Origin of the sequence: Rossellomorea sp. GCM10028870 (assembly GCF_042666755.1) — a bacterium.
Classification (GTDB): domain Bacteria; phylum Bacillota; class Bacilli; order Bacillales; family Bacillaceae_B; genus Rossellomorea.
Genome location: NZ_JBHTGN010000002.1, coordinates 56102 through 171444, shown reverse-complemented (window position 1 = coordinate 171444; position 115343 = coordinate 56102). Strand labels below are relative to the sequence as shown.

Below are 115343 nucleotides of genomic sequence, written 5' to 3'. Positions count from 1 at the left end.
AAAAAGGAGACACATTATTTATCACCCTAAAGGGTCTTCCTGAGTCCAATGGATGGAGACAATCTGGTCAGGAAATGCAGGCTACACTCGTCGTTCCGGCATCAAAGTCCTTGGAAATCTCCAGTAACTATAACGACGTCACATTAAAGCCGCGAACCCTTTCAAGCTCATGGGAAGTATCAAGCTCAGGAATGGTCAACCTGGTTCTTCCTTCATCCGAAGATTTGACCATCAATGCCGAAAATGTAGGGGACATACAGGGGGAGGACGCCGAGTGGCAATTTCTAGAACAAGCAAATGTACCTGAATCAGAAGAAGAAGGAATAGAAGACGAAGGCATCCCAAACAAATCCGCCACCCTCAAACTGGGAACCGGACAACACCCCATCACCATCTCCCATTCCGATCAAGTAAATGTATCGATCCAGAACTGAGGGACGGACCTCCAAATCTTCCATCATTCCACTTGAAAATCAATTGGAATAGAGCTGATTTGGAGGTTTTTCTTTAGTGATCTAACGTGATGAGGGACGGACCTCATCACTTATCCTCCGCCAACTTTTTTCGATCAGCAGACTGAGGTGGTTCTTCCAGCCAACCGTTATCGATCATGATGTCCGCGCCACTTTTACCTAATTCAGCGACCTCGAGTATGAGTCTGAAATAATTCGATACCAGGTCAGCTCTCATACTTGCTGCTGCAGCTGTACCATAGTTCCCCATCCCGGCATTGCTTATCAGGGTGGTGTGGAACATCATCAATTTATCTGAAAAAGCAGCGGTGGTTGAAGCTTTGACATTGGTATCCCAAGACATGGGAGCCTGCATATCGTTATTGATCAGTGCATCACTGAAGATATTGAGGTGCTTTTGAGCAATTTCCTGTGTCCTGGTCATGAATTTTCTTACTTCCTTTGATTGCGCCATTTGAGCGAAGCTTGTAGCAATCATGCTCCCGAGTAAATTGGTTTCCGTGTTAAGGAAGAGATGGGAGATTTCAATGGCATTCAGCGGCCGTCTATTGACAAATGGATTCAGGCTGGAGCTCATATATGATTTTTCCTTGATAAACTCAACCTTTTCAGGATAATCAATATATGGAGGTCTGACTAATATTCCTTTTTCTTTTCCAGTTTCCGTCGTTTTTTTGTAGAGGTCACCAGAAAACTGAAGGGCTTGTTGAAAGAACTCAAGAATGTCTTCTCTCACGGTCAGGGCAAGGGCTCCACTATAGGTAATCATTCCAACCTTGGCCATTTGCCGTAGATACATCAAGAAAAAGGTGTCGCCATAAATGGACGGGGCATCAGGGAATACGTCCTTTTCCTTTGAAAATCCAACAGGGATAGGGATTTGTTCTTCTTTGAAAATGCTTGAGATGAATTCAATGTGCAGTTCAGATTTTTCTTGTGCTAAGCGAAGAATGGATGCTGTATCGGGATCCTGATTTTTTGCAATAAAATATTCAAATACACAAAGGGCCAAAGTGTCGCTTTGATAGGTGGACCAAAGAGTGGCCATTTCAGCTGAGGTTAAATTTGTTTTGGGATGAAGTGACATGTATACGCCTCCTACTGTTCAGTGAATGTATACATTAGTATGGATTTGTCTTTAAAGAATTATTTATGGTGGTGGTATTGGTGGTTTTTAGAATACATTCCCATGAGATATGTCAATAATGAAGACATTATAAGAATGTCTGGGATGATGTTTATGCTATTGATGTGGATAACAATCTTTGCCCTGAATGGTTTAGTTTATATGGTAAGAAAAAGGCTTTCAATCATCGCGATGTACGTCACCTCTTTGTTTTCGGTTTATTTAGCTTTATTTGCAGATTCCATTTTGGGTGGAATGTTCAAGTTATATTCCTATTTCGAAGCAGGGGTGGACTGGATTGATTTTGTAGGTGCAATTGGCATTTACCCAGCGATTAATATCCTGTTTCTAGCTTTATTTCCTGCAAAGAAGAATGTGATCGTCAAGGGGATGTACATACTGGGCTGGTCACTATTTGCGTTAAGTTATGAGTTTTTTGCCGCCCACTATTCTTCCTTCTTTCAATACAGTGGCTGGAGATTGATATACTCGGTTCCGATTTATCCTATTTTGTTTCTGATCTTGTTATTTAATTTTCGATTCGTTGATAAATTGCGCGATGTAAAGACAACGTACTTTCATTTGTCCCCACTGGAGTGGTACGGAAGCTTATTCTTCATTCTATATATGAATTTGTTTATAGATGCCGTATTGAAGGGGAAATATGAGCTATATTATTATGTTGTGAAAGATGTACATCCGGTTGATTTCTTTTATCGGTGGATAGTGGTATGTGTTCCACTTTTGATTTTTCTGAGCAGGCAATCGAAACATCCCACTCTATGGAGATACCTTGTTTGGATTGCAGTCCTAAGTGTGATTCAACAATGCACGGCAGCACTCAACCTCTTTCACACCAACAATTGGAACCTGTCTCTCTCCATCATCCAATTTGCGATTATCCTCCTCCTATCTTGGCTGAACCTGCGTATCCTCCGGTATATGAAGCGAGGGACGGACCTCTAAGCCAGGTGTTAGCTTGGATTATACTTGTTGGAGGTCCGTCCCTCAAACCATATCTTCCCATCCTCAGTTGTTTGTGGTAAGATGGTAATAATTTATGAGAAATGGGGGTTTTCCTTTTGATTTTAATCAGACTACGCATCCGCAATTTGAACGCTTAATTGAATATGTTCAAAGGCTCTGCCTGTGTGCAGGGTAAATGGGATCGGTCTGACTATTTTTAAAGGAATTCTTCATTGGACGTTGAATGAAGGAAAGGGAGGCTAATTGGCTCCTCTTTCTTGTTTTCTTAAAGAATAGAATTGAATATTTGCCGAGTGGTGCCATATTGTGTGTTTTCTTGGGAAAACGCCAGGGGAAAATGCGGTCTTCTTCATGCGCCAGCGGTTTATTCAAATCCATTTACAAAAAGCACAGGCAGGGGCCTGTGCTTTTTTCTGTACCTACTAAAAGATAGGAAGTGACGAAGTAATGGAAGAACGTTTAAAAGCAATCGCCATAGGCGTTAATACAAAGGATAAGAATAATGACTTCGAATATTCGATGCTTGAGTTGAATGGATTGGCAGAAGCTAGGCATATTGATGTAGTCGGTGAACTGACTCAAAACCTGCCCCGACCGAATCATGTTCATTATATTGGTAAGGGGAAAATTGAAGAGCTCCTGCCACTCATTGAAGAATGGGGAGCGGAGGTGCTTATTTCCAATGATGAGCTGTCTCCTTCGCAAATTCGTGTCCTTGAGGAGAAACTCGATATTCGGGTCATGGACCGGACGATGTTGATTCTCGATATCTTCGCAGAACGTGCGAAAACCCGGGAAGCGCAACTTCAAGTGGAGGTAGCTCAGCTGCAATATATGCTGCCGCGTTTGATTGGACGCCGTGAGTCATTAGGCCGTCAAGGAGGAGGATCTGGACTCGCAAATCGTGGTGCGGGTGAAACGAAGCTCGAGCTAGATCGACGCCGAATTGAAGAGAAAATCACAACGTTGAATAAAGAGCTTGATTCGCTTGTTGATTTGCGTAGCACACAACGTAAGCAGCGTAGAAAGAGTGAAATTCCCGTCGTATCCCTCGTCGGATACACAAATGCAGGGAAATCGACGACTATGAACGCTTTCGTAGAAAAGTTCCATCCAAACGAGAACAAGCAAGTGTTTGAAAAGGATATGCTATTCGCGACCCTTGAAACCTCGGTGAGGAATATCACCTTACCGGACAAAAAGGCATTTCTCCTGACAGATACGGTTGGGTTCGTTAACAAACTGCCCCATCAGCTGGTCAAGGCGTTCCGTTCTACTCTTGAAGAAGTCGTGGAGGCCGATCTCATCATTCATGTTGTCGATTATTCCGATCCTCACTACGAGAAATTGATGAAGGTGACTGATCGAACCCTTGAAGAACTGGGGATAGGTGATATACCCGTCATCTACGCGTTTAACAAAGCCGAACTGATGGGAGAAGAGATACCCAGAGTGGAAAAGGACCGCATTTATTTTTCCGCAAAAAATAGACTCGGGATCGACGAGCTGCTTCAAGTGGTGAGAAGTTATATTTTTAAGGACTATAAACGCTGTCAAATGCTGATCCCATTTGATAAAGGACATTTGATTTCTTATTTTAATGAGAATGCGAATGTGTTAGAAACCGAGTATGAAGAAAATGGAACGATAATGACCCTTGAGTGCAAGGTAAGTGACTTTGAAAAATATCAACAGTTTGTCATTCAAGAATAACCAGGAAAAACAGGACCTTTTCTAATCACAAGGTCCTGTTTTATTTTATTTCATATAAAGCTACCAGATTTAAGATGAGACCGGAATTCTGGTGCACCTACTCATCCCTTTTAGACCTATTTATGAAAAGTTTACCACTACAAAAGGAAACAACGGCTTTCTGTTACCAGTTGTATAAGGCAGCCCTGCCGAGAGCCGATGCTTGAGAGAATATGGGCAGTGAAAATGTCTTGGAGACGCTGGACTTCGAGCAATAAAGAGGTTTACGTACATTTCAGTAATATTCTACATGTTTATTTATTTGTGGAGGGAGGTAGAAGTATAGAACTAGTCGAGAAAGGAGCATGCAGATGCCAACATTAACAGTAGGATTTCAAACTATGCCAAACGGAAAAGACGTGGATACAAATGGAATTATCCCCAAAATGATCGAAGTGGTAAAAGAATCGGGTTTAACATACGAAGTAGGGCCGATGGAAACGGTGGTCGAAGGTGAATATGATAAAATTATGAGCGTTATTAAAGAAAGCCAGGAAGTAGGGATACAACACGGAGCAACTGAGGTTTTCACCAATATCAAAATGCATTATAAATCAGACGGAGTATCTATCGCAGATAAAAAGAAGGATGTGTGAAGACCACTTTCAATTAAATATAGAGTATGATGATAAGCACCTATGTTTTGGTGCTTCTTTTTTTATAGTAAAGATTGTATACCTCTTTCATTATCTTTGGTTCAAGCGAGCAAGTTCTATTTTATACAAAGTGTATAAGTGGAGGTTATTCAATGTAAATAATTGTACCTGCTCCTCGACCTGGGCTCCTGCATAAAGTAATGCTGAGGAGGGATGCAGTATGTTTTTTCCACGACGATATCCTGTGATACCGTATGATGTTCAACAAGAATGCTATCCGTATTGGCCAGAAGTCAGAAACCATTATGAAGATGGTCTGTTGCCACATACTTATCAACAGTTCTATCCACCATACGAACAACCACGTGAGTTCACGTATTATCCACAACAGCTTAACTATTATGATCCTTATCAGGGATTCTATGACCAACCTGTCTACGAAGATCCATTTGATTGGCGGGCAAGCTGGAGAGAATGGGAGGACCTTGGTGCACCGCCGCGGGGGATGAAGGGGTCACCGGCCGTTTCTTCCTGGCAGGCGAACCGCTTGGATACGTTTGTTCGAGGTGAGAACGATAGAATGTATCACAAATGGTGGAACGGTTCCCGCTGGAGTAATTGGGAAGATCTTGGAGCTCCGCGAAGAGGTTTAAGGAGTTCGCCTGCGGCCGTGTCTTGGGGGCCGAATCGTATTGATACGTTTGTCAGAGGGAATCGGGATACACTTTGGCATAAGTGGTGGGATGGCTCGAGATGGAATGAATGGGAAGACCTTGGGGGACCACCACGTGGGTTTAAGGGAGATCCGACGGTTGCGTCATGGCAAGCAAATCGTCTCGATGTTTTCGTGCAAGGGAATGACAACAATCTCTGGCATAAATGGTGGGACGGAAGCCGATGGAGCCAATGGGAAAACCTTGGTGCTCCAAGAGGCGGCTTGAGGGATTCACCAGGTGCTGTATCCTGGGGGCCGAATCGAATCGATTGCTTTGTAAGAGGAAACAATGACCGGATGTGGCATAAGTGGTGGAATGGTTCCCGCTGGAGTAACTGGGAGGACCTGGGCTCACCGCCTAGAGGATTCGAAGGCGCTCCCGCAGCATCATCATGGGCCCCGAACCGGATCGATACCTTTGTCCGTGGTGACAACAACAATATGTGGCACAAATGGTGGAATGGTTCCCGCTGGAGTAATTGGGAAGACCTTGGAGCACCAAGAGGAGGCGTTCGTTCTTCACCGGGAGCAGTGTCCTGGGGCCGTAACCGAGTGGATGCCTTTGTAAGAGGCAGAAATGATCATATGTGGCATAAGTGGTATGCTTGATGGATGGTACCGTCCCTGTGTGTAAATAATCCGTTCTTTTTTGGAGTGCATAACCTATAAACGCCATTAAAAACGTCCTGTGAATTGTCACAGGACGTTTATTTCTATCTCATGGGTCATTCCACTTATTATTAGTGAAGGCAGAACGATTGACCGTTACTTTTAATTTTATGAACCGTTTTTCACTGGAAAAATTTCGTTCCACAAAAATAAATGAGTTCAAATTAATTCGGTTAGAGGTGGTCCACTTTCTCAGTCGGACTGCTTCACGCTAAGTACGGTGATCGTAACCAGTATAACCACCATGCCAACAATTTGAATGCCCGTCAATTGATCCCCGATAACCAGAACGCCAAATAATGAGGCTGTCACCGGCTCTACCATAGCGACCATCGAAGCATTTGCCGGAGTGGTCCATCGAATTCCAGTCACATACAATATAAAGGACAGTCCAGCCCCGAGGATCCCTAAAAGTAAAAACCATCCTATATCCCTTGACGCCAACACAGCAGCTGCTTCACCCTTATCCGTAAAGAGAAAAAGGATGAGACAAAATGAAAAAAAAGCAATGGTTAGCGTGGTGTGTGGGTTTCCGATAGAAGACGCATTTTTAAACCCGAATATAAACAAAGCATAGGAAAGGCCAGCAGCAAGTCCCGCCGCCATACCTAAAAAACTCACTGAAATCGATTCAGTATTGTAGGCACCTGTAAGCAGGATGATCCCCAAAAGAACCCCGGTAATACAGCCCCATTTAAACCAAGTAGAATCTTCTATTCGTAATAAGAAGGAGATTAATAGGACGAACACAGGTGCGGTGTACATTAAAGTAGCGGCAACCGCAACGCTTGAGGCTTCGATACTTAGAAAATAAAAAGTGAAATTTCCAGCAAAACCAACACCTGCAATTAGAGACCATATATATAAACGGGTAGAGATGCCCCGATTTTGTCTAAAGCGAAGGAGAAACCACACAAAAAAACATATAAATCCAACAACCCCCCTGTAAAGTGAGATCACAATGGGATCCCATCCCTTGTTCATTAAAACATCGGCAATCCCCCCACTAATGCCCCAGCATATAGCGGCCAGCATAACTAAACCTATACCTGCAAATTTCATCGTGTGCCTCCTAAAGATAAATTATGCTTCGAATTTTAGAGCTAACCCAGCTTGACCTTAATAACGGAAATGTAAAGACCAAGAAATCCTCTATTCGCACCTGCTTAAACATATGTAGATTAATAGAGGTGTTAATGGTGATTCCTTTTATTTTCCTTACTTAAACCTAATTTAGCTCTCATGCAATAGGAAGGGATGATTCATCTAAGGTTCCAGCACCTCAAAACGGGACGGTTTAGAGTGTAAATAGGGTTGGTTTTTTTTATATAATGAAGGAATTGGCAAAGTATATGTCCAAATGATGGGTAAGTGGGTACTCTACCAAATTGGGAAAGGAGAAATGACCATGCGTTTTAAACTCGATGAAGAAGTTTATGAAATCACGCAGGCAAAAAATGAGGATCTAAACAAGGTTTTGGAGCGGTTAGTGATGCAGCATCGAGGATACAGACAAAAAGGACGAAGCAATTACCAAAAACGATATCCCTTAAAAGAAGTTACCCATATTCACGGGAGTCACAGTAAATATGAAATCATACTACAAATATAAAACCCGGCATGATTCACACATCACGCCGGGTTTCTTTTTAACTGGCTTTCTTCCTTGGTTGAGCTTGCATCATAGGCATGTATTCATTGAAGTAATGATTCGTTTCACGAACGATGACCTTATAAAGTAAAATAAGGGCGATCAGGTTCGGAATCATCATCAAGGCGTTAGACATATCAGCGAATGCCCATACGAGTTCCAGGTTTGCAACGGCACCAAGTCCGGTTGCTAAAATGTAAATGAGTCTGTAGGAGTTTGCAAAACGATAATTTGTCAAATACTCGAAGCATTTCTCGCCGTACATATACCAGCCAACGATCGTCGAGAATCCGAAGAAGATGACGGAGAACGATACGATGTATTCCCCGACAGTACCGAGGGCGTGTCCAAATGCCGCACTCGTCAGTGCTCCGCCGTCAAGACTTGGTGCATGCTCGACACCCGATATCGCTCCTCCTGTCGGATCCCAGAAGCCTGTGATCAAGAGGACCAGCCCCGTCATCGTACAGACGACGATTGTCACAATGAACGTACCCGTCATGGCGACAAGTGCCTGTTTAACCGGATGATCGGTTTTCGCATTACCTGCAATCAATGCAGCCGTACCAAGTCCTGCCTCATTGGAGAAAATCCCACGTGAAACCCCGCTGCGGATCGCTTCACTGATAATGATCCCGGTGAAACCACCAGCTGCAGCTACAGGATTAAACGCATAATAGAAAATCATTTCAAATGCCGGAATGATCATGTCATAATTCAGTACGATGATGATCAATGAACCGCCAATGTACAGGAATGCCATGATCGGTACAAAGAAGGACGCGACGGTACTGATCCGTTGAATCCCTCCAAAGATGATCAAACCTGTCAGGACGGCTAAAACGATTCCTGTTACGAGATTGCTAATTTGAAAGCTTGATGTCATGACGTCTGCAATCGTATTGGACTGTACGCTGTTTCCGATTCCCAGGGCAGCAAATGCACCGAATAAAGCAAACGCAACAGCAAGCCACTTCCACTTGCTTCCGAGACCTTTTTCAACGTAATACATCGGTCCTCCGGAGTATTCACCGTTTTTATTTTTCACACGGTACTTCATCGCAAGCAGCGCTTCTGCGTATTTCGTCGCCATACCGAGTAGGCCGACAACCCACATCCAGAAAATGGCCCCGGGTCCGCCAATCGTCAATGCCGTCGCAACACCGGCAATGTTTCCGTTACCGATTGTCGCTGACAGAGCTGTCATCAACGTTTTGAAGTTACTGATATCTCCTTCCGATTTGTCAGCAGAAGAAGAGGGTTCTTCTTTTGTAAAAGCAAGTTTAAATGCATACAATAGCTTTCTGAACTGCAGCCCTTTAAGCATAAAAGTCAAGAAAAGGCCTGTCCCAAATAACAGTACTAAACTTGGTGTCCCCCATAAGAATGAATTAATCTTGTCTAGCACATCTAACATAGAATCCTCCTTGTCGTCTCAAGTTGTAAACGTTTTCTTTGTGAGTTTCCATCTACTATTTATATAGTATTCCGAACAATCTGTCCATAACAAAAGTCGAATTTCCAGAGATTGAGCCTTTTTTAGTAGTAGGAGGGACGGACCTCTAATCGCGAAGAACGTTAATACTACGCCATCGCTATCTGTTAGGAGGTCCGTCCCTCAAAACTACTAAATTAGTGTAATAATCAGTATGACCAGCAGAGGTCCGACTAAGATGATGTAGCCCAGAGGCCGGGCGAAGTTCAGGGTCCAGCCGACTCCGAAGCGTTTTTCTACGAAAATGGAGGGGTCGTTCGGGTTGAAGTAGATGAGTCCGCCCTTCCAGTATTGGTCTTCATCAGCGTTAATCATTTCACCGGAATTTTCATCGATCACTTCTATGTCAAAATCCGAATCTTTTTTGCCTACTTTGACAGCCAGAAGGACCGTCCCTATCAAAACAAGGGCTGAGAAGGCAAGCGGCATGATGATGATTAATAAATCGCTGACGCTGTTTTCGTAGAGAGTGGTAAATTGTAAGAATGTAAACAGCATGGAAATAAGAATGGAGATGAAGAACAAGAGCCAGCTTGTGTATTTCCGCAAACGCAATTGCCGAACTCGGGATGCCTTCACATTTCCTGCACTCAACTTAATACCGGAGTTTCTTGTTAATTCATTGATCCCCAGAAACATGAAACTCATCGTTAACAGTACAAAAGGCAATGTCAGGACAGATAAGTAGCTTTTTGGTGTGAATGAATCCGGTTGTCCATCGGGTCCCCAGTGTACAGGGATCTGATCAGGGAAAGAACTGTAGTTCACTGATGTAAACACGATCAATCCTACTGTAATGATTATTGGAATCGTAAATACAATCCAAGGAAGCATTTCATCTTTCGTACGAATGTTCAATTCTGAAACCTTTACCTGCTTGCGATCTTTGAACCACTGTTCCTGTTCTTTAAGCCCTGTTACTTTCACATGAAAATAAAAGTACAGTGATAAGGATATGAACAGGATCACGAATGGAAGGAATAGCCCTGCAAAGATAAGGTGATTTTCTGTAGGTGTAATGCCCGTCGACCATATAAAATATAGGGCTAACACCAGAATTGAAATGAAAAATATTGATACAGCATAGATTTTTTTGTATCGAAGTAATTGCTCATTCCTTATTTCGTCAACAGGGATCGTTACACCAAACACCACCGTCCGTTTAACAATAAAAGGAATGGCGATTTGCATCACCATTAGAAACCCGACCGTAACAATTAAAAGTGTCATTTCCATAAAATTATTCCCCCTTAACTTTTGAAATAATGGATGTGACTAAATCCTTAATATCATCTTCTTTCATTCCAAGCACAAGGGATTCCACCAAAATCGGTCGCAATTCACCTGAAATCTGATCTATTCTTAATGATGCAATCCCATCTACTGAAGGTGGACAAATAACAGCCCCTGACTTGGGAACTATCTGAATCACTCCCTTGCTCTCCAATTCATGATAGCTTTTATTCACCGTATGCATGTTCACACCGAGGTCAGCAGCAAGGGCACGGACGGATGGAAGCACGTCGCCAGGTACTAACTCACCACGTACAATCCCTTCCATAATGCCATTTCTCACCTGAGCATAGATCGGTACAACTGATTGAGATTCAATTTGGATAAACAAGGTTTTACCTCCTAATTGTTATACGTTTAGTATAACAGAATTGTTCTATATATAATATAACAAAAGCACATATTTTCCAAAAAAAGTTAGATACAGGAGGGAATTCTCGTTATAATTTGAGTATATTATCTGAAGGTTATACTGAGGAAAGTTTGTCACATAATCTGACAATCCGGTTGCCGTAGTAGGATTTCTGTAATGAAATATAGAAGTGTAACTATGTAAATTCGTGAGGTGATGATGTTGGCTATGAATCAAACAATTGAAGAACTGACAATGATAGAAAGTCATTTACGTGAACTATCCGAGCTTTTAATAAGCGTAGTGAATGATGGGGCGTCGATTGGTTTCTTATCACCGCTTGCCCATTCTGCAGCGATGAATTATTGGCAAAATGCACTCGATCAAAATATCATTCTATTAGTATCAAAGATGGATAATCGAATTGTGGGAACGGTACAAATCCATTTATGTACGAAGCAGAACGGGAAAAATAGAGCGGAAATCGCTAAAATGATGGTACATCCTCAATTCCGTCAAAAGGGAATTGGCCGCAGGCTTATGCAAAAGGCGGAAGAGAGAGCGAAAGAGGAGGGACGGACCTTGCTTGTACTTGATACGGTAGAGGGAGCCCCTTCAAATCACTTATATACTTCCCTCGGATTTGTTCAGGGTGGAAGGATTCCTGACTACGCAGCGTCACCTTTCGGGGAATTAGAGGCAACGATCATTTACTATAAACAGATTTAGGAGACTAAGATAAAATGCTGTGAGGGACGGACCTCTAAACGATTAAATATCCATTTATTATGGTGTTTTTAACGATTAGAGGTCCGTCCCGGTGTGTCTTATTAGAGAATAGAAAAGTGTCAGTTTAGCAGGTTGATGTCTGCCGGGCTGACATTTTCACTTGTGTAGTGTATTCGTCTTCAAGCGCTGTACTATAAAATCAATAGGATATACATAACAAACACGCCCTACATTAGGTATAATGATACGCGTAGTCTTTCAAAAATAGCATAATCATCAACAGGGGGAAATAAAACAATGTCAGAGTGGCCTAATTGCCCAAAATGTAATTCAGAATATACATACGAAGATGGAAGTCTGTTCGTTTGTCCGGAATGCGCTCATGAATGGACGGCAGAAGCAGCACCAGAGACGAATGAAGACGAAAAGGTTGTCAAAGACTCAAACGGAAACGTCCTAACCGATGGTGACTCCGTTTCAGTCATTAAAGACCTGAAAGTAAAAGGAAGCTCATCCGTCCTAAAGATGGGAACCAAAGTGAAAAACATCCGCCTGGTGGGAGGCGATCACGACATCGACTGCAAAATAGACGGCTTCGGAGCCATGAAACTAAAATCTGAATTTGTTAAAAAGATATAAGAATGAGTAAAGAGAGAGGGACGGACCTTCAAAAAGTTATAAGCCTTGTTTTAATGGGGATTATGCTGATTGAAGGTCCGTCCCTCTCTTTAGGTGATACAATTATCGTGATGTGGCAGTTTGGTATATTATCTCGAAGGAGTGATGTTTGGTGAGTGGGTATCCAATGGGAGGAGCCATCCAGGTTGGTGATTCTATTATTGAAAGAAAGATCCGCTATGACTCAGAAGTGGTGGAACATCATTGTCGGCTGTTGCATGTAGGAAGTGAAGACATTGTTCTTTTTCATAAAATAGTAGAAAACTTTACGATGACAGCGAATCGGTCAAGCTTAACCATTTCTAAAGGCAGCTATACCCTGGCTTATTACTGGAAAGATCGACCTTATAATCTGTATATCTGGAGAGATCAAAAGGGGAAATATTTAGGTTCCTATTTTAATATTGTTAAAAATTCATACATAACTGATGGGATAGTATCGTTTGAGGATTTGATTATCGATGTGCTGGTTTTGCCCAATGGAGAAGCTTACGTGTTGGACGAAGATGAGTTACCCTTACCATTGGAAGAATTTGAGGCTGGTTCTGTTAAGGAATCTTTACAGGGATTATTAAATGATCTTGATACCCTTCTTCCTCAAATCATATCCGAGACAACAATTAATTTTCCTCATGAAGATCTTCATTCTTGGATCTGATGATACAGTGAAAAGTATGCCGGATTTTATACCAATAATAAAAAAGAAGAAAATCCTTGAACATTCCCATCGTGTTAATGTTTCTAATCGTTGAGATTGGTTTATGGGTGGAGTCGAAAAGGAATCTATTTTAAAGAAAGGAGAATGTAGTAAAATTAACCCGAAAATGTTACATATATTTACATGCGTACTCCTGCTATATACGGGGATCTATCTATTGATTGAGAGTATTTGATTAAAGAGGGACGGACCTCCAAAAAGTATAATCCTTGTCTTAATTAAGGTTTATGCTGATTGGAGGTCCGTCCCTCATCTATCATCCATTTTCTACCATTTTTTTAGAATAACGGCATGATTATGACGCTCATCTTTTGCACCGTATAGAAGAACTAAGCGTTCGTTTGTCGCCATTTCTTTTAGTTCTTGCAACTTACTTTGTTTTTCCTTATCTTGATTGATTTCATCTTTGTAGGCTTGTTTAAACTCCTCAAATTTTTGCGGATCATGATTGAACCATTTTCTTAGAGATGGACTGGGCGTAATCTCTTTCATCCAAGCATCAAGATTGGCATCCTCTTTTGAAATGCCACGTGGCCAAACCCGGTCGATTAATATCCGGTGGCCCCCTAGACGAGGAGGTTCATCATAGATTCTCTTTAGAACAATAGACATTTCTCGTCCTCCATTCGCAGTCGGTATACTTAAAGGATAAATTGAATCTCAGTGTGATGCAAAGATTTCTGAACCAAGTCTCGCACTGATTAGTATTCGGGTATCATGATGCAGCCACTTGACTCATATCGATTCTTCTTATTCCCTACATAAATAAACAAAATGGCCACCAATCGACCATTGACTGCAAAAGTATGGCATCCCATTTGAGGGACGGACCTCGAAAATTAGCTTAACCCCGATTCAATAAAGCTTTCGCTAATTAAAGGTCCGTCCCTCTCCTAAAACTCCCCATGCTCTTTTCCCCATGTATGCATCTGCTTGAGGATCGGCATAAGGGTCATGCCTAAATCAGTCATGGAGTATTCGACTTTGGGTGGGATGGTATCGTATTGGGTACGTTTGATGAAGCCATCTTCTTCGAGTTCTTTTAATTGTTGGCTCAATACTTTATGGGCCACGCCAGGTAGTAACCTGCGCAATTCATTATACCGAAGGGTCCCGTCCGTACCCAGATGCCACAGAATGACCGTCTTCCATTTGCCTCCGATTTTCTTCAGGGTATATTCAATGGAGCACTTCAGTTTCCCTTGTTGATCGATGGGTGTATCCATATCTGATCCAGTCCTTTCTTACCTTAAGGTTAGTTTCTCACAAAAAAGTGCATTCTTACATTAAGAAGTCCTGTTTCGTATAATGAGGACATGTTAGATGAAACGAATCAAAAAGAGGAGGAATATTGACGATGTTACCATATCCAAGATCGTTTTCACATATTGGACTATCCGTCCCAAATCTCGAAGAGGCCATTACATTTTACACTGAGGTATTCGGTTGGTACACCATCATGGAACCATCTGATGTCGAAAATGATGACACGGCAATCGGGCAGATGTGCCGTGATGTATTCGGCAATGATTGGGAGAAATTCAGAATTGCCCATCTGGCAACGGGTGATAAAATCGGAGTGGAGCTGTTTGAGTTCCCTCAAAACGAAAAGCCGGAAAATAACTTCGAGTATTGGAAAACAGGTCTCTTCCATTTCTGTATCCAGGACCCTGATGTAGAAGGCATGGTAGAAAAAATCAAACAGCATGGCGGTAAACAGCGGATGCCGATCCGTGAATATTATCCCGGTGAAAAGCCTTATCGCATGGTATATGTTGAAGATCCATTCGGTAATATTTTTGAGATTTACTCACATAGCTATGAATTAACTTATTCTGATGGGGCTTATTAATTTGATGCAAAAAAGCACGTTCAGTGTAGAGCGTGCTTTTTTCTCTTTGAAAAAAGGTTTTCCCTCACTGATGAAGAATTCATTATAGATACGTCTATTCATTAGGAGAGGAAAGGAAAGCTGAAATGAAGATAATGGAGTTACATAAAGTTTCAACCATGTTTTTAGACGCAGTGAAAGTGTTCTGGGGACAATGGGGAAGTGAAGATAATTATAGGTTTTATCACGATTGTATGTTTCATTCCTGTCGAACAGAAGAAGATCTGCCCCGATTTTATATCGCTTTACATGAAGAAAAAATCATCGGTACTTACGCTTTACTTAGAAATGATCTCAACAGCCGCCAAGATCTGTATCCATGGTTTGCATGCCTGTATGTAGACCCGGAACATAGAGGGCGCGGACTTGGTTCCAACCTTCTTGCCCATGCTCTGCAACAGGCCAATGAAAAAGGGTACAAACACCTCTACCTCACAACAGACTTGGAAGACTATTATGAAAAATACGGCTGGACTCATTCCACGGAAGCAATCGGATTGAGCGGAGATTCTATGAAAGTCTACCAAAAAAGAACAAGTGAACAACCATAAAGCAGAAAAAAGCAGCAATGAGAATGTGAATGAACACGTTCTCTTGCTGCTTTTTTTAGAGGTCCGTCCCTCAAAAGATGATTTTCTTCTGCATTCGGTCCAGGAAGTATCCAATTACGACAGCTACCAGGGTAGGGAATGTCCAACCCAGGCCATTTTCACTCAGGGGAAGGAAGCCCAGGGTCGCTTGAATTCCATCCATTTGAATATTTAGTGTCATTAGCATTTCGTAAAAGGCAAATAATGTAGCGACACCAACCCCGTACACATACATTCTCTTACTTTCTCCAAAGAAATGCTGGAAGAGAGAGAGGACTACAAGCACAATAGCTACAGGATAAATAAAAACCAGTAACGGTGTAGCCACTTTTAAAATCAAATTCAGTCCAAGATTTGTAACGATCATACCAATCAGGATGAAAATCAATACATAAGTCTTATATGAATATTTCGGAAAAATTTCGTTGAAAAAACGTCCGCATGCATTAATGAGACCAATACAGGTCGTTAAGCAAGCGATCATCACAATCAAGCCAAACAATACGTTGCCACTGTATCCAAATAATTGCTGTGACGCCAGAACCAATATTTCTGCTCCATTTCGAAGTGGCTCGTCATGAGGAACCACTCGTCCGATCCATCCAAGTGAGAGATACACCATGATTAAGCCGACTGCTGCAATCACCCCTGCACTGACTGTTCCACGTATCAGATCCCTTTTATGAGTGGCTCCTTTGTCTTTTAACCCATTGATAATCACAATCCCAAAAGCAAGGGCCGCTACAGCATCCATAGTGAAGTACCCTTCCAGAAACCCTTTCAGAAACGGATCGGACTGGAACTTTTCAGTCGCTTGAGCTTCCATGTAATCAAAGGTAATAAAGGCCCGTACACATAATATTGCTAATACAATGAGCAAAACTGGCGTCAAAAACTGACCGACAAGATCAATTACTTTCTTCGGATTGATGCTGAGTAAGTAGGTCAATCCGAAAAAGACGAGTGAGAATAAGAATAAAGGTAAACGTCCTTCCACACTGATCATTTGCATAAACCCGAGTTCATACGCAACATTCGACGCCCTTGGAATACCGTAAAGTGCTCCAATCGACATATAAATCACGATGGCAAACACAAGTCCGAAAACGGGGTGGACCCGTTGGCCAATCGATAATAATCCATTAGTAGAAAGTGATACTGAAATGATCGTCAAAAAAGGTAAAAACACCGCCGTTAGAATAAACCCGGCAATAGCTGCAACAAAGTAACTGCCTGATTCCATTCCTAGATAAGGCGGAAATATTAAATTTCCAGCACCGAAAAACAGTGAGAAAAGCATAAATCCTGAAACCAGCACATCTTTTTTTCTCAACGAAACCCCTCCTAATCCCTACCCAAACCATGATAGCTTCTATTGATTATTCTGATTATTTCACATAAAAAAACCCGTCCCTGACCAGGGACGAGTCATATTTTCTCGTCATGGAATTTTATTAATAAACACAATCTAGCACAGGAAGAAAGCGCAGTCAATGAATTTTCCTAATATAATATCAATTTCTATTTTTCTAGACTTGTATGACTATTTCAATGGATAAAACTTGTATAAGTTGGAACTTTTATCAAGTTCACCCGTATGTAAAGTATAGATTTCATAGAAAAGGGGAGTTGTAAAATGGATATTAGTTTTTTCTGGATAGCAGCGGGGCTCGCGGCCTTAGGATATTTTATAGGAGATGGGTTAAAGAACTTTGGTAACCCCAAAGCAAGCTTCTCAGAGTATCCCACGTTGATAAAAGAGAAAGATTTGCATCTTCATGTAGGTCTAACGAAAGAAGAAGTAACCGAATTGCTACATAAATTTCCCGAGGCTCCAAAAGTTGAGTTGAATGGAACGACCTATTATCCCTATCAGAGATTCATGGAGTGGATGGCATCTGGTGAGATATACAAAAAGTAATATTAGTCAGCCAGGCCCTCGGTACGCTGCTTAATACGTCCGGTGTGGGGCTTGGAACTTAATTCTATCAACTCTTAAATAATCTCCATAACTAGTAAATAAAAGAATGGCTAGTCAAAGTGCCGTTCACTTATGCACCTCTCTACCATATTTTATATGGAAAGGAGGTGTTAAGATGCCGATTATTACAACAAGAGGGATCATCTATTCTATTAAACAAGGAGATACACTTTATTCGATTGCAAACCAATTTGGCAGTACCATTGCCGCAATTGAAAGAGCGAATTATTTGTTTCCCCCTGTTACAGATCGAGGCTTGATTTTTCCAGGCGATGTGTTGGTTATTCCGACTTCAACCAATTCTCCGATTATGAGGTATATCGTTGCGAGTGGAGATACGCTTACAGGAATTGCAAATGCCTATAATAGTTTCGTGGACCTTATCGCGGGAGTGAACAATATCGATGATCCTGACTTTATTTATGTTGGCCAGCCGTTAATGATCCCTGCCCTGGCTTACAGGATTGTAAGTGGGGATACTTTATTTGCTATTTCCAGAAGGTTTGGTGTCTCCGTTTCAGCTATTGAAGAAGCAAATGCAGGTAGACCAGGTTTCCAACGGGATGTCATCTGGCCCGATTACCACTTGATCATTCCTATCCCTACTTCAAGGAATATCTTCGTGACAAAACCACTTCCAAGTTCATTGATAAGCAGCGGCCAAAGAGTTGAGGGATATGCAAGGGTTTTTGAAGCGGTCGTAAACTACCAGTTAAGAGACAATAACGGTGTGATCGTGACGAATGAGCGATTCGCCATGACAAATGAAGGAGCCCCGGAATATGGTTTTTTCAGTACGGCCATTCCTTTTGACCGTCCACCGACTGCGAGCTCCGGTGAACTCTGGGTATACAGCCGAAGTGCAAAAGATGGGAGCATTCAGGATCTCGTGAGAATAAAAGTGAACTTCTAGTGATGAAAGGAAGTTCAAATAAAAGAAGGTCGTGGGCACACGACCTTCTTTCTCCTATAACCCGACCGAAATATACTTAATTTCGAGATACTCTTCAATGCCATGATGTCCGCCCTCACGTCCAAGGCCACTTTGCTTGAATCCGCCAAATGGAGCCTGTGGAGTGGAAGGTAATCCATCATTCAGCCCTACAATTCCATACTCTAATTGCTCACTGATTCGAATACCCTTCGTAATATTCTCTGTGAATACATACGCAGCAAGTCCATAGATGGAATCATTTGCCCGCCCGATCGCTTCTTCTTCCGATTTAAACGTAGTGATGGGAGCGACTGGACCGAATGTTTCGTCTTTCATGCAAAGCATGTCATCAGTTACGTTAGTAAGAACAGTGGGTTCAAAATATAACCCGCTTTTTCCTTTGCCTCCATAAGCAATGGAAGCGCCTTTGTTTACAGCGTCTTCCACGTGTTTCTGGACTTTCTCGATCGCATTTTCATCAATTAAAGGTCCGATATCGACACCATCTTCGAGACCGTTCCCAACTTTCAAATCCTTTACTTTTTCCACGAGTTTTTCCGTGAACGAATCTACGACGGATTCATGAACATAGACACGGTTGGAGCAGACGCAGGTTTGACCGGCATTTCTGAATTTGGAGGCGATGACCCCATCGACGGCTTTTTCTAAATCAGAGTCGGCCATCACGATCACAGGTGCATGACCTCCGAGTTCCAACGATATTTTTTTGACGGTGTCAGCCGATCCTTTCATCAGTACCTTCCCGACTTCCGTTGATCCCGTGAATGTCAGTTTTCGTACACGTGTGTCTTCCATCCACGCCTCCCCAATGGATTTCGAATCACCTGTCACCACGTTGATGACTCCTTTAGGAATACCGGCTTCTTCTGCCAGTGCCGCCATTTTCAGAGCAGTCAAAGGGGTTTGGTTTGCCGGTTTTATCACGACCGTACAGCCCGTGGCTAGTGCCGGTGCAACCTTACGTGTGATCATCGCGGCAGGGAAGTTCCATGGTGTGATGACGGCTACCACCCCAACAGGTTGCTTATGGACAAATAATCGCTTGTTTCGCTGAGTCGCCGGAATTTGTTCGCCATATACACGCTTTCCTTCTTCTGCATACCAGGAGATGAAGCCGTTGGCATATTGGATTTCACCGAGTGCTTCTTTTAGTGGTTTCCCTTGCTCCATGGTCATGGTCCGGGCAAGGTCCTCTTTATTCTCATCAATTAAATCATACCATTTTCGAATAAGTTCACTTCGTTCGTATGCAGAGTATTGGGACCACTCCTTGAATGCATCATAAGCCGCGTCAACAGCGCTGGCTGCTTCTTTTTTGCCTCCATCAGGGATCGTTGCAATCACTTCTGAAGTGGCGGGGTTGGTCACATCCCGTTTAGAAAGATCCGATCCTAATTGTTCTCCGTTGATGATCATATTGTAGTGTTGCATAGTGTTCCTCCTTTTAATGTTTTATGAGATTTTCTTGGCATCCTTATTTTCCAGATCTTTTGTGAAAATTTCGTCGTTTTCACCGATGAAGAATTTTTTACCGTAAATCAATAAGCATAATAAAATTCCAACTGCGAATGCCCAAGTAGCACCTTTGGTGGCGAGTACTGCCCCTATAACTCCGGCAATGCCAAGGTCACGGTGACTTCGGGATTCCAATATCCCTACGCGAACGCTTACATAACCTTGGATCAGCAAAGTTAAGGCGAGGGCGATGCCTAGAATTGGTTGTACTAAACTTACAATAGGGAGAAGTAAGAGTCCAGTATTTGTACCCCATCTGAAGGACCCAGAACCCCCAAATATTGAATGCATTGCTTTTTTACCTTCTTTAAACCGTTCAATTACGACAACCTGCATGGCTGCCCATAGTGGACCTGCCATTGTGACATCAGGACCAAGTATACTCATAATGGTGTTGCGTCCACCGAAGACCATATGGGCACGATTCGGATTGTAATCGATCTTTTCATCACGGCGCACATCGTCCGCTTCATCAATTAGCGCCTTACTTTGTAAAACGTCTCCGAATAAGACGATATAAGCGGCTAATACAGTAGGCAAGGCTGTTACAAATAACATTGCCGGAGGGAAACCGAGCCCAAAGATGGTGTATTCACTCCAAAGTGTACCGAAGTCAGGATTAATGAGCCCCCACTCAATCGTTGGCCACGGTGCTTCTCCAAAGAGAGGTGCGATGATGACAGCGAGAATAATAATCGGAAAGATTCCCAGTTTTCCAATAAGTCCCCATAGTGCACTTTTGGCTTTCAGTTGATTGAAATGTTGAGAGAATATAATATAAAAGGCAATCCCTACTGCGATGGAAATGGTCCATGGAAAGCTTTCGAAACGCCCGCCAACCTGGAAGACAGAAATGATTGCTGCAAATCCTGCTCCTAAGATTACCCCCGATTTAATCGCCGGGGGAACGAATGTAACGACTTTTTTCGCTAATCCTGTCACCCCTAACAGGATGGAAAGTAAGCCGAGTGTAAGCTGGAAGGCGACCAGTGCGTGCACACGTTCCGATCCTTCTGGAAATGCTGATACATAAGCCATGATTAATGGAATCGCTGGAGTGATCCATCCGGGAACGACGGGGTCGCCGAGTAAGTGATGAGTTAAATAAAGAATTCCATTCAACAGTACAACGGCTAATGCAACTTCAAAAGGCATGCCTAGAAGTTCAATCATTAATGGAATCGCAGCTAAATCAACAGCACACATTAGCAAACCTTGGACATAATCCGGCCATTCAAATTTGTAGTGAATAAACGGGAGTCTTAATTTAAAAGGTCCCATTGGAATATATGGTGATTCCTCACCATCTTTTCGATTTCTCCACATCCTATATACCCCTTTTCTTAATTTGATAACAATGAACTGAAATCCTTTTTATTAATAGGCAGATTGATAGATTTGTTCAATTTCACTTTTGTTTAATTGACGTGGGTTATTGTTTAATAGTCTTTCAATCTTGCTTGCATCTTCAGCCATGTCAGAAAGTGCCGTTTCCGGAATGTCAAAGGAACGTAATCCAGTCGGAATATTGACTGCGGTGCATAATCGCTTCATGGAAATCACGGCTTTATCTGCTGCTTCTGCGTCCGATAAGGAGCGTACGTTTTCGCCCAGTGCTGCGGCAATGTCCCGGAAGCGCTCCATACAGGCAATTTTATTCCATTCCATGACATATGGAAGCAGGAGAGCATTACTGACCCCATGAGGAATATGATAGCGGCCGCCTAAAGGATAGGCGAGTGCGTGAACGGCACCGACGCCGGCATTACCAAAAGCCATACCGGCCATTAAGCTTGCAGTCGCCATTTTTTCACGGGCTTCCAAATGGTTAGGATTGGCGTACGCTTTTGGCAGATTCTCCGAAATCATTCGTATCGCATAAATGGCCAAGGCATCTGTTATGGGTGAAGCGTGAACCGAGATATATGCTTCAATGGCATGAACCAATGCGTCCACTCCGCTTGCTGCAGTGACTGAAGGCGGCATGGTCAGCGTCATTTCCGGTGCTACAATCGCCACATCAGGAAGCAAGTAGTCACTCACGATTCCTTTTTTGAGCTGAGCTTCTGTGTCAGAAAGGATCGATATATTCGTTACTTCTGAACCTGTTCCGGCAGTGGTCGGTAGAGTGATGATAGGTGCGCCTTTTTGTGGAACAAGGTCTGTACCGATCAGTTCTGACAGGCTGCCATCAAAACCTGCGTAAACAGAAACACTTTTTGCGATATCGATCGCACTTCCGCCCCCGATAGCAATCAAGCCATCATGATTCCCTTCTATAAAAACTTTCGTGCAATCTTCCACAATAGAGAGCTCAGGGTCAGGTTTAACGCCTGTGAATATTCCGTAAGTAAGCCCTTTCAAAAATGGGGTGATTTGATCAACCACCCCGACTTTTTGGAGGACTTCATCTGTGACGATTAGTGGGTTTTGAATTTGGAGGCGCTTGATTTCATCCGGTAAAACTTCTGTTGCTCCTTTTCCTGTCACCAATTTGTTAGCAATTTTAAAAGTTGAGATTGTCATGAAAAGTATCTCCTTTCGATTCTTCTATAAACAGTAATGCAAGTTCTGTGCCAACTTTCTGAAAAGTATGAACAGAAGGATGGAGGTTTGTAAGGCTGTCGAAAAATAGTCAAATCCGATTATAAAAATAATCAAAAAAGAGAGCCTTGATTCTAAAAGTAATCAAAGCTCCCATTTTTTCATTTTTTGGACGATCGTGGATTGACTGACTTCGAGGACTTCTGCTGCTTTTCTCGTTGTTTTATATTTTCGTATTGCATTAGTGATCAATTGTTTCTCTACTCGATCCACGGCCTCTTTTAAAGGAAGAATTTCTCCTTCATAAAATGCGTCTGGTTTCTTGATGGATTCACTTAATTCAGGTGGGAGATCTTCACGTCCGATTGTTTCTAAAGGAGTGATAACGACTAAGCGCTCAATCAAATTTTTTAATTCTCGAATATTACCAGGCCAATCGTATTCATGTAAACAATCCAATGCCTCAATGCTCATCACTTTGCTTGATCCATATTCATCATTGAAGCTTTGTAAAAAGTGTTGAGAAAGGGGAATGATTTCTTCGCGACGCTGACGCAGGGAAGGGATTTGAACTGGAACGACGTTTAAACGGTAATATAAGTCTTCGCGAAATTCCCCTATTTCCACTAAGTTCTTAATGTTTTTATGAGAAGCAGCGATGATTCGAACATTAATTTGTTTGAGTTTTGAAGAACCAATGGGAATGAATGCTTGATCTTCAATGACCTTTAATAGTTTTACTTGAAGCTCCAAAGGAAGATCACCGATTTCATCAAGGAATAACGTGCCATTATCCGCCACTTCCAGCAATCCTTTTTTTCCTTTAGATAAAGCACCGGTGAAAGCACCTGATTCATACCCGAATAATTCTGCCTCTATTAAACTTGGAGGGAAGGCTCCGCAGTTAAGCTCTAGAAAACTGCTGGTCGAACGATTCGAATGCTCGTGTATGTATTTTGCAATCATCGTTTTCCCAACACCGGTTTCCCCCTGCAAGAGGACTTTTACATCCGTTTTGGCTACTCGATTAATGGTGGTGAAAACCTTCTTCATCCTTTCACTGGAATAGATGGATGACTTCTCTGCTTCATTAGAAAACGTAGCATTCGAACTTTGGCGGAGGTTCTTTAGTTCTTGCAGCTCATCAATTTGCAGTTTTAATTTTAACAGTTCGGTGATATCACGAACACTGTTTACAACGTATAAGATTTCATCGTCATCATTGAAAATCGGTGTACCGGACACGATGATTTTTCTTCCATTGTGAATGGACTGCATCAATGTAATCGGTCTTTTTTCTTTCAAGACCTGGATGGAGGCAGACTTGGATATATATCCAGCCTTAATGAGCTCTTCCATATGATAACCGATAAGTTGCTCGGATTTGAGGTCCGCTATTCTTTCATAGGATTTGTTTACCTTGACCGTAATACCATGTCCATCTGTAATGAAGACCCCATCATAAAGGGAATTGATTATATCATTGAAAACAGGACTTTCAAGTAGCTCACTATATTGATTTTTTTTCAACCTTATCTTTGGAGGAGAATGATGGAACATTATTTTCTTGAGAATTTCACCAATCGATTCCCCGAGATGACCATCATGAAAAATCGTATTCATATCATCAAGCGTAAGAATTCCGACAATCTCATTCTCATGATTCACAACCTCCAGAGCATCCACCCCAGATTCTGAAAATAATTCAATCGCACGATCCACCTCATCTGAAACTAGCAGCTTCATACAAAATCCTCTCCCATTCAACATGCTACTTCGTTAACTCTATTCTACACTAAAGTGATGAGGGACGGACCTTCACTTCCCATGAGCCTGACTAGAAAGGGTGTTTAAATCGTATCTCTCTGAGGGAACATAAACCATATGAAGATTTCAGGGAGGTATGCATATGAAAGCCATCATCATTGATCAATACGGAGACAAAGACGTATTACAAGAAAAAGAACTCGACCAACCAAGAATCGGAGACAATCAAATCTTATTGGAAAATCATGCAACATCCATTAATCCAATTGATTGGAAGGTACGGGCAGGATACTTGAAAGACATGCTCGACTTTGAATTTCCAATCATCCTTGGATGGGATGCAGCAGGTGTGATTGCAGAAAAAGGCAAGAATGTGAAGGGGTTTGAAGTCGGTGACAGAGTATTCGCCAGACCGGCAACGACAAGGCTGGGTACATATGCTGAGTATGTGGCAGTAGATGATAAACTCCTCGCCCAAATGCCTGACAGCATGAGCTTTGAAGAGGCTGCTGCCATTCCCCTTGCCGGATTAACGGCTTGGCAATGCTTAGTAGATTTTGGACAAATCAAAGAAGGGGATAAGGTGCTCATCCATGCGGGATCCGGTGGAGTAGGTAATTTCGCGATTCAGATTGCGAAAAGCTTCGGAGCACACGTCGCGACTACGGCAAGTAGCAAAAATGAAGAGTTCGTCAAATCATTGGGTGCTGATCAGTTCATCAATTATAAAGAAGAAGATTTCAGTGAGGTGCTGCAAGAGTTTGACTTAGTACTGGATTCCATGGGTGGGGAAGTCCAATCAAACAGCTATAAGGTGCTTAAGAAAAACGGAAAGCTCGTATCCATTGCACAGCCTCCATCTGAGGAAGAAGCGGCAAAGTACGGTGTGAAAGCCGAATTCTTGTGGCTCGATCCTAAGGGAGAGCAACTGGCCAAGCTTGCCGACCTGTACGAGTCCGGTCAATTGAAGCCTGTAATCGGAGAGACATTTGAGCTGAGTGAGCAAGGATTAAAGGACGCCCACGCATTAAGCGAAACACATCACGCTCAAGGGAAAATCGTGATTAAAGTGAAATGAAAATGGGAGGGACGGACCTTGATGGAAGATCCGTCCCTCTTTGCTACTTCTTCCCCTCACCATCATCTTCATCCTCCACGATTGTTTCCTGCTCCTCGTGAAATTCCACTCCCGTCTGTCCAGTCACTTGATCAAACGGTGTGTAAAAGAGGGTAACGCTTTTCTTTTTTACAAACACCTTATATAAGCCGATCAGCACCAATATGGTTAAGGCAGTTGGGAAACCTACAACCAAAAGATTGATCGGATCCATATCAGGAATCTCCGCCAGCGGTTGTCACGGATACAGCCGAAATGGTTGCAATCATCGTTGCTTGCTGCGCTTGTATGAGTGTTTCAATGGCAGTCGATAAACTCGCCTGCATCACTGTAGAGTTCGTAATCTTATCGCTGATCAAAAGGTTCACGGCCATCATTAAATTGATATCCTTGTGCCACTTGAAGTACTTATCAGAGTTAAGTTCTTCCCAGACATCCTTTACTTGATTCACTAAGCTAGAGTCGGCATTTACAAAAGATAGTAGAGCGATTTGAGGATAGAACATCGCCTTCGTCTTGATTTCTGCTTGCTTCATGGTATCAAACAAATGAATGCAGCGGCTGACAAGCTCATCTTGAGACGCTTCCTCGTGCAGGGAAAGAATGTGACTCATGCTTTGCAGATCATTCCCTTTTCTGAATCCTGCATCGTTCAATTTCGTATAGAAGCCTTCAATCGTATGGACCATCTCACTCTGATCACCTTCTCTTTGAGCAAGCAGAGTAGCGAAGGGATAATCACTATGTCCTGTTAAAAAGAAATGCTGGGCTCTCATTTCTTTATAAACCTTCATTGCACGATAGGACAAATCTGTACTGTAATCATCATTTGAAAGCAGGGTCATGGCAGCTATATAGGTGAACGTTCCTCTAGAAAATCCAGCTTCCACTAAAGAATCATATAAGGCAAGAAATTCATGGAACTTTACTTCTGGCGTTTCAAAACGTGTATCAAGCATCCCCGCAAAAGTAAATCGAATTTCATGCTTTAACGTCGAAAATGCACCGACTTCATTTTTAAGATAATCACTGACTTCTACAAAACGGTCCAGGTCAAATGCGCGTTCATTCGTTACGTACAATGAAGCGACCATCATTAAGGAACGGGAGTCCGATACCTTCCAGCGCAATTTCTTCTTTAATTGTGAATAGATATCCTTGTATTTCTTCACTTTACTCATTACATCTTCCATTCATTGCACATCCCTTATTTTGTTAGTTAGTAAGATATACGAGTGTATGGAAAAAAAGTTTCATGCAAACTGTGTAAAGGAAACTTGACGTTAAGTTTCCTTTACACTATGATATGGAAATATAAGGAGGTATCCCTCTTTGAAAAATAAACTAGTAGAATACCGGAAGACGTTTGGATACTCACAGGAAAGATTGGCGGCTAAATTAGGGGTATCAAGGCAAACCATCATCTCGATTGAAAAAGGGAAGTATGACCCTTCTTTGAATCTGGCTTTTCAGCTGGCAAATGTATTCGAAGTGTCAATTGAAGAGATTTTTATTTATGAAGAGAAAGGGGGAAAGAAATAGTGCAAACAAAGGCATACCTGGTTTTAGGATGGGTTCTGGTCATACAGACTGCTTTCTTGTTCTTTGTCGGCATAACGGCAAAGGAATTTCCATATTTTGCTCTTACTCCCATGTCATTGACTGTTTTAAGTTTTTGTATGTATTATCTCTATCCACAGTTTAAACAAAAGGATGAGCGGATGAAGATGATCCGGGAAAAGGGGATCTATTATTCGTATTTTGCCATCTTGGTGTTTCACATCATTTTCATGACCATTCTGCAGTTTGACGTGATCCACCTAACAGCAATGAACCTATTAAATGTCCTGACCAGCCTCACCATCATGACCGTATTTATCTCCATGGTGATTGTGGCGAGAATCTACTAAAGTAAAGAGGGACCTACCTTGATTCCTAAGGTCCGTCCCTCATCATTTTCATCATCAATCTTTTTCCTGATCCACTATTTTCAATGGAGATGCATCGTCACTCTCTTCCACTATATGTTTCAGCTTGGACAGCTTATTGGTCCAGAACTGCTCGTAATATGAGAGCCAGTCTTTTAACTCAGCTAGAGGCTCAGGTTGTAATCGATAGATTTTTTCCCTGCCCACTTTTTCACCATAGACCAATTCAGCTTCAGAAAGAATGGTGAGATGCTTGGCGATGGCTGTTCGACTGATTGGAAAATGAGAGGTCAGTGCTGAGATGGGCATCTCTTTTTCGGAAAGTAACCTTAGGACCTCCCTGCGAGTCGGGTCTGCGATCGCCTGGAATACATCATGTTTAGCTGCAGACACTTATCCTTCCACAACCTTCCTAAGCCTCTGATCCACAATGCCGACCCAGCCGTTGGCCATTCTGTCACGAATAACAGAGCTTTTTTCATGCGCTTTGGATACAACCGCATCATCATGCTTCCAGCCGCCATGGATAAGCGTAAATTCTGTTTGATCTCCTACCTCTTTTAAGAGAAAAGTAACCACCCACCCATCTGTATCCCATGAGAAGGACAACTTGTAAGGGGGATCTAGCTCCAATACCTTACAAGGAGAAGGTCCAAAAGGGGATTGAATATGAAATTCGTGACCGACTTCCGGTTTGAAATCATTGGGCATGAACCAAGAGGAAATACTGTCTGATGTGGAAACCGTGTCCCATACTTTTTGGATGGGAGCGTTGAATAAAACGGTTTGTTTAATATCTTCTAATTGATTTGATTTCATGAATGTCGCCTGCTTTCTTTGGTTGAAATAACACCAATTGGTTTTGTATTTATAATATAACACCTTTTGGTTTCGTGTCAATGGTGGTGTGATGAAAGAAGGAGAAAGGTGGGAGATTGTAGAAGTAGAGTTCTTGGCGTAATTGATTACGTCTTTGATTGGTAGTATTGGTGTAATAGGTGAATTTTATTTGATTTTCATCCGTTGATTTAGGTGGTGCATTTAACAGGCAAATAAACGACGATATTCACCTGTTGAAATTTGCAGGAAATTTAACAGGCAAATCATTTTGTGGCAAAGTACCGGTCACACAATAGCACAGAATGACAGGAGGACTTACCATCCGAATGGTACATTTAGATAGCAGGGAGGAGATAAGCAATGGAAATGCTTAATAGGATGAATGATTGCATCCAGTATATCGAGGACAATCTTGATGGAGAAATCGAGACGGATGAATTGGCCCGGTTGTCACTCAGTTCAAAATTTCACTTTCAGAGGCTGTTTTCACTTGTGACAGGTTTTACCGTAGCCGATTACATCAGGAAGAGGAGACTCACATTAGCGGCTCAGGAACTGACTAATACGAATGCCAAAGTCATCGATGTTGCTCTTAAGTACGGATATGAGACACCAGAATCCTTCTCGAAAGCCTTTCGAAGGGCTCACGGAGTATCCCCATCCCAAGTGAGGGAATCAGGCACTCCCTTAAAAGCATTTCCACGCATCTCATTCCAAATCCAACTTAAAGGGGAAGTCGAAATGGATTACAAGATTGAGGAAAAAGAAGCATTTCAAGTGATTGGAAAAGGTAAAAGAGTTTCAACGTGTAACGGTGAGAATTTGAAAGACATTCCTGCATTTTGGAATGAAGTGAACACGACTGATTTAGATAGGAAGATTTGTGAAGCAGCTGGAAATAACGAGATGCTCGGGATTTGTATGGAGTTTGATCATCCAAATGAAGAGTTCACGTATTTTATCGGGGCTTGGAAGAAGACTGATAATAATCATACATTAGAGGTAAAAGAGATTCCCGCTGCCACATGGGCTGTCTTCGAATCAGTCGGGCCGATGCCACACGCGATCCAAAGCGTCTGGAAGCGAATCTTCTCTGAATGGTTCCCTTCCACAGGGTATGAACATGCAGGCGGTCCCGAGTTTGAATTATACCCGCCGGGAAATCCAAATGACGAAAACTATCGTTGTGAGGTGTGGGTTCCGATTATGAAGAAGTAATGGCAGATGGCCTCCAGTTCATGAATGGGGGCTTTTTTGTCATTCATCTGGACTTTTGATTGGGATACTCATCAATTCAGTTATGAAAAGTCCATTTTGATAGTGAAAATCATATGATTTAAATCGCGGGGGAAGGTAAGTAGGGTTATATTATCGACTTTAACGTGTTTATTATCGACTCTTGAGATATATTATCGACTTTCGTCCATATATTATCGAGTTCGATTCTATTCAATTTGCCCATTACTGAAATATTTCCTCATCCCTCAACATTGGCTTCCTACTATTATTAACTCAGTAAAGTAAACCAGCTTACTCTCAACCAATAACTGCATTCCTTCAATATTGTCCCCCCACGCATAATACTATAGAATCATATATACATACATATTGGGGTGAAAACGATTGAATTATAAACGAATTAAACCGCGAAAAATATATGAAGAAGTGGCTGAGGTTTTGATCGATATGATTAAATCGGGTCAGTTGAAGTCAGGCGACAAGCTGGATTCCGTTCAGCAGTTGGCTGAGAATTTTCAAGTGGGCCGCTCGGCTGTCCGTGAAGCATTGAGCGCGTTAAGGGCGATGGGATTAGTTGAAATGCATCAGGGTGAAGGTACATATGTAAGAGAATTCGATTCAAGCATGCTTTCTCTTCCCATATATATTGCAGCCTTAATGAAAAAAGATGACGTAAAACAATTGCTGGAAGTGCGGAGGATATTAGAGGTAGGTGCTGTTGAAGCGGCTGCTTCGAGAAGAACCGACGAGCAGCTTAAAGAAATTAAAACGGCTTTAGATCAGATGCATTCAGCCAGTGATGAAGAACTGGGGGAAGAAGCAGACTTCCGTTTCCACATGGCGATTGCCAAGGCTTCACAAAATGAACTGTTGACGGGCCTCATGAACAATGTGTCGGAAATGATGGTCACCACCATGAGAGAAACGCGACGTCTCTGGCTATATTCAAAAAAGTCGACCTTGGATCGCTTATACCAGGAACACCAAAACATCTACGAAGCCATCGAAGCAAAAGACGGACAAAAAGCACAGCAACTCATGCTCCACCATCTACATAGCGTCGAAGAAGTCCTCATGAAATACTTCGAGGACATCCAAGAATAAGAGGGACGGACCTCCAAAAAAGACCAAACCTTGATTTAACAAGGATTGAGCTTTGATGAAGGTCCGTCCCTCTTGATTTTTTATAAAATTACAAAAATAAGGTTGTGGTATGTAAGCGTTTTATTTATACTGTTACATATATTAGTCATCTGATGACCTGTTAACATGATTTGTTGGGGAGTTTGTGGGAGAAAATGAAATTCACTTTTAGAGGGGGAAGTTAGGATGAGTGTTGGTATGTTAGCTTTATTGGCGGCCATGCCTATTTTTTCGGTTTTCTTGTTTTTAGTTGTATTGAGATGGCCGGCAAAGAGAGCGATGCCTGTTTCGTTGATTGTGACCGTGCTGATGGCCATGTTTGTGTGGGAGGTGCCGGGGAATCAGATTGCAGCCGCAAGTGTGAAAGGGGTTGTAACCGCACTGGAAGTGGCAGTCATCGTATTCGGAGCGATTCTATTATTAAATACGTTAAAGGAAAGTGGAGCTGTTTTCACGATCCGCAAAGGATTCACGAGTATCTCACCTGACCGGCGCGTACAGACGATCATCGTTTGTTGGTTGTTCGGAGCTTTCCTGGAAGGAGCTGCAGGATGGGGAGCACCAGCGACGATCGTTGGTCCACTCCTCGTTGCGATCGGTTTTCCGGCCATGGGAGCCGTCATGGTCGCCTTAATCCTGCAATCGACTCCCGTTTCCTTTGGGGCAGTTGGAACTCCCATTCTGATCGGAGTGAATACAGGGTTAAAGGATTCACCATTGGTTCAGCGATACGTGGCAGAACAAGGAACGACCATGGATACCTACATAAATGGAATCGGCGGTCAGGTCGCCATCATTCATGGAATCATCGGAATCTTCATTCCCCTCTTTATGGTCACCATGCTTACGTACTTCTTCGGAAGAAATAAATCCATCAAAGAAGGATTGGCCGTTTGGAAGTTTGCTATATTTGCAGGATTGGCGTTTACGATTCCTTATGCGCTTGTAGCGAACCTTCTTGGACCGGAATTTCCTTCCTTGATCGGTGGTCTAGTCGGCTTGGCCATCGTGGTGCCGGCGGCTAAAAAAGGATTATTTGTTCCAAAACGAACATGGGATTTTGACAAACCATCAAATTGGGACCCGGCGTGGAATGGTTCGCTGAAAATTGACGAAACAGAAAAACCCAAGAAAAACATTTCATTCCTTGCAGCTTGGATGCCATATCTCTTAGTAGCGGTCCTATTAGTTCTTACGAGGTTAAAATCGCTGCCTTTCACAGACTGGATACAGGCCTGGGTTTTATCAGCAGACAATGTATTTGGTACGACGATCTCGGTTGCATCAAAACCATTGAACATACCGGGAACGATTTTTATCTTCGTTTCACTGATCAGCATTTTTATCTATAAAATGAATATGAAAGATTACGGACGCGCCGTAAAAGATTCCTATAAAACCATCGTCAGTGCAATGGCAGCTTTAATTTTCGCTGTACCAATGGTCCAGGTATTCATCAATTCAGGTGTCAATGCTGCAGAGTATACAAGTATGCCACTGGTGTTAGCTGAAGGGATTTCCAATGTATTCGGAAGTTATTGGCCACTGGCAGCTCCTACGATCGGGGCCATAGGTGCCTTTGCTGCCGGAAGTAACACCGTGAGCAATATGATGTTTTCCCTTTTCCAGTTTGGAGTAGCGGATAATATCCTGGCAACGCCTGCCGTGATTGTTGCACTGCAAGCAGTGGGAGGGGCCGCAGGGAACATGATTTGCGTTCATAATGTCGTTGCTGCTTCATCTGCTGCAGGGTTAATCGGAAAAGAAGGAAATCTCATTAGAAAGACGCTCATTCCAATGGGTTTTTACGTCCTATTTGCCGGGGGGATTGGGTACGTCTTGATTAATGGAATCGGCTTTAACATTGGCACGTTCATCCTGGTTGGAATTGTAGTGATGATTGCCGGCCTTATCATAAATGGGCAAAAACAAAGCAAGAAAGACTTGAAACAAACAGCATAAGGAATGGTCATATAGCAAGCTCCCATTAATAGTGAGCTTGCTTTGTTTTTAGCTTTTGAAATGGGTGTATGTCCATATGCTGAAAAAATGGGAATAATCAGCAGGTGAATTCAACACAAAAATCAACAGTTAACATTCAATCAAATTTCAACAGTTGAACACAAATACCATTATCATTTAAAAGAGGAATGACAAACGTATGCATCGAACTTACTAAAAGATAATCCAAACCAAGTCATCTGATGACCTGTTGACTTAAAGTGATCTACGTTTTACACTAGTACTATTAGTGAACTAGCAGAGAATTCCAATGAATTTTTCCGGAAAGTAAAGGTGAGGTCTATGAAAGTATCATTATTTGTGACTTGTTTAATAGACATATTTCAGACCGATGTGGGAATGGATACGGTTGAATTACTTGAAAGGCTTGGGTGTGAGGTTGATTTTCCAGAAAAGCAGACCTGCTGCGGTCAGCCTGCTTATAACAGTGGATATGTAGCGAAGGCGAAGGAATCAATGAAGCATATGATTTCGGTTTTTGAGAACTCGGACTATGTGATTACTCCGTCCGGATCGTGCGGAACCATGTTTAAGGAGTATCCTCATCTTTTTAAAGGGGACCTTGAATGGGAGGGGCGTGCTCAAGAATTAGCGGATAAAACGTATGAGCTTACTCAATTTATCGTCGATGTGCTGGGAGTCGAGGATGTAGGTGCGAAGCTCGATGGGGTAGCCACCTATCATACTTCCTGTCATATGACGCGTCTGCTGGGGGTGAAGGAAGCCCCTATGAAACTCCTAAGTCATGTGGAAGGGTTAGAAATGAAACCGCTGCCACATCGTCATGATTGCTGTGGATTTGGTGGGACATTCTCGGTGAAAATGTCCCCGATTTCAGAGCAAATGGTAGATGAAAAGGTGCAGCATGTGGAAGAAACAAAAGCTGATATTTTAATAGGTGCGGATTGCGGATGCCTGATGAATATTGGTGGGCGCATTGAGAGGCAGGGCAAGCCGGTAAAGGTCATGCATATTGCTTCTGTATTGAATAGTCGATAAGAAAGGAGGAAGGCAAATGGCAATGAAAATAGGAAATCAATCCTTTAACGATCGCGTTTCAAGCGGGCTAGCCGACACGTTTATGAGGGGAGCCGTTTCCTCTGCTCAAGGGCGTTTCCGGGATGGCCGGTTAAACGCGGCCGAAGAATTGGGGAATTGGGAAGATTGGCGTAAGCTTGGGGAAGAAATTCGTTCCCATACCATTGAAAACCTTGATTACTATCTTGAGCAATTGAGTGAAAATGTAGCGGGACGCGGCGGCCATGTATTTTTTGCGGAAACTGCAGAAGAGGCCAACGAATATATTACAAATGTTGTGAAAAAAAAGGACGGTAAAAAAGTCGTTAAATCGAAGTCCATGGTGACAGAAGAAATCAATATGAATGAAGCCTTGGAAAAAGCGGGCTGCGAGGTTGTTGAGAGTGATCTGGGAGAATGGATACTTCAAGTCGATGATCACGATCCACCTTCTCATATCGTGACTCCTGCCCTTCATAAAAATAAGGAACAAATCCAGGAAGTATTTCGAAACAAACTCGGCTATGACAAGACAGAAAAACCGGAAGAACTGGCTTTATTTGCACGGGAAAAGTTAAGGGAAGAATTTCTTCAGGCTGATATCGGAATCACAGGATGTAATTTTGCCATTGCCGAATCAGGCACAATCTCTCTTGTGACCAATGAAGGGAATGCCCGTATGGTCACGACGGTGCCGAAAACGCAGATCACCGTAATGGGAATGGAGCGGATTGTCCCGACATGGGAAGAGATGGAGGTCCTCGTTAGCCTGCTGACCCGTGCCGCAGTCGGACAAAAGCTGACAAGCTATATCACCGCTCTGACGGGTCCTAAACAAGAAGGAGAAGTGGATGGTCCAGAAGAATTTCACCTTGTAATCGTCGACAATGGCCGTTCGAAAATCTTGGGTACCGCCTTCCAATCGATTCTACATTGTATTCGTTGTGCAGCCTGCATCAATGTGTGCCCTGTCTATCGACATGTTGGCGGCCACTCGTATGGATCGATTTATCCCGGGCCTGTGGGAGCTGTCTTGTCTCCGCTACTTGGTGGATATGAAGATTATAAAGAGCTGCCGTATGCATCCACATTATGCGGAGCTTGTACGGAAGCATGCCCGGTTAAAATTCCGCTTCACGAACATTTACTCCGTCATCGTCAGGAAATCGTTGAGAAGGAAGGAAAGGCCCCTATTTTTGAAAATCTATCCATGAAGGCCTTCAGTCTCGGAACGGCTTCACCAGCCATGTACAATATCGGGTCCAGATTCGCACCAACGACTTTTGCTGCTTTTACAAGAGACGGGAAGATTTCAAACGGACCGGGACCATTGAAAAACTGGACCGAATCCCGTGACTTTCCTGCACCGAAGAAAGATCGATTCAGAGATTGGTATAAAAAAAGACAGAAGGAGGGAAAAGCGGATGAGCATCGGTAATATTAAGAATCGTGATTCGTTTTTGAATAACCTGGCATCTCATCTGGGAAGAGAGCGCAAATCGCATGTTGACAAGCCTCAATGGAATCACAACCCCCAATGGGAAGTGTACAAAGATTACTCTCAGGATCAGCTCGTTGACGTATTAAAGAAGCAGTGCCAGATCATTCATACCGACGTACATGAAACCGTTGCATCTGAGTTATCCACGCTGATCCCCCACCTTATAAGGGATTACGGTGGGAAAACAGTTGTGACCTGGGATGACCCGCGATTTGCCGAGTTTGGTCTATCTGATTTTGGAGATGATGGGATGGATGTACGTGTATGGGATCGAAATGGCGGAGAAGAGAATCTTGCTTATTCAGCGACTGCTGATATCGGTATTACCTTTAGCGATGCCACACTTGCCGAGTCGGGGACGGTTGTCTTATATAGTGATGATGGTAAGGGACGTGCAGTCAGCTTGCTCCCTGCTGTCTACATCGCCATCATCCCCAAAAGTACGATCGTCCCAAGGATGACCCAAGTGGCCAGAGACATTCACAATAAAATCGAAAGCGGTGAACGTGTCGCATCCTGCGTGAACTTTATATCAGGTCCAAGCAACAGCGCGGATATTGAAATGAATTTGATTGTGGGTGTGCATGGTCCTGTTAAGGCTACGTATATAATTGTGGATGATCGATGAAAAATCCTGGACCTGATTACTGGTTTATGTACCAGTGATCAGGTTTTTTTATTAGAAAAGGGGAGGGGAACTTCTCCATCATTCACTCAATTTAGGCCAACCCACACCATACCAATATCTCCTCTTCAACACGTGATTGACTCATTATATTCATCATGTTACTATAAAGTCACATATTATAGGTGACCAATCATTCACATGTAAAACACAATGAAAGGATCGTTAATATGAAGGACGAACTTTCCACATTATTTAAGGCGCTGGGGCACCCGATAAGAAGGGAAATCCTGGACCTGTTGAAGCAGTCGGCAAGAACAACCGGTGAACTGAATGAGCATTTTCCCGAGGTGACAAGATATGCGATCATGAAACATTTGACGATCTTGGAGGAAGGGAATTTGGTGGTGGTGAAGCGGGAAGGGAAGTACCGACGAAATTACCTTAACGCGGTTCCGCTTCAGGAAATGCACAATCGGTGGGTAGGAAAGTATATGGAGTCTACCGCCAATTCGCTGTTAAAGTTACAGGCATTGGCAGAAAACAAAGGGGGAGAAGAAGGAATGGAAAGAAGTAAAGTATTTCGTATTGAGCAAGAAGTGATGATAGATGCACCAAGGGAACAGGTATTTAAAGCGTTAACCGAGCAAGCGGGGGATTGGTGGGAGTTTAAATTGGCTCCTGAGGGAGTAAGTTCACAATTCACATTTGATCCTGTACCTGGTGGGCAATTTATTGAGAAGTGGCGTGAAAACGAGGGGGCGCTTTGGGGAACGGTGTATTACGTTAATGCTCCTGAGGAAATCCGTCTCCATGGCCACCTTGGTATGCAAGGTGCCGTAAACAGTGCATACACATACCGCTTGATTGAAAAAGGCGATTCCACGCTTCTTCAGCTATCCCATACTGCATCAGGAGTCATTGAAGACGATTGGCAGGAAAAGCATTCAGAAGGGTGGAGTTACCTACTGGGTACCCTGCTGAAAAAATATGTGGAAGAGAAATAAAAATACGAAAAAGTTCATAAAAGGTGATAAAAATGGTAGATGTACTGACAGAAATAACCATTCGCTGCCCGCTTCATAAGGTTTCGGAGTATGCTGCCGATCCAGATAATGCACCAGAATGGTACGTAAATATTGATTCGGCAGAATGGTTGACGGAAAAGCCTTTATCCATTGACTCTCAAGTTGCATTTAAAGCAAAATTCTTAGGGAAGGAACTCTCTTACGTTTATGAAATTACGGAGTTTATCCCGGGTGAGAAGCTTGTAATGAAAACCGCAAACGGACCGTTTCCAATGGAAACCACCTATACATGGGAGGCACTTGATGAACAAGTGACAAGGATGACTCTCCGAAATCAAGGAAAGCCCACCGGTTTTTCTAAATGGGTGGCGCCTTTTATGTCTACCATGATGAAAAAAGCGAACAAAAAGGATTTAAAAAGAATCAAAGACATTTTGGAGAGCTAAAAGGAAGAAGGCTGTTTTCTTTTGAAACTAAAGAATTCAGCCTTCCTTTTTCTTGTGGAATGGTGAGCAAGAAAAATCTGGTGTGTGTCCCCTGTCTGCCTAAAAAGAGAAGTATGCTCCTGAAAAGGGGCGGACTGTATTCATGTTCATTTGATCACCACATAAGGCCTCATCATTTCATAATCCTCATGCTCTAAAATATGACAATGCCAGACATATAACCCTGTATAAGGACCGAATGGCACAATAATCCGTGTCATTTCCCCTGGGTTTGCACAAACCGTATCTTTCAAGCCCTGCTCATTGGTCTCGGGTTTGATACGAGGTCCAATGGGTACAACACTCCCTCCCGTTTGATAGATCTCCTTATCGAATTTCTGTCGGTCGAGGACTTGAAACCTGACCAAATGCAAGTGGATGGGGTGGGATTCTTCTGTTACGTTGATGAAATTCCATATCTCAATACTCCAAAGATGGGGCATTTCTGTAATTGGATCCGACCATAATTGATTATTTAAAAGGTGAATTTCCCGCTTGTATTGATCATTACTCATGTTCAACAGAAGATTTCTGGTTTGATAAGCATTGCTCTCTTTCAACCTTGGTACAGCATTTAATGTTGATGGAATCTTGCTCGTATCTGTCCCTACGAGTGGTTTGTTCACACGGAACTGCATCAGGACTCCCGTCGTATCAGGATCAGGAAGATCACCCGTTGGAAAAGGTGCCGGCGCATCGTTTTGGATGGTTATGACTTGCCCTCTCATGGAAGAAAAGTCCAGGATGACATCCGCTCGCTCAGCTGGAGCGAGTAAAATCTTCCGGACGTTAACAGGTGCAGGGAGGAGACCTTGATCGGAACCGATTTGGATAAACGGATGATCGTTAGAGAGTGAGAGTTGATACGTCCGGGAATTAGAAGCATTGATTATCCGAAAGCGATAGCGGCGTGGTTGGACTTCTAAGTATGGCCATACCATCCCGTTAATCAGGATCGTGTCTCCAAAGAAATTAGAGCGGATGGAGGGATTGACGTAAGTATTGGGAGGATCAGGCTGTGAAGGATAGTAGAGTGATCCATCTTTATTGAAGGAACGATCCATGATCACCAAGGGAATATCGTATGGAACTTGGGGTAAGGACAAAGACCTTTCCTTTTCGTCATGGATGATATAAGCACCTGCGAGTCCGGCATATATATTCAGGCGGGTGATCCCTACTGCATGGTCATGGTACCAAAGAGTAGTGGCTGGCTGTTGATTGGGGTACGTGTAGACTTTCACTGCAAAGAAAGGACCGACCTCTTTAAAGTCCTTTGTAAACCAGGCATCTGGGTAACCGTCGCTCGTATCAGGGGTAGCGCCACCATGAAGATGAACCACGGTACGGACCTCCGGGTTATCCTTTTCCGCCCCGTGAACAGTTGTATCGATGGGGAGGAAATGCTCCTCTGGAAGTTCATTTTTCCATAGTACCCGCACAGTTTGATTGCGTTTCGCTCTAAAGGTAGGACCTGGGAATTGTCCGTTGTAACCCCATATTTTAGTAGGAGGGAGATCCCGGTGAAGCTTTTGCATTCCCTCCTTCATGGTCACTTCGTAATAAAAGGAATCCTTGTGCGAAGAGGTGGGATGGATCGTTCCCATGACAGGCAGCTGGTCGACGAATTTCTCAAGCATCATAATCCTCCTTTATATGGAACCATTTATTGATATGTATTTCGGTCGTTTTTGAAATATCCTCTTTCCCTATAAAAAAGGTAGAATACACTATTCCCATTGGAGGGTAGCGTTTTTTGTCGGGCTCTTTAACTTCAGTTTAAATTCTCCATAAATCATCATAAATTTGTTACACTATCTAAGTTGCTAAATCGTTCAATCATTGGAGGAAGTCATGTCAAATCGAAATAAAGGAATACTCCTATTACTTCTATCAGCGTTTGGTTTCTCCCTGATGGCTGCATTCGTGAAGCTGTCAGGAGATGTGCCGACGATCCAAAAAACTTTTTTTAGGAACATCGTTTCTGCATTCATCGCATTCGGTTTTGTCCGCTATCATAAGGAGCGATTATTCGGAAAGAAAGAAAATCAGAAGCTGCTGTTGCTGCGCTCCAGTTTAGGGGCTGTCGGGATCGTCCTGTTCTTCTATGCGATTGATCATCTGGTGTTATCCGATGCCGATATGTTGAATAAGCTCAGTCCGTTCCTGACCATCATTTTCTCGGCTATTTTCTTGAGGGAAAGGACACGTGTTTTCCAGGTAGTGGCGATCATCATTGCTTTTATCGGTACCTTGTTTATCATCAAACCTGCGTTCTCCTTTGATGTTATTCCATATTTGGCTGGAGTGTTTTCTGCTATTTTCGCAGCAGGGGCATACACGGTCCTTCGTGTGTTGGGAAGCAGAGAGAAATTTTATACGGTAGTCTTTTACTTTTCATTTTTTACGACTGTCGTACTTATTCCGTTCGTGATCGCTTTTTATGAACCGATGAGCGCTCAGCAATGGATTTATCTATTATCCGCCGGCGTTTTCGCGACAGTGGGTCAGTTCGGAATCACGATGGCTTACAAGTTTGCACCTGCAAGGGAAATATCAATCTTTTTCTATTCAACCGTCGTGTATTCCGCCATGATCAGCATCTTCTTATTCGGGCAGATTCCTGACGTATTAAGCATCATCGGATACGTCATCATCTTTGCTGCTTCGTTATATATGTTTTTGAAAAATAATCAAGCAGGTAACAAATCAGAAGCATGATTCCTTTCCTCATCCCTTAACCGGATGGGGATTTTTTTGTTAAGGAAAGAGAAAATGACAGCTTTTTGAAAATCAGTATTTCCAAAAAAGCTGAAAGAGCTATAATGTAAGTATATGGAATTAATTGCGGAGAGGGGAGTTTTCATGGTCCTGCGCGAAACAAAATCAGCCAAGTGGGCAATCGCCCTGTTAGGTGTCGTTCTCCTTAGTAATCTTTTATTGTATCAATCAGTGGTTCAACGATTTCTATCGATAGAATTGGAGAGGGGAGTAGTCATAGGATCTCTACTGGATTTGATGATTATTTCCCCGGCCCTGGCCTATGCCGCATTCAAACTGTCGAAGAAACAAGTCGTTGGATTGATGGTATTCGGCCTTGTGTTAGCCAGATTCATCATTCCTGAAGAATTATTTGAACCGTTCACTATCCTTCTCTATTCCGGGATCGGTTTAGAAGTATTATTCCTGGCAGCAGAGGTTGGGCTTATCTTCCTTGCTGTACGAAAATTCCCGGAAATTCGATCTGCCATGAGATCATCTGGAGTAGGGCCGATCTTTTCTTTGCTGCCGGCAGTAGAGAAAAAAGTGACCGGTCACATTCTGATCCGGATCCTTTCCTCAGAGGTGTTAATGGTTTACTATGCTCTATTGTGCTGGCGCCGCAAACCTCCTGTCCATGCCGGTGCAGTAACGATGCATCATAAGACCAGTGCCGTTGCCATGAACATCATGCTCATCCATGCCGTCGTGATCGAGACGATCGGTATCCACTGGTGGCTTCATTCCAAGCTTCCGATTCTGTCTTTCATTCTCTTGATTCTGAACGTTTATACCGTTCTATTGTTTATAGCTGAAATTCAGATTACCAGGCTGCATCCACTGGAAGTGAAAAATGGTCATCTTTATGTGACGCAAGGGTTGATGCAACGAATAGGCTTACCTCTTAATCAAATTGAACAAATCGAATGGGGGAGGAAACCTGGCAAAGAAGCACTCGTTTTCATGCATAAAGACTTTGAAGAGATTCATCCACAAGTCGTTCTATCTTTGAAAGAACCAGTGGAAGCAACGATGTTTATGGGGAGAAAGCAAAGAGTCTCTGAAATTGCTCTAAGGGTGGATGAGCCGGAGAGGTTGAAGGAATTGTTGGAGGTAAGGAATTCATGAAAAAAGTGCCTGACTTTTAATAAAGTCAGGCACTCAGCATCGATCACTTCATCCGATACACCCAATCACAATGCCCGATCATCGTTTCATCATGTGTCACCATGATGGTGGCGATATTTCTTTCCTTTGTTTCCTTGGCGAGAAGCTCCACGACGGACTTGCCGCGAGCTTGATCCAGGCTTGCAGTAGGTTCATCTGCGAGGATCAATCTTGGTTCGTTCATGAGGGCACGGGCGATGGCAACCCGCTGCTGCTCCCCGCCTGACAGCTGTTCAGGATAATGGGACCTGCGATCAGCCAATCCGAGGTGGGATAATAATTCCCCTGCCCGTTTCCGGAGTCTGTCCCCCAGTTTATTCAGCTTTCCTACAAACACTAATTGCTCTTCCACCGTTAAAAAAGGAACCAGGTTTGATTGTTGAAAGATAAAGCCGATCTCTTTGAGGCGAAGGGATGTTTGTTCTTTCTCGTTTAGATTGTGGACGTTTCGCCCGTTCATTTTCACTTCACCACTCGACGGACTGGTTAAGGCTCCTATGATGGAGAGAAGCGTACTCTTTCCCGATCCGGAAGGTCCTAATATGGCACCGAACTCACCTGGATTTACCCTCATGGATACATGGTCCAATACCTTCAGCTTCTCATTTCCCTGTTCATATGTTTTGCTCACATCATGTAACTCTAAAATGGCTGTCATCTTATTTCACACTCCCGATTGCTTGTAATGGATCCACAGTCACAATGCTTCTAAAGGATAAAAGGGAACCGATCCACGCCATCAATAGAATTAATGCACTGTTGAATAGGATCATGGTGACCGATAATTCAAAAGGTACGTCTGCCGGAATCACTAATGTAAGTCCGAAGGTAACGACATTCCCTGCAACGATGCCTGCGATGGTAAGGGTGGAAATTTGCGCGAATAGTGCACCGAGAAGAATGCCCGCTTTCGTCCCGATCGCTTTTAAAACACCGTATTGGTGAAGTTTTTGCAGGGTCATGACATAGAAGAAGGTGGCTAATACAATCGCTGATATGATGAGCAGAAAGATCACCATCATATTCAGTGAGCCTTGCTCTGCAGAATAGCCAGGCACATTAGATAGAATCTCTTCTTTAGACACGGTATCCATTTTTGAAGGCGTGTCTATCATTCCTTCATTCGTAAATAGAATCGCTTGGTATGTGAGCGAATCGCCATAAAGATCCTCCCATGTTTCTAAAGATGTAAAAACGGCCGGCGTGTGGCCGTAGCTGAATCGTTTTTTAGTAAATCCCTTGATCACCCACTTTTTGTCGTCGTAGGTGAAGGAATCCCCAATCTCCAACCCTTCTTTCTTCAGGCCAGGATCAGCAAGAACTTCATAGGGAGCAAGCTTCGGGTGATCTGCCGTCGTTGGCATAAAAGTACTGTCGGGGTCAGCGGCAAATAGGCTTACATTTACCGTCTTGCCCCCCTGATCGATCTCTACCATTTTCAAACCAAGAGGAGATCCTCCTTTTATAGAAGCAATCTCTTGTTCTGTTATCTGTGATCGTTCAAGCTGATGCTTGTCACCAGCTTCCACCACATACGTGTCAGCAGGCATATTCTTTATAGCCGAAGCGTTATCCACCGATAATCCATTGGCAAGTCCTGATATCGATAGTACCAGGCTCGTGATTAATGTGATAATGCCTATAATTAATAAAAACTTTACCTTCCCATAGCGCATTTCTTTCCATGCTAGAAACAAAAAAATCACCTTCCCTTTCATTACTTCTCACTAATGATAAAAGAGAAGTATGAACGGAAGATGAACAACGGATTAAGGATGAGTCACCGTAAAGGTGGTTCCTTTATTGGTCCTGCTCTCAACATGGATTTCACCATGGTGCAGGGTGATGATCTTTTTGACAATGGAAAGGCCAAGGCCGCTGCTATCCTTTTCTTTACTTCGTGAGTAATCTGCTTTGTAAAAACGTTCAAATATCTTTCCCTGGTGTTCAGGAGGAATGCCGATTCCGCTGTCTTCAATAATAAACCTGAACCCCTGGTGATGTTTGTGAAGGAACAGGTTGATTTCGCCCCCTGGGGGTGTGTATTTGATGCTATTTGCCAACAGGTTCTCAAATACCTGATAGAGCAGCTCTCCGTGACCGTTATAAGTCACATCATCGGCTTGGATGGACACAGCGAGGTCTTTTCTTTCCCACAGCCATCGTGTTTGTTTCATGAGATCATGGAGCAATTGAGTCATGTTAGTGGGTTCATGTTGAATCGATCCATTATCCTTATCGAGAGAAGCGAGGGTCAGCAGCTGCTTACTCAGCTTCGACAGCCTGGTGCTTTCTGATTCAATCACTTTTAAGTAATGGTCCCGATCCTCTTCTGACAAGGAAGGGGAGAGAAGCAGATTGGCATAGCCCTTCATGGAGGACAGGGGCGTCTGGATTTCATGCGAAACATTTGAAACGAACTCCTGTCGCATATTCTCCACCTGCATCAGCTGCCGGCTCATGGTTGTAAAGGAGCGGGCTAAGGTACCGATTTCGTCCTTGCGGCTTTCATTCAATCGAATCGAATACTCACCGCCGGCAATTTTCTTCGTGGCATTCGTCAATTCACGAATCGGTTTCACAAGATAGCGGGTACTGAAGAACACGATCAGCATGCTGAGAAGTATCGTAAAAAGAAGCAGGACAGATAAAAGAATATGAATTTCATTAAACTGTTGTTTCACATTGGGTCTCATGAACAGGGCACGGGGTTTTCCATCAATTTCAATGGGAACACCAATGCTGTTGGTTAATTCATTTGAGAAAAATCCGGTCACAAATGTGGTAGATGGATAATTCGCAATTCCATGGTAAGTGGATCCGTTCACAACACTTTCTACAATTTCCTGAGAAAGGCTTTGATCACGGAAGTCCTCTCCGTAGAATGTTCCGGGAACTTTCCCATCTGTTACATAAAATTGATAGCTGAGCTTCGCCGTTTTTTGAAAAAAACCAGGAGCATCCATTGAAGCTGCATTAAATAGATCAACGATGTCTTTCGCGATTTCAGTGTTTTTTTCATCATTGGCTGGCTTTAAAATATGTTGATAGTAAAGATTCGAACCGATGAAAGCAATGACACTGCTCGTCAACATGATAAGAAGGGTGACGACAACAATCCGGACATACAGCGAGCGCATTTTAGGTCACCTCCAATTTATAGCCAATTCCACGGACAGTAGTGATCAAGAAATCATCGGAATGACGGAAACGTTCACGAAGCCTTTTAATATGGACATCAATCGTTCGGTCATCCCCTTCAAAGTCCATTCCCCATACATGTTGAATGATTTCTTCCCGTGAAAAGGTTCTGTTAGGGAAGCTCGCTAAATAATATAATAATTCAAATTCTTTAAGTGGAAGAATGATTGTTTTTGCTCCGTCCTTCACTTCGTACGATCGTTTATCAAGAATCATTTCATTGAGACGAATTTTCTGGGGAGCGGCACGGTGAAATCTCCTCAGGATCGCTTGTACTCGAAAGAGAAGCTCTTCCTTTTCAAAGGGCTTTACCATATAATCATCGGTTCCGGCTTCATAGCCTTTCGCTTTATCGGTAAGACTGTTCTTAGCGGTTAAAATAATAATCGGAATATCGTAGGTTTCCCTGATTTCCTTCGCCAATTGAAACCCATCCTTATTTGGCATCATCAAATCGACAATCGCCAAATCGATCGACTGTGCTTCAAGAATGACACAAGCTGCGTCCCCGTCTTGTGCTTCAGTAACCAAATAGCCATTCTGCTCTAAATGAACACGTATAAGCTTACGTAAATGGGGATCGTCATCTACGACAAGTATTGAAATCATCACTAATCCTCTTTTCCGTCACCTGTTTTTATGAATCAACTTTAGCATAACTCACGCTGCTTACACCAATTAATGACCCATTCCAGTACTGTTGGATATAATATAAATAAAAATATCTTTCACCCATATCTTTTTAACCAATTCATCCGTTATAAGTATGAGAGGATTCAAAGGAGTGAGGACGATGCAAACGAGATCTGGCTTAAAAAAGAATGAAGGACAGCCAAATGATGAAGTCATGGAAGAGCTTGTTCCCAAGCTCTATCGATACTGCTATTTTCTGACGAAGAGCAAATGGGACGGTGAGGACTTGGCTCAAGAGTCCATATGTAAGGCACTGAGTCATTATCCTGCTCAACAGTGGAAATCATCTTTACTTAATAAAATCGCTTATCATCTATGGGTGGATAAAGTTCGGAAACAGAGTAAGGAAGCGATTGGCGGAGTCCCGGAAGTGAAGGCTGAAGACATTCCAAATGAGGGGATCAGTCTTGCAACCCTGGGGAAGCTTTCAAGAAAGATGACACCCAAACAGTTAGTCACTTTTGTTTTGAAAGAGGCGTTTCAATTCAAGATTTCTGAAGTGGCAGAAGTTCTGGGGATGACGGAAACCGCTGTGAAAGCCTTGCTGAATCGATCGAGGGAAAAGCTGAAAAAATTCTCCGATGATGGAGACGGGTGCGGCGTTCAAACCTACTGGAATGAAGCGCTTCAGAAGGAGTTGAACGCGATTTTATACCGCAGCCTAATGGCCCAGGATCCCAGTCTTCTTTTGGCATACATTCCAATCCTCCTTGCACATGCTCCCGCCCAAGGCCGATTTGTACGAACGTCTGGCTCTCCTTCAAGCGTCCTCTCACTAGCTGCATAACGAATGAAGGAGGAAGTAAGGATGAATACCATACCTTATGTCATTGAACAGTCAAGCAAAGGGGAACGATCCTACGATATTTATTCACGATTGTTAAAAGACCGGATCATCATGGTGAGTGATGAAGTGAATGACCAGATGGCCAACAGCATTGTCGCCCAATTGTTATTCCTTGCTGCAGACGATCCGGAGAAAGACATTTCCTTATATATCAATAGCCCTGGTGGCTCCACTTCAGCGGGGTTCGCCATCTTTGATACGATGAACTATATAAGTCCTGATGTTCGAACGATCTGCACCGGAATGGCGGCTTCTTTTGGCGCGATGCTGCTGCTTGCAGGGACAAAGGGAAAAAGGTTTGCCTTACCAAACAGTGAAATCATGATTCATCAGCCATTAGGTGGTGCCCGTGGGCAGGCTACAGACCTGGAGATTTCAGCGAAGCGGATTCTGAAGCTAAGACAGCACATCAACGAAATCATTTCTGAAAAAACAGGCCAGCCCGTTGAAAAGGTTGCCCTTGATACCGACCGTGATTATTTCATGAGTGCATATGAGGCGAAGGAATATGGGATTATCGATGAAATTATAGAGAAGAAATGATGGAAAGGAAGGGACGGTCGTTGGGGCCGTTCCTTTTTTATGTCATTCATTTGCTGATAATGGAGAGGAATTCAGCAGCTGAACGAAGGGGAAGGGTGTACCAGGCACAGAACGTGGGATTTGTACCTGGTACATTTCTCACGATACGCCATAACTCAAGAAGGGTATGGTAAAATAAACCATGATATTTTATGTGTATGAGGGAGGAATCGCAGGTGACATTGGTTATACTTTTGGGGCTTATCGGGGTTTTTATTTTCATGAGAACGCCAAGTGAGAAAGCCTATTCATTTAAGTGGATTGATTCCTTGAATACGTATGAGTGGTTTCAAAATCCTTGGGCAGTCGGATGTTTTTTATTTGGGATGAATCTGGTTTTATTTGGTACAACAGGACTGATATTGTATGGTCTTACCTTGATGATGATTCCATACCTTCACCTTGTTATCATGTTGGCTGCTGTTGTGGTGAGTATCCTGGTGTGGAGTTCAATTGGAAGTGCGAAAGAGTGGGAGAAAGGTGAGAGACTGAAGGCAGGTATGGTGGGAAGCAGTTTCTATTTGCTTCTCTTTTTGTTCATCCTGTATCAATGGGTCACTTATGTACCTCAGTATCCAGGTGAGGACGGGGTTATGACCTCTGTAGGATTCTTTCTTGGGCTATTGGTATCGGGGGTGGCGTTTGTCATATGCTTTGTGATAATGGTTTTTCTTCCCGTTGATAGGCGTGTGTAGCAGGATTCCTTTCTTTTTCTCATCCATTCTATTATCCTTATAGAATACATTCTGACAAAAAGAGGTTTTAGCATGAAAACAATACATAGCGATGTGATTCAATTTCGTGGATCTCATTACGATTTTGGTTATATGCAAGGGTCTAGGATAAAGGATTCGGTCACGGTGAGAAATCGCGAGAATCAATGGAAGGTACGAAAACAGCGCTTTTCCATCGGCATCCGGGAAACAAAGGGAGCGATCAAAAGATTTGCCCCTGGCATCTGGGATGAACTTCTTGGATTACAAGAGGCGCTCGAGTGGCCGTTGGAAAGAGTACTGAAGGAGTTTGGCGGATATCGTGTTGAGTATGTGAAGTCCGGCTGCTCGATTATGACGGGCAAAAATTATTTGATCCGAAATTATGATTATCATCCGAAGACGTATGAGGGAAGGTATACCTTTTACAAGCCGACGGATGGAGGGTATAGTATCATCGGACCGAGTCAGCGGGTGACGGGACGGATGGACGGTATGAATGAGAAAGGATTGGCCATTGGATATAACTTCATGCATCGGAAAAACCCGGGGGATGGCTTCATTTGCTGTATGATTGGACGTTTGATTCTGGAATCATGCGGAGATGTATCGGAAGCTGTTGAGATGCTGAAAGAAATTCCTCACCGGCACTCTTTTAGTTATGTGGTGTATGACAGAAGCGGTGAAACCTTTATCATTGAGACTTCCCCTCGTGGCGTGGAGATTCGGCAGTCGAATGCGTGTACGAATCATTTTGAAGTGATGACTCATGAAAATCGAAATCATCTGGTCGATTCGAAACGCCGATTGAGTATCATTCAAAATAAGCAGGCAACAGATGCCCATGAAGCATTCCGCTTAATGAATGATACTGATAAAGGCGTTTTCTCCGATTTATACGGAAGCTGGGCTGGCACCATCCATACATCTGCTTATTTTCCTAGTGAGATGAAGGCTTGGTTTGCCCTGGGTGGGGACCGGGAACCAGTTGTCTTTGATTTTGCCAAGTGGCTTGAAGGGGAAGATGTTGTCCTTGAAAAGATCATGGGTGAGGTGGATACGGATATTCCCTTTGTGCACATGGATGAAGGAGCCGATTGGTTTAAACAGTAGAATTTCATAAAAAATGCCCCCGGTCCTGTAACCGGGGGCATATTAAGATTAAACGAACTTCACGACATCTTCATATGGTCGACGCGTTTTCGGTACTGGATCCTTTACCCGGTATCCGAATGCCACCATGACGGAAATGCTGAAACGACCATCTTCCAATAACCCTTCTTCATCTAAAAGCGTATTCAACTTTTCAATGTCAAAGCCTTCGATCGGACACGAGTCGACCCCGATTTGAGCGGCTGCCGTCATCATATTTCCAAGGGCTAAATAGGTTTGCTTTCCGGCCCAGTCGTATAGGGGACGATCGCCTTCAAGTAAATCGAAATCAACCTTCTGGAATTGCTCGATCTTTTCTAAGTATTTTGCCATATGATCTTCAGGCAAGTGTTTCACGTTTTTAAAATGATCTTGTAAGTATTGTGAATCGTATTTCGTATCTTTTTTCGTTCTGGCCAGGATCACGACGAAATGACTGGCTTCAGGCAGCTTTCCGTACGCTCCCCAAGCCGTATTCTTGATCTTTTCTCTCAGTTCAGGATTTTGAATCACGACGAATCTCCAAGGTTCGAATCCAAACGAGCTTGGTGACAGACGGCCGGTTTCCATGATGAACCTGAAATCGTCATCGGACACTTTCTTGTTTGGGTCGAATTCCTTTGTTGCATGTCTAAAATGGTAGGCATCTAAAATGTCTTGCTTTACTTGTTCTTTATTATCAGCCATTAAACATTCACTCCTTATCCATTGATTCAATCATGTTTAATTTACCATAAGTGAGAAGGTGAATCATGTGATGTGCCTGAACAATTCTTAATCGTTTGGTGTAGTTTCTTAATACCGCTAATGATTTCCGTGCAAGACTTCGCTTTCCGCGGGTAGCCGGTGAGCCTCCTCGGCAAGCCTGCGGGGTCTCACATAAGCTACTTTTCCCGCAGGAGTCTTCGTCTTGCACTCCAATCAACCGCTGGAAACAGCTAAAATCAAATGTATGGAAATAAATATAAACCCGAACCAATCCACCTTCTAGGAAGCAGGTTTGTTCGGGTTTTACTTAGACTAAAACACTTTTGTCCTGCCCTCTTTGATATTTAAAACAATACATAAGATACGACAATATACAAAACGGTTATAATAAAAGATGGAGCCATATATCTCCACTTGTTCATCACGTTTGTCGGGCGAAGAAGCAAGTAGACGATGACGAGTGTCATCAATAATCCCAATCCCGCGATAAAGATATGGGAACTGTCGACTGCTTCAAGGATGGCGCCTTTTCGGTAAAGGACATCGGTCAGGACGAGCAGTTGTATGTTAAAGAGGTTGCTTCCGAGAATAGAGCCGATCGCCATATTATAGTTTGCCAGTTTAAAAGCAGCAAGGACTGTAACAAGCTCAGGCAGGGAAGTGGAAGCAGCGATGAGAAAGCTGCCTACAAAGCTTGCGTTCATACCTGTTGCCTTTGCCAATTGGTCACCTGCAATCGATAACACACTTCCTGACGCAAATACGACCAGTGCAGCAATGATAAAACCTATAACGGCCGCTTTTAGGGAATAATCCTTCGCAGGTACAGATTCTCCTTCTGCATCATCGCTGGAAACGAATTTCATCGCAACGAAGTATAGAATGATAATAAAGAACATCTCAATCCCAACGCCAAAAACTTCAATGGAGCCCGGCATAAAAAGGGCGAAAATGATGATCGTGAGAAACAGGAATCCAAATAGGGCAGAAGGAATATTTGCCTTCCTGTTCACCTTTTGGAACAATCTTCTTTTACGATAAATCAGATCCACCACTGCCAGAATAAAAAGATTGAACACATTACTGCCGAGCATGTTTCCTACGGCAATATCAGGGTTATCGATATAAACCGCCGTTAAGCTCGTTGTTAATTCCGGAAGTGACGTTGCCCCTGCAATGAGGAATGTTCCAACGACAGCCCCACTTAATGAAGACTTCTTACTGATGACATCTCCGAACTGATTCAGGTAAATAGCAGCCGCAACCACGATGGCTGCAGCAAGTAGAAAAACAATGTAAACCATATAATCTCCTCCAAGCCAGCGCATACAAAAAAGACCCCGGCACAAATTTTGTACCAAGGTCTTGCGTGCTGAAGAATGAGCTAAAGCCTGATGAACCAGGTATTTTCATACCGTGATGACGATTCACCAGCCGTTTACCGGTCGCTACTCCCCTTGTTACTATTAATGTATTAGGATTTTGAAGGTTTGTCAATGAAAGTGCTTATATTATTTTATGAGGAGGCGAACGTGTGAAAGTGGAAAGGGAATATCAAGTGAAACAAATAGTTGATTATGATATCAAAGGAAAAATGAAAGCTGAAATACAAGAATTATTAAATGAATGTTTTGGAGATGGCTATCCTGATGATAGAATTTACTTTAAACAGATTCCTCATTTCAGGTATCTCGTCCATAACGAAGATCAACGTTTAGTGGGGCATGTTGGGGTGGATTACCGAGTCATGAAATTGGAAGGTGAGCCTATAAATGTATTGGGGGTAATCGATTTGTGCGTTTCAAAGGGTAGTCGCTCCCTGGGAATCGGATCACAACTTCTCTTCGAATTAGAAAGGTTCTGTAATGGGCGAAATATCGATTTCCTTCTCTTATTTGCCGATGATCCTTCCTTATATAAAAAAAATGGCTTCCAATCGGTGTCCAACCAATGCAGGTGGATGAAAATCAACGACCAAAACCAGACCACCAGGGGCATTGGGACCGAAACCATAAACCAACTCATGATCAAACCAATAGGTACCAAAAAATGGTCAAGCGGCCAACTGGACATGCTTGGTTACCTCTACTAAACTTTGAGGCCCGAGAGGGACGGACCTTCAAAAAGGAGTATGTATGAAGGAAGAGTATTATGATGAATTATTAGGTGTTCGTACGAGTGAGTTGCAGATGGGGTTTCACCGGTCTTTTCATTATCATCGGTACGAGCCGACTCCGTATCAGGCATTGGATGAATTATTCCGACATTATAGATTGAATAGCAGCGATCGTGTGGTCGATTTCGGTTGTGGGAAAGGACGATTGAATTTCTTAATTCACCACCTATTTCAATCTACCGTTGTTGGCATTGAAATGAATGAAGAGTTTTATGAAGAAGCCGTGGCGAACCGGAAAAGCTATTTAAAAAAAGCAAAAGCCAAACGTGAAAATCTCTACTTTTATCACTGCCTGGCAGAAGAGTATAGGATCCATCCAAAGGATAACCGATTTTACTTTTTCAATCCGTTCTCTGTTCAAATTTTCATGAGGATCATCAATAACATCCTCTTTTCAGTGGAACAATCACCACGTGATATCGAGATCGTGTTGTATTATAGCTCGGATGATTATGTGCATTATTTAGAAGATCACCCCCTTTTTGTCTTGCGGAAAGAAGTGAACTTGTCAGGGGATTATGAAAAGAATGAGTATGAGCGATTTTTGGTGTACGGTTTGATGTATTGAATGGGGTGTCTCCTGACTAGCTTTGGGAGGGCACCTTTTTTTTAGGGCAAAGCCAATATTTTTGATTTATCCGCTTTCATATCGGAGAATAGTACATGGCATGTGAAAAGGAAAAGGAGGCGGTTGGAGAATGAGAATACTAGTTGTTGGTGCAGGTGCCGTTGGTGGCTACTTCGGAGGTAGATTGGTAGAAAAGGGTGAGGATGTTACGTTTCTCGTCCGTGAGCGAAGAGAGCAGCAGCTGAAAGAGCATGGATTGCTTATTGAAAGTGTACATGGTGATTTTCACTGCGAGCCGAAAACGCTGAGATCAGAAGAAAAAGCAGAGCCCTTTGACGCCATTATCCTTTCAACCAAGGCTTATCATCTCAAGGGAGCTATCGAGAGTATTCACTCCTTTGTAGGTGAAAATACGATGATCCTTCCACTTTTAAACGGGATGTCACACGTAGGCGACCTTATAGAAGCATTCGGGGAAGAAAGAGTGATTGGCGGTTTATGCTTTGTGGAGTCGACGCTTGATGAAACAGGGAAGGTCATTCAATCGAGTCCCATTCATGATCTCGTTTTTGGAGAAAGAAGTGGTGAGCGAACGGATAGAATTGTGAAGCTAGATGAGGCCTTTTCAGGAACGAAGGCAAACTTTCGATTATCCGACACCATCGAACAGGATATGTGGCATAAGTATTTATTTATCACCACTCTTTCAGGTGTAACATCCTTATTCCGGGCACCGATTGGACCGATTCGGGAAATAGGTGAGGGTGCAGATAGGATCAAAGGAGTCCTTTATGAAGCCGCAGCGGTTATGAAAAGCTTGAAAGCACCACTTGCTGAGAAAATAGAAGAAGCTCAATACGATAAAATCAATCAAATGGGCTACAGTATGAAATCATCCTTACAGCGGGATATGGAAAAAAATCTCTCCGTAGAAGCGGATCATTTATACGGATATTTATTGAAGGCTGCTGAAGCACAGGGGATTGAAGCAAAAGAGTTGCGTTTGATTTATGGGAATTTGAAGATTTATGAGACAGCGAGTAAATAAAGATGATAGACATCTGATGCCTGTTATAAGGTGTTGGATGTTTTTTTTTGTGAAATGGAGTTGGTTTTATGGAAGGCAGTTGTGAAATAAATGCTGAAAATCAGCAGCTGAATCCAATCCCTCAGCTGCCAATCTATACAAGCTCATTGCACCATCCCCTTATTTATGAAAAGAAGGACTCATATTCCTCGACGGGACCACCTTATATAATCGCTGAAGAACCACCATGGAAACAACCGTGACTACTACGTCCAGCGGGAGATACGCAACCATCCATCCCCAGGCAACCGTGTAACTGAATCCGTCCGGTGCTTCTGCCCAAAATGTTAGGGCAAGGTACATGAAATTCGTTCCGATTATGTAATTTAACAATAGGGCGAGGATTCCTGCAATGAGATATCCTCCAAATGTACGCTTCCTTTCCAAAACGATTCCCACGGCGAACGCAACCACGATAAAGGATAGAATAAATCCAAAGGTAGGACTGAATAAACTTGAAGGTCCTCCTTTAAATTGTGCAAACACCGGTGCCCCTACTAATCCCAGAGCTAAATAAACCGTCATCGCCTTCGCGCCCACGCGGCTTCCAAGCACTCCTCCGGCAATGATGGCAAACACCAATTGAAGGGTGACCGGAACTCCTCCGATCATTAAAAACGGAGACACATTCGCTCCTACTGCCATTAATGCCGCAAAAAGACCACATAAGACCATCTCTCTAGTTTTTCCCATTTCCATTTTCTCCTCCTTAAAACTGTGGTATGATTGTTATTATCTTAAATGTTAACCTATTTGTAAATAAGGTTGACATAAAAGGAGGGAAATGATGAAAGGGTTTTTCATCACCGGCACAGATACGGATATCGGAAAAACGATAACAACTGGATTGTTAACAAAGTACTTCTTGGAAAAGGGCATTGATGCGTTCCCCTATAAGCCCGTACAAAGTGGAGCTGTCTTGAAAAAAGGTAGACTAGTAGCCCCTGATACTGAATTTTATGAAGAGGTCACCAATCGTTCTTTTGGAAAAGATGCGAATACATATGTATTAAAAACGCCAAGCTCTCCTCATCTGGCAGCTGTAATAGACGGTGTTTCGATTGAATTGAAGCCAATTTTAGAACAAGTGGAGAAGTTACAAGGCATTCACGAACTTTTACTGATTGAAGGAGCGGGAGGACTGATTGTCCCGTTAAACGAAGAAGCAACCATTCTTGATTTAATCGAACGAGTGTCACTGCCTGTCATTCTTGTCGCGCGGGCTGGACTTGGCACAATTAATCATACGGTACTATCTGTGATGGCATTGAAACAGCGGAGTATTAAAATTGCAGGCATCATCCTGAATCAGACATCCATAGATGAAATGGAGGAGATCGAGCGGGACAACAAACGAATGATTGAAACATTAACCGGTGTAAAGGTAATCGGTGTACTGCCAAACATATCACAGGATTCTTTTGAAACTGTCGATGTAGCGGAATTATTCAAGAATTGGAAACTAGAAGAGTCAGAGGAGGATATACAGAGTGAATCAATTACAGCTTATTGAAAAAAGCAGTCAATATATGTGGCTTCCGTTTACACAGATGAAAGATTATGATGAGAACCCGTTGGTGATTGAAAGCGGGGAAGGGGTTTATCTTCGGGACATCTGCGGGAACGAATATCTTGATGGTTATTCTTCCCTTTGGCTAAATGTCCATGGCCATCGCAATGAGGAAATCAATCAAGCGATTAAGGATCAGCTCGATAAAATCGCTCACTCTACTCTTCTCGGTGCCACCAATGTTCCATCAATTTTGTTAGCCGAGAAGCTGGTCCAACTTTCCCCGGAGAGATTAGCGAGAGTCTTCTACTCAGACAGCGGTGCAACCTCTGTTGAGATTGCCATTAAAATGGCTTATCAATACTGGCAAAATAAAGGGAAACCGGAAAAGCAGAAGTTTATCACTCTCCAAAATGCGTACCATGGAGATACTGTCGGTGCGATCAGCGTCGGGAAGGTGGACATTTTTCACAGAGTCTACAAATCCCTTATGTTTGAATCACTCGTTGCTCCGTTCCCGGACGTCGTTCATCATCCAGATTTAGTAGATGAGGAAGAGATTCGAGATCGTGCACTCGAAGAGCTGGAAGGTATTTTGAAAGAGAACCACCATGAGATTGCCGGGATGACAGTGGAGTCGTTGATACAGGGTGCTGGTGGTATGAATATTATGCCGAAGGGCTACTTTAAAGGCGTCGAAAAGCTTTGCCGGAAATATGAGGTGCTTCTCATTGTCGATGAAGTGGCAACAGGCTTCGGCCGTACAGGAAAAATGTTCGCTGTCGAGCATGAACAGGTCCAGCCGGACATCATGACTGTGGCAAAAGGGATCACCGGAGGATACCTCCCGATTGCAGCAACCCTTACCACAGAAGCAATCTATGAAGCTTTCTATGATGATTACACGTCATTGAAAACCTTCTTCCACGGCCATTCCTATACAGGGAATCAGCTCGGCTGTGCTGCGGCATTGGCGAATCTGGAGATCTATGAAAGAGAAAATCTGATTGAAAAAGTTCAAGAGAAAGCGGGAATCATTGAAACCTTATTAGTTCCATTAAAGGACCATCCCCATGTAAGCAGCATTAGACAGCTAGGGATGATCTGCGGCATTGAGTTGGTACAGGATAAAGCCAGTAAAGAGCCGTTCCTATGGGAAGACAGAGTCGGCTACCGTACCACCATAAAGATGCGTGAACTGGGCATGCTGACCCGGCCGATCGGAGACACCATCGTCTTCATGCCACCACTCGCCACAACCGAAGGAGAGCTCGAGAAAATGGTACGAATTATGGAAGAAGCAATATGCATCACAACGAAAAAAGCAGTTGGGGTTTAGGGACGGACCTTCAACCACCCAGCACTGCTAATCAAAACGGTAGAGAAAGTAGAGAGAGGGACGGACCTTGGATGGGGTTCGTCCCTTTATTGTTTGATAGGGTGGTAGTTTAGCAGGTGAAAAAACGCTGGAAATTAACAGGAGGAATATAGATAGAATCCAACAGTCAAAATAATGTGATTTGTAAGGGGGGGCAAAAAAGCGAGAATGTACAGGGTACAAAACCCCTGAATTGTACCGGGTACACACCAAAATATCCACCTCTCAACAACAAAAAAGGAAACCATTCTCCCACCAAAACGTATATATCAATATCCATCACTTAGTTTCAAAGGAGGTCTCAAAATGAGCAAAACAATCTGGATGAGCGCACCAATAGTCCTCATCGCTGCCATATCTATCTGGCTTACATCAAACGCCACTAATGCCCTTACCCTATTAGCTGCCTATGGTATCATCCTATCCTTTCTCGTCTACTTTTCATTCTTCAAAATCAAAAAGTGAAAAAAGGAGGGACGGACCTCCAATCACCCCACCCAAAACCAAAACATTGATTTAACGGGATTTGAGTAAATGAGGAGGTCCGTCCCTCTCACTGAATTGCTTCCAATAAAAAGTCTACGATGTGGATTGCTCGCATTTTATTGGATAGGCCTTCTCGTTCGATGCCTAGTTTCATTTGGAGGAGGCAGCCCGGGTTTGATGTGATGATGGTGGTTGCCTGGGTTTGTTCGACGTTGTCCATTTTGTGATCGAGGATCTTCATGGACATTTCGGATTCGACGATGTTGTAGATCCCGGCTGAACCACAACAGTGATCGGCTTGTTTCATCTCAACGTAATCAGCACCTTCCACTGATTGCAGGAGAAGTCTTGGTTCCACAAATGTCCGCTGAACGTTTCGCAAGTGACATGAATCCTGATACGTGATTCGTTGAGGGGAAACGTTCAATTTCTTTTTATGAAACTCTAATTCTACAAGAATGGAGGAGATGTCTTTGATTTTATTTTTAAATTGAACCGCACGATCTTTCCAATCGGGATCATCCTTCAGTAAGTGATCATAGTCGACGAGAAAGGCTCCGCATCCTCCGGCATTGGTGATAATGTAATCGACTCCTGATTCTTCAAATGCCGCAATGTTTCGCTTTGCCAAATCCTTTGCCGAGTCCTTTTCACCGCTATGGCCATGCAAGGCTCCGCAGCAGGTTTGCGTTTTTGGAATCACGATGTCACAGCCTGCCAGCTGCAATAGTTTCGTAGTGGCATTATTTGTTTCCAGAAACATCGTATCCATTAAACAGCCAGAGAAGAAAGCGACTTTTTTACGAACGTCCCCAATCGAGGAAAGAGACGTTGGGCGCTCCTTCATGTCTTTCAGCTTTGGAACTTGAGGAAGTACGCGCTCCATTGTCGCCATGCTTTCCGGAAATAGTTTCATAACACCCGTAGTGTGTACCGCCTTCTGCAGTCCTGAGCGTTGGTAGATTCCGAGAAGGTTCGTGACCATTCTCATTCTGTCCGGGTGTGGGAATAATCCTTCAAAAACGGTTCTTCTAAGAACCCGTACAGGAAGGGAGTGCTTTTTATTTTGATTGATGATATCGCGTGCTTCTTCTAAAAGGTGACCGTAGTTCACTCCGGAAGGACAAACGGGTTCACAGGCTCTGCAGCCTAAGCATAGATCCAATGTTCGTTCAACTTCTTCATCCGGTTCGATGACGCCATCCACCACTGCCTTCATTAAGGCGATTCGACCGCGCGGTGAATGGGATTCTTTAAATCCTGATTCTATATACGTAGGACAGGAAGGGAGACAGAATCCGCATCTCATGCAATTCAATAATTCATCTTCATCCATTCGGTCTTTAAATTCCTGCTGTATCTTTTGTTTTTCTAAAAGGGTTGTCATCTTGAAATCACCACACGTTTTCTTGATTCTTTAGCGAATACTTTATTCGGATTCATTATGTTAGTTGGATCGAATGATTGCTTGATCATTTTCATGGCTGCAATGCCTTCAGGTCCAAGTTTCCATTCGAGATAAGGGGCTTTCATCATGCCGACTCCGTGTTCTCCGGTAATGGTTCCACCCAATTCAATGGCATGAGCAAAGATTTCTTCAAAGGCCGCTTCGACGCGCTCCATTTCATCATGGTCCCGGGCATCAGTCGCAACCGTCGGGTGAAGATTTCCGTCCCCGGCATGGCCAAAGGTACAAATCTTCAACTCATAGCGATCGGAAATATCATTGATCGCTTTCACCATCTTGGCGATTTCCGAGCGGGGAACCGTCGCGTCCTCTAATATCGTCGTCGGTTTAAGACGTGCCAGTGCCGATAGGGCAGAACGGCGGGCGGTACGAAGGGCATCTGCTTCTATCTCCGTTTTGGCTAATTGAACAGATACAGCGTTGTTCTGCAAACAAACTTCCTCCATTCGGTTCATATCACGTGCAACCACTTCCGGAGGACCGTCCTGTTCGATCAAGAGCACCGCTTTTACATCGGTTGGCAAGCCGATTTTGGCGAAATCCTCGACCACCTCAAGTGTAGGCTGATCTAAAAATTCAAGGGTAGTCGGAATGATACGATTGGCGATAATGCTGGAAACGCTTTGGGCAGCTGCTTCGATATCCTGATAAAGGGCCAGCATCGTCTGCTTCGTTTCAGGCATGGGAACCAACTTTAATGTCGCTTCTGTGATGACGCAAAGTGTTCCTTCAGATCCGACAAAAAGGCGGGTCAAATCATAGCCGGCTACGTCTTTCGCAAGTTTCCCCCCGGTACGGATGATGTCTCCATTGGGGAGGACGGCTTCCAATGCCAGCACATAATCGCGGGTTACGCCATATTTCAGCCCTCTCAAACCACCGGAGTTCTCATTGATGTTCCCACCGATCGTTGAGATTTTCATGGAGCTTGGGTCAGGAGGATAGAAAAGACCCTTTGCTTCTACTGTATGAATGAGATCCAGGGTCACAACACCCGGCTGGACCGTCACTGTTAAATTCTCTTCATCGACTTCCAGGATCTTGTTCATATGGGTGAATAAGAGTACAAGTCCGCCTTCTGTAGGGCAGGTACCTGCGCAGAGATTCGTTCCGGACCCTCTAGGGACGATGGGAATACGGTGCTCATTGCAGACTTTTACGACTTCTGATACTTCCCCTGTCGAACGGGGGACGATGACCGCGTCAGGCATGGATTGGTAATTAGGAGTTGCATCATAGGAATAGACAAGCTTTTCTGCGGGTGTATCCCGGTAATTTTCTTCGCCGACGATTTCGATGAAACGTTTTTTAATTTCTGGAGTGATCATACTAAATTCCACCTTTATTAACATGTTTTTCATATCTTGTATAAAAAGAGTAAAGAGACGATACCTGACGATGGGTCAAGGTCCGTCCCTCATAATAGCTTATTTAATTGCGGCTTTCATGGCTGATCGCAGGTGGCCGTTGTGAAGTGTGAGAAGGTCGTAGACTTCTTTTTCTTCGAGGCCTGTCAGAAGCGATAGGATGGCAGGTTTGACGCTGCCGAATGTTTCAAGGGCTTCGGTTGCTTCCTGTTCAGAGACGTCCGCTGCTTCCATGATGATGTTTCGCGCTCTGACTTTCAGTTTTGCGTTTGAAGGCATCACGTCGACCATTAAGTTGCTGTATACCTTGCCCAGTTTGATCATGGATGCGGTAGTGAGCATATTCAAAATCAATTTTTGGGCTGTTCCGGCTTTCATGCGCGTCGATCCTGTGACGACTTCCGGACCGACTTCTGCGACGATCGAGTGGTCGGCTACATCACACATCGGGGATTGAGGTGAGCACACAACAGACGCGGTTACAGCCCCTCTTGATTTTGCTTCCTTTAAAGCTCCGATCGTATAAGGCGTCCGTCCGCTTGCGGCGATACCAACCACGACATCATTTGCGCCAACTTCACGAATCGCGATTTCGTTGCGGCCGCCCTCTTCATCATCCTCGGCGCCTTCTAAGGGAAACTGGATGGCTCTTTCACCACCCGCGATGATTCCGATCACCTGGCCGGGATTTGTGCTAAAGGTAGGCGGGCATTCCGATGCGTCTAGGATGCCCAGGCGTCCGCTTGTGCCTGCACCTACATAAAGAAGACGGCCGCCATTTTTCAACCTCGCTACGATGGAATCGACCACACGTGATACTACTGGGATGGTTTTTTCCACGGCGTATGCAACGGTTTGATCTTCTTCGTTGATTCTTTCTAAAATCTTCTCCGTGCTCAATGTATCTATGTTTAATGTTTGAGGATTTCTCGTTTCAGTCAGGATCTTATGAAGGTCCATATTCTATAGTACCTGCCTTTCAATTTGTGAATACGGGACGGGGAGTGATGGACCCCAGTATGACGGGTTTACCTGCTCCGGTTGCTCCTGGGACGTTGCCCGGATTTCCGTGAAGCGTTTCGTTCGCCAGGAGGGCAAAGGCGATTGCTTCCTTGGCATCGGAAGAATAGCCGATATCTTCCTGGATCTGAATGTCTAACTGGGGAAGAAGCTCCCTCATCATACAGAGAAGTGTCACATTGTAGCTTCCGCCGCCGCCAATGATGACTTCGTTAATAGGGTGTTTTGGAAGAACGAATTTTTCATAGGCATCCGAAATCGTCAGAGCTGTGAAGTAGGTTGCTGTCGCAATTAAGTCTTCTTTCGAAAGATCACCAAACTCTTCGAGGATGCGATTCACGAATACATCTCCAAACAGCTCGCGACCCGTTGACTTTGGAGGGTCTTTAAGGAAGAAATCCTTCTCCCATTCCATCCATTTCTGTGCGACGTCTTTCTGGACCGTCCCTTTCGCAGCAATCGCTCCATCCTCATCAAAAGAGAGGCCGAATAGTCGCTCGCATAATCCATCTATGACCATATTTCCAGGACCGGTATCAAATGCGAATACTTCTTGAAGAGTGCAATCTTTAGGAAGTACAGTCACATTTCCGATGCCGCCGATATTCTGAAGCAGTCTTCCTTTGTCTATTTTCCGGTAAAGAAGGTATTCAGTATAAGGTACAAGTGGGGCCCCTTCACCGCCGGCCGCCATATCCATGGAGCGGAAATTGGAGACGACTCTAGTATTTGTACGATACGCAATCACGCTCGGCTCCCCGATTTGAAGAGTGGAAGGAACCGAATTTTCGGTATGAAAGGGCTGGTGATAGACCGTTTGCCCATGTGATCCGATAAAGTCTAAAGCCTCTACTGAAACGCCAGCCTCTGAACACACCTTCAACACAGCATCGGCATAAACGTCTCCAAGCTCAAAATGCAAGCTGGAAAGGAGGGGAGTGGACGATTCTGTGACACTCATCACGTCGAAGATTTTCTTTTTTACGTGTGGAGGGAAGGGAGCCGTCGAATAATGAACGAGCTCCACCTTTGTATCCGTGCCGCTGCCTTCAATTGAAACAAGGGCAGCATCCACCCCATCCACAGAAGTACCGGACATTAACCCGACAGCTAAACGCTTACTCATATGACAACCTTCCTTCCCTGATGGCTTCTGTCACATCGACTGCCCCGGTGGCAGGGGAGGTTGAATCGACGATATAGGAAGCGTCTGGAAAACGCTCTGAAATACTTTCTTTAAAAATGGATTGCACCACCACATTATGTTCAAGGACACTTCCTTTTAAGGCGATAACCGGTTTCGAAGAGATCTGCAGTTTCTCCAATAAGGCAATCGTCTGTCGAGCAAGCTGCCCCCCGGCTATTTTAAGTAAAAGAAAGGCCTCTTCATTACCAGCCTCAGCTTGCTTGTGAACCGCCTTCGCCAGCTTGGCAATTTCACCTTTGGCAGAAGAATAGATAACCCCTTTTAACCCTTTCCCATCACTCGCTCCGATTTCGTTTAAAATGGCACGGGAGAAAGGGGAAAGTGGTTTACCGGAATCCATCTCCATGGAAATCTGTTTACAGGCTTCCATGGCTATATGATACGCACTGCCTTCGTCACCAAGAAGATGTCCCCATCCGCCGGTGGTTCCTTCCTGTTTCCCTTTTCGTCCATAACAAATCGAACCGGTTCCCGCAATGGTCATCACCCCGTTCTGATTTCCGATTAAACTGAAATAGGCGAGGGTGGCATCATTCAATACGATAATAGGCAGGGAAGTCATCCTTTGTAACTCCTTCTTGATTCGATGAGCCAGATTACCGGACTCGGCACCTGCCATTCCGATTACAATATGGGACACCTCTTCAGAAGAAGTGTGGTCCAAGCATTGTTGAATCACGGATGAGAGGTTGGTCAGTGCCTCTTCAAAGGAAACCGTTGGATTGCCGTGTCCGGATAAACTTTGAAACAGGATGTTCTTTTCTGAATCAAGAACGAGTCCTTGTATTTTCGTCCCGCCTGCATCGATTCCTATCACTCTAGTCATCTAAAGAAACCTCCACATTACTTGGTTTGAAAAGCAAATTTACCCCAAGGCTTCAGGTAATCCAATAAGAAGATCTCTTCTTCGCGGATACGCCCCACCACATTGGTTTTGCCTGAATTCCCCATATCTTGAAGCGCGATTTGAAGTTCTCCTGCATACTGGGCATATAGGTCGTTTTCAATAACAATGTCTCCGCGTTTGATGTCTACCGTATTATGGGGAGCGAATTCTCTTCCACGATATTTCACGCGGCTTTGAGTCGAGCGGATCAAGTAGTCAGATACGTCACCACGATAGAAATGCGGTTCTTCAAAGATAATCGTCTTTTCTAAGTCAGTGGTCGTCTCATGGGTTTCGACTGTAAAGGTCAGCTTCGATGTGTTCAGTTCACTAAGCAGCTGCATTTCACGTTCTGATGCATAAGCGTTACTGATAATGACGTCATCAATTAACCCTGTTGCAAAAAGATGCTTCGCCTGGACATCGATCGGAAGGTTCCTGTGCATTTCTAATGTAGGCAATCCTTCCGTGACCGGCCAAGGACCGAATGTTGCATCGGAAGAAGAGACAAACGCAGCCGTTCTCATCCCGAAGTCTTTAAACTTTTTACTGCATTCAATAAAGAATGGATAGGATAAACCGGAGTAGCGGTGCGGATAGAAGTTATGACATCCAAGCAATTGATCCTTATTCGGTTGATACGTCATGATGTTATCGATGTATTTCGTTGCATTACTCATGTTGAGTTCAATTTTCAAATCATAAGGGTTGTACGACATCATCGATTCTTCATGCCCTGTATACCCGAGATCTAGGCGGATACCGTGAGCCCCGAGATCGGCAAAAAAGGATAAATCATCATACGAGATGTTCAGTTCTTTGAAAATACGGGGACTGATGTCAGCGATGACTTCCATATTTTTTTCACGTGCAAACTTAATCGTTTCTTTAAAGTTCGAGATGATTCCATCTTTGTCACCTTCTACTGATAGTAAGCAGGTGAACACTCGCTTAAAACCGTAAGACGCAGCCAGAGCCAGATATTCTTTATCCTTTTCAGTAGTTGAATGGTTTGGGTAAATTGAAACTCCGAGTCTTTTACTCATTGGTAAGCCTCCTTAAAATTAATTGTTTTCAAGTTTATCTATTCTTTTTAATAAGGGTATCATTTGTTCAATTAACGAGATCTCACTGATAGAGGTCATCAAATGGTCCTGGGCATGAATCATCAGAAGTGATTTTTCAAAATCTTCTCCATTGATTTCTGCCTGAATGAGACTCGTTTGCGTTTTGTGAGCTTTGTTCAGCTCTTCATGGGCTGTTTTCAACATCTCTTCAGCTTCCGCAAACTTACCTTCATGTGCCTTTGCCAGTGCTTCATATGCGGTGCTTTTTGCATTCCCGCCGTTTGATATAATTTCAAATATCTCCATTTCTACGTTGCGTACCTCTGCCATTGTGTACTCCTCCTCATTCCTGTTTAGAACTAGTTTCTACTAGAGTAGTAAAATAAAAGTTTAAATATTTTAAAATAATATTGAAATTTAATTTCATTATCGCATATAATCATATTAAACTGAAAGCCTTTTCAAGACAATCATTTTTTTTGGAGGTGACTATGACAGAATTTCAAGTACTAAAACACATCAAAAGTCAGATGGAGAACTACACCCCGTCTGAGATTGCGGTTGCTCAATATGTGATCGAGTTTCCTGACAAAGTAATGGAAATGACGACAAAGCAACTCTCACAATCATGCGGGAGCAGTGAAGCAGCCATCATCCGATTCTGCAAACGAATCGGAATCAATAGTTTCAGCGGATTGAAGATCGAACTGGCCAAAAGCACAAATATTGAAGAAACAATGGGTCATGACATCAATACACTCCTCCATTTTGAAGACAATCTTGAAACCGTCTTCAGCAAAGTACTGGTGAACACCTATCAAGCGATCAAGAACACGGAAAAGCTTTTTTCCATAGATGATCTGGATCGGGCTGTGAACGCGTTCCATAAAGCTGAACGGGTATACCTGTATGGAGTAGGAGGTTCAGCTGTAGTAGCGGAAGACTTTACGCAAAAGCTATTACGACTGAACTATCTGGCATTTCAAGCTAGTGATATTCACGTGCAGATGATGATGGCTGCCAATTTAACGGAAAGAGATGTCCTATTCGTCGTTTCGACTTCAGGGCAGACGAAGGAAATATTAAAGCTGATGAACGTCGCTCAAGAAAAAGGGGCTACAATCGTTCTATTGACACAGCATGGGAAATCACCGGCGAGGAAGCTCGCTGATATCGTCTTAACGATTTCCGAGGAAGAACACAACATCCGAATCGGGACCATGACGGCAAGAATTGCTCAACTCGTCGTGATTGATGCTTTATTCGTCGCTTTATGCATGAAAAAAGGACATGGCGTCTATGAGCAAATTATTCATACACATGAAGTAGTACAAAGAATGAAAGAGGAGGAAGAGTAGAAATGAGAGTATTATTCGTATGTTCCGGTGGAATGTCCAGCGCAATTGTAGTGAATGCACTGAAAAAAGAAGGGGACAAGGCAGGTATTGAGATGGAAGTCCATGCAATCGGAACCGGTGAGGTATCTGAGGAGATCTCCAAGGGGTGGGATGTTTGTATGGTGGCACCACAGATCAGACACCGTTTTGATCAAGTGAAGAAAGCCGCTGATGAAGCGAATGTTCCTTGTGGTCCGATTCCTCCACAAGCGTACACGCCACTTGGCGGCCCGACTTTACTGAAAACAGTAAAAGAATTAACCAACTAATTTAATAGGAAACAAGGGGGTAAAAACATGCAAAAGTTTGTGAATTTTTTAGAGAATAACTTGTCAGGTCCAATGGCCCGACTCTCTGAACAAAGGCATTTGCAAGCAATTCGGGATGGGGTTATTTCAGCACTGCCATTTATTATCGTAGGTTCATTTTTCCTGATCTTAGCTTTTCCACCGCTTCCTGATGGCGGAATATTCGGAGACATCAAGCAGTGGGCTGCAGACAACATCGTCGAAATCCTGATTCCATACCGACTGACCATGTTTATCATGTCACTCTATATAGCCTTCGGGATAGGGTACAACCTCTCGAAAAGCTATAATCTGGATCCATTATCCGGTGCCCAAATTTCAGTAGCAGCACTTCTATTAACAATTACACCGAAAGTAATGGACGGGGAAGGATGGGTTCTGCCGATGACCAACCTTGGTGGTCATGGATTATTCGTCGCCATGGTCGTCTCGATCTTTGCAGTTGAAATTTTGAGGTTCTGTAAAACGAAGAACATTACGATTAAAATGCCTGAGCAAGTACCGGCATCTGTATCACGAAGCTTCGAAGCACTTATTCCTGTAGCGATTGTCATTCTACTGGTTTCTGCCGTAACCGTATTAGCCGGAATAGATTTACATCATTTGATCGGTGTAGCTGTTGCTCCATTAGTTACAGCCGGTGACAGTATATTCGGTGTATTGATTCCGGTATTCTTAATTACATTCTTCTGGTCATTCGGTATCCACGGGGTGTCTGTAGTAGGAACGGTGGCCCGTCCATTATGGGAAGTGTTCCTTGTAAACAACGCAGATGCGGTTGCAAACGGAGAAGCAATCCCGCACATCGCACCAGAAACATTCTACCAATGGTTCATCTGGATCGGTGGTTCAGGAGCAACTCTCGGACTAGTTCTGGCCATGGTCTTCTTCTCGCGCTCGAAATACCTGAAAGCGTTAGGAAGAACAAGTATTGTACCAGGCATTTTCAATATCAATGAGCCTATCATCTTCGGTGCTCCAATCGTATTGAATCCGATTCTGATCATTCCATTTATTACGATCCCTCTGATCACTGGTACTTTGTCATATGTGGCAACGTCTATTGGCCTGGTATCGCCAACTTATATCATGCCACCTTGGACACTGCCGGCACCAATCGGAGCGTACCTCGCAACGGGTGGTGACTGGAGAGCCATCGTCATGGTTCTTATCAATATCGCAATCTCGTTCGCTATCTATTTCCCATTCTTCAAGATGTATGACAAGAAGATGGCGAAGATGGAAGAAAGCGATCAACAAGCGGCGTAATAGAAAAGCGGAGGCGGCTCGATCAGCCCCGACAAGCATAAGGCAAGTCCACCGGAAAGGCGTTCTTTGCCTTTTTGGAGGGCTGGACTTATGACCTCGAGGGGCTAGCCGCCGGAGCTGGACAAGAGAAAAGCGGAGGGACTTTGCCTAGAGGCGACAAGCATAAGCTAAGCCGTCAAGAAGGTTGCACTTCACCCTTCTTGGCGGAATAGCTTATGACCTCGAGCCTCTAAGCCCCGTAGCTGGACAGGTAGAAAAGCGGAGGGAACAGCCGCTGTAGCTGGACAAATACAAAAGCGGAGGCGGCTTTTCCCTCTCCACATAAGCATTCATATCAAAAAACAGAAGTGGGGGTCCTAGGATTCCCACTTCTTCATTAGCATTAGGAGTGATTCAAATGACAGAAACGGTTGTCCCAAAGCGAATCGGTTTTAGAAGTGTGTTTGTTCTTCTAATCTCCGTATCTATTGGACTATTACTTCTTTCCAAGCCTTTGATGAGTGCGGGACTCGCAAAGGATTGGAGCGTATTTTTAGCAACGGGGATGTCGGCATCGGTTGGACTCTCATTTGTTCTCTTGAAAATTGAAGGTCCTGTTGAAAATGCCTCCGTTAAAAAGAAGCGCGTTTTATTAGCAGTGGTTGTCAGTTTCTTAATAAGCTTTATTTTGGCGTTTGTTGCCAAGTAATCTCGAGGAGGCATTCACAATGAAAAACGGAATCAAGATCGTTACGATCGGCGGGGGCTCAAGCTATACTCCCGAGTTTGTGGAAGGATTGATCAAGCGTTATGATGAGCTTCCAGTGAGTGAGCTGTGGCTTGTAGATATTGAAGCTGGGAAAAATAAGCTCGACATCGTCGGGAATTTGGCGAAGAGAATGGTAGAAAAAGCTGGGGTGCCCATGGAGATTCATCTTACGCTGGACCGGAAAGAGGCATTGGTAGATGCTGATTTTGTCACGACTCAAATGCGAGTCGGACAACTAAAGGCGAGAATCCGCGATGAGAGGCTTCCGATCAAGTACGGGATGATCGGCCAGGAAACGAATGGTGCCGGGGGATTGTTCAAGGGAATGAGGACGATCCCGGTTCTATTGGAAATCGCAGATGAAATGCAGCAGCTCTGCCCTGACGCCTGGTTGATCAACTTCACCAATCCTGCAGGCATGGTGACAGAGGCTTTGCTGCGCTACGGGTCACATCCTAAAGTCGTTGGCGTATGTAATCTTCCCATTAATACGAGAATGACATTGGCCAAGCTTCTTGACGTGGAGGTAGAACGACTGCATATCTACTTCGCCGGATTGAATCATATGGTGTACGGATTGGACGTTTTGGTGGACGGTGAGTCAGTTTTAGAGGATGTACTGGAAATCATGAGCAATCCTGACAAGCAGGTCAGCATGAGGAATATTGCGCCGCTCCCATGGGAACCGGAGTTCATCAAGAGTCTGGGAATCATTCCATGTCCTTATCACCGATATTTTTATAAAACGAGTGATATTTTAGAAAAGCAGTTAGAGGAATTCAAGACGGGGACCACCAGGGCAGAAGTGGTTCAGCAATTAGAAAATGAGCTTTTCGAACTTTACAAGGATGAAAACCTTGATATCAAGCCTCCACAGCTTGAACAAAGGGGAGGCGCTTATTACAGCGATGCGGCATGTAATCTCATCTCATCGATTTATAATGATCGCGGTGACATTCAAACGCTGAATGTCCAGAACGACGGAGCGATCAGCGATTTACCACGGGAATCTGCTGTGGAAGTGAATTGCGTCGTTACGAAGTCTGGTCCTAAGCCGATTGCGGTTGGTGAGCTGCCGGTGGCTGTGAGTGGACTTGTTCATCAAATTAAATCCTTTGAACGGGTTGCTGCGGAAGCATCGGTTACAGGGTCCTATGAAAAAGCATTGCTTGCCATGACGATCAATCCGTTGGTGACGAGTGATGTGAAGGCTAAGCAGCTGCTGGATGAAATGCTTGAGGTGCATAAAGAGTATTTACCGCAGTTTCGTGAGAGATTTACACATAGTTAAGGTTGGGAAGTGTCTCAAATATTGATTTGGGGCACTTTTTGCGTGGATTGGCGAGGAGAATGGGGGTAGGAAGTGGTTTTGGTTAAGATATTATCGAGTTTGAGCTGTTTATTATCGACTTTTCGGATATATTATTGAATTTGAGCTGTTTATTATCGACTTTTCGGATATATTATTGAATTTGAGCTGTTTATTATCGACTTTTCGGATATATTATTGAATTTGAGCTGTTTATTATCGACTTTTCGGATATATTATCGAGTTTGGCATGTTGATTATCGACTTTTCAAATATATCATCGACTTTACCCATTATATTATCGATATTCGATAAATAAGCGATGCCCAAGCGGGTCCGATTCCAGTTTATTTTCAAAAACACCCAGTTTATTTTCAAATTCTCAGATTTATTTTCAAAAACACCCAACTTATTTTCAAATTTCCAGATTTATTTTCAAAACGCCTAAACCCAACCCACCCCCTCACCAAGTTCGACCACAATCCCCACATCTTTCTTCCGGACGAGCATACCATGATAGAAAGAACGCTTATCCGAAAGGAAACGTCCGCCTATGATTCCAGTTAAAACAAAAGTAGCAGCCTCCTTATATGCCACGATGTCAATCAGCTTTTGGGGCATATCATTTGTATCAACGAAAGCAGTGTTGGACACCCTTGATCCTTATACGCTGCTCGTTCTTCGGTTTGCGATTGGAGCGCTGTTTCTTCTCATGATTTTACTCTTAAAAAGATATCGACTCACCATTCCGCTAAAGTTTATTCCTCATCTGATTGTGCTGGGGGTACTTGGCGTCTTCATTCATCAAGTGATCCAGGCGACGGCCCTCCTTACAATCGATGCATCATCAGCAGGCTGGATGATTTCTTTTTCTCCCGTGTTCACCGTAATCCTCTCCATGATTTTTTTACATGAAAAAATGACGGTTCCTAAAGCACTGGGCATGATTATAGCGATTACAGGTGTGCTGATGGTAACGACAGCGAGGAGCGGGTAGTCCATCGGATTTGCTGTCAATATCGGTTATATCCTGATGATTCTCAGTACATTAAACTGGGCCATCTATTCTGTGTTGCTGAAAAAACTTCGTATCGAGCTGCCATCCCTCGTCATCACCTTTTATATGAGTCTACTTGGTTTCAGCTTAACCATCCCTTTTCTCATCCGAAACCGGGGCTGGGAAGGCATTTCTCTTTTGTCAAATGTGGAATGGGCCCACTTAATGTTCCTCGGTATGTTTGTGTCGGGAATCGCTTATTGGTACTGGGCGAAAGCATTGGAGGTATTGGATGCGTCAAAGGTTTCGATGTTTCTGTATTTAGAGCCCGTCACCACACTCATTGCGGCGATCCTTCTCCTGCATGAGAAGATTTTCTTCATAAGCATCATGGGTGGAGTCATAATTATAATAGGAGTTGTGATTGTAAACGGCCAGATGATTTCTGTTTTCCAGCGGTTGCTTGGGAGGAAACGATAACACAGGGAGGAATCGCGGTGACCTTAAGGGAACGCATAAAGAATAGATTAGATGAATTGACAACCCCTTCCACGAAAGAACTTAAAGAAGTCTTGCAGTCTCTAAACGTAAGTCTCGATGATTTACAGCCATACTTACAGTCTGCGGATGGAAAACCCTATTATCGAAAGCTCCTTTATCAAAATGAAGTAGCAGAGCTTCTCGTGATGAATTGGTCCGACATGGAATGTGCTCCACATGATCACGGGGACTCAAAGGGATGGATTCAAGTCATGAACGGGACTTCAGTCAATACAATCTTTGAAGTAAAAGAAAACCAGCTTCCACAGGAGATATTTGATCGCGAATATAGGAAAGGTTCTTTCTTTTTTGCACCCAAAAAGGGTGTTCATAAAATGAAGAAGGGGAGTGGGGAAGAGCTGGTGACCCTCCATCTCTATTCGCCGCCTATTCAGGGTATGATGGTGTACGACCTGGGAAAATGTGCTGCCTGTGTTGTTTCTGAAGAATGCGGGGCATGGTGGCCGGATCATATAAAGCAGAAAGTGAAGGAAATTCAATTAAAATGAAAAAAGCGTTCCTCCATTATGGGGGAACGCTTCTTTCAATGATTATTGTACTCTCACTGTTTTCGCATCCTTACTTTCTACCCCTGTCGGAGAAACAGACGTAACTCCATAAGTGTACATTCCACCTTCTTGAGCTGAAGTATCTTCATACGTTGTTAGCTTTCCTTGAGAATAAACGACATCTACAATATTAGCCGGATTCTCGTAATCTCCTTCTTTCACGCCATCAAAGCGATAGATGACATATTTTCTGGCATCGGAGTGATGTTTATCATCGATGGTCAAAGTTACATGATCTTCATGTTTGTCTGCTTTCACCGTGTTCGGTTTCTTTGGAAGCGTTTCATTGTTCCAAGGAGTGGCAGGGGTTAAAGCAGGCTCTGTGTAAACCTCGTTACGTAAAATATCTGCGTAACCAAGTGGGTTTTCAAAGATTTGTCTTAGAGAGAAATGCATTTGTCCAAGGGCGGTTCCGTTATCACGGTTGTCCATGATTTGCTCTGGCAGCTCATAAGGATTGAACCATTCCTGGTCAAAATTGTCTCCCACTTTATAGTCGGCCGTCCCTATATAAAGATTAACAGGATGGTTGTACGCATACTCATTCACTTCCTGACTCCACCAATCCAATAGAACGGAGTAGTTAGCAACAGCCAGTTTTCTAGACCAATAGATTTGAGGGGTAATATAATCGATGCTTCCATCCTTGATCCATTGACGGGTGTCTGCATACAAGTCGTCATAATTCGTTTGTCCTGCCTGTGTGTCGCTTCCTGTAGGATCATCAGCAATATTTCTCCATACACCAAATGGGGAGATACCAAACTGGACCCATTCTTTAATGTCTTTGATGGATGAATTGATGTCAGCTACAAGAACATCTACGTTATTTCGTCTCCAGTCTTCAATATCGTCAAACGAACTTCCATATTTCTCGTATGTATCTTGATCTGGGAAGATTTCTCCTGCAATGCGGTAAGGATAGAAATAATCGTCCATGTGAACGGCTTCAATGTTGTAATTGCTCACTAATTCTTCAACCGTATCAATCAGGTATTCCTGTACTTCAGGTATACCCGGGTCCAAATAATACTGCTTGCCATATTTCACTACCCATTCTGGATGCAGCTTAGCTACATTGTCATCAGCAAGTGACTCGATCGTTTGATTTGGCATCGTAATTCGATAAGGGTTCACCCATGCATGAACCTCGATTCCGCGCTTATGAGATTCATCGATCATGATCTGTAGTGGATCATATCCCGGATCGGTTCCTTGTTTGTCACCTGTAATGTACTGGGACCAAGGAGCCAGTTCAGAAGGATAGAAGGCATCTACAGTAGGTTTCACCTGATAGATGATGGTATTAAATTTCAACTCTTTTAGCTCGTCAAGGGTCTCTGTCACCCAATCCGTATACTCCTCTTGATCCATTCCAGCTTTCACATCAATGTTTTGAACCGTGGCAATCCATGCTGCGCGCATTTCATGTTTAGGCGCATGAGTTTCCGAAGCTTTTGCTTTTCCTGTAGAAAAAGGAAGGGCTAGCGAGAACAACAAGGCGGCCATGATCATGTACTTCACTGCTTTCATCAACAAATTCCCCGCTTTCATTAACAGGTTTCCCATTAAAAGAAACCGTTTTCATTTTATTGAAATAATACTTCACAAAATAAAATAAAAACATGAAATATTATTTCTATTTTCATTATAAGGTGTTGGTTTCTTATGGTATATAGTACCAACGAGGTAAAAAAACTGAATATTCTATCGGTAATCAGTAAGATTTGACTAGTTAAATAGTTCTAAAAACGAAAGAAAGGGAAAGAATGGATACAGAATGTTTCGAACGATCGGGTTGATGTGGTGGTAATATAAGAGTTTGAAGGGCTTCGATTCATTAAGCACTCCATTCACAAAGCAGGGTTGAGAGATCTTTTGATAGAAAGGGATTGACCATGTGGTGCACCACATAGTTTATGATTTAGGTGTGAGGTGGAAAGAATGTACAAGGTGAGCGAGTTTTCCAAGATGACAGGACTGAGTAAGGAAACACTGCGTTACTACGCAGAGATAAAATTGCTCGAACCTGTGTATATCGATCCTGCAAACAACTATCGCTATTATGATAATGGATCCTATCTAGTGGGACGATTATTGGTCTACTTAAGGAGATTTAACTTTTCCATACAAGAAATGTTAACCGTCGTAAATGATGAATCCTTTGAGAATTTGGAACAATTGATACGTGCGAAGAAACGGGATTTAGAAGCGGAGATAGAGCGCATACAAACAGTGATTGCAGAAATGGATGATTTCTTCGAGATGGGAATAGGAGAGGATATGAATGATTAAATGGCATGAAGAACGGATCATTCCAGTCAATATTGCAACGATATGGCATTTGTTTGAGATTGAGAACATTCAACGAATCATGCCGAACGTCGTTGAAAACAAGGTACTGGAGCAAAAGGAAGGCGTGGTAGGGTCCACCTACCAACAGAAATACAAAGAGGGGAAAAGAATCGAGACGTATATTGTAGAAGACCTCGAGTACGAGAACACCCCCGAGAAAAAACACAATAAAATTGGCTTCACACTTGCAAAAGCCTTTGAAATCGAAGCTGAATTCACCCTCCACAAAATAGACGACAAACAAACCAGATTCATCTATAAAGGCGAAAACAGAGGACTGAACTTCCTCGGAAAAGTCTTATTAAAACTTGGCGGAGAAAAAAACAACAACAAAGTCGTCACCGATTTCATGGACCGTGTTGAAAGTGAAGCATTGAAAGAAGCGAATAAGTAGTGAAGAAGAAGGACGGACCTCCACGATTCGTGGAGGTCCGTCCCTCTATACGTTCACAAGCAGGAACTATCCCTTCTTTAATCGAATGTAGCATGGTAAGTGTTATTTAGAAGGGGATGTAGAAAATGGATAATAAAGAAAAAATCATAACACATCACATAAAGGTAATGGAATGGGTGACATCACTTGAGTCCTTATCGGAGGTACAATGGAGAAGGCCGATTGATGAAGGGAAATGGAGTGTTGCGGAAATCATCGGACACTTCATTCCGTGGGATCAATTTGTTCTGGAAAGCCGGATTCCCTATTTTAAATTAGGAAAAGAAATGCCTCCTGGGCCTGACCCGGATGAATTGAATCATCAAGCTGCAAAGGAAAGCAGAGAGCGTTCCAAACACGAAACCATTGAAGCATTCATTCTTACGAGACAAAAGCTGCATAAAGCGATCCTTACAATGAATGATCAGGAATGGCACAGAGAGATAACCATCGGCAAAAGCACAATAACAATCCCTGACTATTTTAATAACTTAGCCAAACATGATGAACACCATATGAATCAGATAAATGAGCTTATTTGAGAGGGACGGACCCACGGAATTTTCGGAGGTCCGTCCCTCTTCATATGGTTTGAATTTTGTTAATAGAGGGAAAAGAAGAGGAGTTTCAGGAGCTGAATTTCAGGGTGCGAAAAAAATTTTTCAGTTAAGATTTTGCATGAAAATTCATGTTGGATTTTGATGAAATATGTTCCGATGAGCGATTTTTTGAAAGCGATTTCTTTATGATTGCATCAAGCTTTTAAAGATTCTGAATATTAAGTGAAAACAAACATTTATATATCAACCTTCATCCCTCCAATTACATATATATTTGGAAAAACCACTCTCTATCCATTAACTTAATTTTTCGTTTTTTCTAATTTTCATGATATACTAACGAAAATTAAGAAAATTTAATTAACCGGTTAATTATTCAAAAAATATACAAGTTTAGTAGAGGAGGACATTGGATGAAAACGAATCTTCCTGTAGCGCAAGGCATGTATGATCCTGCGCAAGAACATGAAGCATGTGGAATTGGAATGATTGCAAATATTGATGGGACGAAAAGTCACAGCATCGTTCAAAATGCAATTAACATTCTATGTAACTTAGAGCACCGTGGAGGACAATCAGCTGATACAAGCACTGGTGACGGTGCAGGTATCCTTACCCAAATCCCTCATCATTTCTTCAAAAAGCAATGTGAGAAAGAAGACATTATCCTTCCTAGAAAAGGTGAATATGGGATCGGAATGGTATTCCTTCCTGAAAATTATGAGAAGCGCATGAAGAGCAAAGAAATCTTTGAGCGCATCATTGAAGAAGAAGGTCAGAAGACACTTGGCTGGAGACCTGTTCCACTCAATGATTCCTTTGTAGGAAAAGTGGCTTCCAAGTCTAAACCGTTCATTCGTCAAGTATTCATAGGCGTATCGGATGACATACAGTCCCGGATGGATTTCGAGCGTAAGCTATATGTGATCCGTAAACGAATTGAAAAAGAAGTGGCAAATGTTGAAGGACAAGAGGATGTATATCTTTGTAGTTTGTCTTCTACAACCATCGTTTACAAAGGGATGCTCATTCCCGAGCAGCTGGATTCCTTTTATATTGACCTCAACCATCCTGAGTTCCGGTCAGCTTTAGCCCTTGTACATTCCCGCTTTAGTACAAACACTTTCCCAAGCTGGCAGCGATCTCATCCAAACCGATATACGATCCATAATGGAGAATTCAATACATTACGAGGGAATGTGAACTGGATGCGCGCACGTGAGAAGCTGTGCCATTCAAGTGCATTTAAAGAAGAAGATCTGGAAAAGATCCTTCCTGTTATTGACGAGACAGGCAGTGATTCCTCTATGTTTGATAACTGCTTTGAATTCCTTCATTTATCAGGAAGATCCCTTGCTCACACCGCCATGATGATGGTACCGGAGCCTTGGGAAAACGATGACACGATTCATCCGAAGAAAAAGGACTTCTACGAGTATCATAGCTGTTTGATGGAGCCATGGGATGGACCGGCAGCCCTTGTGTTTACGGATGGAAAACAGATTGGTGCCTGCCTTGACCGAAATGGACTTCGGCCTGCACGTTACTATGTGACTAAAAGCGGTATGATTGTTCTTGGTTCTGAAGTAGGGGCCCTGGATATTTTTGCCGATGACATTGTGTACAAAGATCGATTACAGCCAGGAAAAATGCTGCTTGTAGATCTGGAAAAAGGAAGAATCATTCCGGATGAAGAGATCAAGCTGCGTGTTGCCTCTGAGCATCCGTACAGACATTGGCTGGACAACAATAAATTTGAACTTGAGGATTTACCTGAAACGACACATGAACCAGTTCAACTGGATTCAGAAGATGTGCTCTTGCAACAGCAGGCTTTTGGCTACACAAATGAGGAATTGAACAAAATCATTAAGCCGATGGTGACGGATGGGAAAGATCCGGTTGGTTCCATGGGATATGATTCACCTCTTGCCGTATTATCGAAAAAGCCACAGCTTCTTTATAACTACTTCAAACAACTATTTGCTCAAGTAACAAACCCACCGATCGATGCGATTCGAGAACAGATCATTACATCTGTAGGAACAACGATTGGAGCAGAAGGAAACCTGGTTAATCCGGGTCCTGAAAGCTGCAGGCATATCCATTTAAAGTCACCGATTTTAACCGGTGAAGAGCTTGAAAAGATTCGTCATCAAAACGAAAAGGGCTTCAAAGCCGTTACTTTATCGATTTTATTTGATGTAACAAATGAGGAAAATCAGCTTGAAAGCACGCTGGATGCTCTGTATGAAAAAGCTGACCAGGCCGTTGAAGATGGTGCGACACTCCTTATTTTATCTGACCGTGGAGTTGTGAAGGACAAAGCTGCCATTCCAGCACTCCTAGCCGTTTCAGGACTGCATCATCACTTAATTCGCCAAGGAACGCGTACGACTGTCAGCATCCTTTTGGAATCAGGGGAACCAAGAGAGGTTCACCATTTCGCAACCCTGCTCGGATATGGTGCGGAAGCAATCAATCCTTATTTAGCCTATGAAACGCTGCGTGATCTCATCGATAAGGGCGAGCTGCAGGACACTACTTACGAACAAGCGGTTCAAAGCTTTGTGAAATCAGGGACAGACGGTGTCATCAAAGTTTTATCTAAAATGGGAATTTCGACGATCCAGAGTTACCGTGGAGCACAAATATTTGAAGCGGTAGGGATCCATAAAGATGTGATTGATAAATATTTCACCCGTACAGCGTCAAGACTCGGCGGAATCGGGATGGATATCATCGAAAAAGAAGTGCTGTTAAGGCATCGAAAAGCGTTCAATGACCGAAAAGATAATCAACGCACATTGGATTCGGGAGATGAATTCCAGTACAGAAAAAATGGAGAAGATCATGCGTACAATCCAAGTACGATTCACACCCTTCAACATGCATGTCGTACGAATAATTACGAGTTATTCAAAAAATATTCCACCATGCTCACAGACGAGAAGCAGAATCTGCAGTCTCTGCGTGGACTACTTTCGTTTAAAGAAACGAAGCCTATCCCGATTGAAGAGGTTGAATCAGTGGAAGAAATCTGTCGCCGATTCAAGACTGGTGCCATGTCATTCGGATCCATCAGTCAGGAAGCCCATGAAGCATTAGCGATAGCCATGAATAAAATTGGAGGTCGGAGCAACTCAGGTGAAGGTGGGGAACATCCGAGCCGCTTCACACCGGATGAAAATGGGGATTCAAGGCGCAGCTCGATCAAACAAGTAGCGTCAGGACGCTTCGGTGTAACAAGCCATTACCTGGTTAATGCGGACGAAATTCAAATCAAAGTTGCACAAGGAGCCAAACCTGGAGAAGGAGGACATCTCCCTGGAAAGAAAGTATATCCTTGGGTTGCTGAAGTGCGGGGATCTACTCCTGGCGTGGAGTTGATTTCACCACCGCCTCATCATGATATCTATTCGATTGAAGACCTTGCCGAGCTGATTTATAACCTGAAGAATGCAAACCCGCAAGCACGCATCAGCGTAAAGCTGGTATCTGCTGTAGGTGTTGGCACGATCGCTGCAGGTGTGGCAAAAGGCCGGGCGGATGTTGTCTTAATCAGTGGATATGACGGGGGAACGGGTGCTGCACCGAGAACCAGTCTGAAACATACAGGATTGCCATGGGAGATCGGTCTTGCCGAAGCTCATCAGACCCTGTTACTGAATCGTCTTCGCGACCGGATTGTCGTCGAGACTGATGGGAAAATGATGACGGGCCGGGATGTTGTTGTTGCATCGCTTCTAGGAGCGGAAGAGTATGGATTCTCCACTGCACCGCTTGTTGTTCTTGGCTGTGTCATGATGCGTGTTTGTCATTTGAATACATGTCCGGTCGGTATTGCGACACAAGACCCTGAGTTACGAAAAAAATACACAGGTGATCCTGAACATGTAGCGAACTTCATGCGATTTGTTGCCCAGGAAACAAGAGAGCTTATGGCTCAACTTGGTTTCCGAACGATCAATGAAATGATTGGCAGAACCGATATCCTGGAAGCAAACGAAGCGATTGATCATTGGAAAGGGAAAGGAATCGACCTCTCTGCTCTTCTGTATCAACCAGATGTACCTGAAAAGGTGGGCCGCTATGCGACAAGAAAGCAGGATCACGAGCTTGAGAAAACACTCGATTATCAAGAGCTGATTCCCCGCTGCCGCCAAGCGATTGAAACGGGAGAACCGGTTGAATGGACGACAGCGATTCGAAACATTCACCGCGTAACCGGCACGATGCTTGGAAGCGAAATTACAAAACGTTATGGGGCAGAAGGCTTACCGGAAGATACAATCCGTTTGACGTTTAAAGGATCTGCAGGGCAAAGCTTTGGAGCCTTTATTCCAAAAGGTCTGACCCTTAGACTTGTCGGGGATTCAAATGACTTCGTAGGAAAAGGTTTATCAGGCGGGAAAATCATCGTTCATCCTGATCCGACCGCTACGTTCATCCCAGAACGAAACACGATCATCGGTAACGTTTCCTTCTACGGGGCGTCTGGTGGAGAAGCATATATTTATGGAGTGGCCGGCGAGCGATTCTGTGTCCGTAACAGTGGAGCGCAGGTAGTCGTTGAAAGCGTCGGGGATCACGGATGTGAATATATGACAGGTGGAAAAGTGGTTGTACTCGGACTTACAGGACGGAATTTTGCCGCAGGTATGTCAGGCGGAGTCGCCTATGTACTGGATGAAGATGAAAACTTCAGATCGAGATGTAACCAGGAGCTTGTCCTCGTTCAGCCATTATTTGATCCGGACGAAATGAAAGATGTATACGACATGATCGAGAAATACGTTCATTATACAAACAGCAACAACGGTAAGAAGATTTTAGCGAACTGGGATTCCTACGTGTCCAAATTTGTGCGCGTGATTCCGAAATCATACCTCAAGATGAGAGAGCGGATCAGTGAGCTTGAAAATAGTGGATTAGAGAAATTCGATGCCGAAATGGCAGCATTTGAAGAAGGCACAAAAGAAGAGAAAAAAGTGTTAGAACCAGCGAAATAAAGAGGGAGGGGGATATTATGGGAAAGCCAACTGGATTCATGGAATATAAAAGACAAACATTAGATGAAAGAAATCCAGCTGAACGAACGAAGGATTGGAACGACTACACCTCTCCTCTTTCGGAAGAAGAAGTCAAGAAACAGGGGGCGCGCTGTATGGATTGCGGCGTTCCTACCTGTCAGTCTGGAATGGAAATCAACGGAGCGACAACTGGTTGCCCCGTTTATCACTTAATACCGGAATGGAACGACCTTGTGTACCAGGGACAATGGAAAGAAGCCCTAAAGCGTGAACATCAGATGAACAACTTCCCGGAATTCACCGGTTTTGCTTGTCCGGCACCATGTGAAGGAGCATGCGTACTCGGGATCAATGAGCCGCCTGTGGCGATCAGAACAGTGGAACGTTCGATTATTGAAAAAGGGTTTGAAGAAGGCTGGGTCATTCCTGAACCACCTGAACACCGCACAGGTAAACGAGTGGCGGTCGTGGGTTCAGGTCCTGCAGGATTAGCCTCTGCTGCTCAATTGAATAAAGCAGGCCACCTTGTGACTGTTTTTGAAAAAAATGATCGTGTAGGCGGACTATTAACATATGGCATTCCGGAAATGAAATTGCCTTATTCAGTTGTTAAGCGTCGCGTTGATATTTTAGAGGAAGAGGGCATTGAATTCGTTACGAATACGGAGGTCGGGAAAGACTACACAGTGGAAAATCTGCGTGAAAACTTTGACGCAGTCATACTTTGCGGAGGTGCAGCCGTCCATCGTAACATCCAAGTAGAAGGACGTGATTTAAAAGGCGTTCATTACGCAATGGAATTCCTTCATTCGAATACAAAAAGCCTGTTGGATTCCAACCTGGAAGACGGAAATTATATTTCTGCTGAAGGGAAAGACGTCATCGTCATCGGTGGTGGGGATACAGGCACAGACTGTTTAGCCACTTCTGTAAGACATAACTGTAAAAGCCTCACTCAGTTTGATATCTACGATAAAAAGGGTGCCATGCGGGATGAAGTCGGCAACCCATGGCCGCAATACCCGGTCATTCACCGGGTTGAGTACGGTCAAAAAGAAGCAGCTGAAGTACTTGGAGAAGATCCACGTGCATACGCTGTCATGACCAAGAAGTTTGTCGGTGACGAACATGGTCATATCAAAGAAGTTCATACGATCAATGTAAAGCTTCGTTATGATGAAGATGGAAACAAAATCCGAGATGAAATTCCTGGAACTGAAAAAGTATGGCCGGCAGATCTTGTCCTTCTGGCAATCGGATTCAGTGGTCCGGAACAAGACCTGATCAAGGAACTTGAAGTCGAAACAAACAGCAATTCCACCGTTAAAGCAGAGTACGGCAAATACCTGACCAACGTCGATGGAGTCTTCGCTGCAGGAGACATGCGCCGAGGCCAAAGCCTCATCGTCTGGGCCATCAACGAAGGCCGTGAAGCAGCACGCGAATGCGACCGCTACCTCATGGGTGGAACTGAATTACCTTAATAGAGGGACGGACCTCCGTTGGGCTTGATGCCTGACGGGGTTTTTTTTGCGTGTTTAAAGAGGGACGGGCCTCTCTCACGTCCCATCCACCACCTCCAATCCTCATAACCACACCATTTCTTCTATCTAACTTCAAGGTCCGTCCCTTAAGATCCTGTAAGTAGAGAATTACGGGAGCAGTTGGTTGTTTCTTTTGCTGGGATGTGGGTTGTACGATCGTTGAAAAGTGAGGGAAGTGGCCATATTAAGGGAAATATGGTGAAACTTCATTCGTATAGGCTCTAAATACGTATTTTAAATCTAAAAAAAGGGTCTGATAGGTCCTTTAGAAGGTCTAGGTAAGGGCTTTATCTAGTGTGCTTGGAGATAATTGCGTCGCTTTGGTAAAGAATTGCGTCATTTTTTAGTTTATTGCGTTTTTATCATAGGTAATTGCGTCATTTTCATTAGTAATTGCGTCTTTTTCTATTTTATGGAAAAATGATAGCGGACCACATCAAAAAAATTCCCTTCCAAGGTCCGTCCCTCAATATTCATAAAAAGTCCTAAGTATAAAGGCTCTATTGACTATAGAACAAGTCAGTGAAAATAAGTATGAAAGGGTAGCATATTCACTTCTAAACAATCTAGAATAGGAATATTGTCTACTGTAAGAGTTTTGTCCAAAGACAGGATGGGAGGGACGCACTTATATTTTATTAAAATTGAAGACTGATAGGGGGAAAACAAAATGATGAAATATCTTCAGCGTATTGGTCGTTCGTTAATGCTTCCGGTTGCCGTTTTGCCGGCTGCAGCGATTTTGATGGGGATTGGGTATTGGATCGATCCAACCGGCTGGGGGGCGGATAGTCCGATTGCCGCTTTTTTAATTAAGGCTGGCGCTTCGATCATAGATAATATGTCGATTCTATTTGCAGTCGGTGTAGCATTGGGTATGGCCAAAACAAAGGATGGATCTGCAGCACTGAGCGGGTTGGTCGCTTATCTCGTGATTACGACACTCCTTTCAACGGACTCAGTTGCACTGCTTCAAGGTGTGGATGCCGCAGCAGTCAATCCTGCATTTGAGAAAATCGGTAATCAGTTTGTCGGGATTCTGTCAGGGATCGTTGCGGCAGCTATGTACAATCGCTTCAGTCACGTGAAGCTTCCGGATGCCCTTGCCTTTTTTAGCGGAAAACGATTGGTTCCGATCATGTCGGCGATTGCCATGCTGGTTGTATCAGGCGTGATGCTGTTTGTTTGGCCGGTCATCTACACTGCCCTGGTTTCATTCGGGAAGGAAATCAGTGGGCTCGGCTTCACGGGTGCTGGTCTATATGGATTCTTTAATCGATTATTAATTCCTACTGGATTGCATCATGCCTTGAATTCCGTGTTTTGGTTCGACGTTGCCGGTATTAATGATATCGGGAACTTCTGGTCAGGTAACGGTGAAAAAGGTGTGACGGGTATGTATCAGGCTGGGTTCTTCCCGGTTATGATGTTTGGTCTTCCTGCAGCGGGACTTGCCATCTATCATGCTGCAAAACCAAATAAGAAGAAGCAGGTGGCGTCACTTATGCTGGCAGCTGGTTTTGCTTCCTTTTTCACAGGGGTGACTGAGCCTCTTGAGTTTGCCTTTATGTTCGTGGCACCTGCCCTTTATGTAACACATGCTGTGTTGACAGGGTTATCCTTGGCGATTGCCTCCTTCTTTCAATGGACGGCCGGGTTCGGGTTCAGCGCAGGGTTCGTCGATTTTGTCCTGAGCTCAAGACTTCCGTTAGCGAATCTTCCTTACATGCTGCTCATACAAGGTGTCGTATTTGCCCTTCTCTACTATTTCTTGTTCCGTTTCATGATCGCGAAATTCAATCTTATGACTCCAGGGCGTGAAGAGGATAATGAAGAAGTAGTAGTGGAGAATGCAACAGTGCATACTCAAAGCGAAAAGTTTGCCGTGATGGCAGAGGAAATCTATGCAGGACTCGGCGGAGATGAAAATGTAACATCTGTAGATAACTGTATAACAAGATTGAGAGTGGAAGTAAAGGACATGGATGCCGTGGATCAGGGGCGGATCAAAGCGACAGGGGTTCCGGGCCTCCATGTGGTTGGGGAAAATAGCATTCAAGTGATTGTCGGGACGTCGGTGCAATTTGTGGCTGATGAGATTGAGAAGATTCGAGGGTAGGAGTGTCGGCCGATTGTGTGATGGGTTTAATGGAGGGGAGTTTATCGTTTTTTTGCAGAATGGCAGATATATGGTAAATATGGCAGATAAAATAAAAAAAGGCAGATATACTTCCTAAATGGCAGATGAATCCCCAACATGGCAGATAAGCGAAACCGAGAGCCTTCCACCCCAACTCCCGCACAAGGAGTTGGGGTCTCTTTTTCTCCCAAACTGCAAAAATCTCAAGAATAGTCTATACTTTATCCTATAGAATTCTTTCCCAGGAAGGTTTTTACCATGAAGAAACTTAAAGAATCGGATCTCTATCAACCGATCCAAAAACATTTTCATAAACAGGGATACCAGGTGAACGGCGAAGTGAACGATTGTGATGTGACTGCTTTTAAAGAAGAAGAACTTGTGATTGTGGAATTGAAGCTTTCATTGAATGTCGAGCTTCTTATTCAAGCGACAAAGCGGCAGAGACTCACAGACCTGGTGTACATTGCGATCCCGAAACCAAAGCGTCCCCGGTCAAAGCGGTGGAATGATGTCTGCCACTTGGTTCGCAGATTGGAGCTCGGTCTGATCACCGTTTCATTTACGACGAAAACGCCAAAACTTGATTTTGTCATTCATCCAGAAGCCTTTGACCGGAAAAAGAGTATGAAGAACAGTAAGCGGAAACGGGCGGCGCTTGTAAAAGAAATCGAAGGGCGCAGTGCAGATTACAATGTAGGCGGCAGCAATAAGACGAAAATCATGACGGCTTACAAGGAAAACTGCATTCAGATCGCCTGTTACTTGGAAAAACACGGGCCCATGTCACCGAGGAACTTAGCCAAGCTGGGCACGGGTACGAAAACCCCATCCATTCTTCAGAAGAATTATTACCGCTGGTTTGAGCGGGTGAAAAGGGGAGTTTACCAGATAACGGAGCAAGGAAAAAAAGAGCTTGAAAAGTATCCCGAACTCGTAAGCTATTACTCAAAGAAATTAGAAGAACAATAGAAAGAGCCTGCTTTCCGTAACCGGAGAGCGGGCTCTTCTTTGCATCTCACTACTAGTACCCGCATTCTTCACATATACATTACATCAGAGAAGATATCGGGAGGATAAATGTATGAAAAAGAAGATTGAGAGTACGATTCATAAAATGGTGAGTGATCTTCAGCATAAACAAAATGCAGACGGAAGCTGGTCCTTCTGCTTTGAAAATAGCTTGATGACCGATGCGTATATGATCATTCTCCTGCGTTCCCTTGAGATGGATGATGAAGAGCTTGTGGGACGGTTGGTGAACCGCCTTTGGAAAGTGCAAACAAGGGAAGGGACATGGAAGCTTTTTGAGGATGAGAAGGAAGGAAATCTGTCTTCAACGATTGAGGCATACTTTGCTCTCTTATTTAGTGGGTTGGTGGAGAAGGATGACAAGAGACTGGAGAAAGCCCAGCGTTTCATAGAGAAAAAGGGTGGTATTCACGGGGCGCACTCGATTACGAAATTTATGCTTGCCATTCATGGACAATATGATTGGAGGCATTTGCTTCCGATTCCCATCGGGTTTTTAATGATTCCGAAGCAATTCCCCTTGAATTTCTGGGATTTCAGCAGCTATGCACGAGCTCATTTGGCACCGCTGCTGTTGCTGAAGGATCAAGGATTCTCATTAAAATCAAACAGCATTCCACAAATGCAGCATCTGTCCCGATCACCACATGAAGTAAGATACAGTGAAAGGGAGCTGAAATTATTTTCGAAAATCAACGAGGGCTTACAGTCCTTAATAAGTATTCCATCTCATTTGCATCAACAGGCCACACAATTTGCCCAGCAGTATATGCTGCAAAGAATTGAATCCGATGGGACGTATCTTAGTTATTTCAGCACAACGTTTTATATGATTTATGCACTGCTTGCTTTGGGATACAAAAAGAGTGACCCTATAATCGTAAAGGCAATGAGTGGATTAAAAGAGATGGCCTGCGAAACGAAGAAAGGCATTCATATTCAAAATTCACCCTCAACCGTGTGGGACACAGCCTTGATCGGCTATGCCCTTCAGGAGGCGGGGGTGGATGCACGGGACCGCTCCATAGACAAAGCGGTGGAGTACCTTCTCAAGAAACAACATTTCCGCTATGGGGATTGGGCGATGGAGAGCGTTGTGAAGCCTGGGGGCTGGGGCTTTTCAAAGAGCAACAGCATTCACCCTGATGTGGATGACACGACGGCGGCACTCAGGGCCATTACCTATTGGGCTGCTGAAAAACCACTTGTGCGGCAATCGTGGGACCGGGGGCTTGAATGGACACTTGGTATGCAGAACCGTGATGGAGGCTGGCCGGCTTTTGAAAAAAACAAGACGAAAGGAATCCTTACTTCATTTCCTATGGACGGGGCAGAGGCAGCGGCAATCGATCCATCAACCCCTGATCTAACAGGAAGAGCCCTGGAATTCCTGGGCAGCCGGGCAGGGTTGACAAAGGACCATCCTCAGGTGAAAAGAGGGATACAATGGCTGAAGCTGATGCAAAAGGAAGATGGGTCCTGGTACGGGCGCTGGGGTGTCTGCTATATCTATGGAACATGGGCGGCCATCACGGGTATGAAAGCAACGGGTGTGCCGTCTTCTGATAAACATATCCAAAGAGCAAAAGCTTGGCTGGAAAGCATTCAACACAAAGACGGGGGCTGGGGAGAATCCTGTTACAGTGATCAGGAGAAGACATACGTACCTCTTTCCTTTTCTACCCCTTCACAAACAGCATGGGCACTGGAATCTCTCATCTGTATCGAAGACAAACCAACCCCGGCGATCGACTTGGGCATCATGGCTCTTCTCGAATTAATAAAAGGAGCATCAGATGACTCTTCCAAAACGTATCCAACGGGAGTCGGTCTTCCAGGACACTTCTATATACACTACCATAGCTACCGGTGGATATGGCCCCTGATTACACTCAGCCGGTACAATGAGAAATACGGGTGAGGGACGGACCTCTTGAGGTCCGTCCCTCTATACGATAAAATAAAAGTAAGAATTTTCAGATAAAAGGGTGGTTGTATGGTGAAAGTGGATTCGTTTCCTTATCCCTTTAAGGGGGATGTGTATCGGTATTCGAATAATTCGGTTCCTTTGGAGGAGCAGAGGAGTGTTGAGATTACCTCTTCTTATGAAGAAGAAATCAAGCTTAAACGGAAACTGCTTACGCATCATCCCGAACGGTGCTTTCAGTCCCGGCCGCATACCTTGAAAGCTCAATGGGAAATAGCAGAGCTGGTCATTCAACATCTTACTACGTGTTATCCTCAGCAGTTTTCCCTTGAAAAAAATGATGGAAAATGGACGTTCCACAACCACATTCTAAATGAACAAAAAACCTTTAAACTTGGGGATGAATCCACTTTATCATTGGAACCACTCGATTTTATCGGTCGACATGTACAAGAGGACCTGATTTTCATGATGCAGCGGGATGGGGATTTATATTTGGATGCGGGACAGCTTTGTTTTCCTGCTAATTGGTCCCTGGCTTTTAATTCAGGAATGAGTTTTAAAGAGATCCATAAGCCGATACCCGGTTTTAAAGAAGTAGGATTGGATCAACGAATTCTGAGGTTTTTAATGCATATGGAAGCAGGTGATCCTTGGGTCAGGCGGAATTGGTCGTTAATGGCGGGGGATCGGTTGGATACTTCTCTTGAGACCTTTGATCAGTGGGGGAAGGATAGAAGGGTAGTTACTGGAGAAAATGTCGGGGCATTCGTTCATTTGCGGGTAGAAGTGCAGAAACTGTTCCGTTTGCCTGGGTCAAACGGTTTACTGTTCACGATTCATACCCACCTCCTCTCACTGGATAAGTTCACTCGAAATCCGGAGTGGACCGAGGAATTTCACCGGATCCTGCAGGAGCTTCCACCACCTATCTCAGATTACAAAGGGATTTCCCTTTTTAAAGAAGAGGTTATTGAATACTTGAATGAAAAGCGGGTGATAAAGTGAAGACCGAGACACAGCCAGCGTTCGTACCAAGTAAACGAAAGTATTTATTTTGCGGTGATCATAAAGGGATGAAACGACTGACTCCTATCATAAAAAAAGTGATGAAGGAGAATGTCTCCTTTGAAGTGGTGTATCTTGGTGAAAAGGAAGAAACCAATATCTCACGGTGGTTGCGAAATCAGAGGATGGGCAGTTTTCTATATATAGCAATGGAGTGGGGGAAGCTGGAAGGTCTCAAGCACCTGGCTGTGGAATGTGGTTTTTCTGAAGAGGAAGTGCAGTTAATTGGTCACGGTATCAGAATGATCGAAGTTTTCTGTTGCAAATGTCATCAGAAAACAAAGATTGAGGGTTTGGGTAAACTCGAGACGATCTGTTCCCATTGTCACTTAAAGTTGTCCATTTCCGATCACTACTCTCCATTACGAGGGTCATTCCTCGGTTACGCTACCTTAGAAATGGGGAGTGGTCAAAGGTGAATCTACTCAAAACCATCCCCGTAAAAGTCAGGTCCATTCATCAGGAAACCCCTCATATCAAGAGGTTTACTCTTGTTCATGAACATAACGAATCCCTTCCTTATTTTAGCGGGGGATCCCATATCACTACATATGTTGAGCTGGATGGACAAACCATTGCCAGGTCGTATTCCTTAACGAACCCACCTGGTCAAACAGCCGCCTATCAAATCGCCATCCGTCTAAAAGAAACGTCCCAGGGGGGATCTATGTATTGGCATGAACGGATGAAAGTGGGGGATACCTTACGAGTGGGATTTCCACAAAATCATTTCCCACTGAGTTTTAAAGCAAAACACCATGTATTCTATGCCGCGGGAATCGGTATCACCCCTTACATGTCCATGATGGCAGAGCTTAAGGAGGAGGGACGGACCTTCGAACTCCATTATGCAGTGAAATCGAAAGAGGCTTGCCCTTTCTACTCCTTTCTAACGGAAACCTTTCCTGAGCAGGCTCACTTTTATTTTTCAAAAGAAAAGAGGTTGACAGATACAACACTTTGGAAGCACAGAATAGGAACCCACGTTTACTTCTGTGGTCCACCTTCATTCATCGAAGAATTTACTAGAAGTGCCCTTGAAATCGGATATCCTCCGCGGAGTATTCATTGCGAGAGATTCACTCCTCCACAGACACTAACACGTCGAAGATTTGAAGTGGAGTTAACGAGTGGTCAAACCATTTCTGTGTCGGAAGAAGAAACTTTGTTAGAGGCACTGCTCGAGTTAGGGATCAAAGCTCCCTATTCCTGCCGGGCTGGGCGATGCGGAACATGTGAATTAAACGTGATAGAGGGAAAAGTCGATCATGGTGATTCTTTTTTGAGTGAGGAAGAACGGAATGGACACCGGTCGATTCTGACATGTGTATCGCGTGCCCAGTCTGGAAAGTTGCGAATTCAGTTGTGATAGGGCGTTTGGCATATAAGGTGTTTTTCTTGAAATTCGACATTGTAAAAGTAAATAATAAACAGATACAACATAATGTAGAATGACGCTTAAGAAATGGAGGGCTCACCATTACCGATCTAAATACATTATTTCGCAAAAGAATACATTATCCACCCACAGGGAAAATAACCTTTCAACAATTAGATACCATTTTAGAAGAAACAGCTAAAAGCATCCCATTCGAAAATCTATGTGTTATTGGAAATACGTTCACTGATCTTACCAAAGAAAATCTAATGAATAAAGTGCTCGTGAAGAACGAAGGTGGTCTATGTTATGAATTGAATTCATTGTTTTATTTATTTTTGGTCGAAAATCAATTTGATGCATCTCTCGTTCGGGGAGTCGTTTACGATCATGATAAAGAGCAGTACCAGACGTTAGGAAGGACCCATGTGGTGATTTTAGTCACACACAACGATTCATCATATGTGATTGATACGGGATTTGGAGGAAATCTCCCGTTGAAAACAGTGCCATTATCGGGAGAAGAGGTCGTTTCTTCAAATGGTCAGTTTAGAGTTAAAAAGGCCGACAGTCCCCATGGAGATTATATTTTTGAAATGAAATTAAAGCATAAGCATTCGGAATGGAGAACCGGATATGCTTTCGATTCGCGTGATCACATAAAGGATGTCACTCAATTGAATGACATTCAAACGATTATTGCCAAACATTCAGCTTCCCCTTTCAACAAGCATCCATTGTTGACAAAAAGGACTGATAACGGGAATGTAACATTAACCGATACGTCCTTTACACAGTGGAAGGATGGAGAGATGACGAAAGAGGAAATTGATCATGAGGAATATAAAAAACTGCTGAACATCTGGTTTGAATAATAAGCATAAAAAAAGACTCAGAAAAATATCTGAGTCCATATTTTTACTTGCCGAGTATTTCCATAACGCCTTTATATATAAGGAAAAGAGAGAATATGAGAATTGCTAATATGCCAATGACGTTTGTTACCGGGGCTATGCTTGCTAAAAACGTCCCTGCTAAAGGAGCTTTCAACAATGCAAATCCGGATAAGATACCCGCTACTAACAAAAGAATAAAACGATCCATTCTGTCATGCCTCCTCTCAGGGTAGTATATGTCGGAGGGAAGGGGAAGTTGAACCCAAGATTCGTGATGTTGCCTAATTGCAAATTGACTATTTAAACAGGCATAATGGAGACGATTTGTTGAATTCTCACGAAAAATACAGAGTCACCAGCTTTAAGTGCGATATGATCTGGTTGAACCTCAATCAAGTCGCCTCGAATCGTGTCTTTCGTAGTCTCCACAATGAGCATTTTCCCCATGACGGACTGCAGTCTGCTGACGACGAATGGATCAATCAAAGTGGTATAGGAAGTATTTACATTCATGCCCTGGTTACGATCATAAGGCTGATAATAGCTATACATGAAGCACCATCCTTCAAGATGAATTTTTTAGACTATCTCTTCATTTGTATGTAAGAAGGGTGGTTTGTATTATGGCTCAAAGCAGAAAGGAATGAACCCTGATGTAACGAGGGCCCATTCCTTTAAATTCTGGCATGATGTTTAGTTCAGTCCTAATTCCTCTAAAATCGAATCCAACGTTTTTCCGTCGGCTGATTCAACTGGAGCAGGGGCATTCTTAACATGCTCATTCTGTAATAGATAGTTCTTTTGAACAAAATTCATATCGTTCGCATCCACCACTTCATCGAAATTGATGTCGGCAGCACGATTATTAGTATTCCAGGCATCCTGAATGGCAATGGCATCATGAATGTCGATGACATGATCCTGGTTGACATCTCCTCCGACAAGTTTCATATTGTTCACTCTATGATATTTTCCGTAAAGCATTCCGTTGTACTCATAACCGATTTGCTCATTATTCTTCTTAGTTAAGAAGTGGCCTGGAAGTGTTACGGTTATATCATAAGGGTCTTTGCTTAATGGGAGTTTCTCAATGGAGTACTCACCATTATCTGTGATGGATGATGGTGTAAAGACGTCTCCTGTTGAATTTTTGAATTCTACAGTTGCATCTGCTTTTGACCAATCCTTCTTGGCATTGTAGCCACTTCCACTATCAAATCCTTCAGGACTTATATATCCCCTTATTGAGTTAAAGTCAGGATTTACAGTGAATCCTGCACCAGCATGTAATAAATTCATTGTTTCATTGTTGGAATCTGTAACGGTTACCGTCGGGTCCAATCCATCCTCTTTCGTGAAGATTTCATCTTGAAGTTTTACGTGCACCTCAACGATCGCACTATGATCGAATGTTTCAACAGGTTCATTGAAGGTGACTTTAATTTGATTTCCTTCAAGTGTCAGGGAAGCTTTTTCTAGAAACTCCCCGGATAGCTTGGCATCAATCACTTCTGGTTTTTTTCCGTAGTGATCTTCAAATGTCCAGGTGGCTTCCTTTGCATCTTGAACATTATCCAGTAATAGGGTTGCCTTTACGGTTTCACCTGTTGTAACGGTATCGACATCGGTTTTCAGATACGCGTTCGGAGTACCTTCTTTAATAAAGAAATAGTTTTTCATCGTACTATTATTCCCAGCCATATCATAGCCATTCATTCTAAAGTTAAGGGCTTTCACATTCTCATTCATCGCAATTTCTTCGACAAACTTACCGTTTTCATCCATGTAAAGAGGTGACGAAGGGAAAGGTGAATTCCAATAATAAATCATAAAGTTTTTGGATTGATCTGTGTCGATTCCTGCTGCTTGCATTTTTTCAATAAGTGGATCTGTAATTTCAATCTCAAAAGGGTACGTTTCCTGACCCCGCTTATATTCAAGGAACGGTGACTCACCATCCAGGGAACTCTTGAATGTAGGACCTTCAATGTCGATATAGAAATGCTCTGATTTTGTTTTTACTTTGCCTTTAGGATCTGTCATCGCATACTTGATCTTATAGTGCCCAGGTTTTGCGATGGTCATTTCTTCTGAAACGGGATTTTTCTTATCACCGGTAAATGCGAAATAGCCACCCTGGAATGCTCTTAGTAAGTAGTTGTTATCCAGCAGGGCACCCTGCAGATCGAGTGTACCGATTAATCCTAAATCTTCACCTGTTTCCCCGTCCTGAAGGATGATATCCATGCTTTCCATCGGTGAACTCAGGTTGAATTCAACCAGTGCCCATGGATAGCGGAATGGATCATATCCGTGAGTATAGTGAGAAGGTGCAAAGGTGGGGGATAACAATTCAAGTGTATTAAAGCCTTCCTCCGATCTCTTTACGCTAAATGGCACGCGGTAGCTTTCTGTTTGATCATTACGGTTCGTAACGACCAGGTATCCCTCGTAAATCCCTTTCGCAGCTGTTTTAGGCATTGTCAGGAAGAAATTTGAAGTCTTTTTGTTGCCACCATTCACTTTAATAGACTTGTCTGAAGTCACTTCAACTCCATTTTCCTTGAGACTAAGGGTGCCTTCCTGTACATTTTCTTCAAACGTAATGTCAAAGGTTTTCTTTTGATCGCTTTTATTTGTGATTTCAAAGCTTTTTTGTACGCGGAGGTGATCTCCTTCGGCCACTACCTGATTTCCAAAGCTCAATCCCCCAGTTGGATGATCGATTGCAATCAGTTCTTCGCCATTAGGAAGCAACGTTTCATCGTTTATTTGAATCGTTGTTTGGCTATGGAGGGCTTGATACGGATCCACTCTTCCTGCACCAACCTCAAATACGCTGTAATCTCCCTTCAAAGGATCAGATGAGTTCATGAGTATCGTTTTAATATCAGCTGGCTCGAGATCCGGATTCTCTCCCAAAAGTAAAGCTGCCAGCCCCGCTGTGAATGGAGAAGCCATCGAGGTTCCTGAAAGTCTTGAGTAAGCATACTGATAGTCATCCGTGTTCTCAGGATCGATCATAAAAGAAGGGAAAGTCGATAGAACGCTGACCCCGGGAGCGACCACTTCAGGTTTCATATCCAAGCTTTTGTTGACTGGACCCCTTGAACTGAAATCGGCTAACTGGTCACCCTCTGTAAAGCTTTCTTCTAAGTTCGTAAACGTGAAGCTTGATGTGCCACTTTCGATTGCTGCTTTTAATTCTTCCCCGGCAGCCTTTGTCATCGAGAAGGCCGGGACATAATGGGCTGATTCTCCGAGGTTATATCCTACATGACCTTCTGCATTGTTGTACATGATCACGGCTTTAGCACCATGTTCTTTGGCAAATTTCACCTTGTCATTCAGAGCAAAATTTCCTCGCTGAACAAAAGCGATCTTACCATCTACATTTTTATTCGCATAGTCTGCTTCATACCCTAGGCCAACATCTACTAATTCTAGTGATTGATCTTCCAGACTATCGAATGTGTGAGCGAATCCCCTAGCCATACTCACAATACCGGTCGACCAGCCAGCTGTCGTTTGACCGGTAAAAGTGGTTTGGGAAACAGGGACATCACTCGCCCCGACAGTCAAAGCTAAAGCTGCTGTTCCAGGAGAGCCAAGGGTAAAGTCATTTGGTCCTGAATTCCCGGCTGAAACAACGGCCGTCACACCATTTAACACAGCATAGTTAAGGGCGGTACTTGTAGGGTAATAAGGGTCATTGACACTTGCTCCCAATGAGAGGTTGATGACATCCATACCATCTTGAACCGATTTCTCAATTCCTGCAAGGACGTCTTCGGTGTAACCACTTCCGTAAGGACCAAGGACACGATACACATATAAGTCAGCATCTGGAGCAACTCCCTCTACAGATACTTCACTATCATTCTCGTTTTGTCCTACAATGGTTCCGGATACATGAGTACCATGAGAGGTATAATAGGGATTTCCCGTATAACTGAACTCTGGTTCACTCGTACTCTTCCAATCTTCATACGTTGCTTCCATTGGATCCGCATCGTCGTCAACAAAATCATATCCGCCTTTGTAGGCATCCTTTAAATCAGGGTGGTTGTAGTCAACACCTGTGTCGATCACGCCGACTTTGATTCCGTCTCCTGTGATTCCTTCCTTATGTAATTCATCCACTTTTAAATAAGGAATGCTTTCAACAGATGTTGTGATTTCACGGTCTACATCATTAGGAAGATCTTGTTGAACCGGATCGACAGTATAGGTCTGGTTTTTAAATACCGCCTTGACGGCTTTGGAGTTTAGCAGGCGTTCTACTTGATTGGCCGGAAGGGTCATCGCCACACCGTTATATGCTTCTTTATAGGTTTGGGTGATTTTCGGCTCTATCTTTTTTCCTTTTACAAGACTAGTAGATAGATGTTTTGCAACATCTTCTTTGAACATCTTATGTTCTTTCTCCACTTGGGCTTTGGCGTCTTCTTTCTTTACTGTTTTTCCTTTTACTGCAGCTTCTAGTACGGCTACATGCCCAGGTTTGGATTGGAATTCGACGATAACGGAGATTTCTTCACCGGATGCCAATTCATTCGGTTGAAATCCTTGGAGACCTTCTGCGTTATTTAATTTCAGTTGATGCAATGCTTGTCTTTGCTCTTCTGTCAAAGAAGATAAAATCGTTTCTGCTTTCCAATCCGCAGCTGTAGCTGTTGGAGAGGAGTAGCCCGATACAGGGGATAAAAGTAATCCAGTGGATAATGCAATCACAGCTGATTTCTTTGCGATGGAAGATCCATTCATCATCTCTACCTCTTTTCTTTAGTTGTTAGTTCGATAATTCTAAAAATTATTACAATTAATAGTGTAAATTTAAATCTGTCATGTTTGTATGGGGGTTTGTTTAGGGACTATTTAACTACTGATTGGAGTTTAACAATCATTTATCTTCTGATTTTTTAGGAGGGGGTAGGAGGAAAGTTGCGAAATAATGGCGGTGAGTTGGGGTTGTTCAGAAAACAAAACAAATATAGTGGCTAACAATCAACGAGAAATCAGCCGAATAAAAAAATGATAAAAGAAAACCTCCTTTTATCATTAAAAGTGTCATTATTCTAATTCATAATAGCTTATTTCATTGGACATTTTATTGGATGCAAGTTTGAATCCTTTCTCTGTTTGCCCGGTTTTTACATAATATAAAAATAGTTGTCTTTCATAATGCTGATACATCAACTTGCTCCCCGTTTTGTTGAAATGGGGGAGAGCTGTATATTCAATATACTCATATAGTTCTTGTTCATTTCCTTTTATGGTAAGTAAGTATATTTCAAAGAAAACGTAGGTGGGGTCCTGATGCTGAGTAGCCCTTTTTAGTCCTTTTGTCGCTAATTGATTGAGTTCTTCGGAAGAAAGCAGATTCCCTTTCAGACAAGCTAGTATATATCCGCTGAGTGTGACTAAATAATGTGACGCTGGCGTGTCTTCATTAATAAGTTTTAATGCTTTTTCATAGGAATCTTTTGATTCAGAATATCGTTTTCTCCTAAAATATTCGAATCCCAGATTGTTATGGATTTTATGTGCCCTTTCCTTGGAATTAACGGATTCACAGACTCTGAGGAGCTTATCATACTGTTGTTTGGTTTCTTCCATATCAAAGGGTTCTTTGGCATTCAATTGAATTAAAATTAACGTTTCAGAATCGATGACCCTAAGGATATTCAATGTTTTTTGGAAAAAATGCAAGGCTCTTTGCCCATAATAATAGGCAAAGGTGTTTGAATGAATGGAATGATAGGCTAATGCCAAATGAAAATAATATTCGGAGTTCGGATATTCATCGTCAATCTGTTTCAATACATTTATGCAAGTGTTAAATTGTCTTGTTGAATGATAGTAGATCCCTTTGACATGAAGTAATAAATTTTGTTCGAAAGGGGATAGAGGATAGTTTTTGTTTTCGAACATGCCCAGGATTTCCTTGGCTTTTCCATGCTTGTTCAAAAATAAATAATATCTTGCCAGGAAAAGGTTGTATTGAATGATGAAGTCAGATAGAAACCTTAAAGGTTCCTTTTCGATTTCACCTTTAAGTTGATGGATGTCATTGGTTCGAATCATAATAATTGCATCATTCCATTCAGATAATTTAGCCTGTAACGAATGATACCGAGAACGTTCGACTTCCATATTGATTCCAAGCTTCCTTGCCAGTAAATCAGTAATTTCACTGGAATACTCTGTGATCCCTCTTTCGATTTTACTTAGATGTGTGGTAGAGCAGATCCCCTGTGCAAGCTGCTCTTGAGTCAAACCCGAATCTTCACGATGAAATTTAATTAATTTACCTTCGATCATACTACACCCCAAATGAACTATTTTATTATCCATTATAGGAAATATTTTCTCGGTATTCTATAGGTTTAGAACAAGACGGAGGTCTGAAGGCAATAACATCCAAATCGCATCTCTATACTGTTTTTCTCTTTTCTTCCTAGAGTTGATCCTGTACTTCTTTCACCAGAAGAAGGAATCCTGGATGACTTCCCGCTCTAAAACCAACCCCGTTTTCATTCCAATTTGGATCAATAGACTAGCCCTTATAAACACTCAAAGCCTAGAGAAGCTCTGAGTGTTCTTGTTTATTAGGAGAGTTAGCAATCAGGGACTTTTCACAAAATAAGCGCACGATTTTTTCTATGCTCTTTTCGCAAAGGAGCCGTATTGAAAAGCCTCGATTCTTCTTCCGTCTTTGGTATGACTTTTGGTACCGGCTTGGGCTTACCATTTTCATCAACGGCGACCATCGTCAGGAATGATTCAGTCGTCAGGGTTTTGACACTCGTTACAAGATTCGTAGAGTAGACCTTTACATATACTTCCATGGATGTTCGACCTGTAGACGTAACGTAGGCTTCCAGACTTAACGCATCACCGACCGTTGCAGACGACAAAAAGTCGACGGAGTCAATCGATGCCGTGACGACGACTGAGCTGGAGTGCTTCATTGCTGATAGTGCCGCAATTTCATCAATATAGGAAAGGACTTTCCCTCCAAAAATCGTTTGCATATGATTGGTGTCCGGTGGCAGTACCAATTTTGTTTGTATGGTTCGTGAACGTTCTACCGAATAAGCTTGTTCCATTTTCTCATCTCCCAGTTTAATTTCTGAAATAAAAAAAAGCATCTCCCTTTGAAAAGAAGATGCGGCTACTTCAAGCGGACGTCCAGAATCCTGTGATTCCTCATTTGGCTCATATAGCGCAACACCCTCCTATCTCCCGTAGGAACTCTGTGTTCTTCTCAATTGGCAGGTCTCCTGGCTCAGCGTCAACAATTTCATATTCCTTCCCATTTCGATTCGAAACAGTGGATCCATACGAAATCTCAGCTTTACAGTGGCGGGACCGCGTTGGACTTTCACCAACTTCCCTTTTAAGAAGATGACCTGATCATCTTCACCAATGAGCAATGTTTAAATTGTGAACGCTTTTATTTTATCACAGGAATGAGAAGTAAGGTCTTTATTTGGTAGGAATTATTGTATTAAAATTAGAAAATTTACCTAAATATTGAAACTTTTCTACAACCCTTCCGTAGATAATATTGTAGCTAGAAGTTTTATAAAATAGTGAATCAGTTGCTCGACTGATTTATAGAAAAGTTTGAGAGGGGTTGTCAGAATGCTAGGATCATTAAGTATTATCGGATTTTTCATGTTCTTGATTCCTGTTCTGGTTATTGCAGCTATTGCAGGAATCGCGTATTATTTCTGGATGAGGTTCCGCTATCGTACAGCGAGATCCAACCAGGCACTGATCATTACCGGACCGAAACTGGGGGATCCTGAAAAGGAAACGAATATTTTCACCGACCAGGAAGGGCGTTCCATGAAAATCATCAGGGGTGGAGGGTACAGATTAAGACGTTTCCAAACATCTACACCTGTTAATCTTACATCCTTCCAATTAAAATTATCGACACCGAGAGTTTACACAAATGGCGGAGTACCAATCGTTGCAGACGCAGTGGCCATGGTGAAGGTGGCAGACACATTAAACGGAATTGCGAACTATGCCGAGCAGTTCCTAGGTAAGGACCAAAAAGAGATTGAAGATGAAATCATTGAGGTACTGGGAAGTAATCTTCGTGCGATTCTTTCTAAAATGACGGTTGAAGATATCAACAGCAACCGTGAAAAGTTTAACGCTGACGTATCTGAAATTGCTCAGAAGCAGCTGGATCTTATGGGCTTCAAAATTACGTCACTCGGGCTAACGGACATAAGAGATGCTGACGAAGAAAATGGATACTTAAAAAATCTTGGTCGTCCACGTATCGCCGAGGTTCGCAAGCAAGCTGAAATTGCAGAAGCAAACACCGAGCGTGAAACCCGTATTCACCGTGCCCAAACCGATCAGGAAGCGAAAGAGGAAGAATACAAGCGTCAAATTACCATTGCCCAATCGAAAAAAGAGAAGGACATCAAAGACGCAGCCTTCAAAGAAGAAACAGAGCGGGCAAGAGCGAAATCCGAACAGTCCTATGAGTTGGAAAAAGCCAAACTTACAAAGGAAGTGAAAGAGGAAGAGTTAACCCTTCAATTCCTTGAACGTGAACGTGCCGTTAAACTTGAAGCAGAAGAATCAAAAGTTCGTAAAACGAAAGCCGACGCCGAATACTACGAAACCACTCGTAAAGCGGAAGCGGAAGCTCGCAAGGCTGAAATTGACGGGGAAGCGAAAGCCAAGATACGCAGAGAAGAAGGTTCTGCTGAAGCCGATGTTATCAGAGAGCGAGGTAAAGCGGAAGCCGAATCCCGTAAACTGCTGGCAGAAGCAATGGAGAAACATGGTGATGTCATCATTACCGAGAAACTAATCGAAATGCTGCCTGTTTTCGCAGAGAAAATTGCTCAGCCTCTTAACAATATTGACTCTGTTAAAATCATTGATTCCGGTAATGGCCAGGGAGTTCCTTCCTTTGGGAAAAGCATCACCAGAACGATGCTTGATATGCAGGAACCGTTACGCGAAATGACTGGCATCGATGTAGGTGAATTACTGAAGTCATATGCAAATAGATCCCATGAAAGACCTTATCAGCCAGCGATCTCTGAAACAGCTGACAAGGAAGTCGCTGTGACGAACGAAAAGGAAGAAACAGAGGTAAAGGAAGACAGCCAAAGTAAATAATGAGAGGGAGATGTCTCGGGTATATGGGGGCATCTCTTTTTTTGAGTGGGATAAAAAGAGTGCCAGGCACGGGATGTTGATTCTGTACCTGGCACCTGTTGTTATGACCACTGTACCAGGTACAAATCGGATAAATTGTACCTGGTACAGCAGATCTATTTTAGAGTGAGGACAATTCAAATGTTAAAAAATTCAAATATTCAACAGTCAAATTCTCCCGGATATTCAACCGGTGAATACACCTCAAAATTCAACTGTCAAAAAAGAGCAAATTTCAACAGTCAAACACCCATTCATACCCTAAACCCCAACCTTAATATGCTTGGAGCCCTCAACATCAAATAGCCCCAAGTCCGTCAGCTTCAACTGAGGAATCACAGGTAACGTTAGAAATGATAAGGTAAGAAACGGATTGAAGTCCCGGGAGAAACCTAATTCAATAAAGGCGCTCTTCAACAGGTCGAGCCCTGATACCACTTCTTCAAATCCCTGATCGGACATCAACCCTGCTATCGGTAAAGGAAGAGAAGCGATGACATTTCCGTCTCTCACCATCACCAGGCCGCCATGCATTTCGTTAAGCGCCTCGATGGCTTGCAGGATATCACGATCATTTGTACCTGTTGCGACAATATTGTGTGAATCATGGGCAATGGTGGTAGCGATGGCTCCCTCTTTCAATCCGAATCCTTTTACAATGCCCAAGCCGATATTTCCTGTCCCGTTATGTCTTTCAACGACAGCCATTTTAAGTTGGTCCTGTTGAATGGAAGGGATAAAGAATCCATTTTCTACTTGAACCTTTTCAATCCGTTTATTGGTTCTAAGGTGATTAGGGATGATTTCGATAATATGGGCTTCCTTTGTTCCGCCTATCTCGATTTGCAGATCCTTTTCAGTGAGATTCGGAATATGCACAGTTGAAGTCAGAGGTGGTTTTGGCGCAGGTTTTACGATTGGGTCGCCGACATACTGACTATGCGCAGCTACCAGTTTCCCTTCTTTGTACACCTCTGAGATAGAGAGCGTTTTAAGTTCATCCAGTAAGACAAAATCCGCATCGTATCCAGGTGCAATTGCGCCTTTCGTGTGTAACCCATAACATTCAGCAGCATTCAAAGAGGCGATGCTAATCGCCAATAGAGGGTCGAGCCCTTCCTTAATTGCTAAGCGGATATTGTGATCGATGCTGCCTTCCTCGATTAAGTCATCCAAGTGCTTATCATCTGTACAGAATAGACAGCGCCGGGCATTTCTATCGTTAACAACTCCAATAAGTGATTTCAAATCCTTGGCCACGGATCCTTCGCGAATGAGAAGGTACATCCCTCGTCGTATTCGTTCCAATGCTTCAGGGACGGTGGTGCATTCATGATCGGTTCGAATGCCGGCCGATTTATAAACATTGACCGCGTTTGTGGAAAGTCCCGCTAAATGTCCGTCCATATTATGACTATTTTCCGAGGTGACAGTGATTTTATCGACAATGGAATCATCGCCTTTTTGAAGGGAAGGATAGTCCATTACCTCTGCCAATCCAATGACACGCTCATGTGTAAAGAAAGGTTCCAGCTCTTTGGCTGTCAGCGTTGCTCCTGCATTTTCAAATGGAGTTGCCGGCACGCAGGATGGAAGCATGGTAAACACATCTAATGGGATGTTCCCTGAATCATCGAGCATGAATCCGATTCCTTCTTCTCCGGATACATTCCCGATTTCATGGGGGTCTGTAATAACGGTCGTGACCCCATGCGGGAGGACGACTTTAGCAAATTCGGATGGTGTGACCATGGAGGATTCTATATGAACATGTGCATCGATAAAGGAAGGACTTATATATCTCCCCTTGGCGTCGATTACCTGTTTCCCTTCAAATTCTCCAATTCCAGCGAACATTCCATCTGAAATCGCCACATCCTCTTCGATGATTTCAAGGTTGAAAACATCGATTATTTTTCCATTTTTAATAACAAGGTCTGCAGGGATATCTTTATTCGCAGATGCAATTCGTTTTTTAAGTCTTTCTTTATTGGTACTCATAGGATCCTCTCCTTATCTAAATAAAAAAACCCCGGGATGCACCCGAGGTTTGACATAGTGAGAGAAGGGTAGAGACTTTTGGCTCTAACCCTCTCGTAGTCAAACCATTTACGGTAGTTTGGTAGAAACTTTTGGACCATATTTCCAATATTATACGAGTGTTTATATGATTTTATATGTTGAAAATGATTATTTCACATTTTATATGCATGAAATGGAAGGTGTCAATGGTAATCGGTTTTTAAGTATAATGAAGAAAATAGTTATTAGGAGAATGAGAATGAACTTTTACTGTAAAAGTGTGCTGCATCAAATCGAAGTGGCGGTTACCTCTATTATCAACATAATGGATCGTCTTTCGGATGAAGACTTAGATAAGAGACCGACTTCAACTAAGCATTCAGTTGGGGAGTTGCTTTCACATTTAGCCCTCATTTGCAGGGCGGATTACATCATAGCTACAGGAGCTGCCCAAGAAGAATTGGAATCGTACTACTCAAGTAAAACCCTACATACCCTCACCGAGATGAAAGAAGAACTGATCAATAATGTTAACGATTTAAAAGAACGGGTCTCATGTTTAAGTGACGAAATGCTCAAAGAAGAAACCTCGTCCTATTGGGGTGTAACTTACACCAAGTTCGAATGGCTCGTTGAAATCACAGCTCATCTTTATCATCATAGAGGCCAGCTTCATGCGGTTCTTGTTCACTGTTGTGATCGGGATCCCGGGGTTTCGCTGTTTGAATAGGCAATACTTATGCCCCCTTTTTGTGGGTAAAAATGGTTCAGAGAGTTGAATGTGCTAACCGGGCAGTTTATTAGTTGATATATCCCTCTAATAGTTATACATTATATGTACAAGTAAAATACAAAACTTGTACAACACACAAAAGGAGTGGAAGAAATGAAAAAGATTTTCTCGATTTTGGCAACGGTCATGTTAATGTTATCACTGGCTGGAGGTGCGTTTGCGGCTGAGAATGATGCGATGGTGCGTATTGTTCATGCTTCTCCCGATGCTCCGGCTGTCGATGTGTATGTGGATGGGAATGCAGTGGTTGAAGGTGCAGAATTTAAAGCAGCAACAGATTATATGAATCTTCCTGCAGGGGATCATAAAGTTGAAATTTATGCTGCAGGAACAATGGGAAGCGAAGATCCTGTCATTTCTCAAGATTTAACGGTTGAAGCAGGGATGGCTTACACAGTAGCGGCTGCTAATACAGTTGAAAACCTGGAATTAGTAGTAGCGCAGGATTCAATGGATGTAACAGAAGGAATGACGAAGGTACGTGTCGGACATCTTTCCCCGGATGCACCAACGGTTGATGTTGGTCTTGTAGGTGGAGACTCATTATTCAGTGGAGCTGAGTTCAAAGCAATCACGGATTATCAGGAGCTAGATCCAGGAGCCTATGATTTAGAGATCAGAACACCAGAAGGAGATCAAGTGTTGGACCTGTCTGGAACAATGCTTGAAGAAAACACAGTATACAGCGTGTTCGCAATCAATACAGCAGCTCAATTGGAAGTACTTGTCCTGAAAGATTATACATTAATGCCTGGCAGCATGCCTGAAACAGGTATGGGTGGAGCAGCGACTCAATCGTCTTCTTCTCTTCCAATTGTACTTGCAACGGCAGTATTAGGTGGAGCGGCACTACTATATGTTACACGCAGAAAACTGCAAAAATAATGAAACGACTTCTATTGTCTATCCCTTTGATGGCTCTTCTCGCGGCATGTGCTGCCGAAGAGCCTCAATCGGTTACGGAAAGTGAAGTTCAATCATCCACCATTGAACAACCTGTTCATCCCGTTACTCCTGAACCGCAAAAAGAAGAATACAGTATGACACCAGCTATTCTTTCCATACCGAAGCTTGATCTCGAAGCACCTATCAAGGGATTCGGGCTCGATAAGGAAGGGAATATGGAGCTTCCGGATAACGGAAAGGATGTTGCATGGTTTGAACCGGGCTTTCAACCAGGAGAAAAAGGGAATGCCGTTTTGGCTGGACATGTAGATGATGAGAAAAAGGCTGCTGTCTTTTTTGAACTAAAAGAGCTTGAGCCTGGGGATGAGATCCATTTACAAGATGAAGATGGAGACACTATGACATTTGTAGTAAGGGAGAAGGTCGCTTATCAAAAAGACGATGCACCTCTTAGAACCATTTTCGGTCCAAGTGAAAAACGCATGCTTAATTTGATTACGTGCACAGGTTATTTTGACCGGGAAATCCATAATTACGTAGAACGATTGGTTGTCTTTACAGAACTGGCAGAAGAGAATAAAGGAATGTGAAGAGCTTATCTCCCATTACGTGGAAGATAAGCTCTTTTATTTCGTCTAGGTGATGTTGAATGTGGAAAAGCTGTAGAAAATAACACATATGTATGTGCTTTATTCTATGAAACTCACACCGGCTTCAAGTAAAATAGACTTAACTACTTGTACGAAGGGGACCATGTCATGAAAAAACGTATCGCATGGATCATGAGCAGTTTGCTGTTGTTATTGGTGGTAGCACTTATTGTAGCCGGAAACTATTTTTATGATGTGGCCATTAATAGAAGTAATGAGGCTATAGAATTATATGGCGGAACAGACGAAGCGGTTGAAGCCGTCAGCGCCTTGGAGGAAGAACAAAAGAGATTAGAAGAATTAAGGAACTGGACACGAAAGCGGAACTTTGAAACAGTTGAGGTCGAAACAGAGGACGGCTTGACCCTTAGAGCTCAATATCTTGAAAATGAGTCACCGAATGGAAAATCCATTATCCTGGCCCATGGGTATAAAGGGAACAGCGAGCAGATGCCTGAAGTCACAAGATTCTATTACGAGGAAGGATACAATATTCTAAAACCCGATGCGAGAGGGCATGGGAAAAGTGAAGGGGATTATATCGGATATGGCTGGGACGATCGATTGGATTATAAAGAATGGATCAATCTCTTAATCAATGAAAAAGGTGAAGAATCTATTTTTTTGCACGGTTTTTCCATGGGGGCAGCAACCGTATTGATGACGAGTGGTGAGGACCTCCCAGAAGAGGTGAAAGGAATCATTGCCGACAGCGGATATACCTCATTGAAAGAAGAGCTGACTCACCAATTAAGATATCTTTACCGTTTGCCGCCATTTCCGATTATGGAGGTAACGAGTGTGGTGACGAAGGTGAGAGCAGGCTATACGTTCAGTGAAGCCTCGGCACTCGAACAGGTGAAGAAAAATCAATTACCTCTATTCATCATTCATGGAGATCAGGACGAACTCGTTCCAACCGAAATGGCTAATCGCCTGTACGAAGCAACGAATGGCATGAAAGAATTATGGATAGTACCAGGCGCCGGGCACACAGAAGGCTTTACGGTAGAAGAAGAGGAATACAAGAAACGAGTGAAGGGATTCATTGAAAAAGTGATGAACTCATAAAAAGGAGCAAAACGATGGGAGAAAAGACTTTATTTGAAGCGTATAAACAGACTGCTTTTCAACTTCAGGGAAATGGGAAACGAAATCTGGATGTTCTTAAAGATGTTTTAGTAGATGTAGATGGTGACTTGGAAAGTGATATTTACGGATCAGGAAGGATAATAGAGGAGTTCCAAAAGAAGATGGCAAACTTCCTGGGAAAAGAAAGTGCCATTTTCTTTCCGAGCGGCACGATGGCTCAGCAGATCGCCCTGCGTATCTGGTGCGATCAAAAAGAGTTGCACAGAGTGGCGTACCATCCTTTATGTCATTTAGAGATTCATGAAGAAGATGGGCTGAAGAAATTACATGGAATTGAACCGATTCTAATAGCAGACAAGGATTGTGTGATCGGACTGGAAGACGTGATGGATCTTGAAGAGGACATTGCTTGCTTACTGTTAGAGCTGCCTCAAAGGGAAATAGGCGGTCAACTTCCGGACTATGAGACTCTTGAAGCCATCTCTGAATACTGCCGGGATAAAGGAATCAGGATCCATTTAGACGGTGCAAGGCTCTATGAAATCCTGCCCCATTATAGGAAATCAGCAGAGGAAATCTGCGCCCTTTTCGATAGTGTTTATATTTCATTCTATAAAGGAATCGGAGGAATTTCAGGTGCGATCCTGGCCGGAAGCGAGGAGTTTACCAAAGAATCAAAGGTATGGAAAAGACGTCATGGCGGTGATCTCATCAGCCTCTATCCATACATCCTGAGTGCAGACCATTATTTTGATCAACGAATCAACAAAATGGAACAGTATTATGAAGGAGCAAAAGAACTTGCCGGTCTTTTTAACGGCTGCCAGGGTGCATCGACTCTTCCTGAACAGCCTGTTTCCAATATGTTTCATGTCTTCTTTCACTATCCACAAAAAGAAATAGAAACGATTTTGATGAAAGTGTATGACGAGACAGGTATTGGTTTAACGGGATATGTAAAAGAAGTGACTGAAAATGAGTGTGCGTATGAAGTAAGCGTAGGAGATCAATACGAGAACGTTCCAAAACAAGAATTGGCTAAGTTATTTATGGTGTTGGATGAAAAATTGAAGACACTGATAGAAAAATAAACGATTGTATGGTGGTACTGGATGATTCCGGTGCCACTTTTTTTGAGGGACGGACCTCCACCAATACAGAATCCTTGCCATTTCAGCATTCTTCTCATAAATCACTATTTTGGAGGTCCGTCCCTCAGTTCACCGTGCCGCTTCTTTTGGAGGGACGGACCTCTCACCCTTTACTTTATTCAGAATTGAATCCCGTCCCTATCACATTCCTCTAACATAAATAGAGGTCCGTCCCTCTCCGGAGAAAGAAACATCTTATTTACTATTGAAATATTCTGATTATTAGGTATAATTCGATACATTATACATTTTTTGAAGGGGAGAAGGCGTATGAGTGTAAAGAGTAGTGGTTTGTTCGATGAATTAGGTGAAATCTTAAGCAGTCATCGGGTGACGGTGAATGAAACGATTTTAGAGCAGCATGGGAAGGATGAATCCTATCATAGGCCGAGCTCTCCGGAAATAGTGGTGTTCCCTGAGAGTGCCGGGGAGGTGAGCGCGATTGTGAAGGTGGCAGCCGCCCATCACACACCCATTATCCCGTTTGGTCTGGGTACAAGCCTTGAAGGTCATGTGATTCCATATGATAAAGGAATTACCATTGATTTTTCCCGGATGAATAAAATACTCGAGGTGAGGGAGAAGGATTTTCTCGTAAAAGTTCAACCTGGTGTTACACGTTCTCAGTTGAATAAGGAATTGAAGAAATACGGTCTCTTTTTTTCAGTGGATCCAGGTGCTGATGCGACCCTTGGAGGCATGGCAGCCACGAATGCGAGTGGGACGACTTCTGTAAAATATGGAGTCATGCGGGATCAGGTACGGGATTTAGAAGTGGTGCTTCCCGATGGAGAGGTGATTCACACAGGAAACATGGCTCAGAAATCATCGTCCGGTTATCACTTAAACAGTTTATTCGTAGGTTCAGAGGGCACGTTGGGATGTATTACGGAGCTGACCCTACGCGTATATGGCATACCTGAGTATATTGTTGCGGCACGTGCATCGTTTAATCATATAAATGATGCAGTGGAAGCGGTCGTGTCCATTTTACAAGCCGGCATTCCGATTGCGAGAGTGGAGCTGGTGGATGAACCATCGATGGTCCAAGTAAATCGATTCAGTGAGACGGATTATAAAGAAAAACCTACTCTTTTTCTTGAGTTTCATGGTAATGAAGCAGGTCTCCAACAAGATGTAGATTTCACCAAAGAGATTATGGCCGATCATGACTGTGAAGAGATTATGTTTGAAGAAGACACTGCTGCAAGGAATAGATTGTGGGAAGCGAGACATAATCTTGCCTATGCTTATGTACATGGAAACCCAGGAAGGAAGCTCATGGTGACTGACGTGTGCCTGCCCATTTCAGAACTGTCCGGTGCCGTGCTGCATGCACGAAAAAGGCTGGAAGAATTAGAGTTGATAGGGGGAATCCTCGGACATGTGGGTGATGGAAATTATCATACATCACTCATGATTGATTTAAACGACCCTGAAGAGGTGAAGAGAGCGGAAATATATAACGAACAAATCGTGGAATATGCCCTTGAACGAAATGGCACATGTACGGGAGAGCATGGTGTAGGAGTCGGAAAGATGAAGTATCAACAGAGGGAACACGGTGGTGCTTTGCAGGTCATGGAAAAAATCAAGCTGGCCATAGATCCAAATGGAATCTTTAATCCTCATAAACTAGTACATAAAAAGAAGGAGGAAAAAAAATGAAACTTCTCGAAACGATCAGTAATCTGGCAGGAAAGTATTTCGCTATTTGGGTCATCCTCGTAGCGGCGGTAGCCTATTTTGTTCCTGCTCCTTTCCTCCCTTTGGGTGGCTATATAACGATTCTATTAGGTGTTGTGATGTTCGGTATGGGACTTACGTTAAAGCCCGTTGACTTTCAGCTGGTTCTTAAGAAGCCGTTGCCTGTCATCACTGGAGTAATGGCCCAATTTATCATCATGCCGTTAGGTGCCCTATTGATAGCGTATATACTGAATCTACCGAATGAATTAGCCGCCGGATTAGTATTATTGGGGTCGGTTCCTGGTGGGACAGCATCCAATGTCATGGTGTATCTGGCAAAAGGGAATCTGGCATTATCTGTTGCCATGACATCACTATCAACATTACTGGCCCCCATTGCGACTCCGCTGATTTTATTCGCTTTGGCAGGTCAGTGGCTGCCTGTCGATCCGATTGCCATGTTTCTCTCCATCGTTCAAGTGATCATCATTCCAATCACTCTTGGGTTAGTCATTCGTAAACTATTCCCGAGCACAGTGGAAAAAAGTTTAAATGTCATTCCGTTGATTTCAGTATTGGCGATCATTATTATTGTATCGGCGGTCGTTTCTGCAAATGTCAATAATATCGCAACTTCAGGAGCGATCATTTTTACAGCTGTGATCCTGCATAACCTATTTGGACTTGGACTGGGATATGGCACGGGAGCCCTGATGAAATTAGATGAAAGTAAGCGGAGAGCGATTTCGATTGAAGTCGGGATGCAAAATTCCGGACTTGGGGTGGCACTGGCCACTGCCCACTTTGGATCGCTGGCGGCATTACCAAGTGTCATTGCGGCCGTATGGCATAATATTTCAGGACCGATTCTTGCGACGTTTTGGAGTAAGAAACCTGTGAAGGAAGAGATAGAGGAGGAATTTGTAACAGATGCAGTTAATCCCACTGTGAGGTAATGAAACGGAGAAAGGTACCGGAGAGTCCGGTACCTTTCTTTATATCGCTCTTATTTTTTCAATAACAAGTACATGAAATAAGGAGCCCCGATCAGAGCGATCATGATCCCGGCTGGAATGCCATCGGGTTCCAGGATATTACGACCGACTGTGTCAGCGAGTAATAATAGCCATCCGCCAAGCAGTATGGCAATCGGAATGAACATTTGATTCCGTGGTCCGACCAATGCTTTGGCGATATGGGGAGCCATTAATCCGATAAAGGCGATTCCACCTGTAACGGACACAGCTGATGCGGCTAAGGCAACAGCTACCATCAGCATGATGAAACGTTCACGGTTGATGGAAACTCCTACACCGACAGAGACAGGTTCACTTAATCCGAGAAGATTCAGCATCTGGGATTTATAGAGGGCAAATGGAATCAGAATCACGAGCCACGGTAGAAGCGCCCAGATGAACGGCCAGTCTGACCCCCAGATATTCCCCGCCAGCCACATGGCAATGAAATCCACTTTAGCCCGTTCCGCACTGGAGATGAGAATGATCATGAGTCCCGACAGAGCCATGGAGAATCCGACCCCTACTAAGACCAACCTGACGGGCTGAATCCCATTCCGCTTACTATACGAAAACATATAGATGAGGCAGGCTGTAAGAAGAGCTCCTGCGAAAGCAACAATCGGCAGCAGATATGCAAATGAACCGGCATCTATCGGGAAAAATAAGAAGAAGATGGCGATGGAAACCCCTGCCCCGGAATTGATTCCGATAATACCTGGATCCGCTAAGTCATTACGTGTGATACTTTGTAAAATGCAACCGGAAAGGGCCAGGGCCATCCCGGCCATAATCGTAATGATGATTCTGGGTAAACGAATGGAAAATAGGATGAATTCTTCTTTGAATGACCCTTCACCTAAAATAGTAGGCAGTAGACGATCATATGAAACAGAAGAATAGCCCAGTCCAATACTAATAAATGTTGTTGCTGCGATAAGGATTAGTAGTCCAATAAGAAGTAATCGTTGTTTTTTGATCAAATCCGGATGTATCATCAGAAGCCTTTCCCTCCTTTATGCACGATAAATAGGAAGAAAGGTAAGCCCATCATCGCGACGATCGCTGCCACAGGTGTTTCGTATGGGGTGTTGATTGTTCGGCCGAGCGTATCTGCGAGCAACATGAATGTTGCTCCAAACAGGGTGGAGATGGGGATGATCAAGCGGTAATCTGTCCCAACCACAGCCCGGACAATATGGGGGATCATCAAGCCGATGAATACCATATTCCCGACAAGGGCAACGGCAGCCCCTGCAAGTAGAACGATCACGATAAAGAGGATGGTTTTCACAAAGGCCGTACGTTGACCCAATCCGACGGCAACTTCCTCATTTAAACTTAGTATCGTTAGTTGTCTGGATAAAAAGATTGAAACCACGATACCGAATAAAATAAATGGAACAATCACTTGAAGCTGATTCCAGGTTGTCCCGATCATTCCACCGGCCGTCCACATTGACACATCTTTGGAAAGCTTAAAATAGAGACCGATTCCTTCAGAAATGGCAAATAAAAAGGCGGAAACGGCAGCACCGGCCAATACAATTCTAAAGGGAGAGAAGCCGCCCCGTTTCATTGAGCTGATGCCAAATACCAACAATGCCCCAACAGCAGAGCCGATGAAGCAAGCAATCATAATGCCGTAGTAGCTGATGGAAGGAAAAAAGGCAAGAGCAACGGCTAATGCTGCGTTTGCTCCCGCTGTCAATCCAAGTAACCCCGGGTCTGCAAGGGGATTTCGCGTCATGCCCTGCATGATGGCTCCCGATACGGCTAAAGAAGCTCCAACAACAATGGCAGCAACTTCCCTGGGGAAGCGGATCTCCCTCAGGATGGTTACCTTATCTCCGTCACCGGCAGGAGTCAATGCAAGCCATACGTCCTTCACAGTTGTCTCCGCAGCCCCATACACCACAGATATAAGAAAAGCAGCAACAAATAAGAAGGTGGCCCCGATTAATTTATAAAAAAATGGAATTCGCTGATTTTGAGTTTTCATAATCAATCATCTTTTCTTTATTGGAGTAGAAAGAAAGGGCATTCTTGTGATAAGAATCCCCTTTACAAATTAGTTGCCTAGAAATTTCTCTTTGAAGAAATCCAACTGGTAATCAAGTGTTAATGGATCATTAAAGTAGAATTCCATCATGTTCACTTCATATACTTGATTGTTCTTAACAGCAGGAATGTTTTTGTATGTTTCTGTTTCCATGAATGAGTTATCTGCTTTCGGATCTTTGCTTATAATCAGATAATCTCCGGCATACTCAGGCATAACCTCTGTTGAAAGAGCGAAATATCCAGGTTCCAACGCTTGTTCTTTTACTTTTTCAGGCATCTTCAGGTCCATTTCCTGATAAAGGATCTCCGTACCGCGACCCCAGTTGTTTCCATAAACGTATAATTGCTTATTGAAGCTTTCAATAACGGAAACGGTTGTATCTTCTCCAATTTTCGCTTTGATGTCTTCTCCTGCAGTCTGGGCACGCTTCTTGAAGTCATCCACCCATTCTGTCGCTTCTTTTTCTTTATTTAGTAGTTTGCCAATTTCGATGTGCTGCGTTAAATAGTCTACTTTTCCATAAGTGTATGTAACAGTAGGGGCAATTTCATTTAACTTATCGACATTTTTAATATTGGATAGACCGATGATTAAATCAGGATCAAGCTCAATGATTTTCTCCAAGCTTTCGTCGGTTACTTCTTCCACATCTTTTAATTCCTTATCCCAACGAGGATTCATTTTTGACCATGAGTCCACACCTACAACATTCACATCAAGTGCCATGACGTTACCGGCAAATGAGGATAGGACGACTACGCGCTGTGGATCTGCCGGTACTTCAACAGGTCCATTTTCTGATTGATAGGTGATGGTATCAGAAGATTTGTTTTCTTTTTCTTTTGAGTCCGAGCCATCTTCTTTCGTAGAGCTGTTGCCGCAGGCACTAACGAGCAGCACTAACAGCAGAGTAAACGGGATGAGCCATTTCTTCATGTTGATCTTCTCCTTTTAATAGATTATATGTGTAACACATTGGCTTGTTTGTTCGAGGATCTCTACCTATCTCAGCGTCGATTTGGAATACTTTTTTCAGGACCTCATGGGTGATGACTTCCTCACAATTTCCTGCTTTCACGATTTCTCCTTCTTTTAAAGCAACGATATAGTCGGCAAATCGTGCAGCTTGATTTAAATCATGGAGGACCATCACAATGGTGCGTTCCTGTTCTCTATTCAGCTTCTGTAGAAGTTCCAGTACTTCCAGCTGGTGAGCCATATCTAAATATGTAGTCGGTTCATCAAGGAAGATGATATCTGTTTCCTGGGCAAGAGCCATGGCAATCCAGACGCGTTGTCGCTGACCGCCTGATAAGGCATCGACTTCCCTGTACTTAAACTCCAGGGTACCTGTCACTTCAAGCGCCCAGTTGATGACATCATAATCTTTCTTCGATAGACGGCCCATTCCTTTTTGATGAGGGAAACGACCATATGAAACCAATTCTCCTACCGTCAGTCCACTGGCACTCTCAGGAGTTTGCGGAAGAATCGCCATCTTCTTCGCTAATTCCTTTGTATTGCCTTTAAAAATGTTTTCACCATCTAACAGGACGTTACCGGAATGATGGGGGATGATACGGGTAATCGCTTTCAGTAAAGTCGATTTTCCACAACCATTCGAACCAATGATCGTTGTGATTTTTTTATCAGGGATGTCCACGCTTAAGTTTTTCACGATGAGGCGTTCACCGTAGCCAATGTTTAATTCGTTTGTATAGAGGCGAACCATTTTAAGACCTCCGTTTATAGATTAGTAAAGTGATAATGATTCTCAATCTCGAACAATTAAAATACTATAATCCTTTTTTACTAATGTCAATAGAAATTTGTATTGTCAAAGCATAAAAAAAGAGGTAGGATGTAATTGAGAATGATAATCAATTATATCTTGGTTGCTCAAGGAGTGGACGGAAATGGATAATCATGAACTATTTGATGTGACAGTCATTGGGGGAGGTCCAGCGGGACTTTACTCAGCTTTCTATAGTGGACTTAGAGAAATGAAAACAAAGATCATCGAGTTTCAACCAACATTGGGTGGAAAGATACATGTGTATCCTGAGAAAATGATTTGGGATGTAGGGGGGCTCACTCCGATTCCCGGGGCTAAATTAATTGAGCAGCTGGTTCAACAAGGATTGACTTTCGATCCCACTGTCGTCTTAAACGAAAAAGTTGAATCCATTACAAGTAATGAAGAAGGTATCTTTATATTAGAAGGTTCATCAGGTGAAAAGCACTACTCAAAAACGGTCATCATCGCAGTGGGAAGCGGAATCATTAACCCTCAAAAGCTTGATATCGAAGGGGCAGAGCGATTTGAAGTTTCTAATTTAAACTACACAGTCAAGTCATTAAAAAGGTTTAAAGATAAGACGGTCATCATTTCAGGTGGAGGGAACTCAGCCATCGATTGGGCAAATGAACTAGAACACGTAGCGAAGAAAGTGTATGTTGCCTACCGGAAGGAAGCGTTGAACGGACACGAAGCTCAATGTGCCCAGCTCATGAACAGTTCGGCCTCCTGCATGCTCAACACATCGATTACCAAGCTGATTGCGGCCGCAGATCATGAAACCATTGAAAAGGTACAACTGACCAATCATCAGACAGGAGAGGTTTCCTATTTACCTATTGATGAAGTAATCATTAATCATGGATATGAAATAGATACATCCCTGCTAAAAAATAGTTCATTGAATATCGACATGATCGATCAGTATTACATAGCCGGTACGACAAACAGCGAATCATCGATCGAAGGTCTTTACGCAGCGGGTGACATCTTGAAACATGACGGAAAGGTAAACTTGATTGCGGGAGCATTCCAGGACGCTGCAAACGCAGTTAATAATGCGAAGCAATTCATTCAGCCTGAAGCAAATAAAGTCGCCATGGTCTCTTCTCATAACGAAGTATTCAAGAAGAGAAACAAAGAACTGGTCAAGCAGATGATGAAGTAATGAATAAAGCTCTCTCCACATGCGGGGAGAGCTTTATTTATACAAATAGATCTTAATGTGCTCTTGTTTATCAATCGTGGCAAGTAATACATCGTGCACGGTGACATTGTAAAGGGTCTTTAGCTGATCATGCAGCCAGTTTTCATCCTTATCAAGCTCGAGTAAGAGAGTTTGATTAATTTTCCGATCTTCAATAACGGGCATGGGGAGATCGAACCCCTTTGGAGACAGGGATAGGTCCTTTTGAGTCACAGGCTGGTATTGGGGTTTGAGAAATATGGAGATTTCTCCGCCGGTTTCCCATAGGGCCAACGCCACCTTCTCAACTTCCTCGGTCTGCTGCTTTCTTAATTCAGACAAAAGGCTGTCTAAGGGTACTCGTGCTTTCTTGAGATTTTGATATAGGATTTCCCCATTATCGATCAATGGAATGGGGGAGGGGTCAAGTATTTTTCGTATGAAGGTTGAATGTAGACTGAGGTATACCCCAATCAGATAGAGAGCCACCAATGTACCCATGGTGAGCATGGAGCCTTTCAATCCCAGTCCTTCGTCCGATAATGGGTGAGCCATGATGTTCCCTATTAAGAGTGCCATAACAAAATCAAGGAACCTTAACTGTGAAATCGATCGTTGCCCCATTAATTTAGCTATGACAATTAGGAACATAAAGCCAAAAATAGCGCGTAAAATCCATTCCAGGGAAGTCAACGATTCCTGACTCATAAAGAAATCCAAACGAACACGTCCTTACTTCTTTCAACTGCCATATAGTATCCCCAAAAGATTCTTCCATAAAACAAAAAAGATGCCTACATATGTAAGCATCTTTCATGACTATGCGTTATATTGTTCAACGTTCCCATTATGAGCTGCTTCTGCACGCTTATTGACTAAATAACCTACAAGTAATACGGCAACAGTCAACCCAATCGTGATAGCATAAGTGATTGGACCATGATGGATATTGAGTAAATGTAGGAATTTCTCGTCTCGAACAATCATTTCCCCTGCTGTGAAAGCAAGGATCCCAGCTCCAAGGTAAGCGATCCAACGGTACTTCTCAAGTACTCTGACAATCGCCTTTGATCCGAAAATCATGATCGGAATCGAGATGAATACTCCAAGTGCAATCATACCGATATGTCCATGTGCTGCACCAGCGACGGCCACAACGTTATCAAGGCTCATGACAGCATCTGCGATGATGATGGTCGTGATTGCTTGTCTAAGTCCGGTGTGAGATTTAATATTGGCTTCTTCTTCACCTTCGACCAGTACCTTGTAAGCGATCCATAAAAGAAGGACCCCGCCGATCAGATGAACATAAGGGATTTTTAATAAGTAAACAATAATGGCAGCAAAGAAAATGCGCAGGATGACAGCTCCTGCTGTTCCCCAGAAAATCGCTCTGTTTTGATGTTCTTTCGGTAATCCTCTCGTTGCCATGGCGATGACAATCGCGTTATCCCCGGAAAGTATGATATCGATTGCAATGATTTTTAATAGTGCAATGATGGCTCCAGATGAGATGGCAAGTCCAAGTGGAAATAAGAAATCCATATTCAGTTCCTCCTTGATTCTACTAAACTATGAACGAAACACTAACTTATCTATAGTATCACAATTGATGGAATTTTGAACGGCTATTATTTCTAAGATAAATATTTCCAATTTATGCTTGTACTATTTAATCAATGAAGGATAAGTACCTATAATGAAAGGAAAGCTCCATCTCACTTTTACCAGGAGAGGAAGCTTTGTTTTTTGATGTTTTTCTTTTTAGGCTCTTTTCGTAAAGTTTGTTGCTTATTGTAGAGGAGAAAGTAATAGTTGATTTCCGCTCCAGGATGCTCGCTTTCCGCGGGGCTGGCGGTGAGCCTCATCGGCTGCGCCTCCGGGGTCTCACCTGTCCAGCTATTCCCGCAGGAGTCGAGCATCCTTCCGCTCCAATCAACTTTCTGAGCATGAATTCTTAACGGAAAACAATTAAAACAAGAATTTTAACAAACAATCTCATTTAAGGTAAGTAGAGATTGATTTTCCTTTTAAGGAAGAAGGATTATTTTTTTCTAGTTTCTTGCACCCCTTGAAGCTCTGTCATGAAAATACTGTTAAAGATGGTGAGGGGAACTGCGCAGATTCCTGCGGATTTTGGGCGTGCCGAGACCCCGTTCGGCTAAGCTGAGGAGGCTCGGCCGAACGCTAGCTGCAAGCGGAGCAGTTCCCCTCACCATCCAGCATAAACTGGTTGGCAGAGCCCTGGCAGATTCTATGTTAGAAAACAACAATCTTTGTGAAAAGAGCTTTCTTTTATTAAGGTTGCGGGTAGGGAGGTGGATATGGGTAAGGGTACGGATATGGGTAAGGATAAGCTGGAACCGGTACAGGGTAAGGACCCGGTGAAGCTGCAGCCCCCACAGCTAAGCCAGTAACCGTTCCCGCCGCAAATCCAGGATAGTAGCCACCTCCGTGATAACCCCAGTTCCCTCCGTGATTCCAATTTCCTCCCTGGTTCCAACTTGTTCCGTGGCCCCAAGTGGCGTGCCCGTGTCCATTGCCCCAGCTCGCATGCCCTCCGCCTCCGTGTATCGGTCTGTCCATACTGAATGGTTGATTAAACATTGCTCTCACCTTTCTCAATATCAAGAAGTTGCTTTATCATATGTGGATTTTTTGAAAGGGTTTAATTAGTTTTAGCCGATAAATAAGACATAAGTCAATTCCGTGAACTTTATAAACAATATACCCACAAAGTTTCTTTTGCCGTTTATTTACGATTTATTTAAATAAGTTTCTGAATTTTCTATAATGAAAGCGTTAC

111 protein-coding genes and 2 riboswitches (1 of these 113 cut by a window edge) are annotated in these 115343 nt (G+C 43.3%); of the genes, 65 read left to right on the top strand and 46 right to left on the bottom strand.

The window, feature by feature from the left end; translation table 11 throughout:
* Positions 1-434, top strand: the 3' portion of a protein-coding gene (locus ACFQWC_RS11735; RefSeq protein ID WP_377107440.1) for a hypothetical protein. The gene continues 511 nt to the left of window position 1, outside the view; 434 of the gene's 945 nt are visible here — the last part of the coding sequence; its start codon lies beyond the left edge, outside the window; its stop codon occupies positions 432-434.
* A 106-nt stretch (positions 435-540) separates the two neighbouring features.
* Here the strand turns inward: ACFQWC_RS11735 and ACFQWC_RS11730 are convergent, their stop codons facing one another.
* The gene (locus tag ACFQWC_RS11730) at positions 541-1560 is read right to left on the bottom strand and encodes a DUF3231 family protein (protein ID WP_299744636.1); all 1020 of its coding nucleotides are present in this window, start codon (positions 1558-1560) and stop codon (positions 541-543) included.
* A 153-nt stretch (positions 1561-1713) separates the two neighbouring features.
* Between ACFQWC_RS11730 and ACFQWC_RS11725 the strand changes: the two genes are divergently transcribed.
* From ACFQWC_RS11725 to ACFQWC_RS11710, 4 genes are all read left to right on the top strand, one after another.
* On the top strand, positions 1714-2565 hold the full coding sequence (locus ACFQWC_RS11725) for a CBO0543 family protein (RefSeq protein WP_299744639.1): 852 nt from the start codon (positions 1714-1716) through the stop codon (positions 2563-2565).
* A gap of 468 nt (positions 2566-3033) precedes the next feature.
* The gene (gene hflX, locus ACFQWC_RS11720) at positions 3034-4299 is read left to right on the top strand and encodes a GTPase HflX (RefSeq protein WP_299744642.1); all 1266 of its coding nucleotides are present in this window, start codon (positions 3034-3036) and stop codon (positions 4297-4299) included.
* A 350-nt stretch (positions 4300-4649) separates the two neighbouring features.
* The gene (locus ACFQWC_RS11715) at positions 4650-4934 is read left to right on the top strand and encodes a thiamine-binding protein (RefSeq protein WP_299744645.1); all 285 of its coding nucleotides are present in this window, start codon (positions 4650-4652) and stop codon (positions 4932-4934) included.
* Positions 4935-5154: 220 nt separating this feature from the next.
* Positions 5155-6258, top strand: a complete 1104-nt coding sequence (locus ACFQWC_RS11710; protein ID WP_341357651.1) for a PLL family lectin — start codon at positions 5155-5157, stop codon at positions 6256-6258.
* 252 nt (positions 6259-6510) lie between these two features.
* On the opposite strand, the gene ACFQWC_RS11705 is transcribed toward ACFQWC_RS11710, so the two are convergent.
* Positions 6511-7380 carry a DMT family transporter gene (locus tag ACFQWC_RS11705; protein WP_377107437.1) on the bottom strand — a complete coding sequence of 290 codons (870 nt, stop codon included), beginning with the start codon at positions 7378-7380 and terminating at the stop codon, positions 6511-6513.
* Between the two features lie 346 nt (positions 7381-7726).
* Between ACFQWC_RS11705 and ACFQWC_RS11700 the strand changes: the two genes are divergently transcribed.
* Positions 7727-7930: a hypothetical protein gene (locus ACFQWC_RS11700; RefSeq protein ID WP_299744653.1), complete on the top strand. Its 204-nt coding sequence runs from the start codon at positions 7727-7729 to the stop codon at positions 7928-7930.
* Positions 7931-7967: 37 nt separating this feature from the next.
* Here ACFQWC_RS11700 and ACFQWC_RS11695 read toward each other — a convergent pair whose 3' ends face one another.
* The 3 genes from ACFQWC_RS11695 to ACFQWC_RS11685 form a co-directional block, all read right to left on the bottom strand.
* Entirely contained in the window at positions 7968-9386 is a 1419-nt protein-coding gene (locus tag ACFQWC_RS11695; protein ID WP_299744656.1) for an alanine/glycine:cation symporter family protein, read from the bottom strand.
* 210 nt (positions 9387-9596) lie between these two features.
* Positions 9597-10700: a DUF1648 domain-containing protein gene (locus ACFQWC_RS11690; RefSeq protein ID WP_377107434.1), complete on the bottom strand. Its 1104-nt coding sequence runs from the start codon at positions 10698-10700 to the stop codon at positions 9597-9599.
* A 4-nt stretch (positions 10701-10704) separates the two neighbouring features.
* The gene (locus tag ACFQWC_RS11685; RefSeq protein WP_341357653.1) at positions 10705-11088 is read right to left on the bottom strand and encodes a GntR family transcriptional regulator; all 384 of its coding nucleotides are present in this window, start codon (positions 11086-11088) and stop codon (positions 10705-10707) included.
* Positions 11089-11337: 249 nt separating this feature from the next.
* Between ACFQWC_RS11685 and ACFQWC_RS11680 the strand changes: the two genes are divergently transcribed.
* The 3 genes from ACFQWC_RS11680 (at position 11338) to ACFQWC_RS11670 (ending at position 13174) form a co-directional block, all read left to right on the top strand.
* On the top strand, positions 11338-11838 hold the full coding sequence (locus ACFQWC_RS11680) for a GNAT family N-acetyltransferase (RefSeq protein WP_377107432.1): 501 nt from the start codon (positions 11338-11340) through the stop codon (positions 11836-11838).
* Positions 11839-12135: 297 nt separating this feature from the next.
* Complete coding sequence (locus tag ACFQWC_RS11675; RefSeq protein ID WP_299744668.1) at positions 12136-12477, top strand: zinc ribbon domain-containing protein YjdM; 342 nt, start codon at positions 12136-12138, stop codon at positions 12475-12477.
* A gap of 166 nt (positions 12478-12643) precedes the next feature.
* Complete coding sequence (locus tag ACFQWC_RS11670) at positions 12644-13174, top strand: ribonuclease FAU-1 family protein (RefSeq protein ID WP_299745133.1); 531 nt, start codon at positions 12644-12646, stop codon at positions 13172-13174.
* Positions 13175-13501: 327 nt separating this feature from the next.
* Here the strand turns inward: ACFQWC_RS11670 and ACFQWC_RS11665 are convergent, their stop codons facing one another.
* On the bottom strand, positions 13502-13846 hold the full coding sequence (locus tag ACFQWC_RS11665; protein ID WP_377107429.1) for a DUF488 domain-containing protein: 345 nt from the start codon (positions 13844-13846) through the stop codon (positions 13502-13504).
* A gap of 281 nt (positions 13847-14127) precedes the next feature.
* Complete coding sequence (locus ACFQWC_RS11660) at positions 14128-14460, bottom strand: winged helix-turn-helix transcriptional regulator (protein ID WP_299744674.1); 333 nt, start codon at positions 14458-14460, stop codon at positions 14128-14130.
* A 131-nt stretch (positions 14461-14591) separates the two neighbouring features.
* Between ACFQWC_RS11660 and ACFQWC_RS11655 the strand changes: the two genes are divergently transcribed.
* Together ACFQWC_RS11655 and ACFQWC_RS11650 are read left to right on the top strand one after the other, a co-directional pair.
* A complete protein-coding gene (locus ACFQWC_RS11655; RefSeq protein WP_299744676.1) occupies positions 14592-15086 on the top strand; it encodes a lactoylglutathione lyase family protein in 495 nt (164 codons plus the stop codon).
* A 125-nt stretch (positions 15087-15211) separates the two neighbouring features.
* Positions 15212-15676, top strand: a complete 465-nt coding sequence (locus tag ACFQWC_RS11650; protein WP_299744679.1) for a GNAT family N-acetyltransferase — start codon at positions 15212-15214, stop codon at positions 15674-15676.
* A gap of 70 nt (positions 15677-15746) precedes the next feature.
* Here ACFQWC_RS11650 and brnQ read toward each other — a convergent pair whose 3' ends face one another.
* A complete protein-coding gene (gene brnQ / locus ACFQWC_RS11645; protein WP_377107426.1) occupies positions 15747-17048 on the bottom strand; it encodes a branched-chain amino acid transport system II carrier protein in 1302 nt (433 codons plus the stop codon).
* A 303-nt stretch (positions 17049-17351) separates the two neighbouring features.
* Between brnQ and ACFQWC_RS11640 the strand changes: the two genes are divergently transcribed.
* Positions 17352-17636: a DNA-binding protein gene (locus ACFQWC_RS11640; protein ID WP_299744684.1), complete on the top strand. Its 285-nt coding sequence runs from the start codon at positions 17352-17354 to the stop codon at positions 17634-17636.
* A gap of 175 nt (positions 17637-17811) precedes the next feature.
* Entirely contained in the window at positions 17812-18609 is a 798-nt protein-coding gene (locus ACFQWC_RS11635; protein ID WP_377107424.1) for a LysM peptidoglycan-binding domain-containing protein, read from the top strand.
* A gap of 54 nt (positions 18610-18663) precedes the next feature.
* Here ACFQWC_RS11635 and ACFQWC_RS11630 read toward each other — a convergent pair whose 3' ends face one another.
* The 4 genes from ACFQWC_RS11630 to ACFQWC_RS11615 all read right to left on the bottom strand — a co-directional run bounded on the left by ACFQWC_RS11630 (position 18664) and on the right by ACFQWC_RS11615 (position 24456).
* On the bottom strand, positions 18664-20082 hold the full coding sequence (locus tag ACFQWC_RS11630) for an NAD-dependent succinate-semialdehyde dehydrogenase (protein WP_299744690.1): 1419 nt from the start codon (positions 20080-20082) through the stop codon (positions 18664-18666).
* A gap of 21 nt (positions 20083-20103) precedes the next feature.
* Positions 20104-21492 (bottom strand): hypothetical protein, encoded by a 1389-nt coding sequence (locus ACFQWC_RS11625; RefSeq protein WP_299744693.1) that lies wholly within the window; start codon positions 21490-21492, stop codon positions 20104-20106.
* Positions 21493-21543: 51 nt separating this feature from the next.
* A complete protein-coding gene (locus ACFQWC_RS11620; protein WP_341357657.1) occupies positions 21544-22692 on the bottom strand; it encodes an iron-containing alcohol dehydrogenase in 1149 nt (382 codons plus the stop codon).
* A gap of 162 nt (positions 22693-22854) precedes the next feature.
* Positions 22855-24456, bottom strand: a complete 1602-nt coding sequence (locus ACFQWC_RS11615) for a sigma 54-interacting transcriptional regulator (protein WP_299744698.1) — start codon at positions 24454-24456, stop codon at positions 22855-22857.
* A gap of 163 nt (positions 24457-24619) precedes the next feature.
* On the opposite strand from ACFQWC_RS11615, the gene ACFQWC_RS11610 reads away from it, so the two are divergent.
* On the top strand, positions 24620-25555 hold the full coding sequence (locus tag ACFQWC_RS11610) for an NADP-dependent oxidoreductase (protein WP_377107421.1): 936 nt from the start codon (positions 24620-24622) through the stop codon (positions 25553-25555).
* Between the two features lie 43 nt (positions 25556-25598).
* Here the strand turns inward: ACFQWC_RS11610 and ACFQWC_RS11605 are convergent, their stop codons facing one another.
* Together ACFQWC_RS11605 and ACFQWC_RS11600 are read right to left on the bottom strand one after the other, a co-directional pair.
* Positions 25599-25808: a DUF3951 domain-containing protein gene (locus ACFQWC_RS11605; RefSeq protein WP_377107419.1), complete on the bottom strand. Its 210-nt coding sequence runs from the start codon at positions 25806-25808 to the stop codon at positions 25599-25601.
* A gap of 1 nt (position 25809) precedes the next feature.
* Complete coding sequence (locus tag ACFQWC_RS11600) at positions 25810-26787, bottom strand: DUF4003 family protein (protein ID WP_377107417.1); 978 nt, start codon at positions 26785-26787, stop codon at positions 25810-25812.
* Between the two features lie 139 nt (positions 26788-26926).
* Between ACFQWC_RS11600 and ACFQWC_RS11595 the strand changes: the two genes are divergently transcribed.
* Both ACFQWC_RS11595 and ACFQWC_RS11590 read left to right on the top strand, forming a co-directional pair.
* On the top strand, positions 26927-27136 hold the full coding sequence (locus tag ACFQWC_RS11595) for a helix-turn-helix transcriptional regulator (protein ID WP_299744710.1): 210 nt from the start codon (positions 26927-26929) through the stop codon (positions 27134-27136).
* Positions 27136-27504, top strand: a complete 369-nt coding sequence (locus ACFQWC_RS11590; protein WP_299744713.1) for a permease — start codon at positions 27136-27138, stop codon at positions 27502-27504. Before ACFQWC_RS11595 ends, ACFQWC_RS11590 begins: the two co-directional genes overlap by 1 nt.
* Before the next feature lie 54 nt (positions 27505-27558).
* On the opposite strand, the gene ACFQWC_RS11585 is transcribed toward ACFQWC_RS11590, so the two are convergent.
* Entirely contained in the window at positions 27559-27915 is a 357-nt protein-coding gene (locus ACFQWC_RS11585; RefSeq protein ID WP_299744716.1) for an ArsR/SmtB family transcription factor, read from the bottom strand.
* Positions 27916-28341 (bottom strand): SRPBCC family protein, encoded by a 426-nt coding sequence (locus ACFQWC_RS11580; protein ID WP_341357659.1) that lies wholly within the window; start codon positions 28339-28341, stop codon positions 27916-27918.
* A gap of 381 nt (positions 28342-28722) precedes the next feature.
* Here ACFQWC_RS11580 and ACFQWC_RS11575 point away from each other — a divergent pair, with 381 nt between their 5' ends.
* The 8 genes from ACFQWC_RS11575 (at position 28723) to ACFQWC_RS11540 (ending at position 37383) form a co-directional block, all read left to right on the top strand.
* The gene (locus ACFQWC_RS11575; RefSeq protein ID WP_377107414.1) at positions 28723-29580 is read left to right on the top strand and encodes a GyrI-like domain-containing protein; all 858 of its coding nucleotides are present in this window, start codon (positions 28723-28725) and stop codon (positions 29578-29580) included.
* Positions 29581-29985: 405 nt separating this feature from the next.
* The gene (locus tag ACFQWC_RS11570) at positions 29986-30705 is read left to right on the top strand and encodes a FadR/GntR family transcriptional regulator (protein ID WP_377107412.1); all 720 of its coding nucleotides are present in this window, start codon (positions 29986-29988) and stop codon (positions 30703-30705) included.
* Between the two features lie 225 nt (positions 30706-30930).
* A complete protein-coding gene (locus ACFQWC_RS11565) occupies positions 30931-32706 on the top strand; it encodes an L-lactate permease (RefSeq protein WP_377107410.1) in 1776 nt (591 codons plus the stop codon).
* 342 nt (positions 32707-33048) lie between these two features.
* The gene (locus ACFQWC_RS11560; RefSeq protein ID WP_299744731.1) at positions 33049-33765 is read left to right on the top strand and encodes a (Fe-S)-binding protein; all 717 of its coding nucleotides are present in this window, start codon (positions 33049-33051) and stop codon (positions 33763-33765) included.
* Between the two features lie 16 nt (positions 33766-33781).
* Positions 33782-35221: a LutB/LldF family L-lactate oxidation iron-sulfur protein gene (locus ACFQWC_RS11555; protein WP_299744734.1), complete on the top strand. Its 1440-nt coding sequence runs from the start codon at positions 33782-33784 to the stop codon at positions 35219-35221.
* Positions 35208-35912 (top strand): LutC/YkgG family protein, encoded by a 705-nt coding sequence (locus ACFQWC_RS11550; RefSeq protein WP_299744737.1) that lies wholly within the window; start codon positions 35208-35210, stop codon positions 35910-35912. Before ACFQWC_RS11555 ends, ACFQWC_RS11550 begins: the two co-directional genes overlap by 14 nt.
* Before the next feature lie 227 nt (positions 35913-36139).
* Positions 36140-36916, top strand: a complete 777-nt coding sequence (locus ACFQWC_RS11545) for an SRPBCC domain-containing protein (protein ID WP_299744740.1) — start codon at positions 36140-36142, stop codon at positions 36914-36916.
* Between the two features lie 32 nt (positions 36917-36948).
* The gene (locus ACFQWC_RS11540) at positions 36949-37383 is read left to right on the top strand and encodes an SRPBCC family protein (protein WP_299744743.1); all 435 of its coding nucleotides are present in this window, start codon (positions 36949-36951) and stop codon (positions 37381-37383) included.
* Between the two features lie 146 nt (positions 37384-37529).
* On the opposite strand, the gene ACFQWC_RS11535 is transcribed toward ACFQWC_RS11540, so the two are convergent.
* Positions 37530-39065 (bottom strand): multicopper oxidase family protein, encoded by a 1536-nt coding sequence (locus tag ACFQWC_RS11535; RefSeq protein ID WP_377107406.1) that lies wholly within the window; start codon positions 39063-39065, stop codon positions 37530-37532.
* Positions 39066-39276: 211 nt separating this feature from the next.
* Between ACFQWC_RS11535 and ACFQWC_RS11530 the strand changes: the two genes are divergently transcribed.
* On the top strand, positions 39277-40143 hold the full coding sequence (locus ACFQWC_RS11530; protein WP_341357668.1) for a DMT family transporter: 867 nt from the start codon (positions 39277-39279) through the stop codon (positions 40141-40143).
* Positions 40144-40287: 144 nt separating this feature from the next.
* Positions 40288-41310, top strand: coding sequence for a hypothetical protein (locus tag ACFQWC_RS11525; RefSeq protein ID WP_377107404.1), 1023 nt, complete (start codon positions 40288-40290; stop codon positions 41308-41310).
* A gap of 43 nt (positions 41311-41353) precedes the next feature.
* On the opposite strand, the gene ACFQWC_RS11520 is transcribed toward ACFQWC_RS11525, so the two are convergent.
* From ACFQWC_RS11520 to ACFQWC_RS11505, 4 genes are all read right to left on the bottom strand, one after another.
* Positions 41354-42007, bottom strand: coding sequence for an ABC transporter ATP-binding protein (locus tag ACFQWC_RS11520; RefSeq protein ID WP_377107402.1), 654 nt, complete (start codon positions 42005-42007; stop codon positions 41354-41356).
* A gap of 1 nt (position 42008) precedes the next feature.
* Positions 42009-43046, bottom strand: a complete 1038-nt coding sequence (locus ACFQWC_RS11515) for an ABC transporter permease (RefSeq protein WP_341357670.1) — start codon at positions 43044-43046, stop codon at positions 42009-42011.
* Positions 43047-43118: 72 nt separating this feature from the next.
* Positions 43119-44489 carry a HAMP domain-containing sensor histidine kinase gene (locus ACFQWC_RS11510; protein ID WP_377107400.1) on the bottom strand — a complete coding sequence of 457 codons (1371 nt, stop codon included), beginning with the start codon at positions 44487-44489 and terminating at the stop codon, positions 43119-43121.
* Position 44490: 1 nt separating this feature from the next.
* Positions 44491-45159 carry a response regulator transcription factor gene (locus tag ACFQWC_RS11505; protein WP_377107398.1) on the bottom strand — a complete coding sequence of 223 codons (669 nt, stop codon included), beginning with the start codon at positions 45157-45159 and terminating at the stop codon, positions 44491-44493.
* Positions 45160-45343: 184 nt separating this feature from the next.
* On the opposite strand from ACFQWC_RS11505, the gene ACFQWC_RS11500 reads away from it, so the two are divergent.
* The 4 genes from ACFQWC_RS11500 to ACFQWC_RS11485 all read left to right on the top strand — a co-directional run bounded on the left by ACFQWC_RS11500 (position 45344) and on the right by ACFQWC_RS11485 (position 48498).
* On the top strand, positions 45344-46030 hold the full coding sequence (locus ACFQWC_RS11500; RefSeq protein ID WP_377107396.1) for a sigma factor-like helix-turn-helix DNA-binding protein: 687 nt from the start codon (positions 45344-45346) through the stop codon (positions 46028-46030).
* A gap of 3 nt (positions 46031-46033) precedes the next feature.
* On the top strand, positions 46034-46633 hold the full coding sequence (clpP, locus tag ACFQWC_RS11495; protein WP_341357672.1) for an ATP-dependent Clp endopeptidase proteolytic subunit ClpP: 600 nt from the start codon (positions 46034-46036) through the stop codon (positions 46631-46633).
* 215 nt (positions 46634-46848) lie between these two features.
* On the top strand, positions 46849-47367 hold the full coding sequence (locus tag ACFQWC_RS11490) for a hypothetical protein (RefSeq protein ID WP_299744773.1): 519 nt from the start codon (positions 46849-46851) through the stop codon (positions 47365-47367).
* Positions 47368-47439: 72 nt separating this feature from the next.
* The gene (locus tag ACFQWC_RS11485) at positions 47440-48498 is read left to right on the top strand and encodes a C45 family autoproteolytic acyltransferase/hydrolase (protein WP_299744776.1); all 1059 of its coding nucleotides are present in this window, start codon (positions 47440-47442) and stop codon (positions 48496-48498) included.
* A 48-nt stretch (positions 48499-48546) separates the two neighbouring features.
* On the opposite strand, the gene ACFQWC_RS11480 is transcribed toward ACFQWC_RS11485, so the two are convergent.
* The 3 genes from ACFQWC_RS11480 to ACFQWC_RS11470 form a co-directional block, all read right to left on the bottom strand.
* The gene (locus tag ACFQWC_RS11480) at positions 48547-49224 is read right to left on the bottom strand and encodes an NAD(P)H-dependent oxidoreductase (protein WP_299744779.1); all 678 of its coding nucleotides are present in this window, start codon (positions 49222-49224) and stop codon (positions 48547-48549) included.
* A 7-nt stretch (positions 49225-49231) separates the two neighbouring features.
* Entirely contained in the window at positions 49232-49462 is a 231-nt protein-coding gene (locus ACFQWC_RS11475) for a hypothetical protein (RefSeq protein WP_299745136.1), read from the bottom strand.
* A gap of 127 nt (positions 49463-49589) precedes the next feature.
* Positions 49590-50549: a sodium:calcium antiporter gene (locus ACFQWC_RS11470; protein WP_299744781.1), complete on the bottom strand. Its 960-nt coding sequence runs from the start codon at positions 50547-50549 to the stop codon at positions 49590-49592.
* Between the two features lie 230 nt (positions 50550-50779).
* On the opposite strand from ACFQWC_RS11470, the gene ACFQWC_RS11465 reads away from it, so the two are divergent.
* From ACFQWC_RS11465 to ACFQWC_RS11455, 3 genes are all read left to right on the top strand, one after another.
* Positions 50780-51337, top strand: coding sequence for a GNAT family N-acetyltransferase (locus ACFQWC_RS11465; RefSeq protein WP_377107392.1), 558 nt, complete (start codon positions 50780-50782; stop codon positions 51335-51337).
* A 43-nt stretch (positions 51338-51380) separates the two neighbouring features.
* Positions 51381-51989, top strand: coding sequence for a methyltransferase (locus tag ACFQWC_RS11460; protein WP_299744786.1), 609 nt, complete (start codon positions 51381-51383; stop codon positions 51987-51989).
* A gap of 130 nt (positions 51990-52119) precedes the next feature.
* Positions 52120-53037, top strand: a complete 918-nt coding sequence (locus ACFQWC_RS11455; protein WP_377107390.1) for a ketopantoate reductase family protein — start codon at positions 52120-52122, stop codon at positions 53035-53037.
* A 159-nt stretch (positions 53038-53196) separates the two neighbouring features.
* On the opposite strand, the gene ACFQWC_RS11450 is transcribed toward ACFQWC_RS11455, so the two are convergent.
* On the bottom strand, positions 53197-53769 hold the full coding sequence (locus tag ACFQWC_RS11450) for a biotin transporter BioY (protein ID WP_366141310.1): 573 nt from the start codon (positions 53767-53769) through the stop codon (positions 53197-53199).
* A 94-nt stretch (positions 53770-53863) separates the two neighbouring features.
* Between ACFQWC_RS11450 and bioD the strand changes: the two genes are divergently transcribed.
* The 3 genes from bioD to ACFQWC_RS11435 all read left to right on the top strand — a co-directional run bounded on the left by bioD (position 53864) and on the right by ACFQWC_RS11435 (position 56429).
* Positions 53864-54589: a dethiobiotin synthase gene (gene bioD, locus ACFQWC_RS11445; protein WP_377107388.1), complete on the top strand. Its 726-nt coding sequence runs from the start codon at positions 53864-53866 to the stop codon at positions 54587-54589.
* Positions 54590-54605: 16 nt separating this feature from the next.
* Positions 54606-55925: an adenosylmethionine--8-amino-7-oxononanoate transaminase gene (bioA, locus tag ACFQWC_RS11440; protein WP_377107994.1), complete on the top strand. Its 1320-nt coding sequence runs from the start codon at positions 54606-54608 to the stop codon at positions 55923-55925.
* A gap of 345 nt (positions 55926-56270) precedes the next feature.
* Entirely contained in the window at positions 56271-56429 is a 159-nt protein-coding gene (locus ACFQWC_RS11435) for a hypothetical protein (protein WP_341357677.1), read from the top strand.
* An 88-nt stretch (positions 56430-56517) separates the two neighbouring features.
* On the opposite strand, the gene ACFQWC_RS11430 is transcribed toward ACFQWC_RS11435, so the two are convergent.
* The 7 genes from ACFQWC_RS11430 to ACFQWC_RS11400 all read right to left on the bottom strand — a co-directional run bounded on the left by ACFQWC_RS11430 (position 56518) and on the right by ACFQWC_RS11400 (position 63795).
* Complete coding sequence (locus ACFQWC_RS11430) at positions 56518-57837, bottom strand: (Fe-S)-binding protein (RefSeq protein ID WP_299744798.1); 1320 nt, start codon at positions 57835-57837, stop codon at positions 56518-56520.
* Complete coding sequence (gene glcD / locus ACFQWC_RS11425; protein WP_299744801.1) at positions 57834-59246, bottom strand: glycolate oxidase subunit GlcD; 1413 nt, start codon at positions 59244-59246, stop codon at positions 57834-57836. Before glcD ends, ACFQWC_RS11430 begins: the two co-directional genes overlap by 4 nt.
* Before the next feature lie 99 nt (positions 59247-59345).
* Positions 59346-60245, bottom strand: coding sequence for an N-acetylmuramic acid 6-phosphate etherase (gene murQ, locus ACFQWC_RS11420; protein WP_299744804.1), 900 nt, complete (start codon positions 60243-60245; stop codon positions 59346-59348).
* Positions 60246-60264: 19 nt separating this feature from the next.
* Positions 60265-61431, bottom strand: coding sequence for an anhydro-N-acetylmuramic acid kinase AnmK (gene anmK, locus ACFQWC_RS11415; RefSeq protein WP_377107384.1), 1167 nt, complete (start codon positions 61429-61431; stop codon positions 60265-60267).
* On the bottom strand, positions 61424-62338 hold the full coding sequence (locus tag ACFQWC_RS11410) for a BadF/BadG/BcrA/BcrD ATPase family protein (protein ID WP_377107382.1): 915 nt from the start codon (positions 62336-62338) through the stop codon (positions 61424-61426). Before ACFQWC_RS11410 ends, anmK begins: the two co-directional genes overlap by 8 nt.
* Positions 62339-62355: 17 nt before the next feature.
* Positions 62356-63444, bottom strand: a complete 1089-nt coding sequence (locus tag ACFQWC_RS11405) for a DUF871 domain-containing protein (protein ID WP_377107380.1) — start codon at positions 63442-63444, stop codon at positions 62356-62358.
* 18 nt (positions 63445-63462) lie between these two features.
* A complete protein-coding gene (locus ACFQWC_RS11400; RefSeq protein ID WP_299744814.1) occupies positions 63463-63795 on the bottom strand; it encodes a PTS lactose/cellobiose transporter subunit IIA in 333 nt (110 codons plus the stop codon).
* Between the two features lie 161 nt (positions 63796-63956).
* Between ACFQWC_RS11400 and ACFQWC_RS11395 the strand changes: the two genes are divergently transcribed.
* The 8 genes from ACFQWC_RS11395 to ACFQWC_RS11360 all read left to right on the top strand — a co-directional run bounded on the left by ACFQWC_RS11395 (position 63957) and on the right by ACFQWC_RS11360 (position 70542).
* Positions 63957-64823, top strand: a complete 867-nt coding sequence (locus ACFQWC_RS11395; RefSeq protein WP_377107378.1) for a MurR/RpiR family transcriptional regulator — start codon at positions 63957-63959, stop codon at positions 64821-64823.
* A 2-nt stretch (positions 64824-64825) separates the two neighbouring features.
* Complete coding sequence (locus ACFQWC_RS11390; RefSeq protein WP_044339788.1) at positions 64826-65131, top strand: PTS sugar transporter subunit IIB; 306 nt, start codon at positions 64826-64828, stop codon at positions 65129-65131.
* Between the two features lie 27 nt (positions 65132-65158).
* Entirely contained in the window at positions 65159-66439 is a 1281-nt protein-coding gene (locus tag ACFQWC_RS11385; RefSeq protein ID WP_299744822.1) for a PTS sugar transporter subunit IIC, read from the top strand.
* Positions 66440-66836: 397 nt separating this feature from the next.
* Complete coding sequence (locus ACFQWC_RS11380; RefSeq protein WP_377107375.1) at positions 66837-67127, top strand: hypothetical protein; 291 nt, start codon at positions 66837-66839, stop codon at positions 67125-67127.
* A gap of 19 nt (positions 67128-67146) precedes the next feature.
* On the top strand, positions 67147-68478 hold the full coding sequence (locus tag ACFQWC_RS11375; RefSeq protein ID WP_377107373.1) for a 6-phospho-beta-glucosidase: 1332 nt from the start codon (positions 67147-67149) through the stop codon (positions 68476-68478).
* A 571-nt stretch (positions 68479-69049) separates the two neighbouring features.
* Positions 69050-69493: a DMT family transporter gene (locus tag ACFQWC_RS11370; RefSeq protein ID WP_377107371.1), complete on the top strand. Its 444-nt coding sequence runs from the start codon at positions 69050-69052 to the stop codon at positions 69491-69493.
* Between the two features lie 3 nt (positions 69494-69496).
* Positions 69497-69973: a DMT family transporter gene (locus tag ACFQWC_RS11365; protein ID WP_377107992.1), complete on the top strand. Its 477-nt coding sequence runs from the start codon at positions 69497-69499 to the stop codon at positions 69971-69973.
* A 17-nt stretch (positions 69974-69990) separates the two neighbouring features.
* Positions 69991-70542 (top strand): cysteine dioxygenase, encoded by a 552-nt coding sequence (locus ACFQWC_RS11360; protein WP_299744833.1) that lies wholly within the window; start codon positions 69991-69993, stop codon positions 70540-70542.
* A 42-nt stretch (positions 70543-70584) separates the two neighbouring features.
* Here the strand turns inward: ACFQWC_RS11360 and ACFQWC_RS11355 are convergent, their stop codons facing one another.
* On the bottom strand, positions 70585-72135 hold the full coding sequence (locus ACFQWC_RS11355; RefSeq protein WP_341357684.1) for a glycoside hydrolase family 10-like protein: 1551 nt from the start codon (positions 72133-72135) through the stop codon (positions 70585-70587).
* Between the two features lie 411 nt (positions 72136-72546).
* Here ACFQWC_RS11355 and ACFQWC_RS11350 point away from each other — a divergent pair, with 411 nt between their 5' ends.
* From ACFQWC_RS11350 to ACFQWC_RS11295, 12 genes are all read left to right on the top strand, one after another.
* A complete protein-coding gene (locus tag ACFQWC_RS11350; protein WP_299744838.1) occupies positions 72547-72897 on the top strand; it encodes a MerR family DNA-binding transcriptional regulator in 351 nt (116 codons plus the stop codon).
* Positions 72890-73351, top strand: a complete 462-nt coding sequence (locus ACFQWC_RS11345; protein ID WP_377107368.1) for an SRPBCC family protein — start codon at positions 72890-72892, stop codon at positions 73349-73351. Before ACFQWC_RS11350 ends, ACFQWC_RS11345 begins: the two co-directional genes overlap by 8 nt.
* A 125-nt stretch (positions 73352-73476) precedes the next feature.
* Positions 73477-73932: a DinB family protein gene (locus ACFQWC_RS11340; protein ID WP_299744844.1), complete on the top strand. Its 456-nt coding sequence runs from the start codon at positions 73477-73479 to the stop codon at positions 73930-73932.
* Positions 73933-74363: 431 nt separating this feature from the next.
* Positions 74364-78962: a glutamate synthase large subunit gene (gltB, locus tag ACFQWC_RS11335; protein ID WP_377107366.1), complete on the top strand. Its 4599-nt coding sequence runs from the start codon at positions 74364-74366 to the stop codon at positions 78960-78962.
* Between the two features lie 17 nt (positions 78963-78979).
* Entirely contained in the window at positions 78980-80467 is a 1488-nt protein-coding gene (locus tag ACFQWC_RS11330) for a glutamate synthase subunit beta (protein ID WP_299744850.1), read from the top strand.
* A 730-nt stretch (positions 80468-81197) separates the two neighbouring features.
* Positions 81198-82646, top strand: a complete 1449-nt coding sequence (gene nagE, locus ACFQWC_RS11325) for an N-acetylglucosamine-specific PTS transporter subunit IIBC (protein ID WP_377107364.1) — start codon at positions 81198-81200, stop codon at positions 82644-82646.
* A 279-nt stretch (positions 82647-82925) separates the two neighbouring features.
* Entirely contained in the window at positions 82926-83639 is a 714-nt protein-coding gene (locus ACFQWC_RS11320; protein WP_299744856.1) for a DUF2161 domain-containing phosphodiesterase, read from the top strand.
* A 112-nt stretch (positions 83640-83751) separates the two neighbouring features.
* Positions 83752-85620 carry a squalene--hopene cyclase gene (gene shc, locus ACFQWC_RS11315; protein WP_377107361.1) on the top strand — a complete coding sequence of 623 codons (1869 nt, stop codon included), beginning with the start codon at positions 83752-83754 and terminating at the stop codon, positions 85618-85620.
* 75 nt (positions 85621-85695) lie between these two features.
* On the top strand, positions 85696-86634 hold the full coding sequence (locus ACFQWC_RS11310; protein ID WP_299744861.1) for a heme-dependent oxidative N-demethylase family protein: 939 nt from the start codon (positions 85696-85698) through the stop codon (positions 86632-86634).
* Positions 86631-87113 (top strand): dimethylamine monooxygenase subunit DmmA family protein, encoded by a 483-nt coding sequence (locus ACFQWC_RS11305; RefSeq protein WP_299744864.1) that lies wholly within the window; start codon positions 86631-86633, stop codon positions 87111-87113. Before ACFQWC_RS11310 ends, ACFQWC_RS11305 begins: the two co-directional genes overlap by 4 nt.
* On the top strand, positions 87110-88063 hold the full coding sequence (locus tag ACFQWC_RS11300) for a PDR/VanB family oxidoreductase (protein WP_299744867.1): 954 nt from the start codon (positions 87110-87112) through the stop codon (positions 88061-88063). The genes ACFQWC_RS11305 and ACFQWC_RS11300 overlap by 4 nt, the downstream gene beginning before the upstream one ends.
* Positions 88064-88173: 110 nt before the next feature.
* Positions 88174-88947, top strand: a complete 774-nt coding sequence (locus ACFQWC_RS11295) for an arylamine N-acetyltransferase family protein (protein WP_299745142.1) — start codon at positions 88174-88176, stop codon at positions 88945-88947.
* 43 nt (positions 88948-88990) lie between these two features.
* On the opposite strand, the gene ACFQWC_RS11290 is transcribed toward ACFQWC_RS11295, so the two are convergent.
* From ACFQWC_RS11290 to ACFQWC_RS11270, 5 genes are all read right to left on the bottom strand, one after another.
* A complete protein-coding gene (locus ACFQWC_RS11290; RefSeq protein WP_299744870.1) occupies positions 88991-89176 on the bottom strand; it encodes a hypothetical protein in 186 nt (61 codons plus the stop codon).
* A 92-nt stretch (positions 89177-89268) separates the two neighbouring features.
* Entirely contained in the window at positions 89269-89520 is a 252-nt protein-coding gene (locus tag ACFQWC_RS11285) for a YuzF family protein (RefSeq protein ID WP_377107357.1), read from the bottom strand.
* A 141-nt stretch (positions 89521-89661) separates the two neighbouring features.
* Positions 89662-93735, bottom strand: coding sequence for a S8 family serine peptidase (locus tag ACFQWC_RS11280; RefSeq protein WP_377107355.1), 4074 nt, complete (start codon positions 93733-93735; stop codon positions 89662-89664).
* Between the two features lie 306 nt (positions 93736-94041).
* A complete protein-coding gene (locus ACFQWC_RS11275) occupies positions 94042-95292 on the bottom strand; it encodes a helix-turn-helix domain-containing protein (RefSeq protein ID WP_341357689.1) in 1251 nt (416 codons plus the stop codon).
* A 314-nt stretch (positions 95293-95606) separates the two neighbouring features.
* Positions 95607-96080, bottom strand: coding sequence for an acyl-CoA thioesterase (locus ACFQWC_RS11270; protein WP_299744882.1), 474 nt, complete (start codon positions 96078-96080; stop codon positions 95607-95609).
* Between the two features lie 147 nt (positions 96081-96227).
* Positions 96228-96416, bottom strand: a riboswitch (cobalamin riboswitch).
* Positions 96417-96618: 202 nt separating this feature from the next.
* On the opposite strand from ACFQWC_RS11270, the gene ACFQWC_RS11265 reads away from it, so the two are divergent.
* Complete coding sequence (locus tag ACFQWC_RS11265) at positions 96619-98130, top strand: flotillin family protein (protein ID WP_299744885.1); 1512 nt, start codon at positions 96619-96621, stop codon at positions 98128-98130.
* 300 nt (positions 98131-98430) lie between these two features.
* Here the strand turns inward: ACFQWC_RS11265 and ade are convergent, their stop codons facing one another.
* Positions 98431-100170 (bottom strand): adenine deaminase, encoded by a 1740-nt coding sequence (ade, locus tag ACFQWC_RS11260; RefSeq protein WP_377107352.1) that lies wholly within the window; start codon positions 100168-100170, stop codon positions 98431-98433.
* A gap of 76 nt (positions 100171-100246) precedes the next feature.
* Positions 100247-100348, bottom strand: a riboswitch (purine riboswitch).
* Between the two features lie 102 nt (positions 100349-100450).
* Here ade and ACFQWC_RS11255 point away from each other — a divergent pair.
* The 7 genes from ACFQWC_RS11255 (at position 100451) to ACFQWC_RS11225 (ending at position 107428) form a co-directional block, all read left to right on the top strand.
* Complete coding sequence (locus ACFQWC_RS11255; RefSeq protein ID WP_299744891.1) at positions 100451-100921, top strand: DinB family protein; 471 nt, start codon at positions 100451-100453, stop codon at positions 100919-100921.
* Positions 100922-101077: 156 nt separating this feature from the next.
* Positions 101078-101869 carry a DUF4397 domain-containing protein gene (locus ACFQWC_RS11250; protein WP_377107350.1) on the top strand — a complete coding sequence of 264 codons (792 nt, stop codon included), beginning with the start codon at positions 101078-101080 and terminating at the stop codon, positions 101867-101869.
* Entirely contained in the window at positions 101869-102480 is a 612-nt protein-coding gene (locus tag ACFQWC_RS11245) for a class F sortase (protein ID WP_377107348.1), read from the top strand. Before ACFQWC_RS11250 ends, ACFQWC_RS11245 begins: the two co-directional genes overlap by 1 nt.
* Before the next feature lie 168 nt (positions 102481-102648).
* Entirely contained in the window at positions 102649-103611 is a 963-nt protein-coding gene (locus ACFQWC_RS11240; protein WP_377107346.1) for an alpha/beta hydrolase, read from the top strand.
* Between the two features lie 14 nt (positions 103612-103625).
* A complete protein-coding gene (locus ACFQWC_RS11235; RefSeq protein WP_377107344.1) occupies positions 103626-104723 on the top strand; it encodes a threonine aldolase family protein in 1098 nt (365 codons plus the stop codon).
* Positions 104724-105053: 330 nt separating this feature from the next.
* Positions 105054-106451 (top strand): FAD-binding oxidoreductase, encoded by a 1398-nt coding sequence (locus tag ACFQWC_RS11230; protein WP_299744906.1) that lies wholly within the window; start codon positions 105054-105056, stop codon positions 106449-106451.
* Positions 106448-107428, top strand: coding sequence for a bile acid:sodium symporter family protein (locus tag ACFQWC_RS11225; RefSeq protein ID WP_377107342.1), 981 nt, complete (start codon positions 106448-106450; stop codon positions 107426-107428). The genes ACFQWC_RS11230 and ACFQWC_RS11225 overlap by 4 nt, the downstream gene beginning before the upstream one ends.
* A gap of 50 nt (positions 107429-107478) precedes the next feature.
* Here the strand turns inward: ACFQWC_RS11225 and ACFQWC_RS11220 are convergent, their stop codons facing one another.
* The 4 genes from ACFQWC_RS11220 to ACFQWC_RS11205 all read right to left on the bottom strand — a co-directional run bounded on the left by ACFQWC_RS11220 (position 107479) and on the right by ACFQWC_RS11205 (position 111285).
* Positions 107479-108486 carry a FecCD family ABC transporter permease gene (locus tag ACFQWC_RS11220; RefSeq protein ID WP_377107340.1) on the bottom strand — a complete coding sequence of 336 codons (1008 nt, stop codon included), beginning with the start codon at positions 108484-108486 and terminating at the stop codon, positions 107479-107481.
* A complete protein-coding gene (locus tag ACFQWC_RS11215; protein WP_377107338.1) occupies positions 108486-109490 on the bottom strand; it encodes a FecCD family ABC transporter permease in 1005 nt (334 codons plus the stop codon). Before ACFQWC_RS11215 ends, ACFQWC_RS11220 begins: the two co-directional genes overlap by 1 nt.
* A 69-nt stretch (positions 109491-109559) precedes the next feature.
* Positions 109560-110489: an iron-hydroxamate ABC transporter substrate-binding protein gene (locus ACFQWC_RS11210; RefSeq protein ID WP_299744918.1), complete on the bottom strand. Its 930-nt coding sequence runs from the start codon at positions 110487-110489 to the stop codon at positions 109560-109562.
* Positions 110440-111285 (bottom strand): ABC transporter ATP-binding protein, encoded by an 846-nt coding sequence (locus ACFQWC_RS11205; RefSeq protein ID WP_341357694.1) that lies wholly within the window; start codon positions 111283-111285, stop codon positions 110440-110442. The genes ACFQWC_RS11210 and ACFQWC_RS11205 overlap by 50 nt, the downstream gene beginning before the upstream one ends.
* A 184-nt stretch (positions 111286-111469) precedes the next feature.
* On the opposite strand from ACFQWC_RS11205, the gene ACFQWC_RS11200 reads away from it, so the two are divergent.
* Complete coding sequence (locus tag ACFQWC_RS11200) at positions 111470-112519, top strand: NAD(P)/FAD-dependent oxidoreductase (RefSeq protein ID WP_377107336.1); 1050 nt, start codon at positions 111470-111472, stop codon at positions 112517-112519.
* 33 nt (positions 112520-112552) lie between these two features.
* Here ACFQWC_RS11200 and ACFQWC_RS11195 read toward each other — a convergent pair whose 3' ends face one another.
* From ACFQWC_RS11195 to ACFQWC_RS11185, 3 genes are all read right to left on the bottom strand, one after another.
* Positions 112553-113257, bottom strand: coding sequence for a DUF421 domain-containing protein (locus ACFQWC_RS11195; protein ID WP_341357696.1), 705 nt, complete (start codon positions 113255-113257; stop codon positions 112553-112555).
* Between the two features lie 99 nt (positions 113258-113356).
* The gene (locus ACFQWC_RS11190) at positions 113357-114082 is read right to left on the bottom strand and encodes a TerC family protein (RefSeq protein WP_377107334.1); all 726 of its coding nucleotides are present in this window, start codon (positions 114080-114082) and stop codon (positions 113357-113359) included.
* A 753-nt stretch (positions 114083-114835) separates the two neighbouring features.
* Positions 114836-115144: a hypothetical protein gene (locus ACFQWC_RS11185; RefSeq protein WP_341357698.1), complete on the bottom strand. Its 309-nt coding sequence runs from the start codon at positions 115142-115144 to the stop codon at positions 114836-114838.
* Positions 115145-115343 lie beyond the last annotated feature (199 nt).

What these genes read in the sequence shown, in the direction of transcription:
- ACFQWC_RS11730 (WP_299744636.1), bottom strand. Translation starts at nt 1,560, where the DNA reads ATGTCACTTCATCCCAAAACAAATTTAACCTCAGCTGAAATGGCCACT.
- ACFQWC_RS11725 (WP_299744639.1), top strand. Translation starts at nt 1,714, where the DNA reads ATGCTATTGATGTGGATAACAATCTTTGCCCTGAATGGTTTAGTTTAT.
- hflX (WP_299744642.1), top strand. Translation starts at nt 3,034, where the DNA reads ATGGAAGAACGTTTAAAAGCAATCGCCATAGGCGTTAATACAAAGGAT.
- ACFQWC_RS11715 (WP_299744645.1), top strand. Translation starts at nt 4,650, where the DNA reads ATGCCAACATTAACAGTAGGATTTCAAACTATGCCAAACGGAAAAGAC.
- ACFQWC_RS11710 (WP_341357651.1), top strand. Translation starts at nt 5,155, where the DNA reads ATGTTTTTTCCACGACGATATCCTGTGATACCGTATGATGTTCAACAA.
- ACFQWC_RS11705 (WP_377107437.1), bottom strand. Translation starts at nt 7,380, where the DNA reads ATGAAATTTGCAGGTATAGGTTTAGTTATGCTGGCCGCTATATGCTGG.
- ACFQWC_RS11700 (WP_299744653.1), top strand. Translation starts at nt 7,727, where the DNA reads ATGCGTTTTAAACTCGATGAAGAAGTTTATGAAATCACGCAGGCAAAA.
- ACFQWC_RS11695 (WP_299744656.1), bottom strand. Translation starts at nt 9,386, where the DNA reads ATGTTAGATGTGCTAGACAAGATTAATTCATTCTTATGGGGGACACCA.
- ACFQWC_RS11690 (WP_377107434.1), bottom strand. Translation starts at nt 10,700, where the DNA reads ATGGAAATGACACTTTTAATTGTTACGGTCGGGTTTCTAATGGTGATG.
- ACFQWC_RS11680 (WP_377107432.1), top strand. Translation starts at nt 11,338, where the DNA reads ATGAATCAAACAATTGAAGAACTGACAATGATAGAAAGTCATTTACGT.
- ACFQWC_RS11675 (WP_299744668.1), top strand. Translation starts at nt 12,136, where the DNA reads ATGTCAGAGTGGCCTAATTGCCCAAAATGTAATTCAGAATATACATAC.
- ACFQWC_RS11670 (WP_299745133.1), top strand. Translation starts at nt 12,644, where the DNA reads ATGGGAGGAGCCATCCAGGTTGGTGATTCTATTATTGAAAGAAAGATC.
- ACFQWC_RS11665 (WP_377107429.1), bottom strand. Translation starts at nt 13,846, where the DNA reads ATGTCTATTGTTCTAAAGAGAATCTATGATGAACCTCCTCGTCTAGGG.
- ACFQWC_RS11660 (WP_299744674.1), bottom strand. Translation starts at nt 14,460, where the DNA reads ATGGATACACCCATCGATCAACAAGGGAAACTGAAGTGCTCCATTGAA.
- ACFQWC_RS11655 (WP_299744676.1), top strand. Translation starts at nt 14,592, where the DNA reads ATGTTACCATATCCAAGATCGTTTTCACATATTGGACTATCCGTCCCA.
- ACFQWC_RS11650 (WP_299744679.1), top strand. Translation starts at nt 15,212, where the DNA reads ATGAAGATAATGGAGTTACATAAAGTTTCAACCATGTTTTTAGACGCA.
- ACFQWC_RS11640 (WP_299744684.1), top strand. Translation starts at nt 17,352, where the DNA reads ATGGATATTAGTTTTTTCTGGATAGCAGCGGGGCTCGCGGCCTTAGGA.
- ACFQWC_RS11635 (WP_377107424.1), top strand. Translation starts at nt 17,812, where the DNA reads ATGCCGATTATTACAACAAGAGGGATCATCTATTCTATTAAACAAGGA.
- ACFQWC_RS11630 (WP_299744690.1), bottom strand. Translation starts at nt 20,082, where the DNA reads ATGCAACACTACAATATGATCATCAACGGAGAACAATTAGGATCGGAT.
- ACFQWC_RS11625 (WP_299744693.1), bottom strand. Translation starts at nt 21,492, where the DNA reads ATGTGGAGAAATCGAAAAGATGGTGAGGAATCACCATATATTCCAATG.
- ACFQWC_RS11620 (WP_341357657.1), bottom strand. Translation starts at nt 22,692, where the DNA reads ATGACAATCTCAACTTTTAAAATTGCTAACAAATTGGTGACAGGAAAA.
- ACFQWC_RS11615 (WP_299744698.1), bottom strand. Translation starts at nt 24,456, where the DNA reads ATGAAGCTGCTAGTTTCAGATGAGGTGGATCGTGCGATTGAATTATTT.
- ACFQWC_RS11610 (WP_377107421.1), top strand. Translation starts at nt 24,620, where the DNA reads ATGAAAGCCATCATCATTGATCAATACGGAGACAAAGACGTATTACAA.
- ACFQWC_RS11605 (WP_377107419.1), bottom strand. Translation starts at nt 25,808, where the DNA reads ATGGATCCGATCAATCTTTTGGTTGTAGGTTTCCCAACTGCCTTAACC.
- ACFQWC_RS11600 (WP_377107417.1), bottom strand. Translation starts at nt 26,787, where the DNA reads ATGGAAGATGTAATGAGTAAAGTGAAGAAATACAAGGATATCTATTCA.
- ACFQWC_RS11580 (WP_341357659.1), bottom strand. Translation starts at nt 28,341, where the DNA reads ATGAAATCAAATCAATTAGAAGATATTAAACAAACCGTTTTATTCAAC.
- ACFQWC_RS11575 (WP_377107414.1), top strand. Translation starts at nt 28,723, where the DNA reads ATGGAAATGCTTAATAGGATGAATGATTGCATCCAGTATATCGAGGAC.
- ACFQWC_RS11565 (WP_377107410.1), top strand. Translation starts at nt 30,931, where the DNA reads ATGAGTGTTGGTATGTTAGCTTTATTGGCGGCCATGCCTATTTTTTCG.
- ACFQWC_RS11560 (WP_299744731.1), top strand. Translation starts at nt 33,049, where the DNA reads ATGAAAGTATCATTATTTGTGACTTGTTTAATAGACATATTTCAGACC.
- ACFQWC_RS11555 (WP_299744734.1), top strand. Translation starts at nt 33,782, where the DNA reads ATGGCAATGAAAATAGGAAATCAATCCTTTAACGATCGCGTTTCAAGC.
- ACFQWC_RS11550 (WP_299744737.1), top strand. Translation starts at nt 35,208, where the DNA reads ATGAGCATCGGTAATATTAAGAATCGTGATTCGTTTTTGAATAACCTG.
- ACFQWC_RS11545 (WP_299744740.1), top strand. Translation starts at nt 36,140, where the DNA reads ATGAAGGACGAACTTTCCACATTATTTAAGGCGCTGGGGCACCCGATA.
- ACFQWC_RS11540 (WP_299744743.1), top strand. Translation starts at nt 36,949, where the DNA reads ATGGTAGATGTACTGACAGAAATAACCATTCGCTGCCCGCTTCATAAG.
- ACFQWC_RS11535 (WP_377107406.1), bottom strand. Translation starts at nt 39,065, where the DNA reads ATGATGCTTGAGAAATTCGTCGACCAGCTGCCTGTCATGGGAACGATC.
- ACFQWC_RS11530 (WP_341357668.1), top strand. Translation starts at nt 39,277, where the DNA reads ATGTCAAATCGAAATAAAGGAATACTCCTATTACTTCTATCAGCGTTT.
- ACFQWC_RS11525 (WP_377107404.1), top strand. Translation starts at nt 40,288, where the DNA reads ATGGTCCTGCGCGAAACAAAATCAGCCAAGTGGGCAATCGCCCTGTTA.
- ACFQWC_RS11520 (WP_377107402.1), bottom strand. Translation starts at nt 42,007, where the DNA reads ATGACAGCCATTTTAGAGTTACATGATGTGAGCAAAACATATGAACAG.
- ACFQWC_RS11510 (WP_377107400.1), bottom strand. Translation starts at nt 44,489, where the DNA reads ATGCGCTCGCTGTATGTCCGGATTGTTGTCGTCACCCTTCTTATCATG.
- ACFQWC_RS11505 (WP_377107398.1), bottom strand. Translation starts at nt 45,159, where the DNA reads ATGATTTCAATACTTGTCGTAGATGACGATCCCCATTTACGTAAGCTT.
- ACFQWC_RS11500 (WP_377107396.1), top strand. Translation starts at nt 45,344, where the DNA reads ATGCAAACGAGATCTGGCTTAAAAAAGAATGAAGGACAGCCAAATGAT.
- clpP (WP_341357672.1), top strand. Translation starts at nt 46,034, where the DNA reads ATGAAGGAGGAAGTAAGGATGAATACCATACCTTATGTCATTGAACAG.
- ACFQWC_RS11485 (WP_299744776.1), top strand. Translation starts at nt 47,440, where the DNA reads ATGAAAACAATACATAGCGATGTGATTCAATTTCGTGGATCTCATTAC.
- ACFQWC_RS11480 (WP_299744779.1), bottom strand. Translation starts at nt 49,224, where the DNA reads ATGGCTGATAATAAAGAACAAGTAAAGCAAGACATTTTAGATGCCTAC.
- ACFQWC_RS11470 (WP_299744781.1), bottom strand. Translation starts at nt 50,549, where the DNA reads ATGGTTTACATTGTTTTTCTACTTGCTGCAGCCATCGTGGTTGCGGCT.
- ACFQWC_RS11460 (WP_299744786.1), top strand. Translation starts at nt 51,381, where the DNA reads ATGAAGGAAGAGTATTATGATGAATTATTAGGTGTTCGTACGAGTGAG.
- ACFQWC_RS11455 (WP_377107390.1), top strand. Translation starts at nt 52,120, where the DNA reads ATGAGAATACTAGTTGTTGGTGCAGGTGCCGTTGGTGGCTACTTCGGA.
- ACFQWC_RS11450 (WP_366141310.1), bottom strand. Translation starts at nt 53,769, where the DNA reads ATGGGAAAAACTAGAGAGATGGTCTTATGTGGTCTTTTTGCGGCATTA.
- bioD (WP_377107388.1), top strand. Translation starts at nt 53,864, where the DNA reads ATGAAAGGGTTTTTCATCACCGGCACAGATACGGATATCGGAAAAACG.
- bioA (WP_377107994.1), top strand. Translation starts at nt 54,606, where the DNA reads ATGTGGCTTCCGTTTACACAGATGAAAGATTATGATGAGAACCCGTTG.
- ACFQWC_RS11435 (WP_341357677.1), top strand. Translation starts at nt 56,271, where the DNA reads ATGAGCAAAACAATCTGGATGAGCGCACCAATAGTCCTCATCGCTGCC.
- ACFQWC_RS11430 (WP_299744798.1), bottom strand. Translation starts at nt 57,837, where the DNA reads ATGACAACCCTTTTAGAAAAACAAAAGATACAGCAGGAATTTAAAGAC.
- glcD (WP_299744801.1), bottom strand. Translation starts at nt 59,246, where the DNA reads ATGATCACTCCAGAAATTAAAAAACGTTTCATCGAAATCGTCGGCGAA.
- murQ (WP_299744804.1), bottom strand. Translation starts at nt 60,245, where the DNA reads ATGGACCTTCATAAGATCCTGACTGAAACGAGAAATCCTCAAACATTA.
- anmK (WP_377107384.1), bottom strand. Translation starts at nt 61,431, where the DNA reads ATGAGTAAGCGTTTAGCTGTCGGGTTAATGTCCGGTACTTCTGTGGAT.
- ACFQWC_RS11410 (WP_377107382.1), bottom strand. Translation starts at nt 62,338, where the DNA reads ATGACTAGAGTGATAGGAATCGATGCAGGCGGGACGAAAATACAAGGA.
- ACFQWC_RS11405 (WP_377107380.1), bottom strand. Translation starts at nt 63,444, where the DNA reads ATGAGTAAAAGACTCGGAGTTTCAATTTACCCAAACCATTCAACTACT.
- ACFQWC_RS11400 (WP_299744814.1), bottom strand. Translation starts at nt 63,795, where the DNA reads ATGGCAGAGGTACGCAACGTAGAAATGGAGATATTTGAAATTATATCA.
- ACFQWC_RS11395 (WP_377107378.1), top strand. Translation starts at nt 63,957, where the DNA reads ATGACAGAATTTCAAGTACTAAAACACATCAAAAGTCAGATGGAGAAC.
- ACFQWC_RS11390 (WP_044339788.1), top strand. Translation starts at nt 64,826, where the DNA reads ATGAGAGTATTATTCGTATGTTCCGGTGGAATGTCCAGCGCAATTGTA.
- ACFQWC_RS11385 (WP_299744822.1), top strand. Translation starts at nt 65,159, where the DNA reads ATGCAAAAGTTTGTGAATTTTTTAGAGAATAACTTGTCAGGTCCAATG.
- ACFQWC_RS11380 (WP_377107375.1), top strand. Translation starts at nt 66,837, where the DNA reads ATGACAGAAACGGTTGTCCCAAAGCGAATCGGTTTTAGAAGTGTGTTT.
- ACFQWC_RS11375 (WP_377107373.1), top strand. Translation starts at nt 67,147, where the DNA reads ATGAAAAACGGAATCAAGATCGTTACGATCGGCGGGGGCTCAAGCTAT.
- ACFQWC_RS11370 (WP_377107371.1), top strand. Translation starts at nt 69,050, where the DNA reads ATGATTCCAGTTAAAACAAAAGTAGCAGCCTCCTTATATGCCACGATG.
- ACFQWC_RS11355 (WP_341357684.1), bottom strand. Translation starts at nt 72,135, where the DNA reads ATGAAAGCAGTGAAGTACATGATCATGGCCGCCTTGTTGTTCTCGCTA.
- ACFQWC_RS11350 (WP_299744838.1), top strand. Translation starts at nt 72,547, where the DNA reads ATGTACAAGGTGAGCGAGTTTTCCAAGATGACAGGACTGAGTAAGGAA.
- ACFQWC_RS11345 (WP_377107368.1), top strand. Translation starts at nt 72,890, where the DNA reads ATGATTAAATGGCATGAAGAACGGATCATTCCAGTCAATATTGCAACG.
- ACFQWC_RS11340 (WP_299744844.1), top strand. Translation starts at nt 73,477, where the DNA reads ATGGATAATAAAGAAAAAATCATAACACATCACATAAAGGTAATGGAA.
- gltB (WP_377107366.1), top strand. Translation starts at nt 74,364, where the DNA reads ATGAAAACGAATCTTCCTGTAGCGCAAGGCATGTATGATCCTGCGCAA.
- ACFQWC_RS11330 (WP_299744850.1), top strand. Translation starts at nt 78,980, where the DNA reads ATGGGAAAGCCAACTGGATTCATGGAATATAAAAGACAAACATTAGAT.
- nagE (WP_377107364.1), top strand. Translation starts at nt 81,198, where the DNA reads ATGATGAAATATCTTCAGCGTATTGGTCGTTCGTTAATGCTTCCGGTT.
- ACFQWC_RS11320 (WP_299744856.1), top strand. Translation starts at nt 82,926, where the DNA reads ATGAAGAAACTTAAAGAATCGGATCTCTATCAACCGATCCAAAAACAT.
- shc (WP_377107361.1), top strand. Translation starts at nt 83,752, where the DNA reads ATGAAAAAGAAGATTGAGAGTACGATTCATAAAATGGTGAGTGATCTT.
- ACFQWC_RS11310 (WP_299744861.1), top strand. Translation starts at nt 85,696, where the DNA reads ATGGTGAAAGTGGATTCGTTTCCTTATCCCTTTAAGGGGGATGTGTAT.
- ACFQWC_RS11290 (WP_299744870.1), bottom strand. Translation starts at nt 89,176, where the DNA reads ATGGATCGTTTTATTCTTTTGTTAGTAGCGGGTATCTTATCCGGATTT.
- ACFQWC_RS11285 (WP_377107357.1), bottom strand. Translation starts at nt 89,520, where the DNA reads ATGTATAGCTATTATCAGCCTTATGATCGTAACCAGGGCATGAATGTA.
- ACFQWC_RS11280 (WP_377107355.1), bottom strand. Translation starts at nt 93,735, where the DNA reads ATGAATGGATCTTCCATCGCAAAGAAATCAGCTGTGATTGCATTATCC.
- ACFQWC_RS11275 (WP_341357689.1), bottom strand. Translation starts at nt 95,292, where the DNA reads ATGATCGAAGGTAAATTAATTAAATTTCATCGTGAAGATTCGGGTTTG.
- ACFQWC_RS11270 (WP_299744882.1), bottom strand. Translation starts at nt 96,080, where the DNA reads ATGGAACAAGCTTATTCGGTAGAACGTTCACGAACCATACAAACAAAA.
- ACFQWC_RS11265 (WP_299744885.1), top strand. Translation starts at nt 96,619, where the DNA reads ATGCTAGGATCATTAAGTATTATCGGATTTTTCATGTTCTTGATTCCT.
- ade (WP_377107352.1), bottom strand. Translation starts at nt 100,170, where the DNA reads ATGAGTACCAATAAAGAAAGACTTAAAAAACGAATTGCATCTGCGAAT.
- ACFQWC_RS11255 (WP_299744891.1), top strand. Translation starts at nt 100,451, where the DNA reads ATGAACTTTTACTGTAAAAGTGTGCTGCATCAAATCGAAGTGGCGGTT.
- ACFQWC_RS11250 (WP_377107350.1), top strand. Translation starts at nt 101,078, where the DNA reads ATGAAAAAGATTTTCTCGATTTTGGCAACGGTCATGTTAATGTTATCA.
- ACFQWC_RS11245 (WP_377107348.1), top strand. Translation starts at nt 101,869, where the DNA reads ATGAAACGACTTCTATTGTCTATCCCTTTGATGGCTCTTCTCGCGGCA.
- ACFQWC_RS11240 (WP_377107346.1), top strand. Translation starts at nt 102,649, where the DNA reads ATGAAAAAACGTATCGCATGGATCATGAGCAGTTTGCTGTTGTTATTG.
- ACFQWC_RS11235 (WP_377107344.1), top strand. Translation starts at nt 103,626, where the DNA reads ATGGGAGAAAAGACTTTATTTGAAGCGTATAAACAGACTGCTTTTCAA.
- ACFQWC_RS11230 (WP_299744906.1), top strand. Translation starts at nt 105,054, where the DNA reads ATGAGTGTAAAGAGTAGTGGTTTGTTCGATGAATTAGGTGAAATCTTA.
- ACFQWC_RS11225 (WP_377107342.1), top strand. Translation starts at nt 106,448, where the DNA reads ATGAAACTTCTCGAAACGATCAGTAATCTGGCAGGAAAGTATTTCGCT.
- ACFQWC_RS11220 (WP_377107340.1), bottom strand. Translation starts at nt 108,486, where the DNA reads ATGATACATCCGGATTTGATCAAAAAACAACGATTACTTCTTATTGGA.
- ACFQWC_RS11215 (WP_377107338.1), bottom strand. Translation starts at nt 109,490, where the DNA reads ATGAAAACTCAAAATCAGCGAATTCCATTTTTTTATAAATTAATCGGG.
- ACFQWC_RS11210 (WP_299744918.1), bottom strand. Translation starts at nt 110,489, where the DNA reads ATGAAGAAATGGCTCATCCCGTTTACTCTGCTGTTAGTGCTGCTCGTT.
- ACFQWC_RS11205 (WP_341357694.1), bottom strand. Translation starts at nt 111,285, where the DNA reads ATGGTTCGCCTCTATACAAACGAATTAAACATTGGCTACGGTGAACGC.
- ACFQWC_RS11200 (WP_377107336.1), top strand. Translation starts at nt 111,470, where the DNA reads ATGGATAATCATGAACTATTTGATGTGACAGTCATTGGGGGAGGTCCA.
- ACFQWC_RS11190 (WP_377107334.1), bottom strand. Translation starts at nt 114,082, where the DNA reads ATGGATTTCTTATTTCCACTTGGACTTGCCATCTCATCTGGAGCCATC.
- ACFQWC_RS11185 (WP_341357698.1), bottom strand. Translation starts at nt 115,144, where the DNA reads ATGTTTAATCAACCATTCAGTATGGACAGACCGATACACGGAGGCGGA.